106 protein-coding genes and 3 pseudogenes are annotated in these 100,773 nt (G+C 67.3%); 74 read left to right on the top strand and 35 right to left on the bottom strand.

The features are described 5' to 3' along the window. Positions 1 to 221: 221 nt before the first annotated feature. The 6 genes from ACFV9C_RS38840 to ACFV9C_RS38815 are packed head-to-tail and all read right to left on the bottom strand — an operon-like array spanning position 222 to position 7,454. A complete protein-coding gene (locus ACFV9C_RS38840; protein WP_380201913.1) occupies positions 222 to 1,571 on the bottom strand; it encodes a sulfatase-like hydrolase/transferase in 1,350 nt (449 codons plus the stop codon). Between the two features lie 5 nt (positions 1,572 to 1,576). Next, positions 1,577 to 2,902, bottom strand: coding sequence for an alpha-L-fucosidase (locus ACFV9C_RS38835; protein ID WP_380201912.1), 1,326 nt, complete (start codon positions 2,900 to 2,902; stop codon positions 1,577 to 1,579). A gap of 19 nt (positions 2,903 to 2,921) precedes the next feature. Next, on the bottom strand, positions 2,922 to 4,358 hold the full coding sequence (locus ACFV9C_RS38830; protein WP_380201910.1) for an arylsulfatase: 1,437 nt from the start codon (positions 4,356 to 4,358) through the stop codon (positions 2,922 to 2,924). Next, positions 4,355 to 5,200, bottom strand: a complete 846-nt coding sequence (locus ACFV9C_RS38825; RefSeq protein WP_380201908.1) for a carbohydrate ABC transporter permease — start codon at positions 5,198 to 5,200, stop codon at positions 4,355 to 4,357. Before ACFV9C_RS38825 ends, ACFV9C_RS38830 begins: the two co-directional genes overlap by 4 nt. Beyond that, on the bottom strand, positions 5,190 to 6,137 hold the full coding sequence (locus tag ACFV9C_RS38820) for a carbohydrate ABC transporter permease (RefSeq protein ID WP_380201906.1): 948 nt from the start codon (positions 6,135 to 6,137) through the stop codon (positions 5,190 to 5,192). Before ACFV9C_RS38820 ends, ACFV9C_RS38825 begins: the two co-directional genes overlap by 11 nt. Before the next feature lie 27 nt (positions 6,138 to 6,164). After that, positions 6,165 to 7,454: an ABC transporter substrate-binding protein gene (locus tag ACFV9C_RS38815; protein WP_380201904.1), complete on the bottom strand. Its 1,290-nt coding sequence runs from the start codon at positions 7,452 to 7,454 to the stop codon at positions 6,165 to 6,167. 148 nt (positions 7,455 to 7,602) lie between these two features. Here ACFV9C_RS38815 and ACFV9C_RS38810 point away from each other — a divergent pair, with 148 nt between their 5' ends. Then, on the top strand, positions 7,603 to 8,754 hold the full coding sequence (locus ACFV9C_RS38810) for an ROK family protein (protein ID WP_380201903.1): 1,152 nt from the start codon (positions 7,603 to 7,605) through the stop codon (positions 8,752 to 8,754). 22 nt (positions 8,755 to 8,776) lie between these two features. Here the strand turns inward: ACFV9C_RS38810 and ACFV9C_RS38805 are convergent, their stop codons facing one another. After that, a complete protein-coding gene (locus ACFV9C_RS38805) occupies positions 8,777 to 9,562 on the bottom strand; it encodes a FadR/GntR family transcriptional regulator (protein WP_380201901.1) in 786 nt (261 codons plus the stop codon). 217 nt (positions 9,563 to 9,779) lie between these two features. Between ACFV9C_RS38805 and ACFV9C_RS38800 the strand changes: the two genes are divergently transcribed. The 14 genes from ACFV9C_RS38800 (at position 9,780) to ACFV9C_RS38735 (ending at position 24,598) form a co-directional block, all read left to right on the top strand. Beyond that, complete coding sequence (locus ACFV9C_RS38800; protein WP_380201900.1) at positions 9,780 to 11,429, top strand: ABC transporter substrate-binding protein; 1,650 nt, start codon at positions 9,780 to 9,782, stop codon at positions 11,427 to 11,429. A gap of 13 nt (positions 11,430 to 11,442) precedes the next feature. Then, on the top strand, positions 11,443 to 12,405 hold the full coding sequence (locus tag ACFV9C_RS38795; RefSeq protein WP_380201898.1) for an ABC transporter permease: 963 nt from the start codon (positions 11,443 to 11,445) through the stop codon (positions 12,403 to 12,405). Continuing rightward, on the top strand, positions 12,402 to 14,378 hold the full coding sequence (locus tag ACFV9C_RS38790; protein WP_380201897.1) for a dipeptide/oligopeptide/nickel ABC transporter permease/ATP-binding protein: 1,977 nt from the start codon (positions 12,402 to 12,404) through the stop codon (positions 14,376 to 14,378). Before ACFV9C_RS38795 ends, ACFV9C_RS38790 begins: the two co-directional genes overlap by 4 nt. Continuing rightward, a complete protein-coding gene (locus ACFV9C_RS38785) occupies positions 14,375 to 15,394 on the top strand; it encodes an oligopeptide/dipeptide ABC transporter ATP-binding protein (protein ID WP_380201895.1) in 1,020 nt (339 codons plus the stop codon). Before ACFV9C_RS38790 ends, ACFV9C_RS38785 begins: the two co-directional genes overlap by 4 nt. Positions 15,395 to 15,414: 20 nt before the next feature. After that, the gene (locus tag ACFV9C_RS38780; protein WP_380201893.1) at positions 15,415 to 16,488 is read left to right on the top strand and encodes a Gfo/Idh/MocA family protein; all 1,074 of its coding nucleotides are present in this window, start codon (positions 15,415 to 15,417) and stop codon (positions 16,486 to 16,488) included. Then, a complete protein-coding gene (locus ACFV9C_RS38775) occupies positions 16,485 to 17,474 on the top strand; it encodes a Gfo/Idh/MocA family protein (protein ID WP_380201891.1) in 990 nt (329 codons plus the stop codon). The genes ACFV9C_RS38780 and ACFV9C_RS38775 overlap by 4 nt, the downstream gene beginning before the upstream one ends. Next, entirely contained in the window at positions 17,471 to 18,523 is a 1,053-nt protein-coding gene (locus ACFV9C_RS38770) for a Gfo/Idh/MocA family protein (protein WP_380201889.1), read from the top strand. Before ACFV9C_RS38775 ends, ACFV9C_RS38770 begins: the two co-directional genes overlap by 4 nt. Further along, positions 18,520 to 19,476: a dihydrodipicolinate synthase family protein gene (locus ACFV9C_RS38765; protein ID WP_380201888.1), complete on the top strand. Its 957-nt coding sequence runs from the start codon at positions 18,520 to 18,522 to the stop codon at positions 19,474 to 19,476. Before ACFV9C_RS38770 ends, ACFV9C_RS38765 begins: the two co-directional genes overlap by 4 nt. Before the next feature lie 3 nt (positions 19,477 to 19,479). After that, on the top strand, positions 19,480 to 20,409 hold the full coding sequence (locus ACFV9C_RS38760; protein ID WP_380201886.1) for an ROK family protein: 930 nt from the start codon (positions 19,480 to 19,482) through the stop codon (positions 20,407 to 20,409). Further along, on the top strand, positions 20,391 to 21,101 hold the full coding sequence (locus tag ACFV9C_RS38755; RefSeq protein ID WP_380201884.1) for an N-acetylmannosamine-6-phosphate 2-epimerase: 711 nt from the start codon (positions 20,391 to 20,393) through the stop codon (positions 21,099 to 21,101). Before ACFV9C_RS38760 ends, ACFV9C_RS38755 begins: the two co-directional genes overlap by 19 nt. 254 nt (positions 21,102 to 21,355) lie before the next feature. Beyond that, positions 21,356 to 22,084 (top strand): GntR family transcriptional regulator, encoded by a 729-nt coding sequence (locus ACFV9C_RS38750; RefSeq protein ID WP_380201882.1) that lies wholly within the window; start codon positions 21,356 to 21,358, stop codon positions 22,082 to 22,084. Further along, positions 22,081 to 22,905 (top strand): sulfite exporter TauE/SafE family protein, encoded by an 825-nt coding sequence (locus tag ACFV9C_RS38745; RefSeq protein WP_380201880.1) that lies wholly within the window; start codon positions 22,081 to 22,083, stop codon positions 22,903 to 22,905. The genes ACFV9C_RS38750 and ACFV9C_RS38745 overlap by 4 nt, the downstream gene beginning before the upstream one ends. Positions 22,906 to 22,908: 3 nt before the next feature. Continuing rightward, positions 22,909 to 23,211, top strand: coding sequence for a hypothetical protein (locus ACFV9C_RS38740; RefSeq protein WP_380201878.1), 303 nt, complete (start codon positions 22,909 to 22,911; stop codon positions 23,209 to 23,211). A gap of 40 nt (positions 23,212 to 23,251) precedes the next feature. After that, positions 23,252 to 24,598, top strand: a complete 1,347-nt coding sequence (locus ACFV9C_RS38735; RefSeq protein ID WP_380201876.1) for a TRIC cation channel family protein — start codon at positions 23,252 to 23,254, stop codon at positions 24,596 to 24,598. A 42-nt stretch (positions 24,599 to 24,640) separates the two neighbouring features. On the opposite strand, the gene ACFV9C_RS38730 is transcribed toward ACFV9C_RS38735, so the two are convergent. From ACFV9C_RS38730 to ACFV9C_RS38705, 6 genes and pseudogenes are all read right to left on the bottom strand, one after another. Beyond that, complete coding sequence (locus ACFV9C_RS38730) at positions 24,641 to 27,076, bottom strand: family 20 glycosylhydrolase (RefSeq protein ID WP_380201874.1); 2,436 nt, start codon at positions 27,074 to 27,076, stop codon at positions 24,641 to 24,643. 1 nt (position 27,077) lies between these two features. Then, positions 27,078 to 28,510, bottom strand: a pseudogene (locus tag ACFV9C_RS38725) (sulfatase). A gap of 4 nt (positions 28,511 to 28,514) precedes the next feature. Next, entirely contained in the window at positions 28,515 to 29,501 is a 987-nt protein-coding gene (locus ACFV9C_RS38720; protein WP_380201872.1) for an aliphatic sulfonate ABC transporter substrate-binding protein, read from the bottom strand. Further along, positions 29,498 to 30,280 (bottom strand): ABC transporter ATP-binding protein, encoded by a 783-nt coding sequence (locus tag ACFV9C_RS38715; protein ID WP_380201870.1) that lies wholly within the window; start codon positions 30,278 to 30,280, stop codon positions 29,498 to 29,500. The genes ACFV9C_RS38720 and ACFV9C_RS38715 overlap by 4 nt, the downstream gene beginning before the upstream one ends. Then, the gene (locus ACFV9C_RS38710; RefSeq protein ID WP_380201868.1) at positions 30,277 to 31,089 is read right to left on the bottom strand and encodes an ABC transporter permease; all 813 of its coding nucleotides are present in this window, start codon (positions 31,087 to 31,089) and stop codon (positions 30,277 to 30,279) included. The genes ACFV9C_RS38715 and ACFV9C_RS38710 overlap by 4 nt, the downstream gene beginning before the upstream one ends. Then, complete coding sequence (locus ACFV9C_RS38705; protein WP_380201867.1) at positions 31,086 to 31,700, bottom strand: PadR family transcriptional regulator; 615 nt, start codon at positions 31,698 to 31,700, stop codon at positions 31,086 to 31,088. Before ACFV9C_RS38705 ends, ACFV9C_RS38710 begins: the two co-directional genes overlap by 4 nt. Positions 31,701 to 32,015: 315 nt before the next feature. Between ACFV9C_RS38705 and ACFV9C_RS38700 the strand changes: the two genes are divergently transcribed. From ACFV9C_RS38700 to ACFV9C_RS38685, 4 genes are read left to right on the top strand one after another with little or no spacing between them, the layout of a single operon-like run. Next, positions 32,016 to 33,533, top strand: coding sequence for an exo-alpha-sialidase (locus ACFV9C_RS38700; RefSeq protein WP_380201865.1), 1,518 nt, complete (start codon positions 32,016 to 32,018; stop codon positions 33,531 to 33,533). After that, on the top strand, positions 33,530 to 35,626 hold the full coding sequence (locus ACFV9C_RS38695) for a family 20 glycosylhydrolase (RefSeq protein WP_380201863.1): 2,097 nt from the start codon (positions 33,530 to 33,532) through the stop codon (positions 35,624 to 35,626). Before ACFV9C_RS38700 ends, ACFV9C_RS38695 begins: the two co-directional genes overlap by 4 nt. Beyond that, entirely contained in the window at positions 35,623 to 39,129 is a 3,507-nt protein-coding gene (locus ACFV9C_RS38690) for a beta-galactosidase (protein ID WP_380201861.1), read from the top strand. Before ACFV9C_RS38695 ends, ACFV9C_RS38690 begins: the two co-directional genes overlap by 4 nt. Continuing rightward, positions 39,126 to 41,807, top strand: coding sequence for a beta-N-acetylglucosaminidase domain-containing protein (locus tag ACFV9C_RS38685; protein ID WP_380201859.1), 2,682 nt, complete (start codon positions 39,126 to 39,128; stop codon positions 41,805 to 41,807). The genes ACFV9C_RS38690 and ACFV9C_RS38685 overlap by 4 nt, the downstream gene beginning before the upstream one ends. A 226-nt stretch (positions 41,808 to 42,033) precedes the next feature. Here the strand turns inward: ACFV9C_RS38685 and ACFV9C_RS38680 are convergent, their stop codons facing one another. Further along, complete coding sequence (locus tag ACFV9C_RS38680) at positions 42,034 to 43,377, bottom strand: sulfatase (protein ID WP_380201857.1); 1,344 nt, start codon at positions 43,375 to 43,377, stop codon at positions 42,034 to 42,036. Between the two features lie 144 nt (positions 43,378 to 43,521). Here ACFV9C_RS38680 and ACFV9C_RS38675 point away from each other — a divergent pair, with 144 nt between their 5' ends. From ACFV9C_RS38675 to ACFV9C_RS38640, 8 genes and pseudogenes are all read left to right on the top strand, one after another. Continuing rightward, complete coding sequence (locus ACFV9C_RS38675; protein ID WP_380201855.1) at positions 43,522 to 44,529, top strand: carbohydrate ABC transporter permease; 1,008 nt, start codon at positions 43,522 to 43,524, stop codon at positions 44,527 to 44,529. Beyond that, the gene (locus ACFV9C_RS38670) at positions 44,522 to 45,349 is read left to right on the top strand and encodes a carbohydrate ABC transporter permease (RefSeq protein WP_380201853.1); all 828 of its coding nucleotides are present in this window, start codon (positions 44,522 to 44,524) and stop codon (positions 45,347 to 45,349) included. Before ACFV9C_RS38675 ends, ACFV9C_RS38670 begins: the two co-directional genes overlap by 8 nt. Then, the gene (locus ACFV9C_RS38665) at positions 45,346 to 46,704 is read left to right on the top strand and encodes an extracellular solute-binding protein (RefSeq protein WP_380201851.1); all 1,359 of its coding nucleotides are present in this window, start codon (positions 45,346 to 45,348) and stop codon (positions 46,702 to 46,704) included. The genes ACFV9C_RS38670 and ACFV9C_RS38665 overlap by 4 nt, the downstream gene beginning before the upstream one ends. After that, on the top strand, positions 46,701 to 48,050 hold the full coding sequence (locus ACFV9C_RS38660) for a sulfatase (protein ID WP_380201849.1): 1,350 nt from the start codon (positions 46,701 to 46,703) through the stop codon (positions 48,048 to 48,050). Before ACFV9C_RS38665 ends, ACFV9C_RS38660 begins: the two co-directional genes overlap by 4 nt. 41 nt (positions 48,051 to 48,091) lie before the next feature. Beyond that, the gene (locus tag ACFV9C_RS38655; protein WP_380201847.1) at positions 48,092 to 50,299 is read left to right on the top strand and encodes an arylsulfatase; all 2,208 of its coding nucleotides are present in this window, start codon (positions 48,092 to 48,094) and stop codon (positions 50,297 to 50,299) included. Then, a complete protein-coding gene (locus tag ACFV9C_RS38650) occupies positions 50,296 to 51,261 on the top strand; it encodes a nucleoside hydrolase (RefSeq protein ID WP_380201845.1) in 966 nt (321 codons plus the stop codon). Before ACFV9C_RS38655 ends, ACFV9C_RS38650 begins: the two co-directional genes overlap by 4 nt. Further along, a pseudogene (locus tag ACFV9C_RS38645) lies at positions 51,262 to 51,432 on the top strand (PfkB family carbohydrate kinase); the annotation flags it as partial. Between the two features lie 85 nt (positions 51,433 to 51,517). Then, positions 51,518 to 52,072 carry a PfkB family carbohydrate kinase gene (locus tag ACFV9C_RS38640; protein WP_380201843.1) on the top strand — a complete coding sequence of 185 codons (555 nt, stop codon included), beginning with the start codon at positions 51,518 to 51,520 and terminating at the stop codon, positions 52,070 to 52,072. Here ACFV9C_RS38640 and ACFV9C_RS38635 read toward each other — a convergent pair. The 3 genes from ACFV9C_RS38635 to ACFV9C_RS38625 all read right to left on the bottom strand — a co-directional run bounded on the left by ACFV9C_RS38635 (position 52,061) and on the right by ACFV9C_RS38625 (position 54,662). After that, positions 52,061 to 53,065: a LacI family DNA-binding transcriptional regulator gene (locus ACFV9C_RS38635; protein WP_380201841.1), complete on the bottom strand. Its 1,005-nt coding sequence runs from the start codon at positions 53,063 to 53,065 to the stop codon at positions 52,061 to 52,063. The genes ACFV9C_RS38640 and ACFV9C_RS38635 overlap by 12 nt on opposite strands. A 278-nt stretch (positions 53,066 to 53,343) precedes the next feature. Further along, positions 53,344 to 54,297 (bottom strand): diacylglycerol/lipid kinase family protein, encoded by a 954-nt coding sequence (locus ACFV9C_RS38630; protein ID WP_380201839.1) that lies wholly within the window; start codon positions 54,295 to 54,297, stop codon positions 53,344 to 53,346. Between the two features lie 140 nt (positions 54,298 to 54,437). After that, the gene (locus tag ACFV9C_RS38625) at positions 54,438 to 54,662 is read right to left on the bottom strand and encodes a hypothetical protein (protein ID WP_380201837.1); all 225 of its coding nucleotides are present in this window, start codon (positions 54,660 to 54,662) and stop codon (positions 54,438 to 54,440) included. Positions 54,663 to 54,721: 59 nt separating this feature from the next. Between ACFV9C_RS38625 and ACFV9C_RS38620 the strand changes: the two genes are divergently transcribed. The 11 genes from ACFV9C_RS38620 to ACFV9C_RS38570 all read left to right on the top strand — a co-directional run bounded on the left by ACFV9C_RS38620 (position 54,722) and on the right by ACFV9C_RS38570 (position 63,978). Continuing rightward, positions 54,722 to 55,045 (top strand): plasmid stabilization protein, encoded by a 324-nt coding sequence (locus ACFV9C_RS38620; RefSeq protein ID WP_380201835.1) that lies wholly within the window; start codon positions 54,722 to 54,724, stop codon positions 55,043 to 55,045. A gap of 1 nt (position 55,046) precedes the next feature. Beyond that, positions 55,047 to 57,395 (top strand): phosphoketolase, encoded by a 2,349-nt coding sequence (locus tag ACFV9C_RS38615; RefSeq protein ID WP_380201833.1) that lies wholly within the window; start codon positions 55,047 to 55,049, stop codon positions 57,393 to 57,395. 782 nt (positions 57,396 to 58,177) lie between these two features. After that, on the top strand, positions 58,178 to 58,705 hold the full coding sequence (locus ACFV9C_RS38610) for a deoxyribodipyrimidine photo-lyase (RefSeq protein ID WP_380201831.1): 528 nt from the start codon (positions 58,178 to 58,180) through the stop codon (positions 58,703 to 58,705). A 42-nt stretch (positions 58,706 to 58,747) separates the two neighbouring features. Then, positions 58,748 to 59,572, top strand: coding sequence for a cryptochrome/photolyase family protein (locus ACFV9C_RS38605; RefSeq protein ID WP_380201829.1), 825 nt, complete (start codon positions 58,748 to 58,750; stop codon positions 59,570 to 59,572). Positions 59,573 to 59,680: 108 nt separating this feature from the next. Further along, on the top strand, positions 59,681 to 60,388 hold the full coding sequence (locus ACFV9C_RS38600) for a class E sortase (protein WP_380201827.1): 708 nt from the start codon (positions 59,681 to 59,683) through the stop codon (positions 60,386 to 60,388). An 85-nt stretch (positions 60,389 to 60,473) separates the two neighbouring features. Beyond that, the gene (locus tag ACFV9C_RS38595; protein WP_380201825.1) at positions 60,474 to 61,133 is read left to right on the top strand and encodes a ferritin-like domain-containing protein; all 660 of its coding nucleotides are present in this window, start codon (positions 60,474 to 60,476) and stop codon (positions 61,131 to 61,133) included. 12 nt (positions 61,134 to 61,145) lie between these two features. Beyond that, the gene (locus tag ACFV9C_RS38590) at positions 61,146 to 61,775 is read left to right on the top strand and encodes a ferritin-like domain-containing protein (protein WP_380201823.1); all 630 of its coding nucleotides are present in this window, start codon (positions 61,146 to 61,148) and stop codon (positions 61,773 to 61,775) included. A 79-nt stretch (positions 61,776 to 61,854) separates the two neighbouring features. Beyond that, a complete protein-coding gene (locus ACFV9C_RS38585; protein ID WP_380201822.1) occupies positions 61,855 to 62,067 on the top strand; it encodes a twin-arginine translocase TatA/TatE family subunit in 213 nt (70 codons plus the stop codon). A gap of 27 nt (positions 62,068 to 62,094) precedes the next feature. Beyond that, positions 62,095 to 62,403, top strand: coding sequence for a sec-independent translocase (locus ACFV9C_RS38580; protein WP_380201820.1), 309 nt, complete (start codon positions 62,095 to 62,097; stop codon positions 62,401 to 62,403). 22 nt (positions 62,404 to 62,425) lie between these two features. Continuing rightward, on the top strand, positions 62,426 to 63,124 hold the full coding sequence (locus ACFV9C_RS38575) for a hypothetical protein (RefSeq protein WP_380201818.1): 699 nt from the start codon (positions 62,426 to 62,428) through the stop codon (positions 63,122 to 63,124). Positions 63,125 to 63,186: 62 nt separating this feature from the next. Further along, on the top strand, positions 63,187 to 63,978 hold the full coding sequence (locus ACFV9C_RS38570; protein WP_380201816.1) for an acyl-CoA desaturase: 792 nt from the start codon (positions 63,187 to 63,189) through the stop codon (positions 63,976 to 63,978). Positions 63,979 to 64,017: 39 nt separating this feature from the next. On the opposite strand, the gene ACFV9C_RS38565 is transcribed toward ACFV9C_RS38570, so the two are convergent. The 5 genes from ACFV9C_RS38565 to ACFV9C_RS38545 all read right to left on the bottom strand — a co-directional run bounded on the left by ACFV9C_RS38565 (position 64,018) and on the right by ACFV9C_RS38545 (position 67,596). Then, a complete protein-coding gene (locus tag ACFV9C_RS38565; RefSeq protein ID WP_380201814.1) occupies positions 64,018 to 64,809 on the bottom strand; it encodes a ferritin-like domain-containing protein in 792 nt (263 codons plus the stop codon). Continuing rightward, a complete protein-coding gene (locus tag ACFV9C_RS38560; protein WP_380201812.1) occupies positions 64,806 to 65,324 on the bottom strand; it encodes a hypothetical protein in 519 nt (172 codons plus the stop codon). Before ACFV9C_RS38560 ends, ACFV9C_RS38565 begins: the two co-directional genes overlap by 4 nt. A 146-nt stretch (positions 65,325 to 65,470) precedes the next feature. Then, a complete protein-coding gene (locus tag ACFV9C_RS38555) occupies positions 65,471 to 66,202 on the bottom strand; it encodes an anti-sigma factor domain-containing protein (RefSeq protein WP_380201810.1) in 732 nt (243 codons plus the stop codon). After that, a complete protein-coding gene (locus tag ACFV9C_RS38550; RefSeq protein ID WP_380201808.1) occupies positions 66,199 to 66,807 on the bottom strand; it encodes a sigma-70 family RNA polymerase sigma factor in 609 nt (202 codons plus the stop codon). The genes ACFV9C_RS38555 and ACFV9C_RS38550 overlap by 4 nt, the downstream gene beginning before the upstream one ends. 117 nt (positions 66,808 to 66,924) lie before the next feature. Then, a complete protein-coding gene (locus tag ACFV9C_RS38545) occupies positions 66,925 to 67,596 on the bottom strand; it encodes a fasciclin domain-containing protein (RefSeq protein WP_380201806.1) in 672 nt (223 codons plus the stop codon). 227 nt (positions 67,597 to 67,823) lie between these two features. On the opposite strand from ACFV9C_RS38545, the gene ACFV9C_RS38540 reads away from it, so the two are divergent. The 7 genes from ACFV9C_RS38540 (at position 67,824) to ACFV9C_RS38510 (ending at position 72,883) form a co-directional block, all read left to right on the top strand. Further along, complete coding sequence (locus tag ACFV9C_RS38540) at positions 67,824 to 68,546, top strand: GAF and ANTAR domain-containing protein (protein ID WP_380201804.1); 723 nt, start codon at positions 67,824 to 67,826, stop codon at positions 68,544 to 68,546. Between the two features lie 148 nt (positions 68,547 to 68,694). Then, the gene (locus ACFV9C_RS38535; protein WP_380201802.1) at positions 68,695 to 69,411 is read left to right on the top strand and encodes an ANTAR domain-containing protein; all 717 of its coding nucleotides are present in this window, start codon (positions 68,695 to 68,697) and stop codon (positions 69,409 to 69,411) included. Positions 69,412 to 69,460: 49 nt separating this feature from the next. Beyond that, entirely contained in the window at positions 69,461 to 70,192 is a 732-nt protein-coding gene (locus ACFV9C_RS38530) for a GAF and ANTAR domain-containing protein (protein WP_380201800.1), read from the top strand. A 310-nt stretch (positions 70,193 to 70,502) separates the two neighbouring features. Continuing rightward, entirely contained in the window at positions 70,503 to 70,895 is a 393-nt protein-coding gene (locus ACFV9C_RS38525) for a Chromate resistance protein ChrB (protein WP_380201798.1), read from the top strand. After that, a complete protein-coding gene (locus tag ACFV9C_RS38520; RefSeq protein ID WP_380201796.1) occupies positions 70,892 to 71,314 on the top strand; it encodes a YkvA family protein in 423 nt (140 codons plus the stop codon). The genes ACFV9C_RS38525 and ACFV9C_RS38520 overlap by 4 nt, the downstream gene beginning before the upstream one ends. A gap of 30 nt (positions 71,315 to 71,344) precedes the next feature. Beyond that, positions 71,345 to 71,584, top strand: a complete 240-nt coding sequence (locus ACFV9C_RS38515) for a hypothetical protein (protein WP_380201794.1) — start codon at positions 71,345 to 71,347, stop codon at positions 71,582 to 71,584. Between the two features lie 54 nt (positions 71,585 to 71,638). Beyond that, positions 71,639 to 72,883 carry a hypothetical protein gene (locus ACFV9C_RS38510; RefSeq protein ID WP_380201792.1) on the top strand — a complete coding sequence of 415 codons (1,245 nt, stop codon included), beginning with the start codon at positions 71,639 to 71,641 and terminating at the stop codon, positions 72,881 to 72,883. On the opposite strand, the gene ACFV9C_RS38505 is transcribed toward ACFV9C_RS38510, so the two are convergent. Both ACFV9C_RS38505 and ACFV9C_RS38500 read right to left on the bottom strand, forming a co-directional pair. Beyond that, the gene (locus ACFV9C_RS38505) at positions 72,875 to 73,135 is read right to left on the bottom strand and encodes a hypothetical protein (protein WP_380201790.1); all 261 of its coding nucleotides are present in this window, start codon (positions 73,133 to 73,135) and stop codon (positions 72,875 to 72,877) included. The genes ACFV9C_RS38510 and ACFV9C_RS38505 overlap by 9 nt on opposite strands. Positions 73,136 to 73,316: 181 nt before the next feature. Next, a pseudogene (locus ACFV9C_RS38500) lies at positions 73,317 to 73,406 on the bottom strand (hypothetical protein); the annotation flags it as partial. A 221-nt stretch (positions 73,407 to 73,627) separates the two neighbouring features. On the opposite strand from ACFV9C_RS38500, the gene ACFV9C_RS38495 reads away from it, so the two are divergent. Further along, entirely contained in the window at positions 73,628 to 74,584 is a 957-nt protein-coding gene (locus ACFV9C_RS38495) for a hypothetical protein (RefSeq protein WP_380201788.1), read from the top strand. Positions 74,585 to 74,594: 10 nt separating this feature from the next. Here the strand turns inward: ACFV9C_RS38495 and ACFV9C_RS38490 are convergent, their stop codons facing one another. The 3 genes from ACFV9C_RS38490 to ACFV9C_RS38480 all read right to left on the bottom strand — a co-directional run bounded on the left by ACFV9C_RS38490 (position 74,595) and on the right by ACFV9C_RS38480 (position 78,133). Next, positions 74,595 to 75,884 carry an SLC13 family permease gene (locus tag ACFV9C_RS38490; RefSeq protein ID WP_380201786.1) on the bottom strand — a complete coding sequence of 430 codons (1,290 nt, stop codon included), beginning with the start codon at positions 75,882 to 75,884 and terminating at the stop codon, positions 74,595 to 74,597. A 19-nt stretch (positions 75,885 to 75,903) separates the two neighbouring features. After that, positions 75,904 to 76,350 (bottom strand): CBS domain-containing protein, encoded by a 447-nt coding sequence (locus ACFV9C_RS38485; protein ID WP_380201784.1) that lies wholly within the window; start codon positions 76,348 to 76,350, stop codon positions 75,904 to 75,906. A gap of 388 nt (positions 76,351 to 76,738) precedes the next feature. Next, entirely contained in the window at positions 76,739 to 78,133 is a 1,395-nt protein-coding gene (locus ACFV9C_RS38480) for a DHA2 family efflux MFS transporter permease subunit (RefSeq protein ID WP_380201921.1), read from the bottom strand. 176 nt (positions 78,134 to 78,309) lie between these two features. Here ACFV9C_RS38480 and ACFV9C_RS38475 point away from each other — a divergent pair, with 176 nt between their 5' ends. Next, positions 78,310 to 79,308 (top strand): sigma-70 family RNA polymerase sigma factor, encoded by a 999-nt coding sequence (locus tag ACFV9C_RS38475; RefSeq protein ID WP_380201782.1) that lies wholly within the window; start codon positions 78,310 to 78,312, stop codon positions 79,306 to 79,308. A gap of 68 nt (positions 79,309 to 79,376) precedes the next feature. Here ACFV9C_RS38475 and ACFV9C_RS38470 read toward each other — a convergent pair whose 3' ends face one another. Further along, on the bottom strand, positions 79,377 to 79,604 hold the full coding sequence (locus ACFV9C_RS38470; protein WP_380201780.1) for a hypothetical protein: 228 nt from the start codon (positions 79,602 to 79,604) through the stop codon (positions 79,377 to 79,379). 104 nt (positions 79,605 to 79,708) lie between these two features. Next, entirely contained in the window at positions 79,709 to 80,437 is a 729-nt protein-coding gene (locus ACFV9C_RS38465) for an endonuclease/exonuclease/phosphatase family protein (RefSeq protein WP_380201778.1), read from the bottom strand. A 157-nt stretch (positions 80,438 to 80,594) separates the two neighbouring features. Between ACFV9C_RS38465 and ACFV9C_RS38460 the strand changes: the two genes are divergently transcribed. From ACFV9C_RS38460 to ACFV9C_RS38450, 3 genes are all read left to right on the top strand, one after another. Then, a complete protein-coding gene (locus tag ACFV9C_RS38460; protein ID WP_380201776.1) occupies positions 80,595 to 80,768 on the top strand; it encodes a CsbD family protein in 174 nt (57 codons plus the stop codon). A 208-nt stretch (positions 80,769 to 80,976) separates the two neighbouring features. Beyond that, complete coding sequence (locus tag ACFV9C_RS38455; RefSeq protein ID WP_380201774.1) at positions 80,977 to 81,387, top strand: PRC-barrel domain-containing protein; 411 nt, start codon at positions 80,977 to 80,979, stop codon at positions 81,385 to 81,387. Between the two features lie 50 nt (positions 81,388 to 81,437). Then, positions 81,438 to 82,517, top strand: a complete 1,080-nt coding sequence (locus tag ACFV9C_RS38450; protein WP_380201772.1) for a YbdK family carboxylate-amine ligase — start codon at positions 81,438 to 81,440, stop codon at positions 82,515 to 82,517. A 64-nt stretch (positions 82,518 to 82,581) separates the two neighbouring features. Here the strand turns inward: ACFV9C_RS38450 and ACFV9C_RS38445 are convergent, their stop codons facing one another. Beyond that, a complete protein-coding gene (locus tag ACFV9C_RS38445; RefSeq protein ID WP_380201770.1) occupies positions 82,582 to 82,782 on the bottom strand; it encodes a CDGSH iron-sulfur domain-containing protein in 201 nt (66 codons plus the stop codon). A 4-nt stretch (positions 82,783 to 82,786) separates the two neighbouring features. On the opposite strand from ACFV9C_RS38445, the gene ACFV9C_RS38440 reads away from it, so the two are divergent. From ACFV9C_RS38440 to ACFV9C_RS38430, 3 genes are all read left to right on the top strand, one after another. Then, positions 82,787 to 83,818, top strand: coding sequence for an iron-containing redox enzyme family protein (locus tag ACFV9C_RS38440; protein ID WP_380201768.1), 1,032 nt, complete (start codon positions 82,787 to 82,789; stop codon positions 83,816 to 83,818). Positions 83,819 to 83,837: 19 nt separating this feature from the next. Then, positions 83,838 to 84,101 carry a maleylpyruvate isomerase N-terminal domain-containing protein gene (locus ACFV9C_RS38435; RefSeq protein ID WP_380201766.1) on the top strand — a complete coding sequence of 88 codons (264 nt, stop codon included), beginning with the start codon at positions 83,838 to 83,840 and terminating at the stop codon, positions 84,099 to 84,101. Positions 84,102 to 84,164: 63 nt separating this feature from the next. Then, a complete protein-coding gene (locus ACFV9C_RS38430; RefSeq protein ID WP_380201763.1) occupies positions 84,165 to 84,716 on the top strand; it encodes a type 1 glutamine amidotransferase domain-containing protein in 552 nt (183 codons plus the stop codon). A gap of 693 nt (positions 84,717 to 85,409) precedes the next feature. Here the strand turns inward: ACFV9C_RS38430 and ACFV9C_RS38425 are convergent. After that, the gene (locus tag ACFV9C_RS38425) at positions 85,410 to 85,571 is read right to left on the bottom strand and encodes a hypothetical protein (RefSeq protein WP_380201761.1); all 162 of its coding nucleotides are present in this window, start codon (positions 85,569 to 85,571) and stop codon (positions 85,410 to 85,412) included. A 412-nt stretch (positions 85,572 to 85,983) separates the two neighbouring features. Here ACFV9C_RS38425 and ACFV9C_RS38420 point away from each other — a divergent pair, with 412 nt between their 5' ends. The 7 genes from ACFV9C_RS38420 to ACFV9C_RS38390 are packed head-to-tail and all read left to right on the top strand — an operon-like array spanning position 85,984 to position 90,479. Continuing rightward, positions 85,984 to 86,478, top strand: a complete 495-nt coding sequence (locus ACFV9C_RS38420) for a Na+/H+ antiporter subunit E (protein WP_380201759.1) — start codon at positions 85,984 to 85,986, stop codon at positions 86,476 to 86,478. Beyond that, a complete protein-coding gene (locus tag ACFV9C_RS38415) occupies positions 86,471 to 86,731 on the top strand; it encodes a monovalent cation/H+ antiporter complex subunit F (RefSeq protein ID WP_380201757.1) in 261 nt (86 codons plus the stop codon). Before ACFV9C_RS38420 ends, ACFV9C_RS38415 begins: the two co-directional genes overlap by 8 nt. Beyond that, entirely contained in the window at positions 86,728 to 87,060 is a 333-nt protein-coding gene (gene mnhG, locus ACFV9C_RS38410; RefSeq protein WP_380201755.1) for a monovalent cation/H(+) antiporter subunit G, read from the top strand. The genes ACFV9C_RS38415 and mnhG overlap by 4 nt, the downstream gene beginning before the upstream one ends. Then, entirely contained in the window at positions 87,060 to 87,341 is a 282-nt protein-coding gene (locus ACFV9C_RS38405) for a Na(+)/H(+) antiporter subunit B (RefSeq protein WP_380201753.1), read from the top strand. Before mnhG ends, ACFV9C_RS38405 begins: the two co-directional genes overlap by 1 nt. Continuing rightward, on the top strand, positions 87,338 to 88,369 hold the full coding sequence (locus tag ACFV9C_RS38400; protein WP_380201751.1) for an MnhB domain-containing protein: 1,032 nt from the start codon (positions 87,338 to 87,340) through the stop codon (positions 88,367 to 88,369). Before ACFV9C_RS38405 ends, ACFV9C_RS38400 begins: the two co-directional genes overlap by 4 nt. Next, positions 88,366 to 88,734 (top strand): NADH-quinone oxidoreductase subunit K, encoded by a 369-nt coding sequence (locus ACFV9C_RS38395; RefSeq protein ID WP_380201749.1) that lies wholly within the window; start codon positions 88,366 to 88,368, stop codon positions 88,732 to 88,734. The genes ACFV9C_RS38400 and ACFV9C_RS38395 overlap by 4 nt, the downstream gene beginning before the upstream one ends. Before the next feature lie 2 nt (positions 88,735 to 88,736). Next, positions 88,737 to 90,479 (top strand): complex I subunit 5 family protein, encoded by a 1,743-nt coding sequence (locus ACFV9C_RS38390; protein ID WP_380201747.1) that lies wholly within the window; start codon positions 88,737 to 88,739, stop codon positions 90,477 to 90,479. Here the strand turns inward: ACFV9C_RS38390 and ACFV9C_RS38385 are convergent, their stop codons facing one another. The 3 genes from ACFV9C_RS38385 to ACFV9C_RS38375 form a co-directional block, all read right to left on the bottom strand. Beyond that, positions 90,480 to 90,713 (bottom strand): hypothetical protein, encoded by a 234-nt coding sequence (locus ACFV9C_RS38385; protein WP_380201745.1) that lies wholly within the window; start codon positions 90,711 to 90,713, stop codon positions 90,480 to 90,482. A 10-nt stretch (positions 90,714 to 90,723) separates the two neighbouring features. Continuing rightward, positions 90,724 to 91,503 (bottom strand): sigma-70 family RNA polymerase sigma factor, encoded by a 780-nt coding sequence (locus ACFV9C_RS38380; protein WP_380201743.1) that lies wholly within the window; start codon positions 91,501 to 91,503, stop codon positions 90,724 to 90,726. Positions 91,504 to 91,604: 101 nt separating this feature from the next. Next, a complete protein-coding gene (locus ACFV9C_RS38375) occupies positions 91,605 to 92,078 on the bottom strand; it encodes a DUF6328 family protein (protein WP_380201742.1) in 474 nt (157 codons plus the stop codon). A 109-nt stretch (positions 92,079 to 92,187) separates the two neighbouring features. Here ACFV9C_RS38375 and ACFV9C_RS38370 point away from each other — a divergent pair, with 109 nt between their 5' ends. The 14 genes from ACFV9C_RS38370 (at position 92,188) to ACFV9C_RS38305 (ending at position 99,238) form a co-directional block, all read left to right on the top strand. Next, positions 92,188 to 92,787 carry a flavodoxin family protein gene (locus ACFV9C_RS38370; RefSeq protein WP_380201740.1) on the top strand — a complete coding sequence of 200 codons (600 nt, stop codon included), beginning with the start codon at positions 92,188 to 92,190 and terminating at the stop codon, positions 92,785 to 92,787. A 180-nt stretch (positions 92,788 to 92,967) separates the two neighbouring features. Beyond that, positions 92,968 to 93,180, top strand: coding sequence for a DUF6458 family protein (locus ACFV9C_RS38365; RefSeq protein WP_380201739.1), 213 nt, complete (start codon positions 92,968 to 92,970; stop codon positions 93,178 to 93,180). An 18-nt stretch (positions 93,181 to 93,198) separates the two neighbouring features. Then, positions 93,199 to 93,426 carry a hypothetical protein gene (locus tag ACFV9C_RS38360; RefSeq protein WP_380201737.1) on the top strand — a complete coding sequence of 76 codons (228 nt, stop codon included), beginning with the start codon at positions 93,199 to 93,201 and terminating at the stop codon, positions 93,424 to 93,426. 67 nt (positions 93,427 to 93,493) lie between these two features. Further along, positions 93,494 to 94,291, top strand: a complete 798-nt coding sequence (locus tag ACFV9C_RS38355; protein WP_380201735.1) for a hypothetical protein — start codon at positions 93,494 to 93,496, stop codon at positions 94,289 to 94,291. 6 nt (positions 94,292 to 94,297) lie between these two features. Next, positions 94,298 to 95,518, top strand: coding sequence for an SRPBCC family protein (locus ACFV9C_RS38350; RefSeq protein WP_380201733.1), 1,221 nt, complete (start codon positions 94,298 to 94,300; stop codon positions 95,516 to 95,518). A gap of 23 nt (positions 95,519 to 95,541) precedes the next feature. Then, complete coding sequence (gene gvpJ / locus ACFV9C_RS38345) at positions 95,542 to 96,003, top strand: gas vesicle protein GvpJ (RefSeq protein WP_380201731.1); 462 nt, start codon at positions 95,542 to 95,544, stop codon at positions 96,001 to 96,003. Positions 96,004 to 96,005: 2 nt separating this feature from the next. After that, positions 96,006 to 96,764 carry a GvpL/GvpF family gas vesicle protein gene (locus tag ACFV9C_RS38340; RefSeq protein WP_380201729.1) on the top strand — a complete coding sequence of 253 codons (759 nt, stop codon included), beginning with the start codon at positions 96,006 to 96,008 and terminating at the stop codon, positions 96,762 to 96,764. Then, the gene (locus ACFV9C_RS38335; protein ID WP_380201727.1) at positions 96,755 to 97,006 is read left to right on the top strand and encodes a gas vesicle protein GvpG; all 252 of its coding nucleotides are present in this window, start codon (positions 96,755 to 96,757) and stop codon (positions 97,004 to 97,006) included. The genes ACFV9C_RS38340 and ACFV9C_RS38335 overlap by 10 nt, the downstream gene beginning before the upstream one ends. Continuing rightward, a complete protein-coding gene (locus tag ACFV9C_RS38330; protein ID WP_380201725.1) occupies positions 97,003 to 97,350 on the top strand; it encodes a gas vesicle protein in 348 nt (115 codons plus the stop codon). The genes ACFV9C_RS38335 and ACFV9C_RS38330 overlap by 4 nt, the downstream gene beginning before the upstream one ends. A 10-nt stretch (positions 97,351 to 97,360) precedes the next feature. Further along, complete coding sequence (locus ACFV9C_RS38325; RefSeq protein ID WP_380201723.1) at positions 97,361 to 97,693, top strand: gas vesicle protein; 333 nt, start codon at positions 97,361 to 97,363, stop codon at positions 97,691 to 97,693. Continuing rightward, entirely contained in the window at positions 97,686 to 98,453 is a 768-nt protein-coding gene (locus tag ACFV9C_RS38320) for a GvpL/GvpF family gas vesicle protein (protein ID WP_380201721.1), read from the top strand. Before ACFV9C_RS38325 ends, ACFV9C_RS38320 begins: the two co-directional genes overlap by 8 nt. Then, complete coding sequence (locus tag ACFV9C_RS38315) at positions 98,450 to 98,626, top strand: gas vesicle protein (RefSeq protein WP_380201719.1); 177 nt, start codon at positions 98,450 to 98,452, stop codon at positions 98,624 to 98,626. The genes ACFV9C_RS38320 and ACFV9C_RS38315 overlap by 4 nt, the downstream gene beginning before the upstream one ends. Further along, entirely contained in the window at positions 98,623 to 98,916 is a 294-nt protein-coding gene (locus ACFV9C_RS38310; protein ID WP_380201717.1) for a gas vesicle protein K, read from the top strand. The genes ACFV9C_RS38315 and ACFV9C_RS38310 overlap by 4 nt, the downstream gene beginning before the upstream one ends. Positions 98,917 to 98,935: 19 nt before the next feature. Further along, positions 98,936 to 99,238: a hypothetical protein gene (locus ACFV9C_RS38305; RefSeq protein WP_380201715.1), complete on the top strand. Its 303-nt coding sequence runs from the start codon at positions 98,936 to 98,938 to the stop codon at positions 99,236 to 99,238. A gap of 521 nt (positions 99,239 to 99,759) precedes the next feature. Here the strand turns inward: ACFV9C_RS38305 and ACFV9C_RS38300 are convergent. After that, positions 99,760 to 100,527, bottom strand: coding sequence for a DUF1206 domain-containing protein (locus ACFV9C_RS38300; RefSeq protein WP_380201713.1), 768 nt, complete (start codon positions 100,525 to 100,527; stop codon positions 99,760 to 99,762). Positions 100,528 to 100,773 lie beyond the last annotated feature (246 nt).

Below are 100,773 nucleotides of genomic sequence, written 5' to 3'. Positions count from 1 at the left end.
GCGCGTACGTCACACCCCCAGGCGCCCTGACGAACCGCTGGCTCTACACCGGCACCATCCAATCGATCCGCATCACCTCATGACCGGGACAACTGGCCGGTGGAGCGGGCAGCAAGTCGGTGGGTGGGAGCGTACCGGCTGCGCGAGGGCCGGATCGCCGAGCGGTGGGCCATCCGGGACGACCTCGCCATGATCATCCAACTCGGCGGCCTCGAGCACGGTCAGGCGTTCGGCTCGACGTGAAGATCGCCGGCGAGGTGCTGCCACTCGGTCAGTGAGGCAGTCAGCTGGTTCAGTACCGTCGTGTACGTCGGGTCGCGCGCGACGTCGTGGAGTTCCGCGGGATCGGCGGCAAGGTCGAACAGTTGGACCCGGTCGGTGCCGCGGCCGTTCCGGCGCTCGTACCGGATCAGTTTGTGCCGGCCGTCGGAAGCCATCCGTTGCAGGCCGAGGTAGGCGGCGTGCACGGTCTGGCGATGTGGTTGCTCGGTACCGTCGAGGAGCACGCCGAAATCCTCGCCTTGGACGGTCGCGGGCGCTGCCGTCCCGGCCCGGGCGGCCAACGTGGGGAAGAGGTCGGCGTGCAGGGTGAGCGCGTCTGTCGTGTGACCGGAGGCGATCCCGGGGCCGGCCACGATCAGCGGGACTCGGAGACTGTGGTCGTACAGGTTCTGCTTGCCCATCAAGCCGTGCTGCCCGACGGCCAGTCCGTGATCGGCGGTGTAGACGACGATCGTGTTCTCCGCGAGGCCAGTGGATTCGAGTACGTCGAGGATCCGGCCGATGCCCTCGTCCAGATGGCTGATCATGCCGTAGTAGTCGGCGAGGTGCCGTCGTATCTCGGCCGGTTCGCGGGGGAGCGCCGCGAGGAGTTCGTCGCGGATCGCGAGGTCACCGTTGTCGAACGGGTGGCGGGCCATGAAATTGTTCGGTAGCGCGATCTCGTCGGGGTCGTACAGCGTCGCGTACTCACCGGGCGGAGTTCGTGGGTCGTGTGGTGCCGTGAACGCCGTCCAGCAGAAGAACGGCCGGTGGTCGTCGTATGACGTGAGGAAGTCGACCGTGGCAGCGGCGAAGATGTCGGTAGAGAAGCCGTCCGCGGTCCGCGCGGCCTCCGGCGGATAGTTGCCCGAGGCGTCGAAATCGTGCACTGGAACGGAGTTGTGGTCGCTCATGCCGCCGAAGAACAAGCTGTCGCCGGAGTGGAACGAGCGCCGGAACGCTGTGGTTCCGTTGTGCCATTTGCCGACCGCGTGGGCGTGGTAGCCGTGGGCCTCGAGGGTCTCTGGCAGCGTCGGTACGTCCGGGTTCGCCTCTGTCGTGCCGAGCTCACCCGGGACGACGGAGGCGGTCGCGCCGAACAGCTCGCGCCCGGTCAGGATGGACGCGCGGCTCGGTGCGCAGATCGCACCGGTCATTCCGCCCTGGCAGTGATGCGGGGTGAGGCGGGTGCCGCGGCCGGCGAGGCGGTCGAGGTGGGGAGTGCGCACCATCGGGTGATCGGCGGCGCCGAGCAGATCGTGCCGGTGGTCGTCGGCGATCAGGAACAGGATGTTGGGGCGGGTGTCCACTCTTGTCACCGTCCAGCACGGAGTACGGCGACCGCGTGCCCACGCAGCGCCTCGGGTACGGCGACGGTACCGTCCGCAGCCGCCGAGGTTGCCGGCCCGTCGAGCCAGCGGAGCTCTGCGCCGGCGAGCTGCCGCGGGACGGTCAGAGAACCCGAGGCCGGATCGAGAGTGTGCACGTAGACGGCGTGTTCGTCGGCGGTGTGCCGAAGGTCCCCGCGGGGCGGCGGGGCTTCCGACCACGGGCGGGTCGCCCAGATCGCCTCGCCGTGCGTCGCGAGCCAGGCACCGAGCTCAGCGAGGGGTGCGAGCTGTTCGGCGGGGATCGTTCCGTCCGGCCGCGGGCCGACGTTCAGCAGCAGGTTGCCGTTCTTCGCCACTACGTCGACCAGTAGCCGCACCAGCTCGGTCCCGGAGAGCCGATGCTTCGCGGGCTCGTTGGAGTTGTACCCGAAGGACCGACCGATCCCGCGGCATGCCTCCCAGGGCCGGTCGAGCACCTCGTCCACTTGCAGGTACTCCCGCGTCAGGTAGCCGTGGTACGGCACGCCCCAACGATCATTGACCACGCCGTCAGGAACAGCCTCGAAGTACTCCGCCAGCAGCGTCGACAAGCTGTCCGGACCGGCCGCCTTCCCGGCATCCGGCCATTCGAGGTCGTTCCACAGCACGTCGGGGGAGAACCGTGCGATCAGCTCCCGCAGTTGCACGGCGCAGTACCGGGCGAACTCGTCGTCGTTGCGCCGGTGCCGGAACAGTTCGACATCGCTGGTGATCGCCGGGAAGTCACCGGCGTGCCAGTCGAGTGCGCCTGAGTAGTACAGCCCGAGCCGCAGACCCGCGTCCCGGACAGCTGAGGCGATCTCGGCGACGACGTCGCGCCGGGGACCGCGTCGTGCCGAGCTGAACCCGGTAGTCGCTGTGTCCCACAAGCAGAACCCGTCGTGATGCTTCGTGGTCGGTACGACGTACTGTGCGCCCGCCTCGCGGAAGATCCGGATCCACTCCCGCGGGTCGAACGCGGGCGCGGACCACCGGTCGGCGAGATCCTCGTACGTCGTGCCGGTCCCGTACAGCTGTTCGTGCCGTCGTCCGGCCGAGCTGCCTGGAACGCGGACGGTGTTCGCGTACCACTCGGCGTACTGGTGCTCGGCGTACGCCTCCTCGATCGCACTGGTGCCGTCGGCGGTCGCCCAGCCTGGCACCGAGTAGATGCCCCAGTGTACGAAGATCCCGAACTTCGCGTCCCGGTACCACGCTGGTACGCCGTTCGTCGGGTACGCCGGGGCGCTCGGACCGAGGTCCGGACCCACACGGTTCTCGAAGGTAATCACGACAGCGGTACTCCCGGAGTCAGAGGGCGGCGAACGGATAACCGGTCGCGGGGTCACGGCAGACGTCGGCGCCCCGCTTGAAGAGATCGGCGACGGTCTCGGGCTGCTCTCGCCACCGGTCGACGGTCTCGGCCGGATCGTCGAGGAGTTGGTACAGCAGTCCTGCATCGGTACCTGCGCCCAGAGGAGCGCCGAGCGGCTCGGAGAAGCCTCCCGAGCCGCTACCCAGCACGGCCTTCCACTCGCCGTACCTGACCGCGAACAAGCCGTCGAAGCTGTGATGCACCAGGAGCCGGGGCTCGTCCGGTGGGTCGCTTGCCTCAAGCAACCAGCGCCAATCGCTGCCGTCCCGGTCGTCGGTCGGCAGCGAGGCTCCGGTTGCCGCTGCGATGGTGCCGATCACGTCGGTGAGGCAGACGGTCGTCTGCCGGACGGTGCCGGCGGCAACAACGGTCGGCCACGAGACGATCAGGGGCACGCGATGCCCGGCCTCCCAGATGTCTGCCTTCTGGCCGCGCCAGGGTCCGTTGGGCCGGTGGTGCTCGACGTCGCCGTCCTCCGGGTAGCGGGTTGGCGCGCCGTTGTCGCTGGTGAAGATCAGCAGCGTGTCGTCGAGAACGCCCGTACTGCTCAAGGTGGAGACGACTTCGCCGACGATCCAGTCGACCAGGCAGACCGCGTCACCCCGTGGTCCGGCTCCGGAAGCGCCACGGACGAAATCCGGAGGTACGCAAGGCCGGTGCGGCGCGGCCGGTGCGATGTAGGCGAGGAACGGCCGGCTGCTCGCCGCCTGATCGCGGATCCATCCGCAGGCCTCCTCCGTCACCCGTACGTCGACCTGGTCGTCCTGCCAACCCCCGACCTGGAGCCCTGGCCGCTGACCGCCGACCCGGGATTCCTTCTCCTGATCGGGTACGCCGACCGTCCGGTCGCCGTCGAGGAAGCAGTACGGCGGCATGTCGAGCGAGCCGGAGATGCCGAAGAACCGGTCGAACCCGAGCTCGAGCGGTCCGCCGGTGAACGGTGCGCGGTAGTCGACGTCCCGCCCGGGATTCTCCATCTGGCCGTGGTACTCGACGGTGGCGAACGGGTCGGGCGTGGTACCCGCCAGCGGTTGCCAGTTGAGGCCCAGGTGCCACTTGCCGAACGCGGCGGTCGCGTAGCCGGTCGATTGCAGGATGGACCCGATGGTCGGGCGATGGGGTTCGACGATGCTCGGGTCAAGGCCACCGAGGACGCCGCGGCGCAGCGGGCTGCGCCATGCGTACCGTCCCGTGATCAGGCTGTAGCGGCTGGGGGAGCAGACCGCACTGGACGCGTGGCAGTCGGTGAACCTCGCGCCGCGTGCGGCCAACGCGTCGATGTTCGGGGTCGGGATTCGTTCTGCGCCGTAGCAGCCGAGATCGCCCCAGCCCAGGTCGTCGGCGACGATCACCACGATGTTGGGCACGGTCACCGGCCCCCGAGTCCCGCGGTGGCGATGCCCTTCACGAGATGCTTCTGCAGTGCCAGCACCAGCAGAAGAGTCGGCGCCATGGAGACGACCGAGGCGGCCATCACCAGGTGCCAGGCGTTGCCGTGCTCGCCGAAGAACAACTGCAGCCCGATCGGAACGGTGCCCAGCGCGTTCACGTCGTTGATCACCACCAACGGCCACAGGAAGCTGTTCCAGTACGTGATGAACGTCCAGACCGCCAGTACGGCCAGAGCCGGTCGTGCGATCGGCACCATGATGTTCCAGAACGTCCGGAACGGGCCGCAGCCGTCGATGCGCGCCGCCTCCTGCAACTCGTACGGGATGCCGCGGTAGAACTGGCGGAGCAGGAACGTACCGAAGGCGGTGAACGCCCAGGGCACGATGAGCGCCTGGAACGTGTTGATCCAGCCGAGTCGTTGCATCAGGAGGTACATCGGTACGACGAGCACCTCCTGCGGAATCATCAGCGTCGCCAGGTAGAGCAGGAACAGCCGGTCCCGGCCGCGCCACCGCAGGCTCGCGAACGCGTAGCCGCTCAGTGCGGCGGTCGCGACGACCAGCAGAGTGCCCAGCCCGGCCACGATCAACCCGTTGCGGATGTAGATCTGGAACGGGTTGTAGGTGAAGACCTCGACGTAGTTGTGCCAGTGCAGCGTGGCGCCGAACAACTTCGGCTGGAACACCTCGCCGGGATCCTTCAGCGACGTCGCCAGTGTGAAGAGAACAGGTGCGAGGAACAGCAGCGCGCAGACCGCGAGCCCGATCTCGGCAGCGATCCGGCCGGCCGGGACACGGCGCGGGAGAGTCTGCTCAGTGCTCATAGTGGACCCACCGCTTCTGACCGCGCCACTGGACGCCGGTCACGATCATGATCAGGGCGAACAGCACCCAGGCTACGGCTGCGGCGAGGCCGAGATTGCCGTCCAGGAAGGCTGTCTGGTACACGTTCATCACCACCGTGACGGTGGAGCTGCCGGGCCCGCCGGCGGTCAGGATGAGTGGTTCGGCGAAGACCTGCAGGGCCTGGATCATCGTGACCGTGGTGGCGAAGAAGATCGACGGTGAGAGCAGCGGGACGGTGATCCGGAGCACCCGGCGCAGTCCCGTGCAGCCGTCCACCTCGGCCGCCTCGAGGACGGCGTCCGGGAGCTGGTCGATCGCGGCCGAGAAGATCAGCATGTTGTACCCGAACCCCTGCCAGAGGCTGGCCAGGATCACCGATCCCATCGCCGTGTGCGGATCACCGAGGAAGTTCGGTGCGTCGACACCGATCCCGGCGAGGACCTGGTCGATGATCCCGTGCGGTTGGTACAGCAGCTTCCACACCACGGTGGTCGCCACCACGGGCGTCACGACCGGCAGGAAGAACAGCACGCGGTACACGTTCCGGAAGCGGCTGCGGGCGATCCAGAGCGCGGCACCGAGGGTGAACACGAGGTTGAGCGGCACGATCACCACCGCATACAGGACGGTGTTGCGCAGCGCGGCGCCGAACTGACCGCTCTCGCCGAACATCTTCGCGTAGTTCGCCAGACCGACGAATCTCGGCGTACCGAGAGCAGGCCAGTCGAAGAAGCTCATGGCGACGGCGAGCGCACAGGGCAGCAGCGTGAACAGGCCGAGCCCGAGCAGGCTGGGGGTCAGGAACGCCAGTGCGTGCCCGCCTTCCCGCACCGGGCGACGACGTCGCCGCGGCGCCGGTGCGGCCGCCTGGGCGCCGCTGGGTGGACCAGTAGGTCTGGTGGCCACGGTCGACATCGTCACTCCGGTTCGTCGAGAGGTCGGTCAGCTGCCTTGGCTCTGCTGCTGAACGGTTTGCAGCGCCTGGTCGGGAGGCGTGGCGCCGGTGTAGGCGGGCAGGAAGTTCTGCGCGATCTTCTTGGTCACCTGGTCCCAGTTGCCGCTGGCAATGAACGGCGTGGTCTTGGTGAACGACGCCTGCAGCGACGAGATCGCGGCCGCCGCCAGGTCCGGGTTCTTTGCCCCGACCTGGCTCGACAGGAACGTCTTGTAGGTGTCGACCACCGCGGTCCGGGCCGGGTACGAACGTCCTTGGCCGGCCAGGTACGTCTGCGCCTCGGGGCCGGTCATCACCGCGAGAGCCTTCGCGGCGGCGTCCTTGTACTTGCAGGCCTTCGAGATCGCGAACCCGGAGTCCGCGACGTACGACGTCAAGCCCGCGGGCCCGGCCGGCAACGGTGCGACGCCCAGCCGGAACTTGGCGGCCTTCGTGTTGCTGCCGAGGTTCCAGGTGCCGTCGACCGCCATCGCGGCGTTGCCCGCGACGAACTGCTGCTCACCCCACGGAACGTCGCTGGAGCTCGCCGGTACGTTGGCCACCTTCTGCTTCGTGGCCAGACCGGAGTACCACGTGAACGCGTCCTTCATCTCCGGCGTGGTGAGCTGCACCTTGCCGGAGTCGTCGACCGGCCGCGCACCGTTGTAGGCCTGGAGCATCGAGAACATGTGGAGGTCGGAGAAGGACAGACCGAACCCGGGCTTCCCGGGGGTGGTCAGCTTCTTGGCGGCCGCCTCGAAGTCGGCCGTCGTCCAGCCTGGTTTCGGCAGCGGTACACCGGCCTTGTCGAAGGCGTCGCGGTTGTAGTACATGAGCATCGTCGCGAACCCGTACGGCAGGCCGAGCTGCTTGCCGTCGGACTTCATCGCCTCGAGCGAGCCCTTGTCCCAGTCGGCCGGCTTGAAGTCGGGGATCGCCGAGTCCAGTGGTTCGAGGGCGCTGGCGAAGGTCGGCAGCCGGAGGCTCTGCATCGTCACCAGGCACGGCGCCTGGCCGCCGGCGAGCTGGGTCTTCAGCTTGGTGAAGTAGTCGGCGAACGGTCCGGTCCGCAGTTCGACCGTGATGTCCGGGTGCTCCTTGGTGACCAGGTCGGCGATGTGTTTCCACTGCGCCTGCTCGTCCGCACCGGCCGCCCACAGCGTCCACTCGAGCTTGACCTTGCCGTTGGCCTCCGAGCCGCCCGCGTTCGTGCCCTGGCCACCGCCGCAGGCGCCGAGGGCCAGCAGCCCGGCCAGGCCGGCGGCGATCGCGCCGAACGCCTTCTTCCGCACTCTCATCGGTCGGTTCCTCCACACTGTCCGGCGGCTCCGTGCGTCCCGCGGCGGCCGCAGGTAGCATTAATTCGGAGCCGAATTTATTATGCGGAGACTACGCAGACGGCAGGCCGGTCGTCAACGCACCCGCTGAGGAGGCAGGATTCCGGGCATGGTTCACCGAAGCGAGGCACGTGGTCGCGACGACCTGACCCGGGCCGAGATCCTGTTGCTGCTCGGCTCCGCCGGTCCGCTGAGCCGTGCGGAGATCGCGACCCGTCTCGGGCGGGGGAGAGCGACCGTGACCGAGCACGCCCGCCGGTTGCTCGCCGCCGGCATGGTCCGCGAGCTGCCCGCTCAGGCCGGCTCGGCCGGCCGCCCACGGGTCCCGCTCGAGTTGGTGCCCGACGCCGGCCACGTGCTCGGGCTGCGCGTCACCGTGGACCGGGTGGTCGGCGCGGTGATCCGGCTCGACGGCGAGATCGTCGAGGAGTTCGTCCGCGAGGCACCGGTGCGGTCCGCCGGAGTCGACGGGCTGGTCGAGATCGTCGAGGAGGAGTTCGCGGCCCGGTCGTCGTACCCGCTGCACGGAGTCGGTGTCGCCCTGCCGGGTGTTGTCGACCTCGGTACCGGCGCGGTCCGGATGTCGGCGACCCTCGGCTGGCGTGACGCCGACCTGGGCGCGACGCTTGCCCGGCGGATCGACGTACCGGTGCTGGTGGACAACGACCTGCACGCGAGCACCACGGCCGAACTGTTGTTCGGCATGGGCCGCGATCACGACGACTTCCTGGTCCTCGGTATCGGCGACGGTGTGGCCCTCGGCATGGTTCTCGACCGTCGGGTGCACCGCGGCCCCGACGGCACGGCCGGCGAACTCGGACACACCACCATCGACCCGGCCGGTCCGCTCTGCAACTGCGGCAACAGGGGATGTCTACAGGCCTTCGTCTCGTCCGACGCGCTGATCGCTCAGGCCCGCGCGGACCACTTGATCGGCCCTCGTGCGGGGCTGGGCGGGTTGCGGCGCTCCGCAGCGGAAGGTACGCCGGGAGCAGTCGACCTGCTCCACGAAGCAGGGGAGCGCCTCGGTCGTGCCGTGGCCGGTGTCGTCACCGTCCTGGCTGTCCGCGCCGTCAAAGTGATCGGCGAGTCCCACATTCTGTGGCCCTATTTGGAGCCCGGGTTCACGAGCGCCACCAATGCCTCACTGCTCCCACCGCTGCACGATCTCGAGGTCCGGGTCAAACCCTGGCGCGAAATAGAGCACGCGAGAGGCGCAGCCTCCCTCCTCCTGGCCCACGGCGAAGCCCTACCGACCTGACCGAAGTCCCACGGTCGGTGCGTCACACCTGGTCGGCACCAGGCGTGCCCGGTGCCGTCGAGTCGCCGGCCAAGGCGCGGATGCGTTCGCGGACCGGTTCGTAGTGGGCTGCGATCGCGGCGCGGAGTTCGTCGACGTCGCCGCCGGCGGCTGCCTCGACGATCGCGGTGTGGAGTTCGGCGGTGGTGATGCCGTCCTGCGGGCGGACGTTCAGGGTCGGGGCGACGATCCGGTGCACCTCCCAGAACGCGCCGGTCAGTTGCAGGACCAGGTCGTTGCCGAGCGGGCGCATGAGCATCAGGTGGAACTCGCGGTCTTCCTCCAGGAAGTCCTCGCCCGCTGCCGCCCGCTTCTGCATCTTCGCGGCGAGTGCCGTCAGTGCGGCCCGCAGGTCGTCGTCCATGGCCGTGATGATGTCCGCGGCGATGCCCTGCTCGATCAGTTGCCGTACGTCGATCAGTTCGAGCAGGACCTTGTGGTCGTCGGCCCGGCTCAGGATGCCGCGGAACGCGAGGCTTTCGACGAGGGCGTTCATCGACATCCGGCCGACGTACGTGCCGTGGCCGTGGCGGACCTCGACGATGTCCAGGGTCGAGAGCACCTTGATGGCTTCGCGCACGCTCGACCGGCTCGCGGCGACGGCTTCGCCGATCTCGCCCTCCGTGGGCAGCGGGTCGCCCGGGCGGAGCCGGTGGTCCAGGATGAACCGTTTGATGTCCTCGGCCACCTGCTCCTGGCGGCGGGTCGGCCGCTCCCGCCAGGTCCCCATGGGTACCGGCATCGGCGGTTCGAGCTCCCTGTCGACCATCACGTCACCTCTTGGTTCGTCTGCGGCATCAGACATATGATGTCAGACTTTCTCCGATTTCGAAACGAGAACGGTCGAGTCGGGGCAGCGGAAGCTTACTGAAAACCAGGGCCTTGCCACCGCTCGTACGCTGTGGCACTCTGCTCGACAGGCATACGACGTCAGATGTCTCATGTCCCTCGAGGATGAAGTCCTCGACTCACGTGGAGGTCCCCTGATGAACCCGATCAACCGTGCCGGCGCCTCAGCTGCGGCCGGAGCTGTCAGTCGCCGCAGGTTTCTGCAGGTTGGCGGTGGCCTGTCGCTGGCCGCCGCGCTCAGTGCGTCGATCGGCGCCTGCGGCGGACCGGCCTCGAGCAGTTCGGTCGGGCAGTCCGGTGGTGCGCAGGCGAGCCACATCGACGTCGCCATCGGCTACAACAACAACAGCTCCTGGGATCCGCACAACACGGGTTCGGCGTTCGCCATGGCCGCGCACAACCACATCTACGAGCCGCTGTGGGATGCCCGGCCGCGGACGCGCGAGCCGTTCGCCACGCTGGCTACGGAGTTGCCGGCCGACAAGAACGCGACCGAGTGGACGGTCAAGCTCCGCCAGGGTGCGACGTGGCACGACGGCAAGCCGGTGACCGCCGATGACGTCGTGTACTCGTTCGGCCGGGTGCTGGGCGACAACCCGAAGGTGCTGACCAACGCGTTCTTCGCGCTGTGGCTGGACTCGGTCACCAAGGTGGACGACAGCACCGTGAAGGTGAAGCTGAAGTTCCCGTTCATCGCCGCGTTGCAGCGGTTCGCGATCGTGAAGATCATCCCGAAGCACGTGTTCGACGGGAAGGACGACAACTACTTCAAGGGCGGCGCGAACAGTGTCGGGTCCGGCCCGTTCAAGGTCGCCGCGCACCAAGACACGTCGTTCACGAAGTTCGAGCGGCACGAGGCGTACAACGGTCCGCTCAAGCCGAACGTCAAGAGCATGCAGTGGAACGTGTCGGTCGACTCGGCGGCCCGGGTAGGGCTGCTGACTTCGGGCGCGAGCGCCGTACAGATCTCCGACAACATCCCGCAGGACTCGATCGACAGCCTCAAGGGCAAGGGGCTGACGGTCGAAGGCGTCGACAGCATGAACCTGCTCGGCCTGGTGTTCAACACCGGCAAGGCGCCGTTCGCCGACAAGCGCGTGCGGCAGGCCTTGCGGTACGCGATCGACACCAAGAAGCTGATCGACGTCGCGATCGCGGGCCAGGGCACGCCTGCCACCGCCTTCCTGCACGAGCAGAGCCCGGACTACAACAAGGCCTCCGTGCAGTACACGTACGACGTGGACAAGGCGAAGGCACTCCTCAAGGAGGCCGGCGTCACCACGCCGCTGAACATCCGGCTGTTGTCGACGAACATCTCGTGGACGAAGACCGCGGTCAACACGATCAAGGAATGCTGGGACGCGATCGGCGTCAAGGCGACGCTCGACGTTCAGGAGACGGCGACGTTCAACACCAAGGTGGCGGCCAAGGACCCGGCGGACGTGCTCACGTTCTCGGGCAACCCGAACCAGTTCGGTACCGACGCCGATCTCAACATCCGCTGGTTCTACTCGACCAGCAACGTCTTCCTGCCGTGGAACGGCTGGGACAAGACGCCCGAGTGGAAGGCGTTGTCGGCGCAACTGGACGCTGCGCTGAAGGAACTCGACCCGGCCAAGCACAAGCAGCTGATCGACCAGGCCATGGACACGATCGCCGATCTGGGGGTGATCTACCCGGTGATGCACATGAAGCTCTTCACCGCCTGGGACCCGAAGAAGCTCGACGGCGTGACGCCGCTCGACATCCCGGGCGTCAACCTGCTCGCGGCCAAGCGCACGTCCTGAGCCGGAGGTTCCTGTGGTTCTCGTCCTGAGATTGCTCGGCCGGCGGCTGCTGTCGCTGATTCCGCTGGTGCTGGGGATCGTGCTGTTCGTCTTCGCCGTGATGCAGTTCTCGCCGACCGACCCGGCGATCGCCGTACTCTCGGATGCGCCGATCCCGCCCGACCAGGTCGAGCAGTTCCGGCATGCGCACGGGTTGGACGCTCCGTTCGTCGTCCGCTACGTGTCGTTCCTGGGGCTGCTGATCCACGGTCAGCTCGGGAAGAGTCTCGCCACCGGGCAGCCGGTCACGGATCTCATCACGACGGCGCTGCCGCTCACCCTGCAGCTCACGTTCCTCGGCCTGGTCATCGCGCTGATCGTCGCCGGCGTACTCGGTGTGACGTCCGCGATCTTCCGCGACCGTTGGCCGGACCAAGCGATCCGGGTGGTGACGCTGCTCGGCGTCGCGGCGCCGTCGTTCTGGGTCGCGTTGCTGCTCGTGCAGTGGCTGGCGATCGACCACCCGGTCTTCCCGGCGAGCCGCTACGTGAATCCGGCGGACTCGATCTCCGGCTGGGTGCTGACGATGACGCTGCCCAGCCTCTCGCTGGCGTTCCCGATCGCCGCCCAGCTGACCAGGATCATCCGTACGTCGATGGTCGAGGAGCTCGACCGGGACTACGTCCGCACCGCGCGCGGCGGTGGCCTGCCGCCGATCGTCGTCGTGGGCCGCAACGTCCTGCGCAACGCGCTGATCAACCCGCTCAACGTGATCGGGCTCCGGGTCGGCTATCTGATGGGCGGGGCCGTGGTCATCGAGCAGATGTTCAACCTGCCCGGGATGGGCCAGATCATGATCGAGGGCGTCAAGAACGGCGAGCCCGCGATCGTGCAGGGCGCCGTACTGACGATCGCGCTGGGGTTCGTCGCCATCAACCTGGTCGTCGACGTGTTGTCGATGCTGGCCAACCCGCGTCTGAGGAGTCACACCGCATGAGGAAGCAACTGGCGGAACGGCTGTCTCTTCCGGGCCTCCGTCTCGGCCGGCTGAGCGTGCCGGGCCGGATCGCGCTGGCGCTGATCGTGCTCGTGGTCCTGTTCGTCGTACTGGGCCCGATTCTGGTCGGCACGGATCCGAATCTGCAGCACGTGACCGCGGACAAGGCGCCCGGGCCGGGGCAGTGGCTCGGCCTGGACGCGCAGGGACGCGACATCCTCGCCCGGCTCGCGTACGGCGGCCGGTGGTCGCTGGCCATCGGGATCGGTGCGACGGTGATCGCGCTGGTCGTGGGGTCCGTGATCGGTGCCGTGGCCGCGACGAGCCGACGGGTCGTCGACGAGGTCATCATGCGGGTGCTCGACGTCGTGATGGCGTTTCCCGGGATCGCGCTGGCCGCGGTACTGGTCGCCGTCTTCGGCCGCGCGCTGCCGGTCCTGGTCGCGGCGATCGGTTTCCTGTACACACCGATGGTCGCGCGGATCGTGCGTGCGAACGTGATGGCGCAGTACCGCGAGGACTACGTCGCCGCGGAGCGGATCATCGGGGCGCGGTCGCCGTACATCGTCTGGAAGCACGTGGCGGTCAACTGTGCCGCACCGGTGCTGGTGTTCTGCACGGTGCTCGTTGCCGATGCGATCGTGTTCGAGGCCTCGCTGTCGTTCATCGGCGCGGGCGTCCGCCAGCCGTTCGCGTCGTGGGGCAGTGTCATTGCCGAAGGCAAGGATCTGCTGTTGCTCGGCGGCTGGTGGGCGACCACCTTCCCCGGGCTGTTGATCTTCCTGACCGTGGTGTCGTTGAACATCCTGTCGGAAGGCTTCTCCGACACACTCGCCGCACCATCGGCGCGGCCTGCGGCTGAGCAAGACCCCGCGGTGACCGGCACGACGTCCGAGCCGGGGGCAACCTCGGTCGGCACGACGCAACTGTGGCTGCCGGATCTCGGAGCGGCGGCAGGGCGGATCCGGCGGCGGCTGCGGGACTTCTCCGGCCAGGAACCGATCCTGCGCGTGCAGGATCTGACCATCTCGTTCCCGAAGCGGCACGACGGCGTGAACGTCGTCGACGGGGTGTCGTTCGACGTACGTCCGGGCGAGGTCGTCGGTCTGATCGGCGAGTCGGGCTGTGGCAAGTCGCTGACCTCGCTGGCGACTATCGGGCTCGAGCCCCGCGGCGCGGAGGTCGGCGGGAAAATTCTCTTCGAGGACAGGGACCTGCTGTCCCTGAAGGCGCGGCATCGGCGAGCGGTGATGGGACACCAGATCTCGATGGTGTATCAGGACGCGCTGTCGTCGCTCAACCCGGCGATGACGATCAAGCAGCAGCTCGGCCAGTTCGTCCGCCGCGGCGGCCGTCGTACGGCGACCGAACTCCTCGAACTGGTCAACCTCGACCCGGCCAGGACGCTGAAGGCCTACCCGCACGAGTTGTCGGGCGGTCAGCGGCAGCGGGTCCTGATCGCGATGGCGCTGTCCCGGGACCCGAAGCTGATCATCGCCGACGAACCGACCACCGCACTCGACGTCACAGTGCAGGCGCAGGTGATGAAGCTGCTGCTGAGGCTCAAGGAGGAACTGGGCTTCGCGCTGATCCTTGTCTCGCACGACCTCGCGCTGATGTCCGACATCGCCGACCGGGTCGTGGTCATGTACGGCGGCCAGGTCGCGGAGGCCGGTCCGGTCGACGCGGTTGTCGGCGCCCCGACCCACCACTACACCCGTGGTCTCCTGTCCGCGGTCGTTTCCCTGGAATCGGGAGACGAGGACCTGACCCAGATCCCGGGCGTGGTGCCGTCGCCGGCGGACTTCCCGAGCGGCTGCCGGTTCTCGGACCGCTGTCCAGCCGCGACAGACGTCTGCCGAACTACCGAGCCGCCTGTCGTCGGTGACCTTGCCAGCCATGCGGCGGCCTGTCACCACCCCGCCGGAAGCGCGCTGACTCTCGGCAAGCCACGGAAGGAGGCGATCGTATGAGCACACCGGTCCTTGAGTTGCGCGGCGTACACGTGCGTCACCGCATCGCTGGTTCGCGGCTGTTCGCGAAAGACACCGTCTACGCGTTGACCGGCGCCGACCTGGCCGTAGGGGCCGGCGAGACGGTCGGGATCGTGGGGGAGTCGGGTTGCGGGAAGTCGACGCTGGCCCAGGCGATCGTCGGCCTGCGGCGACCGACCGAGGGCGAGGTCGTGTTCCGCGGCCGCTCGCTGTGGGAGATGTCGGTGTCGCAGCGGCGGATCGAGTTCGGGCGCAACGTCGGCATGATCTTCCAGGACCCGTCGACCGCACTCAACCGCCGGCTGCCGGTCCGGAAGATCCTGCGCGACCCGCTCGATGTCCACCACGTCGGTTCCGACGCCGCACGTGAGGCGTGGGTTCGCGAACTGATGGCGATGGTGGGTCTGCCCAGCAGCGCGGCGGACGCGTTGCCGACGCAGCTGTCCGGCGGCCAGCGCCAGCGGGTGGCGATCGCTCGCGCTCTCGCACTCAAGCCGTCGCTCCTCGTCGCCGACGAGCCGACGTCCGCCCTCGATGTCTCGGTCCGCGCCCAGGTGCTGAACCTCCTGCTCCGGCTCAAGGACGACCTCGGCCTGTCGCTGGTGTTCATCTCGCACGACATCCAGACGGTACGGCGGATGAGCGACCGGATCGTGACGATGTACCTGGGGCGCATCGTCGAGACGGTTCCGTCCGAGGAAACACCTGACGGTGTTCGGCACCCGTACACGTCGGCACTGTTCTCCGCGACGCCCAGCATCCTCGAGGAGATCCATCCGATCCCGCTGACCGGACCGGTGCCGTCGGCGGTGCGTCCGCCGAGCGGCTGTCCCTTCCACCCGCGGTGCTGGAAGGCGACCGCACTCTGCGCGGACGAGATGCCCGAGTTCACCGCCATCGGGCCGGCGCACACGGTGCGCTGTCATCACCGGCTCGATCCCGAAGACCCAGCCACCCTGCCGGACGCGTCCGCGATCACCGACGCGTCCGCCTGAACCGCTCCTTGGAGAACCTTGTGACCACACCTGTCCGGGTTGCCGTTCTCGGCGCCGGCTTCTTCGGCGGAATGCTCGCACGGGCGGCGTTCGACCACCCCGACTTCGAAGTCCTCGCTGTCTGCGACCGTGATCTCGCGGCCGCCGGCCGGCTGGCGGACACGGTCGGCGCCAAGGCCGTCGACGACCTCACGATGCTTGCGCAGGACGACGTACTCGATCTGGTGTTCGTTGCCACCCCGAACCACCTGCACGCCGATCATGTGATCCCCCTGCTCGCAGCGGGGAAGCACGTCTTCGTCGAGAAGCCGATCGCGATCAGCGCGGCCGCCGCGGAGGCGATGCTCGACGCGGCGCGCGCGAACCACCGGAGCCTGCTCGTCGGCCACATCCTCCGCACGCTGCCCGGCGTCGCCCGGGTCCACGCCGAAGTGGTTGCCGGAGGCATCGGTGAGGTCCGGGAGGCGTACGGCGTCCGCTCACGGGTCGTGCACGTTCCGGCCGACTCTGCCGACTGGTGGAAGCTCGATCAGGCCCGCAGCGGTGGTGAGATGCTGCACGAGCTGCACGAACTGGACCTCATCGCCTGGTTCCTCGGCGAGCCAGAGACCGTCGTCACGCTGGGAGGCGACTCCGTGCACCGTACGACGATGAGCTTCGCGTCAGGCGCGGTCGCGCATCACGAACTGTCGACCACCGGGCATGCCGCGGCCTGGGGCTTCCGGGTGACCGGGTCCGAGGCCGCACTCGAGGTGGACTTCCGGGCCGCTGAGGTACGGCGGTACGTCGACGGCACGGTCACGGAATCGTGGGGCGTGCTCGACGACACCGAGGCGAACGAGTCGTTGCGGGCAGGCGCAGCGGGACGGCAGGCGTACCACTCCCACAACGAGTCCACCGCTCCGAGTCCGTTGTGGATGGCAACTGCCGTGACCCACGAGCTGCACGACGTCCTGCGGCAGCTCCGTGGTGGTCACAGCCTGCTCGTCGATGCCCCCGACCTCGCCGTACGCGTCGGCCTCGCTGCCTTGGAATCGGCAGCCGCCGGTGGACGCCCGACCTCGCCGAGGCGAGTCGCGACGGACGCGCGATGACTCGGGTGGCCCTTGTCGGGTCGGGGAACATCGCCCGCGAGCATATCCGGGCCTTGACCGCGATTCCCGGCGTCGAGGTGATGTGGGTCCACGGATCGGACCTCGCCCGGGCACAGTCCGTCGCCGCGCTCTGCCCCGGCGCGGTAGCCACGACCGACCTTGCGCAGGTCCTCGCCGACCCGACCGTAGACGGAGTGGACGTCGCGAACGCGAGCCCGGACCACGCCCGCGCGACGATCGCCGCGGGCCAATCCGGCAAGCACGTGCACGTCGAGAAGCCCGTCGCCCTGTCGTTGGCGGATCTCGATCGGATGGTCGAGGCCACCGTCGATTCGAGCCTGATGGTCGGGCAGACCGTACGGTTCCAGCCGTCGATCGCGACGCTGGCACAAGCAGTGCAAGCCGGTGAGATCGGACGCCCGAGGCTCACGCACGTCAGCTGGTACACCGGCTATGTCTGGCCGGGTGGATGGCGCGGCTGGCAACTGGATCGCGAAAAGTCCGGCGGGCATCCCGTCCACAACGGCACCCACTGTCTCGATCTCGCGGTCTGGCTGCTCGGCCGGGAACCTGTCCGTGTGTTCGCTCGCTCGTTCCCGAGCTACGCCTCGGGTATGCCGGTGCACGACAGCTTCCACCTCACGGTGCGTTTCGACGACGACTCGCTGGCCATGCTGGAGATCTCGTACGCGCTCCGCCGGCACGCCGACTCGCTCCGCCGGATCGTCGTCTCGGGCGACGCCGGCACGCTGACGCACTCGACCGAGGACGATCCGGGGCTGGTGAGTGACGGCGCGCGGCCGGCGCCCAGTTCGACCGAAGGTGCGCTCGACGCACAACTGAGGCACTGGATCGATGTCGTCCGCGGCACGGCCGAACCGATTGTCAAGATCGACGAGGTACGACGCGCACTGGCCGCAGCACTGGCTGCCCAGGAATCGCTCGACACCGGGCGGGCCGTCTCGGTGGGGAGTGTGACCGCATGAGCCGCGAACGATTGCGCGTCGGGTTCCTGTCCGCCGTCCGACACATGCAGCCGTACGCCGCTGCGCTCGCCGCTGACGGGCGGGTCGAACTCGTCGGTGCGGCCGAAGAACCCGCAGCAGCGGACTGGATCAGGGCCGACTCGCGGGCGGCGGCTCAGGTTGTCGGGATACCGTACGTCGAGGATGTCGATGCGTTCCTGGCGTCGGCCGATGCCGTCGTGGTGTGTTCGGAGCCGACGAGGCACGCGCGCCTGGCAGAACGTGTCGTCGAAGCGGGCTTGCATGTTCTGGTCGACAAGCCGGTCGGCGTGGCCGCTGCCGAGGCGGACAAGCTGGCCGCCGTTGCCGCCGGATCGCGCGGCACGGTGAGCGTGGTCAACCGGCGGATGTCACCCGCGGTACGACGCCTGCAGAGATGGATCGATGCCGGACATCTCGGGCTGCCGCTGCACGTCGACGCCGAGTGGTTCGCCAGCGGCGCGCACCTCGCCACCTCGGTCGAGCGTCCCGAACTCGTCGTCGACCCGGCCCTGTCCGGTGGCGGCGAACTCCTGAACTTCCTGCTCTACCCCGTCGACTACATCCGTCAGCTCACCGGGCTCGAGATCGTCGAGGTGTACTGCGAAGCCGCGACACTGTTCGGCGCCGAGCACCGGAAGTCCGGTGTAGAGGACTGCGCCGTCGTGTCACTGCTCCTCGAACGCGGAGTGACCGCCACCGTCACGCTCGGACGCATCCCTGCCGCGCCGGGGATCGGACCGGTCACCAGCACAGTCCGGGTCCTGGGCTCGCACGGGCACGCGGTCGCGGACGACGACCGGCCGCAGGTACGCCGGTACACGACGGAGGGCGGTCTGCGCGTACATCCGATCGGCGGTCCGAGCTCGGACGCGATCATCGAACTCTGCCTGCGTAGCTGGGTGGACGACGTACTGGCCGGCCGGGCGCCGGCGTACGGGCTCGCCGAGGCGCGCAGCACGCTCGCTGTCGTCGACGCGGCGTACGAGTCCTGCCACACCGGTCAGCCCGCCCGGGTGGAGAAGCCATGAACGACGAACTCGAAGGACATCAGGTGAATACCACGACCTTTCGCGGGCTGGTCCCGCCGGTCATCACGCCACTGACCACCGACCGGCAGGTCGACACCGCATCGTTGGAGCGGCTCGTCGACCGGCTGATCACGGCCGGTGTGGACGGCCTGTTCGCGCTCGGCTCGAGCGGTGAGACGGTGCTGCTGCCGGACGCGGCCCGCGACCTCGTGCTCGAGGTCGTGATCAAGACCGCCGACGGGCGGGTTCCCGTCATCGCCGGTGCGATCGAGCCCGCCACCGCGCGCGTCTTCGAGCGGGCGAGACAAGCCGAACGGCTCGGGGCACACGCGATCGTGACGACCGCACCGTTCTACGTCCTGGTCGGCCCGCACGAGATCGAGCGCCACTTCCGGACGGTCGCCGAGGCTGTCGAGTTACCGCTCCTCGCGTATGACATCCCGGTCTGTGTCAGGCAGAAACTGTCGAACGAGTTGCTGCTCCGGCTCGCCCGCGACGGCGTGATCGCGGGCGTCAAGGACTCCAGTGGCGACGACGTCGCCTTCCGGCAACTGCTGGTCGACCTGCGCGACGCCGGTGTGGACGATTTCGCGGCCTTCACCGGCCACGAGGTGATGGTCGACGCGATGCTGCTCGCCGGCGCGGCCGGCTCGGTGCCCGGCCTCGCGAACGTGGACCCGGAGGGCTTCGTCCGGCTGCATCGCGCGGTCGTCTCCGGCGACATCGCCGGCGCCCGCGCCGAGCAGGAGCGACTGACCCGGCTGTTCAAGATCGTGGACGCCGCCGACCCCGCGACCGCGGCCGGCATGACCCGTGGCGCCGGCGCGTTCAAGACCGCGCTCCAGGTACTAGGGGTCATCTCGACGAACGCCATCTCACTCCCGCTACGGCCGCTGGACGCCGCCGAGACCGCACGGATCCACGCGATCCTCGACTCGGTCGGCCTGATCTGACCGATGACACGCGTCGTCATCGCCGCCGACATCGGCGGCACGAAATGCGCGGCCGCGATCGTCGGCCGTACCGGTGAGATCTCCGACGTACGATCGGCGCCGACACCCGGACAGGACGGACCGGACGCGATTCTCCGGACGGTGTCGGGGCTGGTCGCGGATCTCACCGCGCTGTGCGCCGAACGCGGACTCGAGGTGGCGGGACTCGGCATCGGCAGCGCCGGGATCATCGACCCGGACACCGGATGTGTGCTCGCGTCGACGGAGGTCCTGCGGGATTGGGCCGGCGTGCCGCTACGCGCAGCCTTGAGTGAGCGGACCGGCATCGCTGTCGTTGCTGTCGACAACGATGTCCACGCGCATGCTCTCGGTGAGGCTTGGCTTGGGGCGGCATCGAAGGCGAGCAGTGCCTTCTTTGTTGCTGTCGGCACCGGCATCGGAGCCTCGATCGTCATCGACGGCGAGATCTGGCACGGTGAACGCAGTGTCGCGGGGCACTTCGGCCACCTGCCGGTCCCGCACGCCGGCGTTCTGCGGTGCGTGTGCGGCGGATCAGGTCACGTCGAGGCGGTCGCTGCGGGTCCCGCGATGGTCTCGGCGCACAACCGCCGTACCGGCATGGGCCTGAGCTCGCTGGCAGAGGTCGCCGTACTCGCCGAAGCCGGCTCGGAGTCGGCGATCGTGGCCCTCGACTCCGGAGCGCGCGCTCTCGGCTGTGCGGTCGGAGGAGCGGTGAATCTGCTGGATCCATCGATCGTCGTCATCGGCGGCGGGGTCGTCGGTGCCGGTGAACGCTGGTGGGCTCCCATGGAGCAGTCACTGCGCGCGGAGCTCTTGCCGCCACTGCGGGATATTCCCGTCGTACCCGCTGCCCTCGGCTCGGAAGCCGCGCTGATCGGTGCGGCCAGGCTGGCATGGAAGGAGCTCGGATGAGTGTCGTCGAGGCGTTGAAGGGTGGGCTGGTCGTGTCCGTCCAGGCCTATCCGGGAGAGCCGATGCGTGACCCGGACACGATGCGCCGAATCGCCCAGGCCTGCATGCTCGGTGGCGCCGTCGGGATCCGCGCCCAGGGGATCGCCGACCTGGTGGCGATCCGCCCGGTGATCGACCAGCCTCTCATCGGCCTCTGGAAGGACGGTACGACGGGCGTGGTCATCACGCCGACCATCGAGCACGCGATCGCCGTGGCCCGCACCGGCTGCGAGATCGTCGCCATCGACGGCACGCTCCGCCCCCGGCCCGACGGCTCGTCCGTCGCCGACTCGATCGCCGCGATCCACGCCGCCGGCGCCCTCGCGATGGCAGACTGCTCCAGCCTCACCGACGGCCTCGCCGCGGCCGCGGCCGGCGCGGACCTGATCGGTACGACGCTGTCCGGCTACACCGACGACACAGCCAAGACCGACGGCCCCGACCTGGCCCTCGTTACTATCTTCGCCCGCGAACTCGACCGCCCTATCGTCGCCGAAGGCCGCATCCACACTCCCAGCCAGGCCCGGGCGGCCCTCGACGCCGGCGCCCACACGGTCGTCGTAGGCACCGCCATCACCCACCCGACCACCATCACCACCTGGTTCGCCAACTCCGTTCGGCACTCCGATGACAGCGTCGGCAGGTTCGTCTGACATTGGTCGACCTCGCTGGCGCTCTCGGTCCGGAGCATGAGGCCGATCTAGGCATCGGCCCCTCATCGAGGGACCCCAGCCGGACGCCTCGATGGTCTGCGCTCCGTCTTGTGCGGCGGCCTGAAGTTGTTCGGCATCGGTGACAACACGCGAGTCAGACACGACAGTCACGCTCCCGATCGAGGGGATAGGCCGAAATACGACGCACATCGTCAATTGGATAGCTGTAGATATTATAATGATATGATGACTCAATGATCGTAGGTTCTCCGTTGTACGTGCAGGTGGAGACGGCCCTGGTCAGTCGGTTCGGGGTGGATCTGCATCCGGGGGACCGGTTGCCGACCGAGGACGAGTTGATCGAGCAGTTCGGGGTCAGCCGGATCACGGTGCGGCGGGCGATTCAGAATCTGGTGTCGCGGAATCTGGTTGTCACTCGGCAGGGGCGGGGGAGCTTTGTTGCCGCGCCGAAGATCACTCAGCCGCTGACCGCGCTGACCGGATTCGTCGAGGACATGGAGGCGCAGGGTCTGCACACTCGCGCGCGGGTGTTGCTGGTCGACGAGATCGCCGCGCCTCCTGCTGCCCGTGCCGCGCTGCAGTTGCCGCTGGGTGCCACCGTGACCCACATCGAGCGTGTGCGGCTCGCGGCCGGGCACCCGATCTCCTTCGACCGTACCTATCTGGTTCCCGAGCTCGGAGGGCTTGTCGCCAAGGGGGATCTGGAGAGCGAGCCGATCTTCACCTTGCTGGAGGAACGGCACGGCACGCCCTTGGTAGAGGCCGACTACGGTCTCCAGGCCAGCACCGCCGACTCGGCGGTGGCGGCCGCGCTCGGAGTCGAGGAAGGGAGCGCCGTATTCCGGATCGAGAGGACTTCCTACACGACCGGTCACAGGCCGGTGGACTACGAGGTCCTGCACTACCGGGGCGACACGATCACCTTCACCACCCGCCTGTCCCGCCCGGCGGCTGACCTGTGACGGTTGCTCTGTTCGCGGTGTTGTTTTTCGGTGCACTGGCCGCGGGTGCGCTGGGCAGCGCGCTCGGGATGGCTGGCGGCATCTTCGTCGTACCACTCCTGACACTGGTTGCAGACACCTCGTTCTCCACAGCAGTCGGGGTGAGCCTGGTTTCCGTCATCGCCTGCTCGTGTGCCAGTGCGCCTGGGTTCCTGAGCGCCGGTCTGGCGAATCTCCGGCTGGCGGTGGTGCTGGAGGTCGCGACGACGCTCGGGGCGATAGTCGGGGTGCTGATGATCGGCGCAGTCCCGAACGGGCTTCTGTACGGCATCTTCGCCGCAGTGCTCGTCGCGTCGGCGATTCAGCTAATGACGGGCCGGCGTCCACGTCGTTCGCCAGCGGCGTCCGGGCGCCACCAGGCGCTGGATGCGACGTACGTCGACCATGACGGAAGCCCGGTCGCCTACCGAGTGACGCGCCTGCCATTGGGGCTGATGTTGATGTTCGGTGCGGGCGCGCTCTCCGCGCTGCTGGGGATCGGCAGCGGCGTGCTCAAGATTCCGGCGATGGACGCCGCGATGAGATTGCCGATCAAAGCCTCCGCCGCCACGGCGAACCTCATGATCGGGGTCACCGCCTGCGGTGCCGCGGCCGCGTATCTCGTGGGCGGCACGCTCGACCTGGCGCTGACTGGTCCCGTTGTTCTCGGCTCGCTTGCCGGCTCGGTCGTGGGAGCGCGCATCCTGGTGCGCGCGGCCGGACCGGGGCTGCGTGTCGTCTTCATGATCGTGCTGCTGGGACTGGCTGTGCCGATGACGATGAACGCCGTCGGGCTTGGCTGACTCGTGACTCAGCCCCAGGAACCTGATAGCTCCCTTGCCGACCGCATCGCAGCCATGATGCGGGCAGGCGTGACCCTGGCCGCAGCGCTTCTCGTCGCAGGCGTGTTGTCCCGCTGCCTTGGTGCGACCCGGGCGTCCGTTGTGCTGCTGATGTCAGGGTGCGGTGCTCTCATTTTGTTGCCGGTGGCAAGACTGGTGATGATGTTCGGTCACTTCGTAGGACGCGCGAATGCATCGCTGGCCGTCGTGACCGCACTGGTGATCCTGTTGATCATCGCCGGTTCCGCCGTGGGGATCGGGCGTTGACCCGTGGCCGTACCGGTGTCGGCCGAGATGCGGTAGACATGTGGGATGGGCCGGGAGCCTGATCGCGTGCGGTTTCGGAGGACGGCTCGATCGCTGGGCGGGGACGATCGTCGTCCTGGACGCGGCCGGCCTCAGCCTGTTCGCGGTGAGCGGCGCCAGCAAGGGGATGGAGTTCGGGGTAGGCGTCGGGCAGGCGGTCATCCTCGCTGCGGTCACCGCGGTGGGCGGCGGGACGATCCGCGGCATGCTGATCAGCTGGATCCCGTTGGTATGGCGCAGCGAGCTGTACGCGATCCCCGCGCTGGCGGCCGCACTGGTCGTCGCGGTGACCCACCGGCTACACATGTACGGCGTACCGGCAGTTGAACTCCCGGAGGCTGGACCGATCGTGGAGGCGAGGCTCATGATCGGGGCACTGACGGGTATTGCTGGGAAGGTGGTCTACCGAGGAGGAGCGGTGAAGGTTGGTGTGGTTGGGGTCGGGGCCGTCGGTGCGGCCGCCACGATGGCTTTGCTGGCTCGTGGGTGTGCTCGCGAGATTGTCCTCGTCGACAGCAACGCTGCTCGGGCCAAGGGCGTGGCGTTGGACATGGCCTACGGCATACCGCTGCTTCCTGCGGTGGATCTGATGGCCGGGGACGCCGGTGACCTGGCCGATGCGTCCTTGCTGACCGTCACGGCGGGGGTGAACGAGGCGGCCGGCGGTGCGACCGACCGCAGCGATGCGTCCGGGCGGCTGCGCCTGCTGGACCGTAACGCGGCGATCTACCGGGAACTGATCCCGGAGCTGGTCGAGGCTGCGCCGCAGGCTACCATCATGGTAGTGGCCGACCCTCCGGATCCCCTCGCTGACCTGACCCGCACCTTGGCGGGGCATGATCGGGTGTTCTCCACCGGCACCGTGCTGGACAGCCGGCGCTTCCGCGTGCACCTGGGCGAGATACTGCAGGTGCTACCGGCGGATGTGCGCGCGATGGTCGTGGGCGAGCACGGCACAAGTGAGGTGCTGCTGTGGTCCTCAGCGGTCGTGGCCGGCGTGCCCGTACTCGACATCTTGACCCAACGGGGTGAGCCCGTCGCGACGGTGCGGGAGCAGGTGGAGTCCGAGATCCGCTATGCGAACATCAGCATCATCGAGGGCATCGGTGCGAGCCAGTACGGGATCGGGGTCGTCGTGGGACGCTTGGCCGAGGCGGTTCTGCGGGACGAGCGGGCGTTGTTCACGGTGGCGGCGTACCAGCATGACTACCGAGTGACGCTCTCGTTGCCGTCGGATCTCGGCGCCGACGGCGTACACCATATGCATCTGCCGATCATGACCGATGAAGAACACGAAGCGCTGGAGCGCAGCGCCCACGCTCTGAGGGAGGCAAGGGCCACGATCTGACCGGGCGGCGCATGGCAGTCGCCTGCCATGCGCCGCCCTGCGCTAGTTGGTGGTCACGGTCACCGAACTCTCGGTTGGGGTCTGGCCGGGGCGCTTGATGGACAGGGTTGCGACGTACGTCGCGGGGGTGTTGAAGGTTCGGGTGGCTGACGCCTGGAGCGGGCCGTTCAGGCGCATCAGGGAGATGCTTCCTTCCTTGGGCTGGGTCAAGGTGATCGGCTCGGTGGTTCCGTCGTTCCAGGTGACGGTCGCGGTGAGTCCGGCTGTGGTTTCGCCGGGGGCGGTGACGATCCACTCGACGGTTGCCGGAGTGCCTGCGGGGGTGGTGAGATCGTTGCCGTGGGCAGCGATCGTCCAGGGGACGTCGGCGGTCGGGAAGAAGTTCGTTCCGCTGAGTGTCAGGCGGCCGCCGAGCTTGGCGAGGCGGGTGGTGAAGTCGCCGTAGTTGCGAAGGTTCTGTGGTGTCCAGCCGACCTCGGCGGTTGCGGCGATGCGGGGGTAGGCGTAGTACTCGGCCTGGTCGATGTGGCGGATGAACTCGCCCCAGAGCGCGGACTCGACGCCGAGGACGTCGGACTGGCCGATGCCTGGGATGTAGGTTCCTGGATCCCAGTTGTAGTGGCGGTCGAGGCCGCAGGGGCCACCGCAGGCCCACGTTCCGCCGACGGGCTGGCGTGCGTCCTGCTTCTGTGGCACGTAGGTGTTCGAGGCGGGCGACAGCACGACCTTCGCTCCGCGGTCCCGTACGGCGTTCGCGACGGCTGTCCGGTCGCCGTTCCAGTACTGGATGACCGCGTTGTCCCGGGGGAGTGCGGTGCCGGCGTACTCGTTCCATCCCACGACGGTCTTGCCGAGGGCGGCGGCCTGGGCGGCGAAGCGGTCGACCATGGTGACGTAGTCGGCGTGGCTGGTTACGTGCGCCTCGTCGCCGCCGATGTGCAGGTACGGTCCGGGAGTCAGGCGCGCGATCTCGGTGAGGACGTGCTGGACGAACTCGTACGTGACCTCGCTGTTCGCGTCGAGGGAGGAGTACCCCACGTTCGGGGTGCCGTTGCTCGGCACGGTTTCCTGGCCGGCGGCCGGTCGTGGTTGCGAGCCGGCGGTGTTGAGTTGGGGGATTGCGTGCAGAGCAGCGTTGATGTGGGACGGTACGTCGATCTCCGGGATCACCGTCATCCCGTTCACGCCGGCGTACCGGACGATCTCGGCGTAGTCGGCCTTGGTGTAGTAACCGGTGACGCCGAGTTCGGTGCCCATCAGTTGGCCACTGGAGTTGTAGGTCATCGCGGTCGCGCCGCTGACCTTGGTGAGCAGGCCGTAGTCGATACCCGACGGGTTGACGGCCGGGTTACCGACGGCGATTCGCCAGCCCTGGTCGTCGGTCAGGTGCAGGTGCAGCCGGTTGATCTTGAACCGCGCCGCGTCGTCGATGTACCGCTTCACCTCGGGCACCGGGTAGAAGCTCCGTGCGACATCGAGCATTACACCGCGGTGCGCGAAGCGTGGGTAGTCGGTGATCGACACCGCCGGCACCGTCCACGAATAGCTCACAGGGGTCCGCGACTCGATCCATTGTGGTAACAACTGACGCAGAGTCTGAACCCCGTTGAGCGCGCCGTTCGTCGTACTAGCGACTAGGTCGACCCGCTGATCCGACACGGTGAGGTGATAGCCCTCTGCCTCATGGCCCGCGGGTCCACCGCCAGGGCGTACTCGGACGATGATCGGAGCCGGGCTGTTGCCTCTCGGTCCGTCGGGGATCGCGGCGTCGGATACCGGTGTGACCGGAAGGTCGAAGCCGGTCGCAGGACGCAGCGCCGAGGCGAGATACCTCGCCGGGGCGACGGCAGCCGGGCCGGCCGCGAGGATCCGGGTCCCGGCGCCGAGGCCGAACGGCGCGCCGCCGGGCTCGGTGACCGAGACCGGCTTCGGGACCAGCCCGAGTCCGGGCGCCACGGCCGGCTCGGGCTGGTCGTAGATCTCGAACTCCGACAGCGAGTAGCCGTACTGGGAGAACCGTTGCTTGCCCTGCATCCGGACGAAGCTGATTGGTGTTTCGGACTGCACGTCGACCACATCGGTCCGTGGGCACGCATCCCGTTGGACACGGGTGACGTCGTGCCAGGCGGTGCCGTCGGTCGAGGTCTGCAGCACGTAGTCACGGGCGCAGGCGTTGGGCCAGCGCAGTACGACGTGATCGACGTGTGCGGGGCTCGCGAGTTTCACCTGCACCCAGTTGTCGTCCTGGTAGCCGGACGACCATCTGGTGTCGGTCCGGCCGTCCTTGGCGAAGGCGGTCCCGAATCTGCTGGAGTCGTTGAGTTCCACGCTGGACGCGGTCGCAGTGCCGTTGAGCGCAAGGTTCACTGGTTGTGTAGTCGCTCCGGCAGTCGGCGTCGCTGCTGTGAGGGTTGCTGCGATGACAAGGCCGGCGAGGGCGAGCAGGCGTCGTCGGGGTGAGGTCGAGAGAGCGGACATGTCAGTCCTTCCCGGTCGGGCGGTGGTCCTCATACGGTGTGTCGGCGTACTGATGCTGGAGCCGTCGCAGCTCTGTCTCGAGCTGGGCGCGGACGACGGCGTGCGCGGGATCGTCGGCGATGTTGTGGAGCTCGTGCGGATCCGCCCGCAGGTCGTACATCTCCCACTCGGGCGGGTAGCTCGTGTCGGCGGCGCCGTCGACGCCGAGGCCGTCGGCGTAGAAGTAGACGAGTTTGTGGGTCGGGGTGCGTACGCCGTAGTGCGCCCAGGCGTGGTGGTTGGGGTCGTCGTGCTCCCAGTAGCGGTAGTACATCGACTGCGGCCAGTCGGACGGCGTAGTGCCGGTCAGTACCTGACGGAAGCTGCGACCCTGCGAGGTAGGGAGTTCCTGGTCGGGGTCGATGCCGCACAGGTCCAGGAGGGTCGCGGCCACGTCGACGTTGGTGACGATGTCGCCGGCGTCGTACTCGCGGGGATGGTGCCGGGCCGGCTGACCAGGAACGGCATCTGGAGCGATTCGTCGTACATGAACCGCTTGTCGTACCAGCCGTGGTCGCCGAGGAAGAAGCCTTGGTCGGAGGTGTAGACGACGATCGTGTCGTCGCGCAGGCCGTGCTCGTCGAGGTAGTCGAGGACGCGGCCGACGTTGTCGTCGACCGATTGGACGCATTGGAGGTAGTCGCGCAAATAACGCTGGTACATCCAGCGGGTCCGGTCGGTGCGGCGGTCGTCGCCCTTGAGCTCGTCGGGCAGTTCTTCCTTGACGTCGCCGGGCTGCAGGTCGTCGGCGAGTGTCATCGCGGCGGCGCGGGCCGCTGAGCTCCGGGTCGCGTAGTCGTCGAACAAGGTGTCCGGCTCGGGAATGGAGCCGATCGGGTAGAGGTCCTTGTGCTTGGGGTCCGGGATCCACGGGCGGTGCGGGGCCTTGTGGTGGATCATCAGGCAGAACGGTTGTTCAGGTTCCAGCCCCGACAGCCAGTCCAGGCTGAGGTCTGTCACGATGTCCGTGGCGTACCCCGGTGTGACCTCGGCGCCGGTCGGGCTGATCATCAGCGGGTCGACGTACTCGCCCTGGCCGGGAAAGATCCGCCAGTCGTCGAAGTCCCGCGGCAGCGATTCCTCCGACTCGCCCAGATGCCACTTGCCGAACAGGGCTGTCTTGTACCCGTGCCGGCGCAGCACCGCGGGGTACGTCGGCGTGCGGTGGTCGAACTCCGAGTAGATCGACGGTACTCCGTTGACGTGGCTGTAGGTGCCGGTCAGCAGTGATGCCCGGGACGGTGAACAGATGGAATTGGTGCAGTACATGGCGTCGAGGCGTACGCCGTCGGCGGCGATCCGGTCGATGTGCGGTGTGTTGTTGATCCTGCTGCCGTACGCCGAGATCGCGTGCGCGGCGTGGTCGTCGGTGAGGATGAAGACGAGGTTGGGCACGCGATCACGCCTTCGCGAACTCGGCGCCGAGGTAGAACTCCTTGGCGGGCGCCGGAGTCTTCACCTTGCCGATCCGGGTGAACAGCTTGCCCAGGGTGTCGAGCCAGCCGTCGATCGTCCCGTCGGCGCTCTTGGCAACCAACTCTTCGGTCGGCAGCACCTTGACGAACTTGGCCTCGGACTCCAGCCCTGCCTTCGGTGCCTTGAGGAAGCCGGCGAGCAGATCGACGGCGTCGGTACGGTGGTCGTGGTTCCACTGGTTGGCGTCCTTGGCGACGCCCTGGAACCGCTTGAGCAGGTCGGCGCGTTGGGTGATGTCCGGTCCGGCGACGAGTGCGGACGGGAAGGCTAGCTCGGGGAAGTCCGTGGACTTGACCAGCTCGACCAGGTCCGGTTTGCGGGCGGTGACCGTGGCGACGTGCGGGTACCAGATCGCGGCGCCCTGGATCTGTCCGGAGATGAAGGCCGAGATGGCGGTCGGCGGGTCCATGACGACGCGTTTGATGTCGCTCATCGTCATTCCCTCCTTCTCCAGCGCGAGGTTGAGCAGCATGTCGCCACTGGTTCCCTCCGGGACGCCGACGGGTTTACCGGCGAGATCCTTGAGACTCGCGGTCCCGGGCTGTGCGATGACCCGGTCGGCCTGTCCAAGGGACACCAGGGCGACGACCTTGGCCTTGCCGGACATCGGCAACCAGAGCGCGCCGGGACCGATGTAGGCGAAGTCGACGTTGCCGGTGCCGAGCGCCTGGATGGCCAGCGGGCCGCTGGTGAAGACGCTTGTTTTCGCGCGGAGACCGTGCTTGTCCCAGAGCTTGAGCTTGTCGGCCACGGCGACCGTCGAGGCGCCGTTGCCGTCGGCGATGTAACCGACCTTGACGTCGGTCAGCTTGCTGTCGCCGGCCGCGCCGGAGCAACTGGTGACGAGTGGGGCGGCGGCCAGGCCGGCGATGCTGCCCAGCAGGGTCCGGCGGGAGAGCGACGTGTTCATGCGATGTCCTTGGTTTCCTGGTGGTACACGGAGTTCCAGACGTGGTTGCGCAGCTGCGCAAAATCGTCCGAGAGCCGAATCGTCTCGGTTCTGGGATACGGCAGGTCGACGGGGATGATCGAGTGGATCCGGCCGGGCCGGGCGGCCATCACGACGACCCGGTTGGCGAGGTAGACCGCCTCGTCGACGTCGTGGGTGATGAACAGGACGGTGCGCTTCTCCTCGGTCCAGGTCGCGAGCAACTGGTCCTGCATGCGAACCCGGGTGAGCGCGTCGAGCGCACCGAACGGCTCGTCCATCAGCAGTACGCTCGGATTCACCGCGTAGGCGCGGGCGATGGCGCAGCGTTGTTTCATGCCGCCGGACAGGTTCTTCGGCAACGCGTCGGAGAAGTCGGACAGGCCGACCAGACCGAGGATCTCGTCCACGCGGCGGCGTCGTTCGGCAGCGGGCATCCTGGCGAGCTCAAGTCCGAACTCGACGTTCTTCCGGACGGTCAGCCATGGGAACAGGGCGTACTGCTGGAAGATCACGCCGCGTTCCGGACCCGGACCCGTGACGCGCGTGCCGTCGACCCGGACCTCGCCGTACGTAGGTGTCAGCAGTCCGGCCGCCAGGTTGAGCATGGTGGACTTGCCGCAGCCCGACGGTCCGACGACCGTGACGAACTCGTTGGCGGCGATGTCGAGGCTGACCCGGTCGACCGCAGTGAACGGCGCGCCGTTCAGCTCGAACACGCTGGAGATCGAGTCGAAGGCGATCTTGGGTTGGGCATTCATCGGCGCTCCTGCCACGAGGTGAGTCTGCGGTCGGCCCACAACAGGCAGCGGTCCATCAGCAGCCCGAGAACGCCGATGGTGACGAGTCCGACGAAGATGGTCGCGATGTCGTAGTAGACCTGCGCTTGCTGCATGCGGTAGCCGAGGCCCTGCTGGGCCGCGATGAGTTCCGCGGCGACGAGCGTCGCCCAGGAGGCGCCGAGCCCTTGTCGCATCCCGACCAGGATGAACGGGACCGAGGCCGGTACGGCGATCCGCCGGAAGATGACCCAGTCGCTCGCGCCGCGCACCCGGCCGGCGTTGATCAGCGTGCGGTCGACGGTCACAACTCCCTGGAACGTCGCGATGACGCAGACGAGGAAACTGGCGAGGGTGATCACGAAGATCTTCGGTACCTCGCCGATGCCCATCAGCACGATCGCGAGCGGGATGATCGCCAGCGGTGGAATCGTGCGGAAGAACTGGATCCATGGCTCGGCGATCGCCCGGCCGGTCCGGTACCAGCCCATCAGGAAGCCCACCGGGACGGCCAGCCCACAGCCGATCACGAACCCGATCAGCACGCGCCGGAGACTGGCGGCGATGTCCCCGGGCAAGGTCCCGTCCGCGACGAGTTGACCGAAGCGCACTGCTACGTCGAGCGGGCTGGGCATCGTCGCGGGATTGAGCGCGGCGGCCAGCCACCACAGAGCGACACCTGCACAGACGGAGGCAAGGCTGATCAGGCCTGAGCGGCTCGCCCGGCGCCGCACTCCGGTATCGCTCGCGGCCGTCGTGACCGGCTCCGCGCTGGTGCTGACCGGACTCACGACGGGGTCCCGTCGAAGGGCGACCTGAGCTGGGCCGGACGGCCGCCGTTCTGCTTGATCAGGGTCAGTTCGCGCTCGGTCAGTTCGAGCCACGAGATGTACAGCGAGGTCGAGGCCCAGCCCCGGGAGTGCGTGAGCCAGTCGATGTACGCGAGCCAGTCGGGCTCGATGGACGGCACGGGGTCGACGTCCGTCGAGCCGCTGAACGGTCCGCCCTCATCCGCGCGCTGCTTGATGCGGTAGTCGAGTTCGGTTCGGACGATGTCCAGCGCGTAGTCGACACCGAGTTGCCCGGCGAAGTTGAGCCGGACCACGAACGCCGGATCCATCGGCCGCGGCGCCGGCACGAACGGCTCACGGGCCCAGTCGATCAACGCCTCCTCACCGGCCTCCGTGAGGCTGTACACCTTGCCGTCCGGGCCGGTGTCACGCCGGTCCACGGTCGCCTCGATCCAGCCCCGTTCGGTCAGGTCCGCGAGCGCCCGGTAGATGGGCGACATGTTCGCGCGGCGCCCGAGGAAGATCCCGTCCTTGCGCAGCCAGCGGCCGAGGTCGTACCCGGTCGCCGGCCGCCGCGCCAGCAGGCCGAGTAGTGCGTAGTCCGGGGCCATGCCCGCTCCGATCCTCGAGATCAAAATAGCCAACTGGGCATACTGTCGTCCAGCACTGAGTCTTGCGTCAAGGGGCTGCAGTAGTCCCAAATGGGCATATCTCGTGACGCATCTGGTAATTCGGGTCGCTCCGAGTCATTGACGTTTTCTGCTCGTATCTCTATGGTTCCAAGCACTCTTGGGGAGATCTGACGTCATGCATCCGCCCGACTGAAAGCGGTCCTCGCCATGAAACGACTGCTCTGCCGATTCCTCGCTCTCGTGGTGGCATTGGTGCCGGCCACCGCGGCTGTCTCGTCCGCCGAAGGAGTTGACGTGCCGCCTCGCAACGGCCTGTTCTCCAGCACCGACCTGGCCTTCCGTGGGGAGGGCGGGTATCCCCAGTACCGGATTCCGGCGCTGACCACGAGCACCAGAGGAACCCTGATCGCGGCGTACGACGGCCGCCCGACGATGGCCGATCTGCCGAGCCACATCGCCATGCTGGTCCGCCGGAGCACAGACGGCGGACGGACGTGGTCGACCCAGCAAGTGATCCGGAGCGATCCGGCGCCGAACGGGTACGGCGATCCGAGCCTGCTGGTCGACCGTAAGACCGGCCGGATCTTCTTGTTCTACGCGTCCTCGGTCAACCAGGGGTACGCCGGCTCACGGACCGGGAACAGCGACACCGACCCGAACATCCTGCACGCCGACTACAGCTGGTCCGACGACGACGGCGTCACCTGGCAGCATCGACGGATCACCTCGATGATCAAGGACCCCGCCTGGGGCGGACTCTTCGCGGCCTCCGGCGAAGGCATCCAGTTGCAGCACGGGCGGTACGCCGGGCGGCTGGTGCAGCAGTACACCGTCCGCTACAACGGCGGCAACTACGCGGCGAGCGCTTACAGCGACGATCACGGTGCGACATGGCGGATGGGTGCGCTGGCCGGGCCGGGCGCCGACGAGAACAAGACCGTCGAGCTGTCCGACGGGACGGTGATGCTGAACGTCCGCGCGAACCCGTACCGCAGGGTGGCCACCTCCAGCGACGGCGGTGCGACGTACTCGCCGCTGCAACCGGATCCGGAGTTGGTTGACCAAGGCAACAACGGCTCGATCCTGCGGGCCTTCCCCGATGTCGCGCAGGACGACCCGCACTCGAAGATGCTGCTGTTCAGCAACACCCCGGACACGGGTATCCGGCGCAACCTGACCGTCAAGATGTCGTGCGACAACGGCGAGACCTGGCCGATCCAGCGCGTGGTCGATCCCGGTTCGGCCGGCTACTCCACAATGAGCCGGTTGCCCGACGGCTCGATCGGGATGCTGTACGAGCGCTTCGGATACCAGCACATGACCTTCGCGCACTTCGATCTGAAGTGGTTGGGTGGGGTGTGCGCGCCGCTGAGTATCGCCCCGCCGACGGCGTACCGGGCGGGGACAGCGGGCGAGCTTGCCGTACACATCGTCAACCAGGGGATGAAGGCAACCGACGCCGGGAAACTCGCGCTCGAGGTGCCCGAAGGCTGGCAGACGACTCCCGTGGAGGTCCCGGCGATTCCTGCCGGCGAGGCGGTCGATGTCAAGGTTGCCTTCACGTCATCCGACGTTGCGGTGGGCAACGTTCCGGTGACCGCGTCGTACCAGGTCTCCGGCACCAGGTCCGTCGGGACGACCACTATTGCGGTGACTGCCGATCCGGTGGCTCCGGAGCACTCCGGGCTGTCGGTGCTGCCCGTCCTGGACAACATTGCGGTCGGCGGCAGGCCGGGGCTGCTGGACGACGTACTCACGTACGGACCCGGATCACGAACACCGGGAACACCGTCCTCACGAACGTCACGGTGACCGGCAACCAGGACAACCTCGATGCCTGCCGCTACTCGAGTCTCGCTCCCGGAGCGTCGTACGTCTGCCGCTTCGGGAAGCACACGGTCACGCTCGACGACCAGCAGCGCGGCGAGTACGTGCCGAACCTGAAGGTCTCTGCGACAACACCGAGCGGTACGACGGTCGGCGCCGAGGGGAGCGGTACGCCGGTCCCGGTCGCGGCACCACGTGCCGACAGCCGGCCTGCTGTGGTGCCGAGCCTGCGGCAGTGGGACGCCGGGCACGGTCGTCCGTGGAGCATCGCAGCGGGCACGCGGGTCGTCTCGGGGCCGCGTTCCGCAGCGACGGCTCGTACCTTCGTCGAGGACCTCGAGACGATGACCGGCCGTCGCCTGCCGGTCGTCGACGAGCCTGCCCGCCCGGGCGACATCGTCCTGTCCGCGGAGAGTCCGGACCCGGCGCTGGGTGCCGAGGAGTACCGGCTCAGCATCGGCGACACGGTCCGGATCGACGCGCAGACGGACACCGGCGCCTTCTACGGCACGCAGACCGTGTTGCAGATGCTGAAGGCCGATCCGCTGCGGCGGAGCCTGCCGCGGGGAACCGCGCAGGATGCTCCGAAGCTCGCGACGCGTGCGCAGATGCTCGACGTCGGGCGCAAGTTCTTCCCGGTGAGCTACCTCAAGCAGCAGATCCGGCAGATGGCCTGGCAGAAGCTCAACGTGTTCCACCTCCACTTCACCGACTGGCGTGGCTTCCGGATCCAGAGCGACACGTTTCCCGGTTTGACCCCGAAGGACGGTGCGTACTCCAAGGCCGACCTGCGCGCGCTGCAGGACTACGCGGCGAAGTACCACGTCGAGATCGTCCCCGAGGTGGACCTCCCGGGTCATGCCACGCCGATCACGAGCTACGACCCGAGCCTCCGATTCTCCTGCCCCTCGATGGACGAGGCGATCTGGCCCGGCGGTGAGCTGGGCGGCTGGACGCTGGATATCACGAAGCCGCACACCCGGGAGTTCGTGAAACGGCTGCTCGACGAGATCGTGCCGCTGTTCGACTCCAAGACCTTTCACATCGGCGGCGACGAGATCGGGTACGACGACAAGAAGAACGCCTGTCCCGAACTGGTGCAGTACGCGAAAGACCGCGGCTTCACCTACACGGGCGACGTCTTCGTCGATTTCGCGAACGAGCTGAACGCGACGGTGCGGTCCCACGGCAAGACCACCGAGATGTGGGAATGGTGGAACGTCTACGGCCAGAAGTCGAGCATCAGCCCGGACAAGAACATCATCGTCGACTCGTGGGTGAGCTCCGACCCGTCCGCGCTCGCCGCTCAGGGCTACCGGGTCGTGGCGACGCCGGAGAATCTGCTCTACGTCAGCGCGGGCTTCGGGCAGCGGCTCGGTCAGTACGGCTATGTGGACGTACGCAAGGTGTATGAGGACTATTCGTTCCCGGCGCCCGGCGGGGTTCTGGGCTACCGGGTTTCTCGTTGGTCCGACAAGGCCGAGGAGCAAAGCCCCGAGTGGTTCGACTTCTACGCCAAGCGGCCGCTGCAGGTCCTCGCCGAGCGCACCTGGGGCGGGCCGCGGTCGAACAGTGTCTGGGAGTTCTTCGCCCGTGCCGACGCGATCGGTGGACCGCCCGGCACGGCCGGCGGTGAGCTGACCGCCGTACCCACGAACGCGGTGCGCGTGACGACCGACAGCCAGGAGACCTCGCAGGAGAACGGCGCGGCGGTCAACGTGCTGGACTCCAACCCGTACACCACCTGGCATACCGCCTACACGCCCACGGAGGTACCGATGCCACACCAGTTGACGATGGACCTGGGTACGTCGTACCCGGTCAGGGCGATCAGCTACCAGCCGCGGCAGGACGGGGGCGTCAACGGCCGGATCGCGACGTACGGCGTGAGCGTCAGCGCAGACGGAACCACCTGGCATCAGGTTGCCGCTGGCAACTTCCGTGACGACGCCACCGAGAAGAAGGTCACCTTCCCGGTGACCAGGGCACGGTACGTACGCTTCGACGCGACCAGCGCGGCGAACGGCAAGCCGTTCGCCGGCGCCGCGGAACTCACGGTCTGGCAGGCTCCCGCATGACCCGCGACAGCACGGTCACGCGGCGCCTCGGAGGACGAAGGCTTGCCGCAGTCACCGCCGGCGTGCTCGCCCTCGTCCTCGGCAGCGCGAGTCTGGCCTCGGCCGGTACCCAGGCGGCGCCAGCCGTGCCCGCCGTCACTGCGGGGAAGTCGAGCCTCCACCCCTTCCCCGGAAACGATGGGCGGCCCCACCGCGTCGCCTGGGACGACAAGTCCCTCACGGTCGACGGACGCCGATTGGTGGTGTGGTCCGGCGAGTTCCACTACTGGCGGCTGCCGAGCCCCGACCAATGGCGCGATGTGCTGCAGAAGCTGAAGGCGAACGGGTTCAACGCCGTGTCGTTGTACTTCTTCTGGGGCTTCCACTCCAGCAAACCCGGTTCGTACGACTTCACCGGCGTACGCGACATCGAGCGGCTGCTCACCATGGCCGAGCAGGAAGGGCTGTACGTCATCGCCCGCCCCGGGCCGTACATCAACGCCGAGGTCAGCATGGGCGGCCTGCCCGCGTACATGTCGACGTACGCAGGGGAGCAACGCACGGCCGACCCGCAGAACCTGGCCGCCGACCTCGAGTGGCTGCACGCCGTGAACGGGATCATCGGCCGGCACCAGCTCACCGACGGCGGCGGCAGCGTCATCGCCTATCAGGTGGAGAACGAGCAGGTCGACCATTCCGCGAAGCACATCGCGTACATCGAGAAGCTGCAGGACGCGGTCCGCAAGGACGGCATCACCGTGCCGCTGTTCCACAACGACTGGGGCGACGGGCACGGCTGGAACGTGCCCGGGCAACCGGGTGGCTCGCAGCTCGATCTGTACGCCTTCGACACCTATCCGCTCGGGTTCAACTGCACTGGGCCGCGCGGCAGGCTGAGCAACTTCGAGTCCCGGATCCGCAGCTACTCGCCGGCCACGCCGTTGTTCATCGCCGAGGGACAGGGAGGTGCGTTCACGGCCTGGGGCCGGGACTTCCAGACCTCGAAGTGCGCGGACTTCGTCGACGCGGCGTTCACCCGGCAGTTCGCGGTGAACAATCTCGCGAACGGCGTCACGATGTTCAACTACTACATGCAGTACGGCGGCACCAACTGGGGCTGGACCGGCGATCCGGGCTCCGGCTTCACGTCGTACGACTACGGGGCCGCCATCGGCGAGGACCGGCAGTTGCGGGACAAGGCTGCGGTACAGAAGGAGTTCGGCTACCTGCAGCAGGCGGTGACGCCGATCGCCTCGTCGTACGCCGTCACCCCGGTGTCCGTGAGCGCCGACGGCGGACCGGTCGTCGCCGATCAACGGCTGTCGACCGAGGATGTCGCGAGCTCCGTCTCCGGGAACGGCACCCGGATCATCAACCTCCGACATCCGGACTCCAACGACACCTCCACGAGCCAGGTGGCGTTCCCGCTCGACCTCGAGCGGCCGCCCACGCCGCCGAAGCCGGTCAGCTATCGGTGGAACAACTCCGACACCGGCCTGCACTACACCGGGCAGTGGACGCACGCTGCCGGGCAATCGTGGACCAGCGGCGACTACAGAGACGACGAGACCTTCTCGAACCGGACAGGCGACAGTCTGGAGGTCGCCTTCGACGGGCCCGTGGTGCGCTGGGTCGGCCCTGACTCGAGCAACCACGGCACCGCCGATGTCTATGTCGACGGCGTCAAGAAGGCCACCGTCGACGGCTATTCGGCCGGCCCGGTCTTCCAGCAGGTCAAGTACGAGGCGACCGACCTCGGTGCCGGCCCGCACACTTTGAAGATCGTGGTGACCGGGCAGAAGGGGAATGCCGCGTCCCAGGGCACGTTCGTCTCGGTCGACGCGATCGACACCAGCCCGACGACAATCCCGCCACCGCCCCCATCGTCGACGGCCTATCCGCGAATCCCGCAGCAGCCAGGCACTGCCGTCACGATCGCCGGCCGGGACGCCAAGACGCTGGTCGCCGATTATGCCTTCGGGCCGCACCAGTTGGTGTACTCGACCTCGGAGATCCTCACCCACGGCACCGACCTGATCAGCCTGGTCGGTACAGCGGGGGAGGCCGGCGAGACCGTGTTCCGGTATCCGAGCCGCCCGGACGTCATGACGCTCGACGGGTCGCCGGTGCAGGTCAGCTGGGACCAGAACCGGGGCGACCTGCGACTGAACTATGTGCATGGCGGCACCAGCACCGTGCGGATCAGCGGCGGCGGTCGACCCGACCTCGTCGTAGTCCTGACTGACCACGCAGCGGTGACCAGCACCTGGCAGGTTGACGCCGGGCAGTCCGAGATACTGGCCACCGGCCCTGACCTGGTCCGCAGCGCCGCAGTGTCCGGCCATCGCCTCGATCTCACGAGCGACACGGCGGCCGATCGCCCGATCCGGGTCTTCGTCCCGAACGGCGTGACCGATCTGAGCTGGAACGGCGAGGACGTGCACGTCACCCGAGATGCCGCCGGAGCCCTGGTCGGCGCGCTCTCCGGACCCCGGCCGACCGTGCTCCCAGCGTTGACGAGTTGGCGCACCGCGGCGGAGGCTCCGGAGCGCGAACCGAGCTTCGACGACTCGACGTGGACGGCGGCTGACCGAACGACCGCGGCCAACCCGAAGCACGGACCTGGTCCGGTACAAGGCGTCGTGCTCGACACCGAAGAGTACGGCTTCCACGAAGGCGACACCTGGTACCGCGGCCGGTACACACCGACCGCCGACGGTTCGGCCGTCAAGGTCAGCGTGAAGACGGGAACGGCCGGCCAAGCGCTGGTCTGGCTGAACGGCCACTACCTCGGCTCGCAGAGCGACGGCACATCGTCGTACGACGTCCCCGCCGGCCTCGCCCCGGCCGGCAAGCCTGCCGTGCTTGCCATCCTGGTGCGGAACATGGGGCAGTATCTGGACTGGTCGTCAGACGGCCGCTCCAAGGGCGGCCGCGGCCTGTACGACGTCGACGTACCCGGCTCCGGCAGGATCAACTGGCGGCTGCAGGGTGCGCTCGGCAGAGACACCCCGGCCGACGAGGCGCGAGGCCTCTACAACAATGGTGGCCTCTTCGGTGAGCGCCACGGATGGCATTTGCCCGGCGCGCCGGACAGCCGCTGGTCGACCACGGCCTCGCTGAAGAGCGACGCCCCGGTCGTCCGGTGGTACCGGACCACCGCGATGCTCAACGTTGCCCCGGGCACCGATCCCGCCATCGCGTTGCACGTTGACGACAGCACCGGCCGGAGTGCGAAGTACCGGATGCTGATCTTCGTCAACGGCTGGAACACCGGACAGTACGTCAACAACGTGGGACCACAGAACGAGTTCGTCATTCCATCCGGCTTCCTCAACCGGCACGGCCCGAACACGATCGCCCTCGCGGTCACCGCGGAGCAGCCTGGCGTCGGTCCCGACGGTGTACGCCTCGTCGTCCGCGGAACCGTGCGCGGCGGTGTCGGTGGCCGATCCAACCCAGCCCCCGACTGGGCCGCGCTCTTCCCGCCCACCTCACCTCATGCTGGAGGTACTTCATCGTGACTCGCACGTTATTGGTGCTCGCGCTGGGGGCAGCACTGCTGACACCCCTGCCATCTGCCGATGCCGCTCCGGCGACAGATGCGGCTCTACCTGTGGTGTCGCCGACGCCGCAGGCGATCGAACGGGCTGGCAAGGACACGCCTGTCCCTGATCGGGTCAGGATCGTCACGGGACCCGACACCGACGCGGCGGCGCTGAGCCGCCTTCAGCAGGAGCTCGGAGCCGCCGGCGCGGAGGAGGTCGAAACGGTGTCCGGCGACCCCGGAGGACCTGCTGCTCCGCTGACCGTGTTGCTCGGCGGCTCGAACCGGACCGACGTCAAGGAAGGACTCGGCGCGACGACGGTTCCGGCGCATCCGGAAGGGTACGCATTGCGCGTGAGCGCGATGCCGCATGCGGTGGTGGCGATCGGCGGTGTCGACCCGGCGGGCCAGTTCTACGCCGTCCAGACGCTGCGGCAGCTGATCCGGGACGGGAAGATTGCCGGTGCGAGCGTCAGCGACTTCCCGTCGATGCCGCTGCGCGGAAGCATCGAGGGCTTCTACGGAACTCCGTGGACACAGGCCGAGCGCCTCGACCACATGGACTTCCTGGGCGACCAGAAGGCCAACACCTATGTGTACGCGCCCAAGGACGATCCGTATCACCGCGACCGCTGGCGCGATCCGTACCCGGCCGGCAAGCTGGCCGAGCTCGGCCAGCTGGTCGAGCGAGCCACCGGGAACCACGTGCGCTTCACCTTCGCGGTCTCGCCCGGCGGGTCGATCTGTTACTCCGACCCCGGCGACACCGCGAAGCTGATCGCGAAACTGCAGGCGATCTACGATCTCGGTGGCCGAGCCTTCTCGATCCCGCTGGACGACATCAGCTACACGCGATGGAACTGCGCGGGCGACCAGACGAAGTACGGCGCACCCGGTCGCGCTGCGGCGGCGCGAGCGCAGGTGGACCTTCTGAACACGGTGCAGCAAACGTTCATTGCCACCCACAACGGTGCCCGGCCGCTGCAGATGGTGCCGACGGAGTACGGCGACCTGACCGACACGGCGTACAAGCAGACGATGCGCGCGACGCTCGACCCGGCGGTGGAGGTGATGTGGACCGGCACGGACGTAGTGCCGCCGGCGATCACCAACGACCAGGCCTCGAAGGCGGCCGCGCTGTTCGGGCGCAAGGTGTTTGTCTGGGACAACTACCCGGTCAACGACTACGGTGCGACGAGCGGCCGGTTGCTGCTGGCGCCGTACGACAAGCGTGAAGCCGGGCTGTCCGACCATCTCAGCGGGATCGTCGCGAACCCGATGAACCAGCCGTTCGCAAGCAAGGTAGCGCTGTTCGGGGTCGCGGACTTCACCTGGAACGACGCCGCCTACGACGCAACCCGGAACTGGCACCGAGCGATGGACTATCTGGCCGGACAGGACCCGGCGGCGACGGCAGCGCTGCAGGTGTTCGGCGACCTGGAACATCTGGCGCCGACCTTCGGACCGAACCCCTGGCAGCCGCAGGCGCCGGAGTTGGCGCGCCGGGTCGCGGAGTTCTGGCGGACCTGGGACAGCGGCAAGCCGGCCGACGCGGTGCAGCAGTTGCACGACTACGCCGATCGGATCGCGGCGGCTCCCGCCACCATCCGGGCTGGGCGGGTGCAGCCGGGGTTCATCGCCGACGCCAAGCCCTGGCTCGATGCCACGGCGCTCTGGGGCCAGGCCATGACGAAGACGCTCGACTCCCTGTCGGCACGGCTCGCCGGAGACAACGCTGCCGGCTCCGCCCTTGCCGGTGAGGCCGACGGCCTGCGGACCCAGGCGCGAGCCGTTCGGGTCGACCCGCCGCGCAACACCTGGGGTGCGGTGCCGCCGAAGGTCGGGGACGGCGTACTCGACACGTTCATCGATCAGGCGCTGGACCTGGCGAGCCACCCGATCGCGGTGCGGTTGTCGGCGAAGGTGGTGTTCGCAGCCGACGGCTCGGCGAAGCTCGCCGTACAGGTGGCGAACGGGATCGCCGGGAACGCGTCCGACGTCTCGGTGCGGATCGAGTTGCCGGGTGGCGGGACGGCGACGCCGACCGTGCTGGATCTCGGTTCGCTCGCCAACGGGCAGAGCGCCGATGCGTCCTTCACCGCGACCTGGCCCGGACCCGTCGCCGGCCGCATCGCCGACGTGGCTGCGACGGTGAGCTGGACGGCAGGCGGAGTACGGTCGTCGACAACGGCCGAGGCCGCGGTGCAAGTCACCAGCGCCGCCACACCGACTCGCCCGACCGGCGTCGCGTACGTCGACAGCGAGGAGACCGCGGGGGAGGACGGCCGGGCCGTCAACGCGATCGACGGTGATCCGGCGACGATCTGGCACACGGTCTGGTCCGCCGGCAACGCGCCGTACCCGCACGAGATTCAGCTCGATCTCGGCAAGCCGTTGAGCGTCTCGGCCCTGCGGTACCTCCCGCGGGCCGGCGGCGGCAACGGAACCGTAGCCGGTTACCAGGTGTACCTCAGCTCGGACGGGCAGACGTGGGGGACGCCGGTCGCGACCGGCACGTTCCCGCCCGGGGCCGCCGAGAAGTTCGCCCCGTTCGCCCTCACAAGCACGCGGTACGTCCGCTTCGTCGCCCTGTCGGAACAGAACGGCAACCCCTGGGCGTCAGCCGCCGAATTCAGCGTCGACGCGGTGATGTGAGACTCGGCGGGGCGAGGGCTAGGGCGCGGAGGCGGCGGGTGGCCTGGGCCAGGGCGCCGTCGAGGACCGCATCGTCGCGGACTCTGGCGCCGAGGAGGCGAGAGACCACTCCAGCGACCTCGACTGTGTCGTGAGCCGTACCTGGCCTGCGGCGAAGCCCGGACTATCGGACTGCCTCGGAGCCTCGCACGCTCAGCAAGCTGATCTGCCTGGGGGTGAATGCAGATCACTGTGAGGCGGATGCATCGGTCCAGAGGGCGTTGTCGCTGACCAGTGTGGTGTGTCCCCAGTTTCGGAATGCGGCGGATTCGTAGTACTCGAGGTCCTGGCCGTAGGTCGACTGCCACCACTCGTCGACTCGTCGGCGCAGTTCGGCACGCGTTGGGGTGAGGTCCGAGCGATCGGCGAGGTTGTGCAGTTCGCCTGGGTCCGTGACGAGGTTGTACAGCTCCTCCCACGGAGCCTCGCCGTAGTGGCGTACGTATTTCCAGTCCCGGGTGCGGGCGATGCGGAAGGGGTGGAGGCCCCAGTACGCCGCGTAGTGCTCGAGGAATACGCATTCGTCCTGTGGTGGACTGGTCCGCAGTGCGCGTTCCAGCACGGATCCGCCGGACATTTCAGTGGGCACTGGGAGACCGGCGGCGGTCAGCAGCGTGCCGGGCTGGGCGACGTTCACGCACAGATCGTCCACCACCGAGCGTTCGAGCTGTAGCCCGGGAACCCTGAGGATGAACGGGATCCGGTACAGCTCGTCGTACGGAAGGACGCCTTTCAGCCGAAAGCCGTGCGCGCCCATCATGTCGCCGTGGTCGGAGGTGAACAGGACGACGGTGTCGTCCCACATGCCGCGCGCCTCCAACGCGGCGCGGATTTGTCCGACGAGGGCGTCGACGTGGCTGATCATGCTGTAGTAACAACTCAGCTCGTCGCGGAGACGATCCAGATCGACGCCACCGTGCGGCATCGCCCGGCGCTCTGCCTGGTACGGCGGTTTGCCGGCGAGGTCGTCCTCGTACGTCGTCGGAATCGGCATCTGCTCCGGCGGGAAGTGCTGGTCGAACGGCGCGACGTGTTCGAAGGCCGGATGCGGTTCGTGCCAGGACACGGTCAGGAACAGTGGCTGCTGCGGATCGTGCCCCGAGACAAAACGGACCGCATCAGTGGTGACAGCCCGATCGACCCCGGACAGCGGCGAGCCGACGCCGTGCTCTCGGAAGTGGTCGTAGCCGAGCGCGTCAAGCGGATGGCTCTTGCCGAAGTACGCGGTGGTCCAGCCGGCGTCGCGGAACACCTTGCCGACCGTCAGCCGGTCCGGGCTGAGATGGCCGGTGTGTCCGCCGAACCCGTAGATCGCCATGACGCCGGCCTCGTGCGGATAGATCCCGGTCTGCATCGACACCCGGGACGGAGTGCACTGCGGGTTGGAACAGAACATGTTCGTGTAGTTGACGCCCTCGCCCGCCAGTTGATCGAGATGCGGCGTCCGTGCGATCGGGTCGTTCGTGCCGAGCCGCTGGAACTGGAACTGGAACTGGTCAGCGATGAGCAGAACGACATGGCGAGGTGACATGTGGTGACCCTTCGTCGTGAGGTTTGGTATCGATTTCAACTCGCTGGAGAAGGAAAGTCAAGGAAGCCGGCTGATCCCTTGACCCGGCGGTTGTGATGGCCCTACGGTCGATTTGGTATCGATTTCAAAGCCAGGGAGGCCAGGGTGTCGATCACGTCCCCGCCCAAGATCTCGCCACCGGCGGCAGCCGTCGAGCAGCCTCGGGACCGGTCGCGCCGCCGATGTCGCCGGAGTGTGGCCGGTCTGCTGTTCGCCTTGCCTGCATTGGTGCTACTCGGGGTGTTCCACATCTGGGCGAGCCTGTTCAACATCGCGATGTCGCTGACCGACTGGTCACTCGGCGGAGCGTCGTTCGTTGGGCTGCGCAACTATGCCGCTCTGCTGACCGGAAGCGAGTTCCGCAACTCACTGATGGTGACGTTGTTCTTCGTGGTCGGCACGGTGCCGGTGACGATCCTGATCGGGCTGCCGATCGCCTACGCGTTGCAGTACCGGCTGGCTCGCTTCCATCTGTATCGGGTCCTCGTGTTCACGCCGTACGTCGTACCGACGGTGGCGTCGGCGATGATCTGGAGCGTCATCTTCGGATCCAACCCGGGCAGCTTGGCGAACTGGATCCTGTCGTGGTTCGGCGCCGGCCCCCGACAGTGGCTGGTCGACGGGACCGGCGTGATCAACGTGGTGTTGCACCCGATCGGTGTCCAGTTGCCCGGCGTGCTCGCCGGACCGAGCGTCGCGCTGACAGTGACGATGGTCGCCCAGATCTGGCACATGCTCGGGTTCACGGTGATCGTGCTGCTGTCCGGGCTGACCGGAATCGGAGAGGACGTCCGCGAGGCGGCGCGGGTCGACGGCGCGGGCGAGTTCCGGGTACTCCGCAGCGTCGTCGTGCCGTTGCTGTCGCCGACGATCCTGTTCCTGGCGGTGATTTCGCTGATCTTCGCGGTGCGCGAGTTCAACCTCATCTACGTACTCACGGGTGGCGGCCCGTTGGGCAGCTCGGAGACGTTGTCCATGCTGATGGTGCGCCAGTTCTACCAGGACAACGAGCTCGGGCGGGGCGCGACCACCGGCACGTTCCTCGCCGTAACAGTTGCCGTACTGACGCTGCTGCAGTTCTGGATCTCCCGGAGGCGAGTCCACTATGAGTGAGCCCAGAGCCCGTCTGAGGGCAATGCCTGCGCACCTCGGCCTGATCGTCGTGTGCGTTCTCCTCATGGTGCCGCTGTACTGGATGGTGATCACAGCGGTTAAGCCGTTGCAGGAGGCTCTTGCATCACCGCCGACCCTCTGGCCGCATCACCTTGCCTTCTCGAACTTCGCGGAGGCGCTCCGGCAAGCCCCGTTCGCGCGCTACATCGCGAACACGGTGTTGACCGCCGGCCTGACCGCGATCGGCAACGTGGTGATCGGCTCGCTTGCGGGGTACGCCCTGGCGCGCGGCCGGTTCCGCGGGCGCGGCGCATTACTCGGGTTCGTCCTGGCGAGCGTGATGGTGCCGGGGGAAGCCACGTTCATCCCGAACTACGTGACGATCCGGAACCTTGGTTGGTACGACAGCTATCTTGCGCTAGTTGCGCCGTGGCTGGTGGGAGCATTCAGTGTTTTCCTTTACCGGCAGGCGTTCCGTTCGCTACCGGAGTCGTTGTTCGAGGCTGCTCGGCTGGATGGACGTTCGGAGTTGCGGCTGTTCCGGGCGGTGGCCTTTCCGCTGGTCCGAGCGACTTCGCTGACGGTGTTCGTGCTGAGTTTCGTCTGGACCTGGAACGCGTTCCTGTGGCCGCTGCTGGTCACCTCCCGCCCGGAGTTGCGTGTCCTTCAGTTGGGATTGACCGCCTTCCAGACCGAGGGCGGTGTGTACGTCAACCTGCTGATGGCGGCGACAGTGCTGTCGGTGGTGCCGGTGCTCGTGCTGTTCGCGACCACTCAGCGCCTGGTCATCAGCGGCATCGGAGAAGGAGCCCTCAAATGAACGCACTCCCGCGCCGCCAAACCCTGGGTGGACTGCTCGTGGCCGGCACCGTGTTGCTGGCCGGTGCCTGCGGCTTCAGCACCACCAGTTCGGTGGCAGGCAACAACGCCGGCGTTCCGGAGAAGGTGAGCAAACCGACCACGATCTCGTTCTGGCACGTCTACACCGGCGGCGACGGGGCAGCACTCGACCTTCTGGTGAAGAAGTTCGAGGCAGCGAACCCGAACATCCAGGTCCAGGCGCAGTACGTCGGCGGATTCAACGACCTGAACAAGAAGGTCGTGTCAGCTCTGCAAGCAGGCTCGCCACCGGACGTCGCGATCGCCTACCCAGCGAACGTCTTGGAGTACGGGAAGTCGAAGCGCGTGCTCGACCTGATTCCGTACGCCGACAAGGCAGGTGTCGGGCTGTCGAACGAGGATCTGGCAGACATTCAGCCGAGCGAACTGAAGCGGAACCGGTACAGCACGCAGAAGGGCGCGTACCTGAGCTTCCCCTTCGCAGTCAACGTGGCTGTCCTCTACTACAACGCCGACCTGCTGGCCCAGGCAGGCTCGCCCGGGCCGCCGAAGACGTGGGCAGACTTCGAGCGGGTGTGCAGTGCGGTGAAGGCGATCGGCAAAACCTGCTATTCGGCCAACGCGAACGCCTCGACTCTGAACGCGATCGGCTACTCCTACGGGACGACGCCGGTCACCACGGACGGGAAGGCGTCGTTCGACACCCCACAGTGGAAGGAAGCCTTCGGAATGCTGGGTCGGCTCGCTTCCTCCGGAACAACGCGCCTCGCAAGCACCGGAGACGCCCAGACAGTCGATCAGAACGAGTTCGTGTCCGGGCAGGCCGCGTTCATCATCAGATCGAGCAGATCGGCACCGTTCCTGAACAAGGCCGTGGCTGGCAGGTTCAAGTGGAGCGCTGCCTCATTGCCGCAGGCAACTTCCACCGGTCGGCCGACGACAGCGCTCTACGGCCCTGGGCTGACCGCTTTCACCTCTGACGCCGATCGGCAGCTCGCCTCGTGGCAGCTGATCAAGTTCCTGGCTTCGGCCGACGCGCAGGCTGCATGGGCGGAGAGCACCGGCAACCTGCCGATTCGGCACAGCGTGCTGACCGCGCCGGCGTACGTCGCCTATCAGAAGCAGCACGCGGCGACGGCGGTGTCAGCCGGTCTGGTCGCTGATGCGCAGTGGGAAGGTGCGCTGGGCGATCGGGGGATCGTCGCCTTCCTGCCGCAGAAGTTGCGGAATTCGATGGAAGACCTGGAGGGAGGCGTGCTGAGCGGTGCGCTGACGCCGGACGCGGCGCAGTCCCAGTTGCAGGCGCAAGCGACCCAGCTGATGACCGCCCGATGAGCCAGCCGAACATCGTCGTGTTCCTGAGCGACGACCATGCCGAGTGGGCGCTCGGGTGCTCGGGCAACTCCGAGATCCGGACTCCGACGCTCGATCATCTTGCACGCACCGGAGTCCGGATGCGGAACGCGTTCACACCGAGTCCGGTTTGCTCACCGGCACGAGCGTCGTTCTGGACAGGTCTGTACCCATCTCAGCACGGGATCCACGACTTCCTCGCCCAGCAGGATCCGGAAGTGGCGGCGACACCGTGGCTCGCAACCGAACGGTTGCTCGGCGAGCTGTTCCAGCGCGGCGGCTACGAGACCGCGATGGTCGGCAAGTGGCACGTCGGCCGGACGGACGAACCATCGGCAGGCTTCGACTACTGGGCGCCCCACGACTACCTGGATCCGGCACCCGACCGCCAAGTCGTCACCGATGACGCCGTACGGTTTCTGCGGGGGCGCGACACCGAGCGTCCGTTCTTCCTGTACGTCGGTCATTTCGCGACGCACAGTCCTTGGGAGGGCGCGCCGGAGCGTCTCGTTGATCAGTTCCGGACGGCGACCTTTACCGACATCCCGGACGATGCCTCGTATCGCTACGGCCAGTTGGCCGGAGAGGCGCTGTTCACGACCAGGGACGATCCGCGGGAGGCGCTCGCGCAGTACTACGCCGCCGTCAGCGAAATCGACGAAGGCGTTGGACGCGTTCTCGACGAGCTCGAGGCGCAGGGGCTGACCGGCGACACCCTGGTCGCCTACACCTCGGACCATGGATTGATGACCGGCCACCATGGGCTGTGGGGCAAGGGAAACGCGACGGTGCCGTACAACATGCTCGACGAGTCGATCCGGGTCCCGATGATAGTGCGGCATCCCGGTGTCCTGCTCGGTGGGCAGGAGAGGGACGAGTTCGTCAACCACTGCGATCTGTTCGAGCTGCTGCTCGAACACGCAGGCGTCGACGTACCCGACCGGCGCCATCGACACCCGGGCCGTTCGTTCCGCGAACTGTGCCGCGGCGGCTATCTGGGTGATTGGCCCGACGAGGTGTGCGCCGAGTACGGCGACACACGGATGATCCGCACCCGGAACGAGAAGCTTGTGTGGCAACCCGGAGTCGATCGGACATTGCTTTTCGACCTGGCCAGCGATCCCCGCGAGTCGGTCGACGTGGCAGCAGACCGACCTGCGTCGGTTGCCGAGCTGTCCAAGCGGCTCGACGAGTGGTTCGCACGGTACGACGGACCGGGCACCAGTGGCCTCCGGGTCGCCGAGTTGCCGCGGCACAACAAACGGGAGGCCTGGCGGGACCACGGGCCGCACGACATCGTCGCCCATCCGCCGTGGATCACGCGCTGACCTTCCCACCCGAACAGACCTCCAGAGACTGGGAGATTGCTATGTCACGCCCTGAAACGGGCTTCCGCGGACGGATCGGGACCACCATCGCCGAGTCCGAACCGTGGTGGCCGGACACCGAGGCCGGCGCAGGCCGCCGACCGAACATCGTGACGGTGATCCTTGACGACACCGGGTGGTCCGACTTCAGCTGCTACGGATCCGAGATCGCAACCCCGACGATCGACCGGCTCGCCGCTGGTGGGCTGCGATACACCAACTTCCACGTCACGCCGCTGTGCTCTCCGACCCGGGCCAGCCTGCTGACCGGCCGCAACCACCACCGAGTGGGGATGCGGTTCCTCGCCGACACGGACACCGGCTTCCCCAACGCGCGCGGAAGGATCAACGCCGACGTGCCGACCTTGCCTCAGCTACTGCGTGAGCAGGGCTATGGCACCTACCTGGCGGGGAAGTGGCACCTTGCGCCGCTGCACGAGATCACGCCGGCCGGGCCTTTCCACAATTGGCCGCTGGGCAAGGGATTCGACCGCTTCTACGGATTCCTGGGCGGATGCACAGACCAGTACGCGCCGGAGCTCTTCCAGGACAATGCACCGGTCGAGCCGCCGGCTGGGAGTGGATACCACCTGAGTGAGGACCTTGTTGATCAAGCGATCCGCTTCGTGTCCGACCATGTGGCGTTCAGGCCTGAGCAGCCTTTCTACCTGCAACTCGCGTTCGGCGCGACACATGCCCCGTTCCAGGCGCCGCGTGAGTACGTCGACAAGTACGTCGAAACCTTTGCCAAGGGCTGGGATCAGACGCGGGCCGATCGGTTCTCGCGGCAGGTGGCGCTCGGACTGGTACCGCCGGGGACGGAGTTGTCCGAGCGGGCGCCCGGCGTGCCGGCGTGGGATGAGCTTGATGACGACCAGCGCGAGCTCTTCGCGCACCTGCAGGCTGCGTTCGCCGGCTTCCTGGAGCACACTGACGCGCAGTTGGGGCTGTTCGTTGCGGCTCTGCGGCGCCTCGGTCTGTTCGAGGACACAATCATCGTCGTCTGTTCTGACAACGGTGCGAGCCGTGAAGGAGGGTCGCAAGGAGCCGTCAACGTCGCGGCGCCGTACAACGGCCTGACTCGTTCGGTCGCGACCGAACTGGCTGAGCTCGACCGGCTCGCCGGACCCGAAGGACCGGCCTTCTACCCAGAGGGCTGGGCAAACGCGGGGAACACACCGTTCCAGCTCTACAAGCAGTTCGTCGATCTCGGTGGGGTGCGGTCGCCACTGGTGGTGCATTGGCCGCGCGGCGTCTTGAGCCACGGCGAGATCCGGAGGCAGTTCGCCCACGCGGTGGATCTCGCGCCGACCCTGCTGGATCTCGCAGGCGGTCCGGAGGGTCTGGAGTTCGACGGATCTTCGATCGCGGCGACGTTCGACGATCGCGGTGAAGGGCGCGACACGCAGTACTGGGAGATGCTCGGGCACCGAGCGATCTGGCACCGTGGCTGGAAGGCAGTTACCTGCCACGAATCTGGCGAACCATTCGAGGCCGACAGGTGGCGCCTGTACGACACAACGACCGATTTCAGCGAGTGCAGAGACCTGGCATCGCAGCAGGCTGGCCTACTTGCGGACCTTCAGGAACTGTGGTGGCGCGAGGCGAAGGCGAACGACGTGCTGCCGTTGGACGACCGTCGGTTGAAGGATCTGCTCAGATTGCGGCCTCCGCTCGGTATCGCCGCGCGGCGCTCCCTCAAGCTTCACGCAGGGCAGAGTCACCTCGCGACGACGAGCACACTGTGTGGGCTGGATCGCTCAATGCGAGTACGGGCGCGGCTCGTCCAGCCGGCTGACGGGGTCGTGCTGTCGAGCGGCAGTTCGTACGGCGGTTATGTCCTGTACGTGAAGGACGGAGTTCTCGTGTTCGAGTACCACTTCCTCGACTGGCGATCACAGGCCGCATCCGCGCCGCTGCCCGCCGGCGAGGTTGAGGTCGGATTCGACGTGGATCGTAGGGCCGACCGGACCGCACGTCTCGACCTGATCGTCGCGGGTGAGATCGTCTCGAAGGAGGAACTGCCGATGGCAACGACATTGTTGTCCTTCTGGGGACTCGATATCGGGCGTGATCCCGTGACCCAGGTGTCCACGGCGTACGACGGGGAGTTCCCACTGCCGGCCGGAGCGCTGAGCGAGGTCGTGATCGAGTTCCTCGAGGAACACTCACCGGCCGCCGTTGCCAACGCGATCCAGGCGACCGAATGACGCGGCCTGTGCTGCTCGATGTCGACACAGGCATCGACGACGCCCTTGCTCTGATGCTCGCCGTCCGTCATCCCGACCTGGATGTCCGTGGGGTGACCTGCGTGGCGGGCAACACGTCCGTCGACCAGGTTGTCCGCAACACGCTCACCGTGCTCGACGCGGCCGGCGCCGTGCACGTACCTGTTGCCCGAGGCGCCGAACGCCCGCTGCTCGCCGCGAGCAGGGACGCGAGTCACGTGCACGGACAGGATGGCCTCGGCGATCTGGGACTGCCGTACTCGACCAGGCAGCCTGTGGATGTGCATGCGGTCGAGCTGATGCGTCAGCAACTGCTGGTCAGCAGCACGCCGGTGACCGTGATCGGGCTGGCACCGCTCACCAACCTCGCCTTGCTGCTGCGTACCTACCCGGAAGCCGCCGCGATGATCGAGCGCATCGTTGTGATGGGCGGTTCGGCATCGGTGGGGAATGCGACGCCTGTCGCCGAGTTCAACGTCTGGCATGATCCCGAGGCTGCCGCGATCGTGTTCAGCGCAGATCTGCCGGTGACGATGTACGGTTTGGACGTCTTCTACCAAGTCGCTGTCGACGGTGACGATGCCGCGAAGCTCGCGGTCAGCGCTGACGCAGGAACAAGCCTGATCGGACGGCTGCTCTCCGGGCAGGTTGACAATTCTCGCTCCGAGGATCGGCTCCTGCCCGGCACCGCAACGCTCGGAGACGCCGGCGCGGTCTGTGCGGTTGCTGACCCGGCTGGGCTCGTCACCGAGTCGTTGCCTGTCCGCGTCAGCCTGGAAGGGGAGGAGACTCGCGGGCAGACGATCGTGGATCGTCGCAGCCGTGCCGGCGAGTCCGACCTGCTCGGACGGGTTGCCGCACCTCGGATCGACGTGGCTCTCGAAGTCGATGCCGCTCGATACCGGAGGATGTTCCTCGACGTCGCATGCCAAGGAGTGGTGTGAGTGCACGGCACCGTCTGTGTGGTCGGGTCGCTCAACCTCGATCTCGTGACCCGCGTCCAGCGCCATCCGCGTCCCGGCGAGACAGTAGCCGGGGACCGGACCCGGACGTTCCCCGGCGGAAAGGGCGCCAACCAGGCCCTGGCGGCCGCCCGGGCCGGCGCGTGGACGCGCCTCGTCGGCGCAGTCGGTACCGACGGTACGGCGTACCTCGCGGAACTCCGCGCGCACGGGGGTGGACTGCGACGCCGTACTGGTGATGCCGGGCGAGTCGACCGGCCGCGCCCTCGTAACAGTCGACGAGCACGGCGAGAACAGCATCGTCGTCTGCGCGGGGGCCAACGGGGCGATCACGCCCGCCGACATCGACAAAGGCGTCGTAGCGAGCGCCGACGTACTGCTTCTCCAGCTCGAGCTGCCAGGCGTTGTCGTCCGTCATGCCGCTGAGGCAGCACGGTCGGTGGGAACTCAGGTTGTGCTCAATGCATCGCCGTGGTCAGCGGCGGCGATCGACTTGGTCGAACTGGCCGATGTTGTCATCGTCAACGAGCACGAGGAAGTGGAACTCGGCAAGGTGCGAAGCTCGGTCTGCGTGACCCTGGGTTCACGCGGTGCTCGCTGGAACGGGATCGAAGTACCGGCACCCAAGGTCGAGGTGGTCGACACGACCGGGGCCGGCGATGCGTTCGCCGGAACGCTCGCGGCCCGGCTCGCGATGTCGGCGGGACCGGAGGAATCGCTGCGCGCCGCGATTGTGGCGGGTGCCGCTGCCTGCGAGCACCTCGGAGCCCAGGGCTGGGGGTCAGCTCGATGAGCCGCGCACGACCAGCTTGTGTGGAATCAGCGTCCGCGCCGGTACCTCGCCGCCGGCGATGGCCGTGACGAGCACGTCGACGAGTCGCCTGCCGTAGTCGTCCATATCGGTACGGATCGAACTCAGCGACGGTTGCATGTACTCACCGAGCGGAACGTCCTCACAGGACACGATGCCCACGTCAGAAGGAACGGCGAGTCCGTGGCTCGCCAGTGCGCGAGCCGCACCCAGAGCCATGGGTGTGTTGTCGGCGACAATACCCTGGGGCCGAACACCGGCGCGGAGCAGCTCAGCGATGCTCAGCTCGGCGGCTTCTGCCCGGTAATCGCCGTCGGCCACGAGCAGCTCAGCGGACTCGCGACCTGCGGCACGGCAGGCCTTCTCATAGCCCTTCCGTGCCTCACGCGTGAGCGCCGTACTCGGTCCACCGCCGAGGAAGACGATCGGCCAGCGGCGTTGCTCAAGCAGGTGCGCCGTTGCGTCGCGAGCAACAGCAACGCGATCCGTGAGCAGCGCAGGAACGTTCAGCGATCGGATGCTCTGCGACCCACAGATGGCGGCAACACCTTGAGTTAATAGTTCACCCAGTGCGGCCTGTACCGGCGGGACATTCATGTTGTCGGCCGTGGCGATGATGATGCCGTCGACGCCACGCTTGGGCAGCGAGTGCAGCAGAGCGACCAGCCGTTCGCGGCTGTGGTCGAGATCGCAAAGCAGCACGCTGTACCCCTGCTCGTCCGCGGCCCGCTGCACTGCCTTCGCCAACGCGCCGTGAAACGGCTGCGCGATATCGCCCACAAGCAAAGCCAATGTGTCGAACGACCCACGCCGAAGATTCCGCGCCGCCGAGCTCGGCCGGTAGTCGAGCTCGGCGATAGCCGTCAGGACCCGATCCCGCTTCGCCTCGATGACGGCCTCAGGCTGATTGAGCACGCGCGACACCGTACTCGGCGACACCCCAGCCAGCCGAGCCACATCACTGATGGTTGCCACACGTCCTCCGATTCCCGACCTGACCATCCTACGTCAGATTTGAAATCGATTTCAATCGTGGCATCCGCGCCGGCCCGGCGCTGACGATCATGGACCCAGTCGTCGTGCGGCCGTCGAAGCTGGTGTTCAACCTACGAAAGGTCGGCCTTGAGCGAGACCCCGATGCTCGTATCCTGGTCAGCCCCGCCGTACCGAGCGCACTGCCGGACACGACCATCCCCTGTCCCGAGGCCCAGTGTTCGGCGGGCATGTCGGCCAACCTGCTCCATGTCGAGCTGTCAGGCGCTGGTTCGTTCGACGCGGACCAGGAGGCAGGTCGGCTGCACCGTGAAGCGCAGTTCCGATGCCTCGGTCAGTACGTCGCCGTCGACCTCGCAAAGCTGTGGTGGGTCGACCCGGACTGTGAGTTCGCGACCTCGGTCGCGTTGGAGTGACGGTCCGTCGCCTCGATCCAGCAGGACCCGTGAGGCCACCCCGATCCAGTCGGTCAGGCTCTCGGCGCTGACCGTCGCCACGTCCAGCAGCGCGTCGTCGAGCTCGGCATCCGGCAAGAGCGCCATCCCGCCGGTGAGTTCGCCGCAGTTTCCGACCACGACGGTGCGGGCCGGGCCGCCGGGTGCGGCGCGCCCGTCCACGACGAGCTCGAGCGTGAACGGGTCGTCGGTCAGATGTTTCCCGCCGCTGGCGACGTACGCCGCCCAGCCGGCCTTGTCCTTGGCTCCGTCCGGCGCGTCGTTCATGATTTCGGCGTCGAAGCCAACTCCGGCCATCACGGCGAAGCAGTGGACGTTGTCAGCACCGGCCCGCACGTTCCCGGTGCGCTGTTCGCCGTCGGGATCGACGACCATCCAGCCGACGTCGATCTGGCGGTCTCGTCCGGTGAAGGCCGTGGCGGCCGCCGCGGTGAGGGAGTCGATCGGGAGTCCGAGATTGCGCGCCAGCAGATTCCCGGTGCCGCCTGGTAGCAGACCGAGTGCGACGCCGGTGCCGACGAGTTCCTGGGCCACCGCCCGGACGGTCCCGTCCCCGCCGAGCGCGCACACCAGCGTGGCGCCATTGCGAACAGCGTCACGCGCCTGACCGAACCCGGGATCGGCCTCAGTCGTCTCGACCAGCGCAGGCGCCTCGAGACGCACCGCAGCGGCTACTTCCTGAAGAACGTCGCGTACCTCGTCGAGGTCGACCTTCGTCGGATTCACGACGACGACGATCTCAGGAGCCTTGGCCTTCACCAGCGAACTGTCGCACAACACCTACGAGCCTTGCAGGGCAGTGTAGGAGTTCGCAGATCGCCACGGAGTCATCCTCCGGCACAGCGCAAGTGGCGATCTGCTTGGGTGACGACAGTTGGGTCACCGGGTTGGCTGTGCTGTTAGGCGCCGGGTTCAGTGAAGGCGGATGTGCCGGTGATTTCGCGGCCGATGATGAGGGGCTGGATGGTGTCGGTGCCTTCGTAGGTGTGGACGACTTCCATGTCCGCGTCTATTCCGGCACGGACGACGAGCTTGGCCACGCGAATCGCGAGCGGTTCCTTCGCGCGGATCAGTTCGCCAGAGTGCGGCGGACGTTCGAGCCGTCCTACCTGTCGCCGTACCAACGTGTGAATGTGTACAGCGGCGTCCGGGTACCGGGTGTGTGGGTGAAAGGAGCAACGACATGCCTGCAGGAGCCAGTCGGAAGCGCGAACGCCAGTACGAGCACATCAAGGCCGGCCTGAAGGACCGCGGCCGGAGCGAGGACGTCGCGGAGGAGATCGCGGCCCGCACCGTGAACAAGGAACGGGCCCGCTCCGGGGAGTCCAAGGAGAAGAGCCGTACGTCGACCCACGACATCTCGTCCAGCCGCCGCGGCGGACTCCGCTCGCACAGCGGGTCGCAGGGCCGGACCCGCGACCAGCTGTACAACGAGGCCAAGGAGAAGAACGTCAAGGGCCGGTCGAAGATGACGAAGACTCAGCTCGCTCGGGCCGTCGGGCGCTGACGTGCAGCGGGTCGACGGCCGGCCGTTGAGCGATCAGGAGTTGCGGGGGATCGACGCGTACTGGCGGGCGGCGAACTACCTGTCCGTAGGGCAGATCTACCTGCTCGCGAATCCGCTGCTCCGAGAGCCGCTGCGCGCCGAGCACATCAAGCCGCGGCTGCTCGGGCACTGGGGTACGACACCCGGCCTCAACCTGCTGTACGCGCACCTGAACCGGGTGATCCGGCGGCGCGACCGCGACGTACTGTTCGTGACCGGCCCCGGGCACGGCGGTCCCGCGCTGGTGGCGAACACCTGGCTCGAGGGCAGCTGGACGGCGGCGTACCCGAACACCACCCGCGACGAGGTGGGGATGGCGCGGCTGTTCAAGCAGTTCTCGTTCCCGGGCGGCGTACCGAGTCATGTCGCGGCCGACGTACCTGGGTCGATCAACGAGGGTGGCGAGCTGGGGTACTCGCTGAGTCACGCGTACGGCGCGGCCGCGGACAACCCGGACCTGCTCGTGGCGTGCGTGGTGGGGGACGGGGAGGCCGAGACCGGGCCGCTGGCCGCGTCCTGGCACTCGAACAAGTTCCTGAACCCGGTGCGCGACGGCGCCGTACTGCCGATCCTGCACATGAACGGGTACAAGATCGCGAACCCGGCGGTGCTCGCGCGGATCGGTGACGACGAGCTGACGGCGCTGATGCGCGGGTACGGGTACGAGCCGTACCTGGTCGAGGGGTCCGACCCGGCCGAGGTGCACCAGGCGCTGGCGGCGACGCTTGACGTGTGCCTGGACCGGATCGACGAGATCAAGCAGGAGGCGGTACGGCCGGCGTGGCCGATGATCGTGTTCCGTACGCCGAAGGGCTGGACCGGCCCGCACACCGTCGACGGCGAGCAGGTCGAGGGCACCTGGCGGGCCCACCAGGTCCCGCTGTCCGGGGTCCGCACGAACGAGGACCACCTCCGGCAACTGGAGTCCTGGCTCCGCAGCTACCGCCCGGAGGAACTGTTCGACGACCGCGGTCGCCCCGTACCGGACCTGCTGGAGTTCGTCCCGGAACGGCGGATGGGGTCGAACCCGCACGCGAACGGCGGCGAACTGAGCCGGGACCTGGAGTTGCCGGCCGTCGAGGAGTACGCCGTACCGGTCAAGGTGCCGGGCGCCGAGGACGGGGAGCCGACCAGGGTGTTCGGTGCGTTCCTGCGCGACGTGTTCCGGCTGAACCCGGACAACCTGCGGCTGTTCGGCCCGGACGAGACCGAGTCGAACCGGCTGACGGCGGTGTACGAGGAGACCGGCAAGCGCTGGCTCGCGGAGCGCCTCGACACCGACAACCACCTCGCCGCCGACGGGCGGGTGCTGGAGATCCTCAGCGAGCACACCTGCCAGGGCTGGCTCGAGGGGTACCTGCTGACCGGCCGGCACGGGGTGTTCTCGTCGTACGAGGCGTTCGTGCACATCGTCGACTCGATGGTGAACCAGCACGCGAAGTGGCTGAAGACGATCAACCGGCTGGACTGGCGGCGCCGGATCCCGTCGCTGAACTACCTGCTCACCTCGCACGTGTGGCGGCAGGACCACAACGGTTTCTCGCACCAGGACCCGGGATTCATCGACCACGTGGTGAACAAGAAGGCCGAGGTCGTCCGGGTGTACCTGCCGCCGGACACGAACACGCTGCTGTCCACGATGGACCACTGCCTGCGGACCCGGAACTACATAAACGTCGTTGTCGCGGGCAAGCAGCCACAGCCGAACTGGCTGGATTGGGACGCGGCCGCGCTGCACTGCGCGCGCGGCGCCGGGATCTGGGACTTCGCCAGCAACGACGCCGGCGACCCGGACGTGGTCATGGCGTGCGCGGGCGACGTACCGACGATGGAGACACTGGCCGCCGTCTCACTGCTCCGCGAACATCTCCCGGAGCTGCGGATCCGGGTCGTGAACGTCGTGGACCTGATGCGGTTGCAGGACGCGACCGAACATCCGCACGGGCTGCCGGACGCGGAGTACGACGCGCTGTTCACCACCGACAAGCCGGTGATCTTCGCCTACCACGGCTACCCGTGGCTGATCCACCGCCTGACCTACCGCCGCCGCGGCCACGCGAACCTGCATGTCCGCGGGTACATCGAGGAAGGTACGACGACCACGCCGTTCGACATGGTCGTCCGCAACAACCTCGACCGCTACCACCTGGCGATGGACGTGATCGACCGCGTCCCGTCCCTCGGCACCCGCGCCGCCACCACCCGCCAGTACCTCGCCGACCAACGCACCCGGCACCACGCCTACGTCACGCGGTACGGCGAGGATCTCCCAGAGGTCCGCGACTGGCGGTTCCCGATCGACGCGAGATGAAGGATGGGAAGTAGCGTGAGACTCATCAGGTGAACGTCTGACGAAGCCTCTAGACCGGTCGGATTCGCGACGCTGACGATCGCGGCGTATCGATCCCGTGCGCTGCGGTAGTCGGGTGCGGGGCGTACGGCGCCGCCAAGATGGCTCGGCTGAACCTGCTGGAACACTGAGGACGCGGCTCCGTCCCGATGGAATCGACGTGCTGACCGTCTGTCCGGCTTCGTCGAGACCGAGATGACCGAGTCGAACACATTCCCGATGCCATTCATCTCCGCCGAGAGTGCGGCGCGTTCGATTGCCGATGGCATCGAACATCGTAACGCCCGGATCGTGTTCCCGTGGCAGATGGCCTGGTTGATGCGGTTCGCCAAGCTCGTTCCCGATCGTCTCTGGGCCGCGGTAGGCCGCCCTCCAGATACCGACCGCCGGAAGCCCGGGACACTTCCGGCGGTCTCTACACGGACGTCCATCCGCGTCCATGCCGGCCGGGTATGCCCCAACGCGCCGAACGGCTCATCAACGTCGCGATCGTCGTACTCCTGTTCGGCTCGGCGAGCTGCTGGCCCTGGCCAACAAGCTCGGCAAGCCCACGGGCCTACGCCGACGCCTCAGGACCTGGGCCGATTGGCAGGACCTTTCGCTCGACGCTCATGGCAGCCTCGCTCAGGAAGATCGGTGACCGTATCGGGGAAGCCTGTGGCAGGTGGATCCCAGAGGTGCGTGGTCTTTCTCGCCTTGCAGCGGTTCTGGCGGTGGAGGCTCCTCGCGGGCAGCGTCAGGGCATGACAACCGGAGGTTCGTCGGCAATTGATAGATTGCGCTACTACGAGTTACGACGAAAGTTTGTCAAGGTGAGGGTCGGATCGATGGCTCCAGCTGTTATGTGGTTTCGCCGGGATCTCAGACTGGCCGACAATCCGGCGTTGCTTGAGGCTGTCGAGGCTGGCGGCGGGCACGTGGCGGGGTTGTTCGTCCTGGACTCCGGACTGTGGGATCCAGCTGGTTCGCCGCGGCGCAATCGCTTGCTCTCATCGGTGCAGAGCCTGTCCGAGGCCATGGGCGGCAGTCTCGTTGTGCGACGAGGCGATCCCGCTGAAATGGTTCCGCGGTTCGCAGCCGAGATCGGTGCCGGCAGCGTGCATATCGCAACCGACTACCGTCCGTACGGGCGACGGCGCGACGCGGCCGTCGAGCGCCGGCTCGGTTGTCCACTGGTTCGCACCGGTTCGCCGTACGCGGTTTCCACCGGTCGAATCGTGACGAATGCCGGCGCGCCGTACCAGGTCTTCACGCCGTACTTCCGGGCTTGACTGGATCGTGGATGGCGGCAACCTGTGGAGGCACCGGCCGAGGTGAAGTGGATCGACGGCGACAGCGAGGCATTGCCGGAGTTCACCGCTGTCGACGGAGCCGGCGAGGCGCCCGCACTCAGCCGCTGGGGCAACTATCTGGAGACGGTCTCGGCTTATGGCGACGAGAGGGACCGTCCGGATCTGGACACCACGTCGAGGATGTCGATTCCCCTTAAGTACGGCGAGATCCATCCTCGAACGATGCTGGCCGATCTCGCTCAGGAGCGCTGTGCCGGCGCTGAGGCGTACCGGCGGGAGCTGGCCTGGCGCGAGTTCTGTGCGGAACTCTTGGCCCGGTACCCGCACGCCGCGTGGAAGCCGGTGCGTTCCCAGTTCGAGCGGATGGAGTACGGCGTACCCGGTGAGGCTTTCGAAGCGTGGCGTCGCGGCTTGACCGGTTTCCCTTTCGTGGACGCGGGCATGCGAGAGTTGGCGCAGACCGGCTTCATGCACAATCGAGTGCGCATGGTGGTGGCCTCCTTTCTGGTCAAAGACATGTTCGTGCACTGGAAACACGGTGCCCGGTGGTTCATGCGGAACCTCGTTGACGGCGACCTGGCCTCGAACTCCTTGAACTGGCAGTGGGTCGCTGGCTGTGGGGCCGATGCGGCACCGTACTTCCGGATCTTCAATCCGATCTCCCAGGGCTTGAAGTTCGACCCGCAGGGAGACTACGTACGGCGGTGGGTGCCCGAGCTTGCGCACCTTCCCGGTTCGTCCGTCCACGAGTCGTGGAACGCGAAAGCATCTGGTTATCCGGAGCCCGTCGTCGACCACTCCGAGGCACGTCGCGAGGCGCTCCGCCGGTACGCGGCAATCCGATGAGCTGCGCGTCTCAACCGTAGCCACTCCGGCGGATTCTGAAGAGGTGACCCATCCGTGGCCTTCAGAGCTCCGAAGCCTTCTTGTCACCCTCCCTGAGGAGATGGTCATGTGAAGGCCTGGAAACCGGTATGGCGATGGCTCACCGCGAGCGTGGCGTTCGCGGGGCTGATCGCTGTCGCCATCGTCGTACTCGGCCGTAAGAGTGATCAGAAACCGCCCGGGGGCGCCTCGGCGGCCGGGCAGCCCGCTACCAAAGCACCGAAGGCCGCGCCCAGCTCAGCCGGCGACGAGGCGCTGGTGAACCGGATGCTCGACCAGATTCGTGCGGATAAGCCGGTGGAACCGCAGTTTCCCGCGGGCGACAACCCGGCATCGGGCGTCCCGATCGCGGCGATCAAGGCGAAGCCCGGGGAGCAACTAGGCCTCGGTCGGCTCGTGATCCCGCGGCTCGCGCTGAACGACGAACTCAACAACGGTGTCGACGATGCCGCGCTGGAGCACGGTGTCGGGCACTGGCCGGGTACGCCGTTGCCGGGCAGCCCTGGGAACAGCGTGATCAGCGGCCACCGCAGTACGCACGATAAGCCCTTCCTGTACTTGGAGAAGCTTCGGCCCGGTGACCCGATCAAGGTCACGGTCGGCGCACGAACCACGACGTACAAGGTCTTCAAGACCACGATCGTCCCGCAAGCGCAGTACGTGAAGTTCGTCTTGCGCCAGCCCACTGATCCAGGCGTCAAGGAGATCACTCTCTTCGCCTGCAACCCCATCACAGCCCATATCCAGCGCATCGTCGTGCAGGCGCGCGCCGCCTGAGGAGGTCGATAACCCCTGCACCCACCGAACCCAAGCAGTGAGCCGGGCACATCACTGTCCGGTGTGACACACGCGAAGGGGAATCATGGGTATCAAAGAGATTTTCGGGGGCAAGCCGGTCCTCGAGTTCGCCGACGAACACAGCCGGCGCAGCTTCCTGCGCAACGCCGCTCTGGTCGGCGTTGGCCTCACGTACGTCGCCACGCGCCCGGGTGACTCGGTCGCGCTGGGCAGCGTCGACCGAGGACGCACCAAGGACGCCGCGAAGAGTGATCTGGACATCCTCAACTACGCGCTGACCTTGGAGTACCTGGAGTCGGCGTTCTACACCATGGGGCTGAAGGCGAAGGTGCTGAAGGGACGCGAGCTGGAGTTGGTCGACCCGATCCAGCAGCACGAGGCCGATCACGTCAAGGCCGTCCGGACCACGATCATCGATCTGGGCGGGAAGCCGGTCGCGCAACCGAAGGTGAAGTTCCCCGCCGGGACATTCACCAGCCGCGCGGCGTTCCTGAAGACGGCCGGCACCTTCGAGGAGCTCGGCGTCAAGGCCTACCACGGGCAGGTACCGCTGGTGAAGAACGGCGCCATCCTCGCCGCGGCCGCGTCGATTGCCGGTGTCGAGTCACGGCATGCGGCCATCATCGCCCAGATCACCGGCGGGAACCCGTTCCCGGCGCCGATCGAGGCCCATCTCAGGATGGCGCAGGTTCTCAAGGCCGCCATGCCGTTCATCGCGAAGTAGGAGGAGACCCTGATGGCAGACACAACAGCTGACCTGGTCCATGGCAACGCCTCCGACGTTTCCGCCGGCGTGGCCCTGGGCGCGCTGAACCACGGGTTCCTGCTGGCGAGCGCGAAGGACTTCAACAGCGACATCGACGTCCTCAACTACGCGCTGACCCTGGAGTACCTCGAGGCAGAGTTCTACCGGCAGGGCAACAAGGCCGGACTGCTGAAGGGCACCGAGAAGCAGTACCTGATGCAGATCGGCGCCGACGAGGCGTCGCACGTGGCGACCGTGACGGCGACGATCCAGAAGCTCGGCGGTACGCCGGTCGGCGCGCCGGCGGTCGACTTCGGCGGCGCGTTCGACAGCCGCAAGAGCTATCTGACGACATCGCACATCTTCGAAAACAAGGGCGTCGGCGCCTACCTCGGTGCCGCGGGGTTCATCAAGAACAAGATGATCCTGCAGGCCGCGGCCGGCATCTTCGGTGTCGAGGCCCGGCACGCCGCCGTCGTCGGCAACCTCCTCGGCCTGAAGGCGGAGGGCGGTGTCTACATGGGCGCGTTCGAGACGCCGATCGCCAAGAACGACGTACTCAAGGCGGTCGCCCCGTTCCTGGTCGACCCGGCCAAGGTGGTCGCGGCGATCACGCTCTGACCGGAACCATTACGGCCGGTGGCCGGCCACTCCAAGGGGGACTGGCCGGCCGCTGGCCATTCCGAAGGAAGGCATCGTCATGATCACGCTGCTGGGTATGCCCCAAGGCGCCGAATGGCTCATCATCCTCGCGATCGTCGTATTCCTGTTCGGGTCGGCGAAACTACCGGGCCTGGTCAAGCAACTCGGCAAGTCGAAGAAGATCTGGGAGGACGAGGTCGCCACGCACGTTAAGAGGCCCGATGCGGAGCTTGACGACGACGCACCGTCGAGCGACGGTCGGCGAGTCTGACCCGCACTCATCGACGGAGGTCAGACGATGTTCGACATCGGATTCCCCGAGTTGCTGGTGATCGGCTTGGTCGCGCTCCTGGTCTTCGGCCCCGATCGCCTTCCGGAGTTCATTCGTACTGCGGCACGGTTGCTGAACCAGGTCCGCGGCCTGGCCGCCAAGGCACAACAGGATGTCCGGGCGGAACTCGGACCTGAACTCGACCAACTGAGCGAACTCGACCCGAGGGCCTTCGTCCGGCAACTCCTCGACGGCACGGACGACGAAGCTCGTCCTGTCGCCGCAGCGACGAAGCCCTCCGGCAAGCCGACGCCGTACGACGACGAGGCGACGTGAGTCCTTGTGCCAGGGTTGCCCCATGGTCGATGAAACGACGAAGCAGGCCCACCCGGGCGAGCCGCGGTTGCCGGCTGCCGTCGGAGTGATGGTGGCGATCGGGCTGTACGCCATCCTGCCCGGCGCTCTGCAGATCGGTCCGCGGTACGTGATCCCAGGGCTGGAACTGCTGCTGTTCGTCCCGTTGGTCCTGGCCAACCCGCGCCGGATGAGCAGGCAGAACCGGCTGCTGAGACGTCTCTCGATTGGCCTTGTACTGCTGATCGCCTTGTCCAACACAACCGCCCTGGTCCTGCTGATCCGCTCGCTGGTGATGGGTCAGGCGACCGCGGGTGGGCAGCTGCTGGCGGCCGCCGGGCAGGTGTGGCTGACGAATGTTCTGGTGTTCGCGCTCGCCTTCTGGGAGCTCGACCGAGGTGGGCCGGTCACCCGCTTTCGGGTCGACCGACCGGGATTGCCGACGGCCGACTTCCGGTTCCCGCAGGACGAGGACCACGACGCAATCAGCGAAGTGGCACAGCGGTCCTCGGCCAAGTCCGGCTGGGCGCCGGGGTTCATCGACTACCTGTACGTCTCGGTCACCAACTCTTCTGCTTTCAGCCCGACCGACACCATGCCGCTGTCTGTCCGCGCCAAGCTCCTGATGGCCGTCGAATCAGTCTCAGCGCTGATGCTCTCGGTCCTGGTCGTCGCCTTCGCCGTCGGACTCCTCGGCCACTGAGCCACTTGATCGTTCAAAGGCGGCGATACGAGTAACTCCTCCTGGGGCGGGGAAGCTGGTGAGTGCGAGGCGACGAACTACGGGGACCAGGAGATCGTGACTTCAGTTGCAGGCTCCGAATCTGGAACTCTAGGCGAGGCTTCACGCACGGCGCCTTCAAGTGCAAGCGTGGACTCAAGATCGGCCTTGCGATCGCCGGCAGCATGGCGCTCGAAGGGCCGGTGATCCGCTGGGTGGCCGACCACCGGAAACACCACAAGTTCGCCGACCGAGACGGCGATCCGCATTCGCCGTGGCGTTACGGCACTACGGCGTGGGCGGTGACCAAGGGGTTCGTCTTCGCCCATGTCGGGTGGGTGCTGTGGGGCCAGGATCGTGCCGACCCGGCGCATTACGCGCCAGACCTCGTCAACGACCGAGACATGGCGGCGATTTCGAAGTGCTTCCGCCAGCTCGCCGCGATCTCGCTGCTGGCACCTGCACTGATCGGTGCACTGTGGGACAGGTCGTGGCACGGCGCCGCTACCGGATTCTTCTGGGGCACCCTGGTCCGCGTCGCGCTGATGCACCATGTCACGTTCTCGATCAACTCCATCTGCCATGTGACCGGACGGAGACCGTTCGAGGCCCGTGACAGGTCCGGCATCGTCTGGTGGCTGGCAATCCTGAGCCAGGGCGAGTCCTGGCACAACCTTCACCACGCCGATCCGACCTGCGCACGGCACGGTGTCCTCCGGGGACAGATCGACATCAACGCCTGGCTGATCAAGCGATTCGAGCGCCTCGGCTGGGCGTACGACGTCAGATGGCCGGACCGGCAGCGCCTCGAGCGGAAGCGCGTCACGGTCGTGTGACTGATGACCAAGGTATTCGATCGAGCCGGCTTCGCGTGGTCAGGCGATGCTGTACTTGATCAGCTGACGCTCGACCAGATGCAGGCCGTCCTGCCCCGGGAGGGTGTCGATCTTGGCGTCGATCCTGCGTGCCTGGGCGAGACCGTCGGAGCCTCCGAACAGGTACGTCAGCAGGTGGCGTACGTCGTCCTCTGGCATGACTCCGGAGCCGACGATTCCCCAGCCGTTCCGGAGGGCGAACCGGGTGATGCGCTGGGCCCGCGGGTTGCCCTGCAGCCGGCGGCGCGCCTGACTGTTGTAGAACGCGATATGACGGGTCTCCTGCTTGGCGATGCGGCGCAGGATCTCGGTCAGCAGCGGGTTGTCCTCGACGGCGATGAACCGCGAGTACCCGGCGTGGGTGCACCACTCGTTGATCGCGCCCCACGTCATATGGGTGGCGATGAAGTCCGGTCCGAGAATGTTCGCGAGGAGCGATTGCACGATCGGTGACACCCGGTCCCGCCACCCGAGGCGCTTGCGGAGCGCGCGCGTGTGCTCAGGCCCGGTCGGTACGTCGTGCACGTCGAGGACCGCGTCCAGTGCCTCGCCGTGCCAGTACTCCTCGTAGTTCCACATCGTGAGGAACGTGGTCACGTCGGGATCTGCGTGCGACGGGGTGACCAGAAGGTCTCGCAGGTAACAGACGGTGTGCGTCTCGACATCGCTCATGTACCGCAGGCACCGCAGCGCCCCGGAGGACAGCCGCTGGGTGCGGAACTTGCCGAGGTCGAGGTCATCCCACCGCAGTCGTCGTGCTGTGGTTGCGTACGTTGCGACATCGAAGCTCATACAGGGTGTTCGGCGCCACCTCCCAGGTGGATGGGAGCTGACCGATCAGTTGCTGCGGGCCGGCTGAGGCTGCGCAGGCCGGCGGACAGGGTTTCGGCGACCCGCTGCGGTTCGGTGCCGCGATGACGCGCGATCTCGTAATAGGTGAGACCGCCGAAGTACGCCTGAGCCAGGTCATGACGTTGTTCGTCCGACAGTCGCTCCGATCGCAGGAGGTCGCTGGTGCGGTGCTCGTCGCCCGCCAGGACCGCAAACCTGTGCGCCAACTGAGTGGCCCACTGGACGAGGGATTCGCGCTTGGGGTCGTACTCGCTGTGGTTGCGGCACAGGTAGCTGAAGACTTGGAGACAGATGGTTTGGGCCTTCTCGGGACAAGCGCTCATACCGAGAGCCACTCCGTACAGGGGACCGCTCAGCGCGTCGTAGAGGGCGGCGACTGCCGCGCGGCGGTCGGGAGAATCCAGTTGGTCGAGAGACGCGACGATTGCTGCGTCGGCTACGGGCACCTCAGGCATGTAGCTCACTTCTCTGCGCCCTGGGGGCGTGATCGTGGGACTGGCCGGCGCTGTTGGACCGACACCAGTCTTACACCATCGGCCTCCATATCAAGCCTCAGGGTGATGTCGGTGCACGGAGATCACGTCACGACGCCCCGGATCGGTCAGGCCATCGGGACGAGCGCGGCGGCGGGCAGCGTGGGCTTCGCGGAGCCGCCGGCGGGCTCGACCGTGAGACCGAATGCGACCTTTCCCTTGACGTCGCCGCTGATGAGACGGGTCAGGTCGCCACTTGCCAGGCCGACAGAATGCGCGACCTGTGATTGATCGATGAGCCAAAGCTGCCAGGTCTGGTCCTTCGGCAGTTGCCGTAGGCCACGAAGGACCACGACCGCCGCGTCCGCGCGGTTGGACGTGACCACCGTGGCCTGGCCACCGCCGTTGACGTCCTTGTGGACAGCCTGGGCGTCAGGCTCGGCCAGCACGGCGGTAAGCCGATCGTTGGCCTGGGCGACGACCGACTTCTCGTGGTACTGGTCGATCGCGATGCCGCCGCTGGCGGCCACCGCCACGGCCGCGGCGGCCAGTGCGAGCATCGTCCGCCTGCGCACGCGCCGTGTCCGGCTCTCGGTGATGTCGTTGCCCGAGGCACCAGGAACCAGGGGTGGCAGTTGGCGGACTTCCTCGATCGCGGCCATCACCTTGGCCTTCAGGGCTGCCGGCGGACGCGTGGAGACATCGGCGGCGAGCCGTACGGCGGCCTCCCGGAGCTCGTCGACTTCGGTCGCGCAGGACGAGCAGCTCGCGAGGTGCTGCTCGAAGGTGGCTCGTTCGGTGTCCGGCAGTGCGTCAAGCGCATAGGGGCCGGCCAGGGTGTGGACGTCGGGTTCGGTCATGGCGTTTGCCCCCCAGCGGTTCCGAGGCAGTCGCGGAGCCGGATCAGGCCATCGCGCATTCTCGCTTTGATCGTCGGTAGCTTGGCGCCGAGCTGCTCGGCGACCTCGGGATAGGTGTAGCCGTTGTAGTAGGCCAGAGTGACCGACTCGCGCTGCAGGTCGGTGAGGGTGCCGAGACACCGACGGACCTGTTCGACCTCGAGCCGGTTGGTCACCGTGTCGGACACCTCATCGAACGCCGGATCGACGGATCGGGCCGCCACCCGCGTCTCGCGGTCGACGGCGGACTGTTCGGAGCGCACCCGGTCGACGGCCCGACGGTGGGCGATCGTCAGGATCCAGGAGTGGACCGACCCGCGGGCCGGGTCGTAGCGGCTCGCCGTACGCCACACGTCGATCATCACCTCCTGGACAACTTCCTCGGACTGCGCCGGGTTGCGCACGACCCGGCGGACGAGACCGAACACGCGCGGCATGGTCAGGTCGTACAGCGAACTGAAAGCCGCTGCGTCTCCACCGGCAACCCGAGTCATGAGTTCGTGCAGCTCGGCGCCCGGTCGTGGTCCGTTGGAGCCTGGCCAAGGAAGCGCCACCTGATCGGTCACGGTTCGTCCTCTGCTGGATGAGTCAATCCTAGAATGTGCCGTGACGGGACCGATGCCATCGGCATCTGGTAAGGGGGTCGATGACATCGGTCCTGTCCATGGGGCGGCAGTGACCGATCAGGCGGCCGGCGGCATCAGAACGGAGTCGATGAGGTAGACGGTGGCGTTGGCGGTCTTGACGCCGCCGCAGATGACGTTGGCGCCGTTGACCTTGAGGGTGTCGCCGGAGCCGGTGACGGTGAGGTCTTGCTTTTCGACGGTCGGGTGTTTGCCGACGACTGCGGTGGGGTCGAGTTGGCCGGCGACCACGTGGTAGGTGAGGATCTTGGTGAGCAGGGCGCTGTTGGTCTTGAGGGTGTTGACGGTGGCTGCCGGGATCTTGGCGAAGGCGGTGTCGACGGGCGCGAAGACGGTGAATTCGCCGCCGTTCAGTGTGGAGACCAGGTTGACCTTCGGGTTGAGCTTGCCGGAGACGGCGGCGACGAGGGTCTTGAGTAGCGGGTTGCCGGAGGCGGCGGTGGCTACGGGGGCGGCCGCCATGCCGTCGATGGATCCGGCGCCTGACGGGTTGGCCTTGGCGTACGCCGCGCACCCGGGACCGACCATTCCGCCGGAGGCGGCTCTCGCGGACGGGGAGGTGCTGGGGGTCTCGGCAGGAACCGACGAGGACGAGGTGCTGGTGGAGGGCGAACTGCTCGACTTGTTGTCGTTGCTGCTGCACGCAGCGGTCGCGAGGACGAGCGCCAGAGCGGATGCGGCGAAGCCGGCGCGGGTGAGGTTCTTGTGCATGATGATGTCTCACTTTCAGGTGGTGCCGGCGGCTTCTCTCCGCGGCTGACATCGGTACTTCGGTGCGGTGCGCGTCCCGGATAGGTCCGACCTGACGTCGATCGGAGTACCATCGAGGTACCTGACGCAGGTGTCAGGCTGCCCCAGACAACGCGGCACCGACCGATCGGTGAAACTCGGGGTGTTCGCGATGTCTCAATGCCTGCGTGGATCATGCGGGAGGCGTCATGAGTGTTGACGCCGCAGCGGGGTCTGCAGCCGCGTTCGCTGCTCTCAGCGATGAATTGCACTTGGCGCCGGATCTCGGCAGCGTGCTCGAACGGACCCTGGAATTCGCCTCCGCCGTCGTCGACTGCGACTGTGCCGCCGTCGCGCTGCGGCCGGGATCAGGTCTGAAGCGATGGCGGCTCGCCGGGTCCGACACCCGGGCGATGGCGGCGGAACGCGGTCAACAGGAGTACGGCGAGGGGCCGAGTCACTCGGCAGATCGCTCTGACCTGATCGCGGTTCATGATCTGTCAGTCGATCCTCCGTGGACCCGTTGGGGCCCGTGGATATCCGCGGAGTTCGGTTTTCACAGCGTGCTGAGCGCTACCGTCCGGCTTCGCGAGAACACGCTCGGCGTACTGAACCTTTACGCGACGCCTCGCAACGCGTTCCAGGAGCCGGATCAGGCGCTTACCAAGGCGCTGGCCGTGCACGCCGCGGTCGCTGTCGTCGCCGTGGCAACGTGTGAAACGCGCCAGCGGGCAATCGATGCGCAAACCGAGGTCGGCCAGGCCGTCGGGATCCTGATGGAACGCTTCGATGTCGGAAGTGACGAGGCCCTGGCATTGTTGCGGCGGCATTCGCAGGAGCACAACGTCAAGTTGAGCGCCGTTGCGGCGGAGCTGGTTTCAGCACGTCGTGGGCCCGCGCAATCCACCCGTCCGGTACGTCGCCAGACCTGATGACCGGACCGCCACGGTGTGCCCCGTGGACAGGCACCGGGCCGTTGGGCAGAGTGGGAGCCGCGACGTCATGACCGGGATCGCCCGGCCGAGCGGGCAAGGCGCGCCAGTGACGTCCGAGGTGAGCTGATCGGTGGCATCGCCACGAATGCGTCAGATCCTCTTCGAGGTCCTCACCGATCCTCCGGGTCGGACAAGCACTGCCAACCAGGTGCTGCACCGGCTGATCACCGCGACGCTGACGGCGCTCGAGGTAGACGGCGTCAGCCTGGCGCTGATGACATCGGCAGGGCATGCCGGCTTGCTGGCGGCCACAGACGACGTGTCCGCCGCGCTGGAAGACTTCCAGCACACCGCCGGCGAAGGACCGTGCCTGGACGCGTCACGCCAGGGCCGACCAGTTCTCGAGCCGGATCTGCTCCGTACCGGACTGACGCAATGGCCGGGCTTCACGGCATCGGCGGCCGAGGCCGGCATTGCGGCGGTGTTCGCTTTCCCGCTGCAGGTCGGTGCGATCCGACTCGGAGTACTCGACCTGTACCGCATCGACACCGGGTCGCTGGACTCTCTGCAGCTCGCGGAGGCGCTTGACTTCGCTGCCGCGGCGACGACGATCCTTCTCGACCTGCAGCACGGTACGCCGGTGGGGGAGTTGCATCCGTTCCTGGCCGTCGCCGCCGACGAGCACCGTGAGGTCCACCAGGCCACCGGGATGGTCTCGGTCCAGGCGGCGGTAAGCCTGACCGAGGCGCTGCTGCTGTTGCGGGCCCGCGCGTACGCGTCGGAGCGATCGCTGCTTGAGGTCGCCACCGACGTTCTGACTCGGCGACTGAACTTTTACCCTGAAGACGATCATGATGAGTAGGCAGGGAGATGCGGAGATTGGACCACCCGGCCCGGAGAGGAGCGAGGTCATGACCAGGGAGCAACGCCTCGGACACGTTTTTGTCGAGCTGGCCGACAGCCTCGTCGACGACTTCGATGTCATCGACCTCCTGCACGTGCTGTGCGATCGCAGCGTCGAGTTGCTGCAGGCTGACGCCGCCGGCCTGATCCTGGCGGATCCTCGCGGCCGCCTCCACGTGATGGCATCCACCACGGAGGAAGCACGGCTCCTCGAACTGTTCGTGCTGCAGAACGACGAAGGTCCCTGTCTGGACTGCTATACAACCGGACAGCAGGTTGCGAACATCGATCTCGAAGAGGTCAGCCAACGGTGGCCGATGTTCAACGCCGCCGCAGCCGCTGCCGGCTACCGGTCGACCCATGCGTTGCCGTTGCGCCTGCGTGGGCGGACGCTCGGAGCGCTCAATCTGTTCTGCGAGCAACGGTCGACCCTCAGCCGGGAGGACGTCGACCTTGGACAGGCACTGTGCGACATCGCCACTGTCGCACTCCTGCAGGAAAGGGCCATTCGCTCTGGTGAACTCCTGGCCGAACAACTTCAGGGCGCATTGAACAGCCGCGTCGTCATCGAACAGGCCAAGGGCATCCTCGCCGCGCGAGCGGACATCCCGTTGGACGCTGCGTACGCCCTGATGCGCGATTACGGACGCCGCAACCACCGACGTCTCAGTGCAGTGGCAATAGACGTAACCGCAAGCACCATCGGCCCCGACGACCTCAAGACCACGAACAACGCCTGACGACCTCTCCCGTGGCCTGACCGAGCAGCCGACTCCACCGGACGCTGACTGCTGGGGTTGCCGTGTCGCGGCGGGACGCGCAACACTCGAGACATGGCGGCCAACCGCATCCTGCCGGGCCGGATATCGCGACCCGTTCGCAGCCCCTCCCGCGGCTGGCCGCTCCAGTCGGGAACAACCGCCGGCCGCTGAGGTTACGGATGTACCATCGCGGTGTGACGGAGAGTCGTGCCTGGTGGTCAGCGTGTCGACCGCGGGTGGGGTCGGCACGCCGCGAGTGCAAGGCTGGCGGAAGGCACGCATCCTGCGTATGACGTTCACGGAGCCGAGTGACGATCGTGCGGCGATCGCGGATTTCAACGCAGCCCGCGATGCCGAGTACGCCGAGGTGTTGCAACGGCTGCCCGAGTTACGCCGGGAGTTGGCCGACGCCCGGGCCCGCGGAAACGCGACCTATGCCGAGGTCGAGGAGTCCGAGGCCGATCTGGAGCGCTTCCGGACCTGGCTGCACAAGATCGCTCGACGCGACTATTTCGCGGCATTCGGAGCTCAGGCCGCGCGAGACGCCGTCGCGGAGGCAGCCGCCGATCTCGCTTCCTTCGAGGACGCCGCACTCTGGGCTGACGATTCGCTCGCACCGGACGTCCCCGTCGAAGATCTGCCGGCTGCCGAATCGCGGCTGCGCGCTGCGAACGAGTCATGACGGGATCGCTGTTGATTGGCGTCCTTGTCGGCGCGGCAACGGCCCTGGTACTGGTCTGGGTGGCGCTGGTCGTCGTGATGATCGCCGCGCGGCCGCGAGGAGGGTTGCTGCGAGAAGCCGTGCGGCTGCTTCCCGACGTACTGCGTCTGCTCAGTCGGCTGGCCGCCGACAAGACATTGCCGCGTGGCGTCAGGGTCAGGCTGGCACTGCTGATGGTCTACCTCGCGATGCCGATCGATCTGATACCGGACTTCATTCCCGTTCTCGGGTACGCCGACGACGCCATCATCGCCACAGTCGTACTCCGCGGTGTGGTGCGGCATGCAGGCATCGCTGCGGTCCGCGCGCACTGGCCCGGTTCCGACGACGGATTCGCTGCCGTGGTCCGCCTCACCGGACTGCGCGACACTGAGCGATGACCGAGTTGGTTGACCTTGGGTGCTGCGCCGATGGCGGCTTTCGGCCTCGCCCTGCTGTCCGCGGTCGCCGGGTCCAAGATCGCGACGTATGGCGTTGGAGGTCTGCTCACCACGCGGGTCCTGCTGTACGGCGTCGTACTCACGCCGGCCACGCTCCTCGGCGCCTGGACCGGCAAGAAGATCGTCGGCCACATCAGCGACCGCATCTTCGTCCTGCTTGTCGAACTCGGCCTTCTCGCGGCAGGCGGGCTGTTCGTGGCCGGCTTCTGAAAGGCTTGCACGTGAGTAGCTGTGCATCTTCCTCGGCGGTGGTGTCATGGTGACGTGGAGGATGACGAGGAGGACGTGGTCGACCTTGGACGCCCGCCGGCGCCCCGCTGGTTGCGGATCGGCGTGCGGATCGGGGTCGGTCTCGCCGTGGTGGCGCTGCTGGTGATTGCGTTGCGGCCATGGTCGGCGCCGACCTCGAGCCTGGTGGTGCCGTCAGTGACGCCGCCGGGAGTTGGCCTGCCGACGCCATCGACCAGGTCCTGGCCGACCGTAGCGGGCGCCGGCGACTCCAACGCCGAGGTGCCGATCGTGTCCTCCGTACCGTCGCCGACGCGCACCGGCATCCAGGTCCTGCTCGGCGGGGAACGGTTGCGGACGGTCGACTTCGACGCGGGCCGTGTGGTGACGTTGGCCGGACTCCGTTCCGGCGAGTACGCCGCTGTCCTGGGCGGGCCGAAGGGTACCTATGCCACCGCGAGCACCTGCGAGGCCAGCGGTTCCCGGATCCTGCGCATAGGCGCCGATCAACGGGTCAGCGCGGCAGGTACGCTGCCGCGGACCGGGTCTGTGCTGACCGCCGGCGGTCAAGCTTGGATCGTGTCGTATCCGGACGAGGCCGGCCAGCCCTACGGGACCGTTGTGCCGCTCGGCGGCGGCCGACAGGTACGGCTCCCAGTGGGGTTCTATCCGTACGACGTCGTCGGCACCACCCTGGTCGGCCTGCTGCAACCTGACCCGTCGGCTCCGCCCGCCGACCTGCTGCTGGTCGAGGCGGCGACCGGTCACATCCGTGCCAGACTGGGCCGGGACGCAGCACCGATCGCCACGGGCAACGGCCAGGTCGTCTGGACCAGCGGATGCGACGCGACCAGCGACCAGCCCTGCATTCTGCACCGGTTGTCGGTTGCCACCGGCAACATCAACCGGTTCCGTCTGCCCCGTCCGGCGGGCGCGGGCATTGTCAGCCCCGACGGAAGTCGACCCGCCTTCATCCTCCAACGGGCCACGACGGACCCGCGCTACGAGGGCCGTCCGTTGCCGCCGAGCGACATCGCGGTCATGCACTTCGATAGCGGCCGCCTCGAGATCGTCCCCGGCATCGAGATGCCCGCGAAAAGCTCGCCGGGCCTGGCGTTCAGCGCGGACGGCCACTGGCTGGCGATCGCGCTCAATGCCGGCAACCGTGTTCGGCTGCTTGCGTGGCGATCCGGGTTGGCACGGCCGTACGAGACTGGAGCAGTCCCCGCGCAGGTGCTAGGCACACCAACGATCGTGCCGCTTCCTACCCGCTCAGGTTGACAGCAGCAGGGGCATGGCTATCGCGTAGGCGGCAAGGAGCACGAGGGCTTCGCTACGGGTCAGGGCGAGGCCGCGGCGAAGGAGTGCCCAAGCCAATCCTGCTGTGAGGATCAAGGCAACGGCGGCTCGTCCGGGAGCAGCCGTACCGGAGGCGAGTCCGACGACCGCGCCGCCGATGAGGCTGTTGAAGAGGTTGCTGCCGAAGAGGTTGCCGACGACGAGGTCGGACTCGCCGCGACGCTGCGCCTGCACCGATGATCACCTGCGGTACGCCGAGACGGGTACCTATCTGCGACGCGTTCGAGACCAGCAACTGAGCTCCGGCGAGAACGCCGGCAAGACTAGGGCCGCGCGTACCGGTTCGAACCAGGCCGGAGGTACCCAGGCCGATCACCACAACCCCGACGACCACCGGGCTGATCCGGAGGCGCTCCGCCAACCGCGACGAACCGAGCACCAAGTGGTCTGCCGCGAAGGTCAGAACACCCAGCCCCACAACGGCAAGCAGAATCTGAACCACCATCGGACGCCCTTCGGTCGACAAACCTCACCCCACCGCCGACCAGGCTTCCCGGCACACCACCGCAAAACCTACACCAAACGACGGGCCCTCGCTGGGCGCATGCCCTTGCCGTTGACCGGCGACGATCTGGGGTCTCTGAAGCGCCGTCGGCAGTTGTCGGCAGGCTCGGCTATAGTCAGCGCGATCTGGGGGTCTCGAGACATTTCTGGAGGGGAATTCGCATGAAATTGCAGCGCTGCGCGCTCGCATTGGCCGGCGCCGGGCTGTTCGCCGCGGCGGCCGCTTCCGTTCCGGCCGCCGCCACAGGTCAGGCCGATCCGAAGCCGTACTTCCCGAGCAGGACCGTCCAGCCGAACAAGGCGAAGGCTGCCACCGCGGAGCCTTGCGAGAGCGCGGTCGGCGTGCCGACTGCCGCCGGCACGATGCAGGAGATCTACGTCCTGCCTGGCCGTCACCCGCAGGCCGATGTGTACGAGCCGTACAAGTTCGTCGGCACCCGGGCCGACGCGACGTGGTACGGAGCCGTGAACAATGCGGGCACCCAGTTCTACTACTACGGGCTCCTCCTGCAGGGCGGGAACTTGTATCGGCACACGACGTACATGCCGAACAACGAGACCAGCGCGCCGCGTCCGCCGTTCAAGAAGGTCGGACCGGGCTGGACGAGCTTCAAGTCGATCGCGACGTCGAACTTCAGCGTCGCCGCGCCGCGGCACGCGTACCTGTACGGTCTGAACACCAATGGCAGCCTGTACCGGTACCAGATGGTCGGTGCCGGTTTCCGGTCGCTGGGGGCGATCGCCGGGTTCAAGGGCTTCAAGACGATGACGGTGATCAGCGAGACGGCGGCGTACGACACGTTGCTGATGACGACGAACGCCGGTGCGCTGTGGACCGCGCACATCCCGGTCGCCGCCGGGGCGAAGCCGGTGATGAAGCTGATCCGCTCATCCGGCTGGTCGGCGTACGAGTCCCTGGTCGTCCAGAGCTGTGGCACCCGCGGCGGTTCGCTGGTCGTTGCGGTCGACAACGATACGCAGTCGGGCTACCAGTTCGCGATGAGCAAGGCGAACGGGTCCGCGACGGCGATCACGTCGTACGGGAAGGTCCCGGCGGTGTTCAACGGTGTGAGCCACGTGTCGCTCACCACGCACTACGACCAGTTAGTCGGCGAGTAGCGCCCCAGACTCACGTCAGGACGAAGTAGCGCAGCCACAGGTACGGCGCGGCGACCAGGATCGTGATGACGGTCATCACCACGCCCTTGCGGGTGAACTCCCAGAAGCTGATCGGGTGACCTGAGCGGAGCGCGATCCCGATGACGACGACATTCGCGCTCGCGCCGATCGCGGTGGCGTTGCCGCCGAAGTCGGCTCCTGCGGCCAGGGCCCACCACAGCGCGTGGGCGTGCGCCGGGTCGGTCACGCTGTTGGTGAGCTGGTAGACGACCGGGCTCATGGTCGCGACGTACGGGATGTTGTCGACGATGCCGGACAGCAGCGCCGACACCACGAGGATCAGCATGACCGCGAGCAGCGGTTTGCCGCCGGTCGCGTCAGCCACAGAGTCCGCCAGGTCGCTCATCACGCCGGTCTTGACCAGTGCGCCCACCATGACGAACAGACCGGTGAAGAACAGCAGCGTCTGCCACTCCACGCTGCTCATGTAGTCCTTCGTCGGCACCCGCGTGATGAGAACGAGAATCCCGGCGCCGAGCAGTGCGACAACCGCCGGCTCGATGTGGAACACGGCCCGTCCAACAAACCCTGTGAAGACGACCAGGAGGACGACACCGCACTTGATCAGCAGAGGCTTGTCGTGGATCGCCTCGCGCTCGTTCAGCCGCAGTACGTTCTGGACCTTGTCCGGGTCGGCGGTGAACGACCCTTTGAACAGCCGGGGGAGGACCAGGCAGAACACGATCAGCTCAAGGATCACCAGCGGTGTCAGGTGGAGCAGGAAGTCGTTGAAGGTGAGACCCGAGCGGCTGGCGATGATGATGTTCGGCGGATCACCGATCAGGGTCGCCGTACCGCCGATGTTGGACGCCATCACCTCGGCGATCAGGAACGGCACCGGGTTGATCCCGAGGCGTTCGCACACCAGCAGCGTGACCGGCGCGATCAGCAGCACGGTGGTCACGTTGTCGAGGAAGGCCGAGGCCGTCGCGGTGATCAGGCTGAGCAGGATCAACACTCGTAGCGGAGATCCCTTTGCCCGCTTCGTGGCCCAGATGGCGACGTACTCGAAGACTCCGGTACGGCGGAGGATGCCGACGATGATCATCATTCCGAGCAGCAGGAAGATGACGTCCCAGTCGATTCCCGTGTCGTGGGAGTAGAACGCGTGCTCGGTGTCGGTCACGCCGAGCACGAACAGGACCGCGGCGCCGCCGAGCGCGGCGAACAGCTTATGCGTCCACTCGGTTGCGATCAGGACGTACGCGATGACGAAGACGGCAACGGCGATCATGGTCATGCGATCACCGGTACGGCGTTCAGCGCGCTGAGGTCACCAGCTCGAGCAGCCGTGACGCGGTGATCGCGCCGATGATCTCCTGGTCCTTGACGACGGCAACCAACGGGCAGCGTAGCCGGGCCATCAGGGCTGCCACTTCGACGACGGTGTCGTCGAAGTTGACTACCGGCAGCTCGGCCGGCTCGGTCGGCAGCAGTTGGCGAACCGTGAGACCGGTCAGCTTGCTCGCCACCTGGTCGGCCAGCGGCTCGTCGATCACCCGCGCCAGTGACGGATCGTCCTGGACGTAGGAGGGCACCAGGAACCGGACCACCTGGGACGCAGGCAGCACCGAGTGCGGCCGTCCTTTGTCGTCGACCACGATGAGGCCTGGCAGCCGGTGCGACGCGAGCAGCCGGACCGCCTCGAGCGCGTCCGTGGTCAGGCTGACAGTCGGGAACTCCTCGGCCATCTGCTCTCCATGCACATTCGCACGATACCTCGCTCCCGAGCAGGAAGGAGGATGTCCAAGACGCCGGTGAAGCCCCGAGCTGGACGGGCCTCGACGTGGCTCCGGTCAGCCGCCGGGTACTCGGGACTGTACCGTCGATGCGGTGCCCAGGCGAGAACTCCGGCGTCACGCTGTCTCCAGGGTCGTCGAGCTGCCCGCACCCCGTTCGGGGACGGGAACTGCCGACCAGACTTCCCGGCGCACCACCGCGCAGTTTTCCTCATCTGGCGACACCCGCGCAAACGCCTGCGGCGTCCCGCAGCTCCTCCCGCGGAGAAAGAACACGCCGCCGAGCCGTCCACAGCCGGATCCTCCCGCCGCGATCCGGCTGCCTGGCTGTCCGGTGCACCCGGTTCTGGCACCGTCACCGGCTGCCGTGTTTCCGCGTCGCGCTGCCGAGGGCGATGAGCGCTCCGAGCGTGGACAAGCCGGCGGAGAGGAGGAGTGCCGGTTGGTAGCCGGCGGTGGTTGTTTCCGGGGTGGTCAACGCGCCGTTCGCGTCGAAGACCGCGGTGCCGGTGGCGACTGCAATGATCGTGCCGAGTCGTTGGAGGGTGTTGACCACGCCAGCGGCTTGCCCAAGCGCCTCGGGCGGGGCCACGTTGAGTGCTGCGGCGGGCAGGCTGGGCAGCGCGAGGGAGACGCCGACGCCGGCTGTCACGAACGGTACGACGTACGCGCTCCATGACGATCCGACGCCGGCAAGGTGTGCGATCCAAACGAACCCTGCGGCCTGCATCAGCAGTCCTGGGACGGCGAGGACCTTCACACCGACTCGGTCGAACAGGGCGCCGGCGATGGGTGCGATGAGTAGTGGGGTCACGGTCCAAGGCAGCAGTTGCAGCCCAGTCGTCAGTGGGCTGTCGCCACGGCCGATCTGGAAGAACTCGCTGGTCAGGTACGCCGCGGAGAACGTGGATCCGGACATCAGCACGTTCGCGACCGCCGCCGCGGAGAACGACCGGGTCCGGAACAGCCGTAGTGGGATCATCGGATGTGCGGCGGTCGCCTCCCGTGCCAGGAACGCGCCGAGCAGTGCGATGCCGGCGACGAGACCGGTGAGGGTCCGGCTGGAGCCCCACCCGGTGTCGGGCGCCTGGACGAGCGCCCACACCGCGACGGCCAGGCCGGTCCCGCCGAGCAGCATGCCCGGCAGATCGAGGGGGGTGCGCGGTCCGTGACTTTCGGCGAGGACCCGGCGCGAGCCGAGCAGGGCGAGGACGCCGATCGGGATGTTGATCCAGAAGATCCAGTGCCAGTCGAGTCCCTGGGTGACGGCGCCGCCGACCAGCGGTCCGGCGGCGACGCCCAGGCCGGCGATCCCGCCCCAGATCCCTACCACGCGGCCGCGCTTGTCCGGGGGGAACGCGACGGTGATGAGGGTGAGTCCGAGGGGCGTGATCACTGCCCCGCCGAGCCCCTGGAGTGCCCGGAACGTGACGAGCAGGCCGAGGTCGGGCGCGGTCGCGCACAGCGCGCTCATCGTCGCGAACAGGGCGAGACCGCCGAGGAACACGCGACGCCTTCCGAACCGGTCGCCGAGGGCTGCGGCGGTGATGATGCCGGCGGCGAACGTGAGGTTGTAGGCGTTGACGACCCATTGGAGGCCGGCCGGGCTGCCGCCGAGGTCGGCGCGGATGGACGGTAGCGCGGTCACCACGACGAGCGCGTCGAGGGTGACCATCAAGAAGGCGATCGACGGGATCGCGACGGCGAGCAGTGGCGCGCGGGTCCCTCGCCGGGTGACAGGGGAAGCCATGACGGTCACGACAGATCCTTCCTTCGGGAGCGTGGCCTGAGCGCCGCGCCATTCACAGGAGTAGGCGTCGCGGGGCCGCGGAACTGGGCGGCGTGGGAGCGCCCAGTTCCGGCCGGCTCGTACGTCTACCTGTTGTGGAGGTGTACGTCGATGACGAGCAGGTGGATGGTGGAGTCATGGAGTTGCTGGCCCGGGCGCGGGACGGAGACGCGGACGCATTCGGCGAATTGGTCGCGCCGTACCGCCGCGAGCTCGAGGTGCACTGCTATCGCCTCCTCGGCTCGCTGCAAGATGCCGAGGAGGCGCTGCAGGAGACGTTGCTTTCGGCCTGGCAGAGCCTCGGTGCGTTCGAGGGGCGGTCCTCGGTGCGGACCTGGTTGTACCGGATTGCCACCAACCGCAGCCTGGACCTGCTGCGCGGGGCGGGGCGTCGTACGCCGCCGGGTACTCCGTTGAGAGTCGAACCGCCGCCGCCGAGCCGACAGGGCGAGATCACGTGGCTCCAGCCGTTCCCGGACGACCTGCTGGGCGTTGCGGATCCGGCGCCTGGCCCCGAGGCCGTCATCGAGGCACGCGACGCCACCACACTCGCCTTCGTCACCGCCCTGCAACGACTGCCGGCCCGGCAACGGGCCGTCCTGATCCTGCGCGACGTTCTGGGGTACCGGGCCGCCGAGGTCGCCGACCTGCTCGACGCGACCGAGGAGTCCGTGACCTCGGCCCTCAAGCGCGCCCGGGCCACGCTCGCCACCGATGCAAGCGCCGACCGGCCTCCGGCCCCGCCACCACTACCGCTCTCGGCCGAGGAGGAACAGCTCGTGAGTGACTGGATGGAGGCGTTCCAGGCGTTCGACATCCAGCGACTGGTCGCCCTGCTCACCGACGACGCCTGGATCAAGATGCCGCCGCTGCCCTGGGAGTACCAGGGCCGCGAGGCGTGTGAACGCTTCTTCAACACCATGGCCGGGTCGCCCGGCGGCCACCGACGGCTGGTCCCCACCCGAGCGAACGGGCAACCGGCCTACGGCTCCTACACCCTCGACACCACTACCGGCATCTGGCGCGCCAATGGCTTCTTCGTACTCACCCTGGCCGGAGACCGCATCCACGAGATCATCCGCTTCGAGATCCCCTTGATGGCGCGCTTCGGCCTGCCCCGAACCCTGCCCCAGTGAGGCTTCTGACAACCTCAGCTGTCAACGAATCCGCGTCGTTCAGCGCGGCGACGGTTCCGCCTTGCCGGTCAGGGTTTGATGCGCGTGGTGACGATGACGGCGACCTCGAAGAGCGCTATCGCTGTGCAGAGGGATACGCCGAGCAGCAGTAGCCTTGACGAACCGGTCAGTGCAAGGAAGACCGCAGCGGTGAAGCAGATCAGGAGCCCGCCTCCGGCAGCCACAGTCTGGAGCCGGTGGGCTATGGATCGAGGGACCCGCCTGGTCTTGTCACGTTTCGCACCGATTTTCCGCATCTTCTGGTCCCCCTTGCCGACACCTGTCCCGTACTGCCCTCTCGGTTCCCCGATCGGATCGCAACCAATCCTGGCGAGTCGGGTTTGGTCCCAGTTGGAGACATTCAGGTGATCGGTACGTCGGCGACGACCGCGTAGTGGTGCGACGGAGGACAGCCGTGGTCCTCGTCGAAGCCGACGAGGCGGGAGCCTCTGGACGTCAGACCATCGTCGGCGAGGATGTAGTCGATACGGCGGTCCTGGAGCCATTCGCCGTGGCCCAGGTACGGATTGCGGGAGCTGTACGTCGCACCGTCGTACCTCTGCGCCCGCCAGCAGTCGGCCAGTACTGCGAAAAGCGGCTCGAGTTCGGGCCCGTCCGGCGGCGTATTCAGGTCACCCGCTACGACCACCTCATCACCGTGCGCTCTGAGCTCGGACACGAGCGCTGCAAGGGACTCGGCTTGCGCGAGGCGCTCGCGTTCGTGGTTCTCCTCCCAATCCAGGCAACTGGTGATGAAGTGCAGACTGTGCACGCCGACCCGGACCTCCGCTCTGAGGGCGACGGTGTCCGCTGAGAGCTTATGCTGCTCAATGGCGCGGAGTGGGAAGCGGCTGAGGATTCCCAGACCGAGATGCACATCGGGATCGGGATCCGTCGGCATGCGGGACTGGGCGAACACCGGCGTCATCCCGAGCTCGAACCCCAGCAGGCGGGCCTGCGTCCGCCCGTCGCTGCGCCAGGTTTCCTGTAGTGCAACGAAATCCGGTCGTTGCGCCCGTACTGTTCGTGCGATCGCTCGCTCTCGCCGCAACCACCGGTCGCCGAATCGTCCCCAGACATTCCATGTCATGAACCTCACGACCGTCTCACCCTCTCGTTCCGGACCTCGCCGGTACCCAGGCCCGGCACGAAGACACGCCCCGGTCGGCCGGAACCTGTTTCGCATGGATCGGCTGCCGGCGGGCACCAGACAGGGGTTGGAGATGCCGGACCCGAGGAGGAGACCGATGGGTGTCGGACGCAAGGCGAAGCATGCAGTGAAGGGCGCAAAGGGCAAGGTCAAGAAGGTGACCGGCAAGGCGACCGGAAATCGCGACTTGGAGGCCGAGGGCCGCACCGAGCAGACGAAGGCCGACTTGAAGCAGGTCGGTGAGAAGGCCAAGGACGCCTTCAAGGAGTAGCCGCAGCAAAACCATGAGCCCCGCTCAGGTGGGGCTCGTCGTACGTGTTCTCGAGGGACTGGTCGAAGCGCGCGCCGGGCGGTTCGGTCGTTTGGGGCGGTTCGGGCCAGGGGACAGGGAGGGCGGTGGCCGGGCTGGTTGCCTGATGGTCTGGAAGGGTGCCGTCAAGTCAACCCCGGCCACCGCCAATCTCTGCTCAGGAGGAGCGATGGACGACGCACCCGGCACACTGATCAACCTGAACGAAACCGCTCTGGCGTTGGCCGAGCCTGCTGACGACGTACGTGGCAGAAAAGTGGTCGACCGGAACGGTGACGAGGTCGGCACCATCGACGGACTGATCATCGACGAACACCAACGTCGGGTTCGGTTCATGCTGGTCGGATCCGGTGGATTCCTCGGACTCGGCGAGAAGAAGCAACTCATCCCGATCGATGCCATCACGAGCGTAGGCGACGACACGGTTCGCATCTCCACCGAACGAACACACGTGGCCGGCGGACCGGTGTATGACCCGGAAGTCGTTCCGGAGCCTCACTACTACGAGGAAGTCTACGGATACTGGGGGGTTCCGCCGTTCTGGGGCCCTGGCTACGTGTATCCGCCGTTCCGCCGCTGATCCGCAGACGACCGTTCTCGGACGAGGACGCCCGGGAGTAGGTGATTGCGATGGGCAACGGGATGCCGATCGCCGCGGTGTTCTCCGGCACGGTTGCCGGAACCGTCGGGCTGGAGGAGGAGTTGCTGCTCGTGGACCGCGGGACGTGGCTGCCGGTCGCCGCCGCCGACGTACTGGAAGACATCCGCGACCCGCGGATCAAGCAGGAGCTGCCTGCGTGCCAGGTCGAGATCGCGACCACCGTGCACACCGACCCGTCCGTCGCCGTCGAGGAACTACACCGGTGCCGGGGACTGATCGCGGCCGCGTGCGGTCCCGGCGTGGCCATGATCGCCGCGCCGGTGCATCCACTGGTCGACGGGCCGGTCGAGCTGTCCGGGACGGCGCGTTCAGCGGGCCTGGACCGCCGGTACCGCGAGATCATCCAGCGGCAACTGGTGTCGTCGCTCCAGGTTCACCTCGCCTTCGGGGACGCCGACTGCACGCTGGCCGTCTACCACGCGCTGCGAGACGTTCTTCCGGAGCTCGCTGCGCTGGCAGCCGGGGCACCGTTCGCCGCCGGGCGGGACACCGGGCTGTGCTCGGTGCGTCCGGTGATCTCCGGTCAGCTGCCGCGCCAAGGTGTGCCACCGATCATCCCGTCGTGGGAACAGTTCGCCGAGGATCTGGAATGGGCGGTCGGCGGGGGTGCGGTGACGGATCCGTCGGAGTGGTGGTGGGAGCTCCGCCCGCACATCCAGTTCGGTACGCTCGAGCTGCGCGTCCTCGACGTACCGGCGACGACTGAGCGGGCCGGTGCGATCGTGCGGTTCGTGTACGCGCTCGCCGCCCGGCTTGCCGACCTGCATCAGCTCGGCGAGCTCCCGCCGCCGGCGCCGTCCTGGCGGATCGCGGAGAACCGCTGGGCCGCGCTGCGAGACGGTGTTCGGGGTCAGCTGCTCGACCTCCGCACTGGCGCGGCACGTCCGACGCGGCGCCGCCTCTACGACCTGATCGACGCTGCTGAGGCGTACGCGCTCGGCGGGTTGGACGACGTACGGGCCCTGGTCGAGCATCCTCCGGTCGACCATCTCCGAAGGCTCGGGCCACGACGGGTCGCGCCGTGGCTGGCGGAAGTGTTCAACGGCTGAGTGGTTCACCCCTCCTTGGCATTTGCAAACCTCAAGCACGCAGAGCCGATTGGCAGTTGTCCCGTCACCGGCTGGAATGCGATTCTTCGCGTTTGAGCGAGAGGGTGTGGGTGCCGTCGCAGTGCGGTGGGATCGCGGTTCGGCCACAGCGGCACAGGGCGACGGTACGGCGGGTCGCCGGGATCGGGTCGCCGTTCTCGTCGAGGAGTTCGAACTCGCCGCGGACCAGGAGCGGCCCGTCCGGGTACGCGCGGATCTCTGTCATATCCGTGCGGTACCCGCTGCGGGGGAGTCTACGAGATTCCGGCGGGTACCGGTCGGAGATGCAGCTACCACCGGCCCGCGGGCCGCTCAGCGCTTGGATTAGCAGTCGGCTCGTGCGAGCCGGTGAGGCCTACGTGCCAGCTGTCGTGTCCGATCGGCCCCAGGCCGACGGCGACCTCCAGTTGGCGTTGTGGATCGCGTACGAACTGCAGTATCGCGGTTTCGACGAGGTCGATCCGGGCCGGCAATGGGATCCGGACGTCATCGTCTTCCGCACCCTGCTGGAGCAGCCGTGGATCGAATGGCTGGAGGCGAACTACCGGATCGCACCGGAGGCACAACCGGTAGCGGTGCAACTGCGCGCCTTGATCGACGACAAAGAGGACCTGCGACTGGCGCCGTACCTGCGTCGGCACGCGACCCGTGACCAGTTCCGTGAGTTCGTGCTGAACCGTTCCGTGTACCAGCTCAAGGAAGCCGACCCGCACAGCTTCGGCATCGCCCGGCTCGCCGGCGCGGCCAAGGCGGCGCTGGTCGAGATCCAGGCCGACGAGTACGGTGGCGGCCGCGTCGAGCGGATGCATTCGGAGTTGTTCCGTACGACGATGCGCTGGCTGAGGCTCGACGACACCTACGGCCACTACGTTCCTGAGGTACCGGCTGTGACGCTCGCCGTGTCGAACGTGATGTCACTGTTCGCCATGCATCATCGTTGGACGGGGGCGCTCGTCGGTCATCTCGCGGCGCTCGAGATGACATCCACGCTACCGAACCGGCAGTACGCGACCGGCGCCATCCGGCTGGGCGCCTCAGCGGACCAGGCTCGCTACTTCACCGAACACGTCGAGGCCGACGCGGTCCACGAGCAGATCGCCGCTCACGACCTGTGTGGCAGTTACGTCCAGGAACATCCCGAGGCGGTCGGTGACGTCCTGTTCGGCGCGCGCTGTGCGCTGACGGCCGACGGCCACGTCGCCAGACACTTGCTGTCGCGATGGACGGACGCCGATGCGTGCGAACATCGAGATGCTGGATGACCAGTGCGAAGGGCGCGGAATGACGGAGATTCACGAGCAGCTTGCGGTTGCCGCGCGAGAAGCCGACCGCTTGGCCGGCGCGGTTGATCCGGATCGGCTCGGCGACTCGACCCCTTGCCCGGAGTACGACGTACGCAGCCTGATCGCGCACCTGATGCAGGAGATCGTCTTGCACAGCTGGGATCTCGCCGTTGCGACCGGACAGACGCCGCAATTCCCGGACGAGGTATCGGCGACAGTGCTGCCGGTCAGCTCGCCGCCGGGCACCGGTCCAGGACCTTGAAAGGACGCCATCAATGCAGGCCCGATCCCATGGGTTCTTCAACTTCCGACAGCATGAGAGGTGATGGGTGTGTCCGAGCAGTTGCGTGACCGGAAGGTCGCGATCCTGGCGGCGAACGGCCTCGAACAGGTCGAGTACGAGCAGCCACGCACTGCGGTCGAAGAGGCCGGCGGTACCGTCCATTTGGTGTCCATCGAGGACGGCAAGGTGCAGGCGATGCACCACGACATCGAGAAGGGTGACACGTTCGCCGTGGACCGGCCGGTGTCGCAGGTCCGGGTCGAGGAGTTCGACGCGTTGATCCTGCCGGGCGGCACGATCAACCCGGACCGGCTCCGTGCCGACCCGGACGCGGTGGAGTTCGTCCGGTCGTTCGTTGCGTCCGGCAAGCCGGTGGCGGCGATCTGCCACGGACCTTGGACGCTGGCCGAACCCGGTGTGCTTCCGGGGCGGCGGCTGACGTCGTACCCGAGTATCCGGACCGACCTGCGCAACGCCGGCGCCGAGGTCGTCGACGAGGAGGTCGTTGTCGACGGCAACCTGATCACCAGCCGCAATCCCGGCGACTTGACGGTGTTCTGCGAAACGCTCGTCCAGCAGTTCGCGAAGAGCTAGGTCTGACGCCGGAACATGACCGGCACTGGCCGTCGTGCTGGCCAACACAGTTCACGTGGCGCTGTGCGGTCCCTGTCGCGTCCAGCTGCGCCGCCCAGGTGCGCCGCCCAGCGGCGGCGCTCGAGTCGTTTGGCACTGTGTGTCGCGGGTACCGGAAAGCAATGATGAGCAGAGCATGGCGAATGGTTGCTGCAGCGGCTCTGTTGGTGTTTGCACTGGCGCCCGCTGTGGTCGGCTTGGCAAGTGCACAAGCGGCGCCGGCGCCGTCTCCGACGCTGGGGTCGAACTCGCCCGCGCCCGACCCGCCGGGGTCAGCGGACTCGAGCCCGCGCGACTACAACGGAGCGGTCTGGATCGTGGCGGCCGTCCTGGTGGTCGCCGCCATCGTCGGGGGCGGGACGCTGTACCTGTCACGCAGCCGCCGCATGAGCCTGAACCCCCTCAGCACACCGGAAGACCGCTGGACAGCCGCGGACCAAGCCAGCTCCGCCGAGCGCCAGGCAGGCACTGAGCGACCCGCGCCAGACGAAGGCCGGGCAACTACCGAGCATCATCTGTCTGACGGGCGCTGAGCCGGCGGGTCTGCCTTGCCCGACGCGGGCGAGCCGGGCGCGATGAACGGCGGGGGCGACAGAGCGGGAGCGGTCGTCGATCCGTGACCAGTCGGCGACCGCTCCGCGGCCTTGGACGGTGCTACGTGCGGCGGGGGAGTTGCTCGTCGGGATCCTCGTCCGGATCGGGTTCTGGATCGGGGTAAGGCGATATGTCCGGGTCGTCCGGCGGCGCGGTCGGGTCGACGCGGTCCGGATCGCCGAGCGGTGGCACCGGGCCTTGCGGGCTGGGAATCGTGGACATGTCAGCCTCCTCGCCAACGGAACTGGTGCAGCATCGGTGCCCGTATCCGAGGCTCACATGCGTGCGTACGGCAACTTGTGTGACCCGGCGGGCCGGGATGCGCGAGACCCAGTTTTCGTGCCAACCGCACTCGACGTATCCCGGCTCGACCGAGCTATCGGCCGGTGACCGCTGACTGCTGACCGCGACCGGACCACGAGGCGCGGGCACCTGAAAGCTTCGGCGGGATCGCGGTCAGCCATGCCACGGTCGATGCCGGACTGTCCGGGCGGCCCCGCACCGTTGGAGGGCTCTGATCACCTCCATACCACCCCCGGGAGCGGCCCGCGTCAACCCGGCATCGTTGTCAGAAGGCAACGAATGCGCCGGCCGGTTCGCGGGTACCGCTCGAAGGGCGGAAGGAGTGCTGCTGATGGCCGTGAACTGGAGAACGGTCGGGGCGCTGACATTCTGGTGCTTTGTCGCCTGGTTGGCGCTGACCGCGCTGTTGACCGTTGAATCAGTCTTGGCAGGGCTCGGCGTCAGTCTGCTGGTCGCGTGGTCGCTCGTACGGCTCGGCCCGGTTGTCCGGCCCTGGCGGGTGGTGTCGATGGTCCGCCTCACCGCCTTCGTCGCGTATCAGGTGCTGCTGGCCAACATCTCGCTGGCCCGCCGGATCTGGACGCCGTCCTTGCCGCTGGAGACGGGCATGGTCATCGTGCCGACCCGATTCGGCGACGAGAGCCGTGTCGCCGCGGTGGGCATTGTCAGCTCGCTGATTGTCGACAATCAGATTGTCGACTTGGACCGGTCGCGGCACCAGCTGGTGTACCACTGCATCGCCGTACCGGCGGAGGGGCACCGGTACGACGAGATCAACGGCCCGTTGGAGCGCCGGATCACCGCGTTGGCAGGCGGAGATGGCTGAGATCTTCGGATTGTCGGCAATCGTCGAGCTCGCCGTGGCCGGATTGCTCGTGGTCCGGCTCGCGCTCGGGCCGTCGGTCACCGACCGCGTGGTCGCTCTCAACGCTGTCTCAACCCAGGCGACGCTCTCGCTGCTGTTCTTCGCCGCGTTCGCCGACCGCGCCATCTATCTCGACGTCGCACTGTGGATGGCGTCGTTCAGCTACCTCGGCGCGCTCGTCTGGGCGCGCTTCCTGGAGCGTGGTCTGTTGTGAGAACGGCAATCGTGATTCTGCTGTCGCTGACCGGCCTGTTCTTCTCGCTGTCGGGAGCGGTCGGCGTCCTGCGGATGCCTGACGTGTATTCGCGAATTCAGTGCACTTCGAAGGTGATCACGATGGGCGCGGTACCTGCCCTGCTCGCGGTTGCCGTTGGCAAGGGGTTGCTGTCGCAGTACGGCGTACACGCCCTGATGGTGGCGTTCCTGATCCTCGTCCTCAACCCGGCCGCGTCGCATGCTCTTAGCAGGGCGGCGTACAAGACCGGCATCCGCCAGTGGTCAGGTGCGGTTGCCGACGAACCGCGGGACCGGGGGAGGTCGTGATGTTCTGGGTGCTCGACTATCTGTGCCTGGCCGTCGTCCTTACCGGCGCGGTGCTGGTCGTCAGGCTGCGCAACCTGCCTGGTGCCACGATGGCGTTGTCCCTGGTTGGCACCGTCCTCGGCCTGCTGTTCGTCGTACTGGGCGCGCCGGACGATGCGCACGCGCAGATCGTGGTCGGCGCGATCGCGCTGCCGACGCTGTATCTGATCGCGATCGGCAAGACCCGTACTGACGTCGAGGACCGCAGCGAGCTGGGCGAAGACCCGGACGACCGGTCATGAGAAGGACGGTGACCGGATGGATCCTCGCCGCTGCGACGGCGGGGGTGCTCGGCCTGGGCGTGGTCGACGTGCCGCGCGAAGGCGCGGCGCTCCCGGACATCGCGCGGCAGGCGATGACGGTCGCGCTGCCGCAGTGGCGTACGACGGAACCGGTCAGCGAGGTTGTGTACGGGACGAGGGCGTTCGACACATTCGGTGAGACGTTCCTGCTGCTCGCCGCGGTGGTCAGTGTGCTCCTGCTCGCCCGGCATCGCGAACGGCGGCGCGAGTACTTCGGTGAAGAGGAGGCCGGGCAGGAGGAGCAGCAGTACGAGCACCCGGGCGACAAACCCGTCGGCCCGACCGAACGGGTCGCCCGCGCCGCCGACGCCCGTGAGAATGACGAAGCCTCCGGGGCCGAGGAAGGCGCTCGTGAGGGGGCCGGGGGCGCGGACGGCGTGCCTCAGGCTGGTGCTCGTGAAGCCGGCGGATCTGCGGAGGGCGGGCGCGGGGGACCAGGCCCTGCGCCGCGCACCCCGGATGCCGAGCCCGTTGGTGTGTCTGTGCCCGAGCCGGCGCAGGCGATGACGGTTGTGGTCCGGGTCGCGGTCAGATGCGTGCTGCCGCTCCTCGCGGTCGCCGGCTTCTACCTGGTGCTGGAGGGGTACTCGCCGGGTGGCGGCTTCCCAGCCGGAGTCGTCCTAGTCGGGCTCGTGGTGCTCGTCTACGCAGCCTTCGGGTACCGGCGCATCGCCGCACTGGTCCGGCCCGGCCCGCTGGAGGTCCTCGAGCTGATCGGCGCGTTGCTGGTGCTCGTCGTACTGGCGCTCGGTCTCGTACTCGAGGGTTCGTTCGGCGCGAACTGGCTGCCGCTGGCACCGGAACAGACGCTCCGCAGCGGCGGCACCATGCAGGCGTTCTCATTGGCCGAACTGATCGAGGTCGGCACCGGCCTGACGATCGTGATCTTCTCGATCCTCGCGATCCGGCACGACTGGATTCCGGCCAACCCAGACGGGACCGGCGACGCCGGCGAGGACCACCGATGATCGTCGCCAACTACCTCGTCGCCGTCGCGCTGTTCGCCCTCGGCGTCGCCACGATCGTGACCAGACGGACCTTGATCAAGATCGTCATGGGTCTGTCGCTGATCGAGTCCTCAAGCTACCTGCTGCTCCTGTCGATGGCGTACCGGCGAGGGTCCACCGCGCCGATGCTGCTGAAGCCACCCGGAGGCCAGCCGGAGCAGGAGCTTGCCCACGGCAACGTCGCGGACCCGGTGCTGCAGAACATCTGCCTGACCGCGATCGTGATCGGTGTCGCGGTCACCGCCGTACTGCTCGTTACCGTCGTGCGGATCGCCCAGCACTACCGGACCATGGACGCCGACCGGGTCCGCGACCTGCGCGGCTGAGAATGAATCCCGCGCTGCTCCCGCTGCCGATCGTGCTGCCGATCGTCGGTGCTGTGCTGGCTCCGCTGCTCAGCAGATGGTCGTCCCGCGCGCCACTGCTCGTCTCGTTGCTCGCCCTCGGAGGAGCATCCGGCATCCTCCTGCTGTTCGCTCCGGGTGTGTACGGCGGACACCTGGTCGGTCATGCGGTCGGCAAGGTCGGCCCGATCGCCGGCCGGCAGCTCGGCATCACCGTCACCGTCGAGCCGTTCGGCCTGACCTACGCGTTGCTCACCGCGTTGATCGGGACCCTGCTGCTGCTCTACAGCCTGTCCGAGCTCGGAGGTCTCGGCGCGCATGAGGCGGGCTGGTACGCCTGCCTGGCGCAATTGTTGCTGGCAGCAGTGATCGGTACGGCGCTCACCGCCGACCTGCTCAACCTGTTCGTCTGGTTCGAGGTGGCGGCGCTGGCCAGCTACGGGCTCAGCGGGTTCTTCCTCGAGCGGCCGTGGGCGCTTGAGGCGACGTTCAAGATGATGGTGCTGACGAATCTGGCCGGCTTCTTCGTGTTTGTCGGTACGGCGCTGCTCTACTCCCGCCACGGTGCCCTGAACCTGGGCCAGTTGCAGCATGCCCTGGCCGGCAACCTCCGTACCGCGGATCTCGTGGCGCTCGCTCTGCTGCTGGCCGGTTTCGGGACCAAGGCCGGGCTGATGCCGTTCCACGGCTGGCTGGCTGACGCGCATTCCGCGGCGCCGGGTCCGGTCTCGGCGATGTTCTCCGGCCTGATGGTCAACCTCGGAGTGGTGGCGATTGCCCGTGTTGCGCTCGACGTGTACGCCGTACACGGGACCGCGTTGCCCGGCATCCTGCTCGTCCTGGGTCCGGTCTCGGCGATCGCTGGTGCGGCGCTCGCGCTGGGACAGGATGACCTGAAGCGGCTGCTCGCCTACGACACCGTCTCGCAGATGGGCGTGCTGCTGACCGCCGTCGGCGCGGGCTCGCTGACGGCCGTCACCGGGTTCGTCTATCACCTGATCGATCACGCGCTGTTCAAGACGCTGCTGTTCCTGTGCGCCGGAGCGATCGTGCATGCCACGGGGATGACCAGGCTCTCGCAGATGGGCGGCCTGGCCCGCCACCGGCCGCTGGCGACGGCGGCATTTCTGCTCGGTACGGCGTCCATCGCCGGCGTGCCGCCGCTGAACGGCTACGCGTCGTTGGGGCTCATCCATGATGGGCTCCGGGCGGACCATCCGGCCGCGTTCGTCGCGGTACTCCTGGCCCAAGTCCTCACAGTCGCCGCGCTCGGCCGGGCGACATACCTGGCGTTCTTCCGGCGGCGGGACGACGACTACGACCCGTTGGAGCGGAGGCGTCCGGGCGCGCTGGTCGCGTTCGGTGTGCTGGCGGCCGGTTGTGTGGCGTTCGGCGTACTGCCGCGCTTCGTCATCGACCGCATCGCCGCCCCGGCCGCCGCCGTACTGCTCGACCAGAACGCATACGCCGCCGCAGCGCTCGCCGGCACGGCAAGGATCCATGCGACGACACCGTCATTCGAGTACCTCGCGCCCGGAGAGCTCCTGATCGCAGTCGGCTGCATCGTGGCGGGCGTTCTCGTCTGCGTCTGGTACGTACGTCGCTCCTCCGAGCCAAGGGTCATCGCATTACTCAGACGCCTGCACACCGGCTCGGTGAATGACTACGCTGCCTACTCGGTCACCGGCCTGATCAGCTGCGCCGCAGTACTACTGGCCATGCGCTGATCACTCGTCGTTCCGTGCGCGCTCCTCGGCACCGGTCTCCCCGGCGTCGGTGTCTTCACCGGCGACCCGCCCGACGAACTCCTCGCTGGTACCGGTCCCGGTGGCGGTCGGCGTACCACGGTCGGGGTTGCCGCCCATGGCCCATGTCATCGCCGTGGTGTTGTCGGCCGGTGCATCGGCCTCGTTGATCGTGTGGCTCAGGCGCCGCCGCTTGAACCGCTGCAAGATCGACATCGCACGCTCCTCAGGCCGACAGTGCGAGTTGGAGGTGGCCGATGATCTTGCGGAGCAGCCGGGACACCTGCATCTGGCTGACACCGATCTCGGCGCCGATCTCGGCCTGGGTGCGGTGGTCGACAAAGCGCCGGCGCAGGATCAGCCGGTCGCGCTCTGGAAGGTTGTCGACGACCGGTCGCAACGAATGGACCTGATCGACGAATTCGTAGGTGTTGCCTGGTTGGGCGACCTCACGCGCTGGGATCGTGCCGTCGGCGTCTGTGCCCAGCTCGGCGTCCAGGGAGAGAGGTTGGAAGCATCCGCGGGCCTGTTCCGCCTGGGCGATCTCAGCGACGGCGATGCCGGTGGCCGCGGCGAGTTCGGTGTGGTCGGGCCAGTGGCCGAGGGTGGCCGCGAGTGTGGGCTGTACGGCGTTCACCCGGGACTGGATCTCTTGTAGCCGGCGGGGGAGCCTGATCGCCCACGCGTTGTCGCGAAAGTGGTGCCGGATCCCGCCGCGGATCATCGGTACGGCGTACGACCGGAAGTCCGAGCCGGGCGTCGGGCGGTAGTTGCGCAACGCCCGGATCAGGTGTTCGAGGGCGATCTGCTCGAGATCCTCGTCCTCCACGCCGCGGCCACGGTACCGCCGGGCGAGCGTACAGGCGAGCGGTACGCCGCTGACGATCGCCTCGGCGAGGAACCCTTCACGGCGTGGGCCGTGGCTGTCGTACGCGGCCCGGAGGAGGCGCTCGGTCCGGGCGGACTGTTCGGCATGGGACGCTTGGAACGGACTACTCGTTGCCATCGCGGGTTGTCCTGCCTGTGCCCGTCCCGGTCGAGTGCGGCGCATGGTTTGAACCACAACCGGGACCACCCACGGGTACCCGCTGGTGCGCGGCTGAATCGTCAGCGTTTCTGCCGGACGTAGGCCGGGAGTATCAGCCAGAACGCCAGGAACCAGAGCAGTACGCCGCCGACGACCGCCGCGGCAGCGAGGCGGGGGAGTACGACGTCCAACGCGATCAGCAGCCCGCCGCAGATCGAGACGACGAGACACGCCATGCCGCCACGGGCCAGGTGGTCGGCGATCGTGACGAGCTGGTCACGTCGCCCTTGCCGGTAGAGGAACCGGTGGAACGCGACCGGCGCGAGGAACAAGCCGACCGCGAGGGCGGCCGCGACGATCGTGCACGCGTAGACAGCGTGCGTGAACCCGTCTGTGGTGTGGAACTGGTTTTGGAACGCGATCCCGAGCAGGAAGGCGAACAGGATCTGCGTACCGGTCTGCACCAGCCGGAGTTCCTGCAGCAACTCGCTCCAGTGCCGATCGAGCCGCTCGCCGGACGTCTCCCCATTCCGCTCGTAGCCGATCGGGTCCATGCTGCCTGCCTTTCGTCGTCCCTGCCAGTACCCGGCGGGACGCTCCCGACACGTGAATGCACCGTGAGCGACTGGGCACCGGAGCTGTCCATCTCGAAGGAGGCACCACATGCGGGCACTGGTACTGAACTGCACGTTGAAGGCGTCGCCGGAGCGGTCGAACACCGACGAACTGGCCGCGGTCGTGGTCGACGGGCTGCAGCGCGAGAAGGTCGAGGTCGAGCGGGTCCGGCTGGTCGAACTGACGATCAAGCCCGGGGTCACCAGCGACGAGGGCGTGGGTGACGAATGGCCGTCGGTCCACGAGAAGCTCCTGGAGAGCGAGATCCTGGTGGTCGCCACTCCGACATGGGTGGGGCGGCCGTCTTCGGTCGCGCAGCGGATGCTCGAGCGGATGAACGCGATGCTCTCCGAGACCGACAACGGGCGTCCGGTCGCGTACAACAGAGTTGCGGGTGTCGTTGTCACCGGCAACGAAGACGGCGCGCACCACGTGATCTCGGAGATCAGCGGTGCGCTCGGCGACATCGGGTACACGATCCCCGGCCAGGCCTGGACGTACTGGAACAGGGGCCCGGGCCCCGGTCCAAGCTACAGCGAGACCGCCGAAGGCCACGACTGGTCGGCACGGACCGGCCTGGCGATGGCGTCCAACCTCGCAGCGGTCGCCCGCGCCCTTGAGGCCCACCCGATCCCGGCGAACGGTTGACGAGCCTGGTGCTGATGCAGAAAGCGATTGATCCGGCATCTCAAGTGAATTAATCGTTTGGTTGAATTATGCGCAGTGGGTACATGAATGTGCGGAAAGTAGCTGCGTTTCGTGGCATTTGGCGGGGGTACCGCGTCACTATTGCAATTTCCGGAACGGGGAAGGTCGTTAGGAGGACCCATGGGAATCGGAGTGTCCGTATTCCTGCTTGCGGTGGGTGGAATTCTCGCCTTTGCCGTCACCGACCGGGTCAGCGGCGTCGACCTGACCGTGGTCGGGTACGTGCTGATCGCCGCGGGTGCGATCGGGCTCGGCGTGGCGCTCATGTTCGCGAACCAGCGCCGGCGGACCGCGCACACGGTCGTCCAAGAGCGCCGCGACTTCGACGAGTGAGCTGAGTCGGGAGCCGAGATGCCTGACAAACGTGAGCAGCCCACTGCCCGTGAACTGCTGCTCGACGCACTGCTGGACAAGGTGGCCGAGGAGCGTTTTCCGTCGATCTCCATGCTCGATCTGATCGAGACGTTGCTCTGGCCGGACGAGGTCGAGATCTACGCCGAGGTCCTGGTGCACAAGATCCGTCGTGAGAGCTATCCCAGCCTGCCGATGCTCCGGCGGATCGCCGCGTTGGCCGATTGATCCGGCGCGCACTCAACGCCTTCTTGGAGGATCCTCCGAGGCGGCATTACCACTTCGTAGGAGAGTCATGAACACCAGCGCAAAGGTGGCTGCTGCCATCGCCAGCGGCTACCTGCTCGGCCGCACCAAGAAGCTGAAGCTGGCGATCACCGTCGGCGGACTTCTGGCCGGTAAACGCATAGCCACCGATCCACGAGCCATCGTGCAACAGCTCTCGACCCTGGTCGAGCAGAACCCCGAGCTGTCGAAGTTGTCCGACCAGGTGCGAGGAAAGCTCGTCACCGCCGGCCGGGACGCCGCTGTGTCCGCCGCGAGCCACCGGCTGAACCGCGTCAGCGACTCGATCAGAGACCGCACCGAACGGATGCTGTCCGCGGGAAGCGGTCACGACGCCGGCGAAGATGACAACGACGAGGACGAACAGCGCCCGCGGCGCCGCCGGAGGCCGAGCCGGCGTGGAAGCCGTAGCCAGGGGTCCCGCCGGGGTGGGAGGGACGATTATGCCGAATCGTCCAGCGACCGACCTGAGTCGATAAGCGAGGACCGTGACTCGGCGCACGACGAGTCCGAACGCAGTTCGTCCGGGCGACCCCGTCGTACTGGCGCCGCAGCGAAGAAGACGGCGGCGCGGGCTGAGAGCGGAAACGAGACGAGCTCGGGTACTCGGAAGTCGACAACTGCCAGGTCGAGCGCCTCGCCTGCGAAGAAGGCGACGTCGAAGAAGTCCACAGCGAAGAAGACCGCTGCAAAGAAGTCCTCCCGGCCGCGGAAGGGTGCGGCCAGCAAGACTGCCACGAAGAAGGCCACGGCCAAGAAGACGGCGAGCAGGTCGAGAGGCGGATCGTCGTCGCGGGGACGTGGGTGATCGGCGATGGCCCAAGGATCGCGTACCGAGCAATCGGGCAAGGGCGTCGAGAGCGTCTTCAGGGAGATTCTGGACGAGCTTCCGGTTGACCGGTTGAAGGACGAACTCCAGGAGGCGCTGTCGGCCGCCGCCGCACACGCCGCAGATCTTGCCGCCGAGAAGATCTCCGACCTGACCGGGCGGCTGACAGACGTCGCGGCGAACGGCGGCGTCGCGGGGAAGGCGATGCTAGAGGGCGGCAAGGCCGCGGCGACCGGCGGGTCACCTCTGCTGGGCGCGTTGAAAGGCGGAGTCATGGGGGCCAAGGACAAGGCGATGGAGGCGCTGGGTGGTGGGTCAGGCGGCTCCGGAGGGAAGGCCAACCCGCTCAAGGCGACGACGATCATCGAGTCGGTCGACGTCGGCGTACCGATCGACATCGTCTATGACCAGTGGACCCAGTTCCAGGACTTCTCAGGGTTCATGAAGAAGGTCGAACGGGTGGAGCAGAAGTCGGACGAGAAGCTCGACTTCAAGGCGAAGATCCTGTGGTCGCACCGGACCTGGGAGGCGACCATCCTCGAGCAGGTGCCGGAGGACCGGATCGTCTGGCGCTCCAAGGGGAAGAAGGGGCACGTCGACGGCACGGTGACGTTCCACGAGCTCGCGCCGAACCTGACGCGGGTGCTGATCGTCCTCGAGTACTACCCGCAGGGACTGTTCGAGCGGGTCGGGAACATCTGGCGCGCTCAGGGCCGGCGGGCGCGCGTCGAACTGAAGCACTTCCAGCGGCACGTGATGGTGAACGTGATTCAGCACCCCGACGAGGTCGAGGGCTGGCACGGCGAGATCCACGGCGGCCGCGTCGACCAGGGCAACGGTGAGGATGCCGACGAGGTCGACGAGGACGGCGGCGACGAGGAGTACGACGAGGACGAATACGACGAGGGCGACGAGGACGAAGTCGAGGGCGGTGACGGGGAGGAAGACCAGGACGACCTCGCCGAGGACGAGTACGACGAAGACGACGACTACGACGACGAGTCCGACGAGGACGAGGACGAGTACGACGACGAAGAGCCGGCCGACGAGTACGACGAAGACGAAGACGAAGACGAAGAGTACGAGGACGACGAAGACTACGACGATGAAGACGAGTACGAGGACGACGAGGGCGAAGGCGACGACGAGGAGTACGACGAGGAGTACGACGAAGAACCCGAGCGGCCGCGTCGCCGGGCGAGCTGATCAGTCAACTGGAAGGTAGACCCATGACCATCGCTGCCTCAGGCTCCCGCCGCTCAGGTGGCTATCTGGAACGGCCGGCGCCGAGCAGTCTCGCGGACGTCATCGACAGCATCCTCGACAAGGGCCTCGTGATCGACGCGTACGTCCGGGTCTCCCTGGTCGGCATCGAACTGCTGACCATCGACGCCCGAATCGTCATCGCGAGCGTCGACACCTACCTGCGCTTCGCGGAGGCCACGAACCGGCTCGACCTGGCCGAGAAGAGCAAGGACCTGCCGGAAGTGATCGAGGAGATGTCCGAGGGCGGAGCGGAAGGCAAGTCCCGCGGCATTCTCAGCGGCGCGAAGGAAGCCCTCCTCGGCTCCTCGAACGACGACAAAGGCGGGGACGAGGAAGAGGGCGAAGACGAGGACCAGTACGAGGAAGCCCGTCCGCGTCGACGGCCCGCCAAGAAGGCAACTCGCCGCCGGAGGACTGAGGAGTGACGATGACGACGCCGAACGACGTCGGCCTCGACTGCTACCTGTACGGCATCGTGGCAGCCGACCTCGTCGTACCGGCGAACCTCACCGGCGTCCAGAATCAGCTCGTCAGCCTGGCCCCGCACGGCGACGTGGCGGCGCTTGTCAGCCTCTTCGACAGCGAGCAACCGCTGGCGGGCCGAGCAGACTTGCTGGCGCACAGCCAGGTCCTCGATGCGATCGCGGCCGGCGGACCGGTCATTCCGGTTCGCTTCGGATCGATCATGCAGGATCGCGACACGGTCAGGAGTGAGGTTCTGGAGCCCGGACACGATCGGTTCCGGGCGATCTTGGGCGACCTCGAGGGCTATTCCCAGTTCACCGTCCGCGCCCGGTACGACGAACGTCAGGTGCTGACCGAGATCATCGCGGAGAACCCCGAGATCGCACAGTTGCGTGCTGCGACCCGCAACCGGCCGGACGACTCGTCGTACGGCGAACGTGTCCGGCTGGGCGAGTTGGTCGCGCACGCGCTCGAGGCGAAGAGCGCCGCAGATGCCCGAGCCTTGCTGACCGAACTCGAGCGTCATGCAGCCGCGGCACAGATCCACGACAGCGCCGGACTGGACCGGCTGCTCGATCTTGCTCTGCTCGTCGACAACAATTGGCGCAACGAGTTCGAGCAGGCGGTGGAAGCGCTGGCGGAAAGCCACGCCGGCCGGGTTCGAATGAAGCTGATCGGACCGACCGCGCCGTACGACTTCGTGGAGGAGCAATGGGCCTGATCACGGGGCTCCTCACCCTGCCGCTGGCGCCGGTGCGTGCCACGGTGGCCCTCGCGGAGCAGATTCGCCAACAGGCCGAGCGCGAGTACTACGATCCGGCCCTGATTCGCCGGCAACTGGAGCAGATCGACGTACTTCGGGCCGGCGGCGAGCTCGATCCGGATGAGGCCGCCGCGCTCGAGGACGAACTGCTTGCTCGGCTGATGGCGTCCAACGACAGGCAGCGCGGGGAGGCGCGGTGACCACGCCACGAAAGTCCACCCAGCGTCCTCCGCCGCCCAAGAGCGCACAGCGTCGTACGTCGAACGGCCGTCAGACGTCAGGAACCGTGAAGACGTCGCTGCGCACCGTTGCCGTGACAGCAGCCAAGGAGCTGGCCGAGCTGATCGGCCGAGCGCCGGAAGGCATTGTCGGCGTGGAGAAGCAAGAAGACGGTTGGTGTGTGCGGGTGGAGGTGGTCGAATCCCATCGGATCCCGGAGACGACGGACATCCTCGCGGTCTACGAGGTGGATGTGGACGACGCCGGCACGGTCCTCAGCTACCGGCGAACAGACCGCTACGTCCGCGGCCGGATCCAGGATTGAGGAGGCAGTGATGGCCGAACCAACGATCGTGCCCCACCGGGCGTCCATGGACCGCTATGGCATCGGTTCCCCGACGCCACGTCCGGAAGGACTTGCCGACATCCTCGAGCGGGTGCTCGACAAGGGCATCATCATCGCCGGAGACATTCGGGTGAACCTGCTCGACATCGAGCTCCTGACCGTGAAGATCCGGCTCCTCGTGGTGTCGGTCGACAAGGCGATGGAGATGGGAATCGACTGGTGGACCCGGGATCCGATGCTCTCCTCCGACGCTCAGGAACTGGCGGACGAGAACCGCACGCTCCGCGAGCGCGTCGAGCAGTTGGAGCGCGGCGATGGGTGAGACTGGGACGTATGTCTATGCAGTCGGTCGGCAACTCGACGAGCACGCCTGCTCGGCGCAGGAGGGCGTGGGCGATGCGCCGGTCCGGCTGCTCGCGCATCGCGACGTGCAGGTCGTGGTGAGCACCGTCGAACTGGCCGAGTTCGGTGAGTCGGCGTTGCGGGGGAACCTTGAAGACCTCGCTTGGGTGGAGAAGACTGCGCGGCGCCACGATGAGATCGTTCGACGGGCGGCGGCCGGCACCACCGCGCTGGCACCGTTCCGTCTGGTGACGATCTACCGTTCGGACGACGCGGCTCGCGATCGGATCGAGGAGTCGTACGACGAGCTCGCCCTCGCGCTCGAGCGAGTCGACCGGCGCAGCGAATGGAGTGTGAAGGTCTTCGGCCGGTCTGGGTCGATGCCGTCGGCACCTACTTCCGCCGAGCCCGCTGGATCAGGTGCCGCGTACCTGGAGCGGCGGCGGGCCGAGCTCCGGAAGCAGCACGACACAGCCGCGGACCAACTCGTTCTCGCCGACCAGCTCTTCTGGGAACTGGTGCCGGCATCGGTGGCAACACGACGCCTCGCGCCCCAGGACCAGCGTCTCACCGGCCGTCGCGCGCCGATGCTGCTGAACCTGACGTTCCTGATCGATGACGCCCGGTGTGCCGAGTTCTGCGGGTTGGTCAACAGGCTGCGGGGTGGATATCCAGCGCTCGACATCGAGGTGGACGGGCCCTGGCCGCCGTACTCGTTCGCCGTACTGGACAAGCCATGACCGTCGAAGCAGTGCGCACCGAGCCGAGCCTGGTGGACCTGCTGGACAGGCTGCTCGGGAAAGGGGTCGTGATCTCCGGCGACGTCGTCATCTCGTTGGCGGACGTCGATCTGGTACGGATCCAGCTGTCGGCCGTCATTCGATCGGTGCGGGAGGAGTGGGGTACGTCGTGACCGAACCGCTGTTGCCGCTCACCGAGCGGATAGAGGCCAATGCGGACACCGTCGAACGCGAACTGCTGAAGCTGGTGCTCACCATCGTCGAGCTGGTCCGTCAGCTGATGGAGCGTCAGGCGATTCGCCGGATGGACGAGGGCGATCTGAGCACAGCGCAAATTGAGGAACTTGGGCTGGGATTGATGCGACTCGAGGAGGCGATGACTGCGCTGCGCGACCGATTCGACCTGGCCCCGTCCGACTTGAACATCGACCTCGGGCCGCTCGGGTCACTCTTGCCCGACTAGCTGGTTGGAGGTGGTGACAATGATCGTTCTTCGAGGAATCGGCGCCGCAGTGATCTGGCTACTGGCCACCGGTTTGATGATCGTGGCGGCGTTGCTGTGCGTCACAGTGATCCTGCTGCCGCTGGGACTGCCGCTCATGGCGCTCGGGATCCGGCTGTATGCGTACGGCGTACAGCTGATGATTCCGAGCCGCCGTCCGAAGGCCAAGCGCAGTCGTCCCGCCGCAACGGGGCGCGGGCCTGGTGCGGGCCGGGCACCTGCCGGCCAGGTCACCGTCGCACCGGCGTCTTCTCCTCTCCGACGTCGTCCGATCGGGACATGACCCATCGTGTCGGTCTCGGACAGACCGGGGTATGGCGGCTGATCACCGCGGGACTCCTCCCGGCCCGCGGCAAGGAACTGCCGCTCGCCGCAAAGACGTGGAAATCCTGACAGGCCTGCGCGAAGGATGGCTGACGTCGGCCGCCGCGGCCAGAGCAACCGTGGCGATCTGGTCTGCGGAGCGATGCGGCGCAGGACCGCGGGACCGAGCCGCGCGGCCGAAGGCCTTGCTGACCTCATGTTTGCCTGTAACGCATGGCGCCACCGGCCGATGTAACTAGCGTCCGAAGTCGGGATGATGCAGACAGGCCAAGCGCTGGGGGGGTGAGCGGGCCGTGCACGTCATCCCGCCTTCGTGCGAACTCGCGAACAAACGACACCCGATTTCACGGTCAAAGCCAACCGGTGGACCGCCACGAAGTCACTCGGATCCTCAGGGCCGCCGCCGGCAGCCATGTGACCGCCCTGGAGACGATCGGCGACCCAACAAGCACTGTGGGCATGCCCACAGCTCGGGCGGCCTCAGTGGCGGGCGTTCCGGGACCAGCTGAAGCAGTACGCTCCGAAGGCCGCGATCCCGACCGCGAGCACGGTCAGTAGTACCGAACCGAAGGGCTGGCCTTTGATCGTGTGTAGTGCAGTGTCGAGTCCGCCGGCTTTCTGCGGGTCGTAGACGATCGCCGCCCAGCCGAACAGGACGCCGACAACCACGAAGGCGACCCCCTTCGCGGCGTACCCGACTCGGCCCAGCACAACGGTCGTGTGCGAGACACCGCCGACCAGGTCCTCAGTGAATTTCTTCGTGATCGCCTTGTAGACCTGGTAACACCCGATCGCGACGATTGCGACCCCGATGGCAACGACCAGGGCCCGGCCGCCGCCGTGCGCCATCAGCCGCCCGGAGCCCGACTGCTGCTGGCCGGTGCTCGAACTGCCTGAGCCGGCGGAGATCTTCACCGCACTGACACCGAGCACGAGGTACACGACTGCGCGCCCGATCGACGACAGCTTCTTGCGCAGGTCCAGGTGCCCCCAGCCGAGCTCCAGAACTCGCCACACGACCAACGCGAACAGCCCGATCGCGACGATCCACAGCAGCACACCGCCGAACGGTTGGCCGGCGAGCTCCTGCAAGGCACCCTGTTGCGACGCCTCCTGCGAGGATTTTCCCAATGCGAGTTGCAGGGCGATCCAGGCCACCAGTAGATGCACGACGCCGTACGCGATCAGGCCCAGTGTGATCGCGACGTCGTACGTCCGGCTGTGTTGCACTTTTTCCGCGGTACTCACACCCTGAAAGTGCCCACAGCGGAAACGGCCAGGTGAGCGTGAGTTGGGCTTGAGCCCAATCGGGTACCTGACTGTGTGGTCCAGAGCAGAGATCGTTCTGGCCTTGGCAGGAAGTTGTCATGAACCTGGAGCGGGCGGGCGGCAAGGCTCCGGAGCAGCCCGCGATTGATGTCGAGCGGTTCCGCAAAGAGCTGTCGCAGCAGCGGCAGTTCCGGCTCGAGCAACTCATCAGGCTGTCCTACGAAG

The sequence above is a fragment of the Kribbella sp. NPDC059898 genome (genome assembly GCF_042730855.1).
Lineage (GTDB): Bacteria > Actinomycetota > Actinomycetes > Propionibacteriales > Kribbellaceae > Kribbella.
The sequence above is the reverse complement of the archived record's forward strand: the minus strand, read 5'-3'. Positions and strand labels throughout refer to the sequence as shown.

Coding starts and splice junctions, on each gene's coding strand:
- ACFV9C_RS38590 (WP_380201823.1), top strand. CDS start 61,146: ATGGCAGACACAACAGCTGACCTGGTCCATGGCAACGCCTCCGACGTT.
- ACFV9C_RS38620 (WP_380201835.1), top strand. CDS start 54,722: ATGCCTGCAGGAGCCAGTCGGAAGCGCGAACGCCAGTACGAGCACATC.
- ACFV9C_RS38455 (WP_380201774.1), top strand. CDS start 80,977: ATGGACGACGCACCCGGCACACTGATCAACCTGAACGAAACCGCTCTG.
- ACFV9C_RS38555 (WP_380201810.1), bottom strand. CDS start 66,202: ATGACCGAACCCGACGTCCACACCCTGGCCGGCCCCTATGCGCTTGAC.
- ACFV9C_RS38595 (WP_380201825.1), top strand. CDS start 60,474: ATGGGTATCAAAGAGATTTTCGGGGGCAAGCCGGTCCTCGAGTTCGCC.
- ACFV9C_RS38425 (WP_380201761.1), bottom strand. CDS start 85,571: ATGTCCACGATTCCCAGCCCGCAAGGCCCGGTGCCACCGCTCGGCGAT.
- ACFV9C_RS38340 (WP_380201729.1), top strand. CDS start 96,006: ATGACGACGCCGAACGACGTCGGCCTCGACTGCTACCTGTACGGCATC.
- ACFV9C_RS38765 (WP_380201888.1), top strand. CDS start 18,520: ATGAACGACGAACTCGAAGGACATCAGGTGAATACCACGACCTTTCGC.
- ACFV9C_RS38665 (WP_380201851.1), top strand. CDS start 45,346: ATGAACGCACTCCCGCGCCGCCAAACCCTGGGTGGACTGCTCGTGGCC.
- ACFV9C_RS38730 (WP_380201874.1), bottom strand. CDS start 27,076: ATGTCCGCTCTCTCGACCTCACCCCGACGACGCCTGCTCGCCCTCGCC.
- ACFV9C_RS38660 (WP_380201849.1), top strand. CDS start 46,701: ATGAGCCAGCCGAACATCGTCGTGTTCCTGAGCGACGACCATGCCGAG.
- ACFV9C_RS38360 (WP_380201737.1), top strand. CDS start 93,199: ATGCCTGACAAACGTGAGCAGCCCACTGCCCGTGAACTGCTGCTCGAC.
- ACFV9C_RS38495 (WP_380201788.1), top strand. CDS start 73,628: ATGAAATTGCAGCGCTGCGCGCTCGCATTGGCCGGCGCCGGGCTGTTC.
- ACFV9C_RS38825 (WP_380201908.1), bottom strand. CDS start 5,200: ATGAGCACTGAGCAGACTCTCCCGCGCCGTGTCCCGGCCGGCCGGATC.
- ACFV9C_RS38375 (WP_380201742.1), bottom strand. CDS start 92,078: ATGGACCCGATCGGCTACGAGCGGAATGGGGAGACGTCCGGCGAGCGG.
- ACFV9C_RS38640 (WP_380201843.1), top strand. CDS start 51,518: ATGCCGGGCGAGTCGACCGGCCGCGCCCTCGTAACAGTCGACGAGCAC.
- ACFV9C_RS38385 (WP_380201745.1), bottom strand. CDS start 90,713: ATGTCGATCTTGCAGCGGTTCAAGCGGCGGCGCCTGAGCCACACGATC.
- ACFV9C_RS38380 (WP_380201743.1), bottom strand. CDS start 91,503: ATGGCAACGAGTAGTCCGTTCCAAGCGTCCCATGCCGAACAGTCCGCC.
- ACFV9C_RS38430 (WP_380201763.1), top strand. CDS start 84,165: ATGGGTGTGTCCGAGCAGTTGCGTGACCGGAAGGTCGCGATCCTGGCG.
- ACFV9C_RS38305 (WP_380201715.1), top strand. CDS start 98,936: ATGATCGTTCTTCGAGGAATCGGCGCCGCAGTGATCTGGCTACTGGCC.
- ACFV9C_RS38720 (WP_380201872.1), bottom strand. CDS start 29,501: ATGAACACGTCGCTCTCCCGCCGGACCCTGCTGGGCAGCATCGCCGGC.
- ACFV9C_RS38415 (WP_380201757.1), top strand. CDS start 86,471: ATGGCTGAGATCTTCGGATTGTCGGCAATCGTCGAGCTCGCCGTGGCC.
- ACFV9C_RS38610 (WP_380201831.1), top strand. CDS start 58,178: ATGACAACCGGAGGTTCGTCGGCAATTGATAGATTGCGCTACTACGAG.
- ACFV9C_RS38810 (WP_380201903.1), top strand. CDS start 7,603: ATGGTTCACCGAAGCGAGGCACGTGGTCGCGACGACCTGACCCGGGCC.
- ACFV9C_RS38405 (WP_380201753.1), top strand. CDS start 87,060: ATGTTCTGGGTGCTCGACTATCTGTGCCTGGCCGTCGTCCTTACCGGC.
- ACFV9C_RS38525 (WP_380201798.1), top strand. CDS start 70,503: ATGACGTTCACGGAGCCGAGTGACGATCGTGCGGCGATCGCGGATTTC.
- ACFV9C_RS38400 (WP_380201751.1), top strand. CDS start 87,338: ATGAGAAGGACGGTGACCGGATGGATCCTCGCCGCTGCGACGGCGGGG.
- ACFV9C_RS38520 (WP_380201796.1), top strand. CDS start 70,892: ATGACGGGATCGCTGTTGATTGGCGTCCTTGTCGGCGCGGCAACGGCC.
- ACFV9C_RS38365 (WP_380201739.1), top strand. CDS start 92,968: ATGGGAATCGGAGTGTCCGTATTCCTGCTTGCGGTGGGTGGAATTCTC.
- ACFV9C_RS38560 (WP_380201812.1), bottom strand. CDS start 65,324: ATGCCTGAGGTGCCCGTAGCCGACGCAGCAATCGTCGCGTCTCTCGAC.
- ACFV9C_RS38785 (WP_380201895.1), top strand. CDS start 14,375: ATGAGCACACCGGTCCTTGAGTTGCGCGGCGTACACGTGCGTCACCGC.
- ACFV9C_RS38445 (WP_380201770.1), bottom strand. CDS start 82,782: ATGACAGAGATCCGCGCGTACCCGGACGGGCCGCTCCTGGTCCGCGGC.
- ACFV9C_RS38515 (WP_380201794.1), top strand. CDS start 71,345: ATGGCGGCTTTCGGCCTCGCCCTGCTGTCCGCGGTCGCCGGGTCCAAG.
- ACFV9C_RS38545 (WP_380201806.1), bottom strand. CDS start 67,596: ATGCACAAGAACCTCACCCGCGCCGGCTTCGCCGCATCCGCTCTGGCG.
- ACFV9C_RS38530 (WP_380201800.1), top strand. CDS start 69,461: ATGACCAGGGAGCAACGCCTCGGACACGTTTTTGTCGAGCTGGCCGAC.
- ACFV9C_RS38800 (WP_380201900.1), top strand. CDS start 9,780: ATGAACCCGATCAACCGTGCCGGCGCCTCAGCTGCGGCCGGAGCTGTC.
- ACFV9C_RS38815 (WP_380201904.1), bottom strand. CDS start 7,454: ATGAGAGTGCGGAAGAAGGCGTTCGGCGCGATCGCCGCCGGCCTGGCC.
- ACFV9C_RS38805 (WP_380201901.1), bottom strand. CDS start 9,562: ATGGTCGACAGGGAGCTCGAACCGCCGATGCCGGTACCCATGGGGACC.
- ACFV9C_RS38465 (WP_380201778.1), bottom strand. CDS start 80,437: ATGACATGGAATGTCTGGGGACGATTCGGCGACCGGTGGTTGCGGCGA.
- ACFV9C_RS38580 (WP_380201820.1), top strand. CDS start 62,095: ATGTTCGACATCGGATTCCCCGAGTTGCTGGTGATCGGCTTGGTCGCG.
- ACFV9C_RS38370 (WP_380201740.1), top strand. CDS start 92,188: ATGCGGGCACTGGTACTGAACTGCACGTTGAAGGCGTCGCCGGAGCGG.
- ACFV9C_RS38395 (WP_380201749.1), top strand. CDS start 88,366: ATGATCGTCGCCAACTACCTCGTCGCCGTCGCGCTGTTCGCCCTCGGC.
- ACFV9C_RS38460 (WP_380201776.1), top strand. CDS start 80,595: ATGGGTGTCGGACGCAAGGCGAAGCATGCAGTGAAGGGCGCAAAGGGC.
- ACFV9C_RS38325 (WP_380201723.1), top strand. CDS start 97,361: ATGGCCGAACCAACGATCGTGCCCCACCGGGCGTCCATGGACCGCTAT.
- ACFV9C_RS38350 (WP_380201733.1), top strand. CDS start 94,298: ATGGCCCAAGGATCGCGTACCGAGCAATCGGGCAAGGGCGTCGAGAGC.
- ACFV9C_RS38390 (WP_380201747.1), top strand. CDS start 88,737: ATGAATCCCGCGCTGCTCCCGCTGCCGATCGTGCTGCCGATCGTCGGT.
- ACFV9C_RS38585 (WP_380201822.1), top strand. CDS start 61,855: ATGATCACGCTGCTGGGTATGCCCCAAGGCGCCGAATGGCTCATCATC.
- ACFV9C_RS38355 (WP_380201735.1), top strand. CDS start 93,494: ATGAACACCAGCGCAAAGGTGGCTGCTGCCATCGCCAGCGGCTACCTG.
- ACFV9C_RS38575 (WP_380201818.1), top strand. CDS start 62,426: ATGGTCGATGAAACGACGAAGCAGGCCCACCCGGGCGAGCCGCGGTTG.
- ACFV9C_RS38715 (WP_380201870.1), bottom strand. CDS start 30,280: ATGAATGCCCAACCCAAGATCGCCTTCGACTCGATCTCCAGCGTGTTC.
- ACFV9C_RS38335 (WP_380201727.1), top strand. CDS start 96,755: ATGGGCCTGATCACGGGGCTCCTCACCCTGCCGCTGGCGCCGGTGCGT.
- ACFV9C_RS38820 (WP_380201906.1), bottom strand. CDS start 6,137: ATGTCGACCGTGGCCACCAGACCTACTGGTCCACCCAGCGGCGCCCAG.
- gvpJ (WP_380201731.1), top strand. CDS start 95,542: ATGACCATCGCTGCCTCAGGCTCCCGCCGCTCAGGTGGCTATCTGGAA.
- ACFV9C_RS38670 (WP_380201853.1), top strand. CDS start 44,522: ATGAGTGAGCCCAGAGCCCGTCTGAGGGCAATGCCTGCGCACCTCGGC.
- ACFV9C_RS38750 (WP_380201882.1), top strand. CDS start 21,356: ATGATCGTAGGTTCTCCGTTGTACGTGCAGGTGGAGACGGCCCTGGTC.
- ACFV9C_RS38770 (WP_380201889.1), top strand. CDS start 17,471: ATGAGCCGCGAACGATTGCGCGTCGGGTTCCTGTCCGCCGTCCGACAC.
- ACFV9C_RS38540 (WP_380201804.1), top strand. CDS start 67,824: ATGAGTGTTGACGCCGCAGCGGGGTCTGCAGCCGCGTTCGCTGCTCTC.
- ACFV9C_RS38760 (WP_380201886.1), top strand. CDS start 19,480: ATGACACGCGTCGTCATCGCCGCCGACATCGGCGGCACGAAATGCGCG.
- ACFV9C_RS38475 (WP_380201782.1), top strand. CDS start 78,310: ATGGAGTTGCTGGCCCGGGCGCGGGACGGAGACGCGGACGCATTCGGC.
- ACFV9C_RS38680 (WP_380201857.1), bottom strand. CDS start 43,377: ATGTCACCTCGCCATGTCGTTCTGCTCATCGCTGACCAGTTCCAGTTC.
- ACFV9C_RS38320 (WP_380201721.1), top strand. CDS start 97,686: ATGGGTGAGACTGGGACGTATGTCTATGCAGTCGGTCGGCAACTCGAC.
- ACFV9C_RS38315 (WP_380201719.1), top strand. CDS start 98,450: ATGACCGTCGAAGCAGTGCGCACCGAGCCGAGCCTGGTGGACCTGCTG.
- ACFV9C_RS38690 (WP_380201861.1), top strand. CDS start 35,623: ATGACCCGCGACAGCACGGTCACGCGGCGCCTCGGAGGACGAAGGCTT.
- ACFV9C_RS38705 (WP_380201867.1), bottom strand. CDS start 31,700: ATGGCCCCGGACTACGCACTACTCGGCCTGCTGGCGCGGCGGCCGGCG.
- ACFV9C_RS38420 (WP_380201759.1), top strand. CDS start 85,984: ATGGCCGTGAACTGGAGAACGGTCGGGGCGCTGACATTCTGGTGCTTT.
- ACFV9C_RS38450 (WP_380201772.1), top strand. CDS start 81,438: ATGGGCAACGGGATGCCGATCGCCGCGGTGTTCTCCGGCACGGTTGCC.
- ACFV9C_RS38755 (WP_380201884.1), top strand. CDS start 20,391: ATGGAAGGAGCTCGGATGAGTGTCGTCGAGGCGTTGAAGGGTGGGCTG.
- ACFV9C_RS38790 (WP_380201897.1), top strand. CDS start 12,402: ATGAGGAAGCAACTGGCGGAACGGCTGTCTCTTCCGGGCCTCCGTCTC.
- ACFV9C_RS38650 (WP_380201845.1), top strand. CDS start 50,296: ATGACGCGGCCTGTGCTGCTCGATGTCGACACAGGCATCGACGACGCC.
- ACFV9C_RS38655 (WP_380201847.1), top strand. CDS start 48,092: ATGTCACGCCCTGAAACGGGCTTCCGCGGACGGATCGGGACCACCATC.
- ACFV9C_RS38490 (WP_380201786.1), bottom strand. CDS start 75,884: ATGACCATGATCGCCGTTGCCGTCTTCGTCATCGCGTACGTCCTGATC.
- ACFV9C_RS38775 (WP_380201891.1), top strand. CDS start 16,485: ATGACTCGGGTGGCCCTTGTCGGGTCGGGGAACATCGCCCGCGAGCAT.
- ACFV9C_RS38435 (WP_380201766.1), top strand. CDS start 83,838: ATGACGGAGATTCACGAGCAGCTTGCGGTTGCCGCGCGAGAAGCCGAC.
- ACFV9C_RS38565 (WP_380201814.1), bottom strand. CDS start 64,809: ATGAGCTTCGATGTCGCAACGTACGCAACCACAGCACGACGACTGCGG.
- ACFV9C_RS38535 (WP_380201802.1), top strand. CDS start 68,695: ATGCGTCAGATCCTCTTCGAGGTCCTCACCGATCCTCCGGGTCGGACA.
- ACFV9C_RS38470 (WP_380201780.1), bottom strand. CDS start 79,604: ATGCGGAAAATCGGTGCGAAACGTGACAAGACCAGGCGGGTCCCTCGA.
- ACFV9C_RS38480 (WP_380201921.1), bottom strand. CDS start 78,133: ATGGCTTCCCCTGTCACCCGGCGAGGGACCCGCGCGCCACTGCTCGCC.